This is a genomic window from Mycoplasma testudineum, from assembly GCF_002245785.1.
Classification (GTDB): Bacteria; Bacillota_I; Bacilli_A; order Mycoplasmatales; family Metamycoplasmataceae; genus Mycoplasmopsis_B; species Mycoplasmopsis_B testudinea.
Genome location: NZ_NNCE01000002.1, coordinates 1 through 115,343 on the forward strand (window position 1 = coordinate 1; position 115,343 = coordinate 115,343).

Below are 115,343 nucleotides of genomic sequence, written 5' to 3' on the forward strand. Positions count from 1 at the left end.
CAACTTGTGAATTAAGAATACTTGATAAATAAGAATTAAGCTTATAAACTTCCTTACCATGTTTAATTTTAATATGGTTAAATAAGTTATTTTCATTAATCTTTCTTGATTTTTTATGGAAAATATTCACGGAAAATGCTAATTTTTTCAAAATTAAAAACTGCTTCAATATAAAACGGCCCTAACCGTAGCTCAAATATACTTAGATCGAGTAATTTTTATAGGCTCTTTGCTTTTTAACCGAAATGTAGTTAAACTCGAGTACTTTCATAGGTATTTAAATTTACCGTGGCAATCATTTTAGAAACAAACGTCAAAATTTTTTATTTTCAGCAGCAACTTCACAGTTTGAAGCTCGATGCTTTTTGTTTTCTCTAATATCATTTTCCATACAAACACAAATGTAATAGAGAAAATGAAACTGCCGCATAAAAAGAAAGAAGTAAAAGCTAACCATTTCCATTTAGAGGAAACTAAAATTGTTTTAACTACCATTATTCTTACGAACATTCACAAATTTGTAAAAAATAGAATAATTCATATACTAAGAGCTATAAATGAGGACATTAAAAATATTTCCTCATCTAATGCTGTGCTTTCAAATGAGTAAGTATTATCGGGAACTGTAATTATTTTCATGAAATAGGGAATCATTATTGATAAAAAATAAATTGATAAAGCTGATATTACAAAATTGAAAATTGACAAAATAACAGCCCCTTTAAATCAACCGAAATAGTTGCTGTTCTTGATCGTGTTGGTCAAACTCATATGCAAAATTATAGTAGATAAAAAATAATTTAGGATTTTAAATTTACCTTTTTATATTAAAATATTCTTATTGTTTAGTGCTAAAAAAGCTATGTAATTACAAAATTTATTTGATTCAATTTCAAAGGTAATTTATTTGAAAAATAGAAATAAACGATTAACTAAACTATTAAAACAAAATATATTATAAATTTGAAAATAAACAAATTTCCCCATTGAAAAATGAAGTGCAACACTTAAGTAAAAAGGTTGCACTTCATTTTTCAATGGGGGTTTTTGGTCACTTCTCATTTCAGCTAAGTCCCGTTATTTATATTCTGCTCCCATAAAAGTTTTATTTATATTAAAGAACTTAATTAATAAAAAACCAATAGTTATAATTTACAAACTATTGGATAAATAATTAATGATTTGCTGCAAATTATTTTGTCAAATCTAAAATTTTGCTAAATGATTTTTTAATTCCTTGTGTTAATGCTTTGCCACGAGTATATGTTGAAGCATTGTAGTTAAGAAAATCAAATCCTCTGGGATTATCTTTGCCTAGGAATTCGACTTCATCTTTATCGTAATCTATCATTTCCTTTTCAACAACTTTTGCATCGTAATTATTAAAATAAACTTTGTTTAAACGTCTGCTATGATTTTTATTTATTTTATCTACTTTACCAATTGACATACCTAAAACAGGAACAACAGTTTCTGGTAAATTAAATTCCTCTTGGATTAATTCAGGTATTTGAAAGAATCTCATTCCACCTAAATATACAGTTTCATATCCTAAATTACGAGCCGCAATTGAAGCGTTTGTTGCTTGGATATATGCATCACCGTATCCTTGTAAAAAATCTTCTAATGTATCATATTCAACTTCTTTATTAGTTAATTTTCCTGATATAGTTGCACGATTTTGATCGATACAAAATATAGCTAAAAGTGCTGAGTCAGCAATATGAGCTTGACTAGGCAATTCATTTTTAGAAAAAATTTTCTTCTTTAGATCCTGATCTGTAATGAATATAGTACTTGCACTATGTCTACCCATACTTGTTGCACTACTGTTGATTGCAAAAGCAATATAATCCATATCTTCTTTAGAAATAGATTGATTTTTTCTCATAATTCGCTGAGAATGGCGATTTTCAAAAATGTTTTTTAATTCCATATTTTCATAATAAACTAAAACAAAAATTAAAAACAGAATTGACTTTAAAATAAATTAATTTTCCACAAAGCCACTTATTACAACATTAAGTTATGTTTTTTAGATCAAACACAACCATTTATTTAATAAATTTAATAAGATTAATTTGAATTTAAAACAGACAACATTTGTTAATTATGCAATTTCTAAAACAATTATATACATTTAAATTTAAAGCTGCATTTAGGGAATTTTTTATGGAAAATTTCCACAATTTCATAAGCCTAAAGACTTACTTTAAGTTGTTCAAATAGTGCTCTTGTTAAAATATTAGGGTAAGACTACTTACAAAAGAAAGGTTATTATGAATTTTTTAAAAAATAATTCAGTTAGCCGGAAATTTCAAGAATTATATAGAAGATTAGGAACCAAGGCATTAGTTGCTTTATTCATTCTTGCTGCTGTAGATGTATTTGTAATTGCAGCACCTTATTATATTAAATTGATTTTCCCTAACGTACACACGATTTTGCACGTAACAGAAAGTGAATTTACAAGATTTATTTCAGCTATTGGTTATGTGACATTGATTACGATGCTTCCGGGCGGTTGATTAGCAGATAAAATTAGCAGTAAAAAATTAACTGCTCTTGCTTCATTTACAACCGGATTATTAACAATCTGATGAGCAACATTAATTTTAACTGCGCCAGATCCAATTCAACAAGCAAATGGACAATTAGCTAGTTCAACAGGTGTATTAACTCAATACTTTTTAATATACATCGGTTGAGGTGTAAGTTCAACTCTGATTTTCTGAACACCGCTTTGAAAACTTGTTAGTCAGCAAGCTAAAAAAGAAGACCAAGGTCTATCATATGGTATCCAAGGAACATTTAACGGAATTGTTGGTGTAACTATAATATTTATTGCTGGTATTATTTTCCAAACAATTGCTCAAAATGTTGGCTGAACGCCTTCATATGCAGTTTATGCTTATTGAGTAGCTGCTTTTCTAATACTAACAACATTTGCAATACTAAAACGAGTTCCAGAATACTCAACTAAAGAAAAATTTGCACTAGATCTTAAAAACTTATGAGAAGTTTTAAAATCTCCAAGAATTTGATTAGATGCTTTCTTTGTCATGGGAATGTACATGTTCCAATCAGTTTTTGCTTATTATCTACTTCAATACATCAAAAATGTAATTCCAAGTGCCGTTTCAGTACCAGCGATTGTATTAACGGTAGTAGGTGGATTTAGAACATATGCGTTTAGATTTTTTATCGCTACTCCTACCGGAAGATTAGCTGATAAAGCCAAAAGTTATATTAAAACTCTAACTATTACACTTGGTTTAGGATTCATTGTTGCTATAGCATTCTTAGCATTTCCTGGAACTGGAAGATTTGAGAATTTAAGTACAACATACCAATATGTTGTTATGTACGTTCTGATATTCTTATATCTTCTAGCAGGAGCATTATCATGAGTAATGGTTACTTTACGATTTGCAACAATTGGTGAATTACCAGTACCAAAAAAATCATATGCTTCAACAACAGCACTAATTTCATTTGTAGCTTTTAGCCCTGATGCATGATTTTACTCAATGAGTGCTGAAGTTGGTCAGTACTATACACCAAGTGGTAGTTCAAATACTAGTCAACAAGGTTACAACGTTATAATCTTAATAGCAATTTCAATAGCTATTGTAGGTTGATTCTGTGGATTAGCATTATATTTCTGAAACAAATGAGAACTTAAAAAACTTGGTAAAACAGACTTTAGATGGAGACAACTAGAAAATGTCTAGAAAAGTATTATTACTTGGACATCGAGGTTATTCTGCACAATCACCTGAAAATACTCAATTGTCTTTTGATGCAGCGCACCTATTTGGTTTTGATGGAGTTGAACTAGATGTTCATTTATCTAAAGATAATGAACTTGTTATAATTCACGATGAAACAACTGGTAGAACAGGTGGTAAAAATTATGAAGTTAGAAAAACTAACTTAAATGATTTATCTAGAGTAGATTTATCTAATTTCTGAAAATACAAACTTCCTGCTCAAAAAATTATGACTTTACAAGAGTTTTTAGATAGATACATTGATAAATTTAAAATGATAAATATAGAAATTAAAACAGATGTTTATCATTATCCAAATATCGAAAAAATTATTAATGATACAATTTCTAAATATGATGATAAGCAAATTTCTAAACTTGTATTTAGTTCTTTTAATTTCAGTTCATTAGAAATTTTGCACAATATAAATCCAAAATTAAAATTGGCATTTTTATGGTGAACCAAATCACAGTTTAATAAAATTGATCCTTCTAAATTTAAATTTATAAATTATTTTAATCCGTGAATAGATATTTATTATAAAGATCAAAAAAAGTATGATTCTTACAATAAAAAATATTTATTCTGAACATTGAAATCTGAAAATAAATATAGAGAATTGGAAAAAAATAAACTTACAGAAGCTTTAATTTCAAACTATTTATTTTAAGTAAATTTAGATCATAAAACACATGTTAAAAAAAGTAGTATCTAAAATGAGCACTACCTTTTTTAAATTCCGTTTAACTTATAATTCTCTAGCAATTCTAATCAATGTATCTAAAAATGTTTCGGCATTTAACTGTTTATTTTTTTGAGCATTTGTTAAATAATTAACCATTGTATTTGTAATGCTTGATAGAGCAGTATTAGAATTTATAGATACTAAATGAGAGATATTACTCATACTATTATTTTTGCTTAAATCTTCAATTGTTCTTTGAACAGAGTTAATACTGTATCAAGTTTCTTCATCAATAGGGTTAGTAAAACCTAAGCGATCATCAAAACTTGTTTCTGATTCATTTATTGATTTGGTTTTTAAAAATGAATTACCATTTTCAATTGTTGATAATTCTTTTTTAAAAAAATCAACAGTCTCATCACTTATGGCTTCTTTAGTACCAATTACATATCCGGAATTTTTCATTAAATAATTTGTTACTTTAATACTTTGATTATTTTCGTCAATTAGATTACCTGTAAAAAGTCATTCTAAAAATTTTATTGTTCCTTTATTTTCAATTTCATTAGCGTGAATTGCTAAAAGTGAAGAACCATCAGGAACAAAACCGCCCTGAGTATCAGTTTCTTCAATTTTAAATAATTGATTTTTTCAATAAACCTCATCTCTTTTTAATCAAGCATCTATATTTGCTCTTCCATCAGAATTAAAATCTTTTAAAGAAGCTGAAGAAAAAACAGAATGTGAATATTCAACATTTGGTCCGTAAGAAAAAGCCATTAAATTATCTCTTATTAATCAAGGAGTAGCGTCTCCTCTTTCCCCGGTTTGAGTTATTCTGAATGCTGCCTCTTTGTTTGCATCTTCATAACTTCATTCACCAATAATAGTGTTGAACGCTTGCTTTATTTTTTCTTGATTACTTTTAGCGATGTCGCTGTTACCAATGAAATTAAATACCGTTCTACCAGTGTTATCTATTTTTCATAAGTAGTCATTATTAGAATAATTATTTAATTTCAACATAACTTTTGAAAATAATATTCAAGCATAATCTATGCCACCAATATTAGGTAACTTTTTGCCCTGCAAAGGAGTTAATGAATTTCTAACTCTGTTAGCAAAGTCTGTTGAATTTTTAAATGAATCAAACGTAGAATCATTTATTGTAAGGTCAAGAAAAGTTGTAGAATCAACTATGCCATTTGAACTTCCTCAGTCATAATTGTCATTTGCTGGTTTAAAATCTGAACTATCTGGATTTTCAAGTAAATTTTGGTTAACTTCAGCAACCTTTTTATAGATATTTGAATTAGTGTCAATTGTTGCCCCATTTTTTTTGATTTCCCTAAAAATGTGCGCCATAGCATCTAAATTAAACACCATATTGTCACTATTAATTAGCGAATAAGGAATATTATAAATTTTAGAATTGTCTAAATTAATACCAGGTAAATCATTTTCATAATGATACATTGTGTCGGTAAAAATTTCTTTTGTAATCTTAGAATTTGTTAAATCAAGCAGCATTCCATTAGCAAATAAAGGTTGTGTAAGTGATTTATTTGCCATTACTAAGTTGGGAATGTTATTAACATCTTTTGCTCTAATTGAGTTTGTGATTTTTGTTATTAATTCAGCTTCTGTTGTTACATTTAAATTATTTCTTGAATTCAAAACTACCGGAATAAAACCATCAATGTTTTTTTGCTGTTCGTTGTAAAAATCAACTACTTTTTTTAATGCTTTAAACATTGGAAAAAATTCTTGTTGAGCAGTTTGTAATACAATTTTCCCGTCATTAACTGTATCAAACTTTGCTGTGGATGGATTATTTGAAGAACAACTTATCGCCATTGCTGCTGTGCTAATTGCAGCAAAAGGTAGTGCAAATTGCTTAAATATGTTTTTTATTTTCATTGATACATTATAATAGATATACTGATGACACACATGATAAAAATCGGACGGTCAAGCTTTAAAAAATAACTATAAAGGGGAATTAAATGAATTATTTAATACCAAATTTTATAAATGAAAAAGTTTATTCAGGCACTAAAGTTGAATACACAATGCAAAAAATTAAAAGAGACAAAATAGATTTATATAGCTTGAATATTGCCAAAGACTGAAGCGTTGATATTGGCTTTGGAGGCTACTTAGAAAAAAGAGAATTTTATTTCAATGACAACCAATCAACAAGTTTTATTCATGCAGGTGTTGACGTATTTTTTGATAATAATTTAGATATTTTAGCCCCTTTTAATGCAAGGGTATTATCTTTTAAATCCTTAATTCCTAATAACGAAATGTCAGGGAGAGGTTCTGGCGGAGTACTTTCAATGGGAATAGAAAGAAGTGAATTAAGAAAATATTTTTCTGAAGAAAAAATTAATGAATTGATCAATGATAAAAATTTTATGGTTTTAATTTTTATACATTTGAAAACAGATTCTTTTGAATTATTAAATATTAATCATCTTCAAAAAGAACTAGTAACAGAGCAATCAACATTACATTATTCCGATCATGATTTTAAAAATAAACCTCTATTTGTTAAAAAAAATCAAGTAATTGCAAAATTAGCTTCCAAAAGGGAAAATGGTGGTTGAAGTCCGCATTTACACATCGAAGCTTATGCAACAAACGAACTTAGCTTTAGTACATCTTTTGAGTCTGCACTTAATCATAATATTTTATTACATTCAGCAGGAACAATTGATGCTGATAAACAAAATATAGTTGATTTTAAAAATTTATATCACTCAGTTAATCCTATCAAAATTTTTGACTTAAACAACACTATCGGTAAATATGAATTAACGATAGATCCTTACGGGAAGGAAAATGATGAGGGATAATATAATTGAAGTTAATAATCTAAATGTCGACATTGACAATTCTAGAATATTGCACGATATAAATTTTTCAATAAAAAGAGGGGAATTTATATCAATATTAGGTGCTTCTGGAGCAGGTAAAAGTACATTGCTTAATTCTATTGCTGGTTTTATAAAAGTAAAAAAAGATTCCATAAAATTTAATCAAGCTTTTAATATTGGTTTTGTATTTCAGAATTATTCGCTTTATGATAATCTTACAGTTTATGACAATATTTCTGTATCAATTAATAGTTCTAAATCATGACTGATTGACTGATATTTATCAAAAACAGAATATCTTCTTAATAAATATGAAATATGTAAAAACCAAAAAATCAATGACAATTTTGTAAGGAAATTTATCAAAAAAATTTTAAAAAGAAATGTGAAAAGTTATACATTTTGAAGCAAATTTTCTGAACTTAAAAACGAAAGACAAAGTTTAAATTACAACGAATCTTTTCGAAAAAAAATTTTACTTTCTGAGAGCAAAATTCTTTTTAAAAGATTGATTAAGAAAACTGAAATTTCTGAAAAATTTAACATTAAAATAGACATTAAAAAGCAAGTAGTTGAAATTGCAAAAATTCTTGAAATCGATAAATTAATTTCTAAAAAACCAACCGACTTATCAGGTGGGCAAAAACAAAGAGTTGCAATTGCAAAAGCAATAGCTAAAAAGCCAGATGTTCTAATATTAGATGAGCCTTTTTCATCATTAGATGTAAAGATAAAACAAGCAACACGTACATGATTAAAACACATATTGAAAAAACTAAAAATAACTACTGTATTTGTAACTCACGATCAAGATGATGCAATGTGATTAAGCGATAGAATATTGTTTTTGGAAGCAGGCTATGTTCTTCAATTAGATGACCCTGAGCATTTATTTGAAAAACCTAAATATTTATCGCTAGCAAAATTTATTGGTTTTCCAGAAATTAATTATTTAAAAAGTGACAATAAATATCATTACTATGTACGAGGAAATTACATAGATTTAATAAAGAATAAAAATAGTAAATATTTTGTTAAGTCAATCAATAGCACCGGCAATTATTTTGAAGTTGAATTAAGCAACAATAAAAATGAATTGCGTGTAATATCAACTAAAAATTTTACATATAATGAGTTAGTTGAACCAAAAATCAATACTGCAAAAATTCTTAAATTTGATATAAGTGATGGTCATCTTGTTGAATAAGATTTTAGTTAAATTTAGAATATCATTTTCAAAAAATTGAAACCCTTTTTTATTTCTGATTCCGGCACTTATCATTGTGATAATTTTCATCATCTTGCCATGATTTTTTTCTTTACTAGAAAGCATAACAATTTCCAATCCTCTAAATGTTACACAAACATCTATAGGCATTGATCATTTTAATGCAGTAGCAAATAGTGAACTTTTTTTAAGTTCATTTAAAAGTTCCAATATTTTGTTTTTTATAGTTGTTCCTATTGCAATGATCATTTCAACTGCAATCGCTTTTTTAATAAATTCATTTACTAAAAGAATTGTCAGAAATTTTATTGTAACTACTTTTTTTAGTCAATTTTTTATTTCTATTTATGCAATAGGAATTTCTTTTATTTTTCTTTTTAATGTAGATAAAAATGTTTTAAACAATATTTTAGGTACTGATGTTAAATGGTTAAATGATTCAGTCGGAAATACATCTATATATGCTTTATCTATTTTCTTAATTTGGAGACTTGTTTCATTCAATGTTGTATTTATATATTTTGCATTACAAAAAATAGAACCAATGCAATTTAAGATTGCTTCATTAGATAATATTTCATTTATTAAAAAAATCCAAATTATATACATTCCAAATTTAAGCAAAGTGATGAAAACATTAGTTTATTTAAATCTTTTAGAGGCTATATTTTTGTTTCCTCTTACTCTTTTTAGTGGAATTTCTCCACTTGAAGATGTGAATATTAATAATGCTTCAACAATTGCAAATTATATTTATTTTATGATTAGGATCCAAGAATTTGGACAAGCAGGAGCTGCAACTCTAATTTCAATTTCTTATATAGTCGGATTATTTTTGCTTTATTTTTTTACAACTTATTCAATTCATAAATTGCACAAATTTTATAAATTTAAAAAATATGAAAGGGTATTTAATGCTTAAAAATATTTTTAAAAAAATAAAGTTGAATGTTAAAAGAAACTACCACGAATATATAAGTCTTAATTGGAAACAACACATAAATTTAATTTTAAAAATATTAATAATTCTATTTATTATCATTGTAATTTTATTTCCCTTATATTACCTAATATCGTTTTCGTTTTTAACTGATTCACAATCTCTAGAAAGAGGTTCTGTTTTTGTTACAAATAATTTTAATTTTTCAAATTATGGCCGAGCCTTTGGCGAAGGATTCTGAATTGCTTTAGGATACAGTCTTGCTCTAACTTTTATCATTGTTGCTTTTCGAATGTTAATTTTAATACCAGCTGCATACGGTATATCAAGAATGAGCAAATATTGACGACTAGTATGATATTCATTTTTTCTGATTATGGCATCTATCCCAGAAATTACTTTGCATTTAGGCTACTATCGCTTAGCTGTTAATTTTGGTTGAAGTAGTGGCTCTAACATTTTAAATGCTTTAATTTTTCCAAATATGTTTTCAATTTTTATAACTATGATGTTTGTTCAAGGATTTGAATCTATACCAGAACAAAAAATTAAAATGGCTAAAATTGATAATTTATCATTATGAAAAAAAATTAAAATAGTGTATTTACCACATCTAAATGCACCGATATGAATTAGTATTATTTTCTCTACAATTTATAGTTGAAATAGTTTTATTTGACCAATGATAATTTTGTCAAATACAGAAATAAATTTACTGAGTGTATGATTTAAAGACATCGGGAAAATTTCAACAGGTGGTAATTTACAAAATATAACTTCAGCCGGTGCTGTGCTTTCTATTTTGCCATTACTCTTGACTTACATAATTTTTAGTAAAAAAATCAATAAAGTTACCTCGAACTTTATTGCCTAATTTTTAAAATAAAATTTAATTAACTAACTAAATTAATTCATCGTAAGGGATTCAGAATTCTACTTTTTCTACATCTACTACTTCAGGGTTTCTAAAAGAGACTCCATAAGCAGAACCGGTATTAGAAACAACATATAAATTTAGTTCATCATTTTTAGTTAAAAGATGTTGAATTCTAAAAGATTTTGATATTTGTTTTGCCTTAATTATTTTCATGCTAACCTCGCTTAATTTATAAATACTATGTTAATTATATTGAATCTTTAATTCATAATGAAATTATAATTTAGTCTTAAATTAAACAAGCAAACTCGACCTAGATTTATATCGCAAAAATTATAGCTCTTGTAGTATGCTATAATTTTTTAATCTATTAAGATTTTAATAAAGGAGACATATGCAATCTAAAAAAGATTTATTTTCTAAAATAGCCAAAATAAGTTATTTTAAAACAAATGATAATGCAGTTAAAATGATCGAACAAGAGTGAGAAAATATAGAATTAACTTTCAAAACTATCATGAACAAACATAGTGAAGAAGATCCTTATTTTAGATTGGTTACAACAAGTGTGAATTTTGATGATATACGTGAAGACAATGTTGATAATAGTGAAAATTTAACTCATGATCAATTAAAAAATAACGCATATGATTGAGAATCAGGATATTTTGTACTTCCTAAAGGAGATAGTGATGAAGAATAATTTTTTAGTAAAACATGATTTTGACAAAACACTTGATCAACTTAAAAATGATAAAAATAATATTGTCGCTCTTTTATGTGAAAATGAAATTGTTTATGATTCAAACCAAAAGCCATTGAATGGACTTTTATATACGTTAAAAGATTTATTCGCAACGAAAAAATTTTATACCCAAGGTTCAAGCAAAACTTTAGATAAATTTATGCCATTTTATGATTCAGAAGTTTACAAATTGTTAAATGAAAATGGAGCCAAAATGGTTGCCAAAGTACATAATGATGAATTTGGTTTAGGTGGTAGCGGTGAATATTCTGCTTACGGAATGATTAAACATCCGTTAGATACATCAAGAATAATTGGCGGTTCTTCTTCTGGTTCAGTTGCTTCAATGTATTATGACATTAATTTTTCAATAGGTAGTGATACTGGAGATAGCGTTAGAAATCCCGCTGGATTTAATGGTTTTGTTGGTTTCAAACCAACATATGGAGCAATAAGTAGATACGGACTATTTTCCTATGCTTCATCAATGGATACAGTTGCATATTTTACTCATTGCGTTAAGGATGCGCATACTCTTTCAAAAGTTCTTTATAAAAAAGACCACAAAGACATGACAAGCGTAGAAATAAATCTTAGTGAATTAAAATCTATAAAACCCAATAAAGTTGCCTTAATGTCCAATGATGAATATTTATCCAAAGAAGTTAAAGATGCGTATCAAAAGTTAGCAACTAAATTGCAAAAAGAAAATATTGATGTCGAATTTGTCGAAATAGATAGAGAAGTATTAAATGATATTAAATACGTCTATGATGTAGTTTCATATAGTGAAGCTGTGTCAAACCTATCCAATCTAAAAGGCTTGCAATTTGGAAATATACAAAAAGCAAAAGATTGAGAACAAATAGTTTTGAAATATCGAAGTACATTATTTGGTGACATGGTACAAAGAAGGCTAACGCTTGGTAACTTTTTTTTAGATGCAAATTTCATTAAAGAAATGTTTCATGGAGCACAAAAAATAAGAAAAAAAGTAGTTGATTATTTTAGAAAAATTCACAATTTATATGATTTATTTATTTATCCTGCCGCCCCAGATGTTGCTCCAAAAATTTTAAATAGTGACAAACCAAATTATAGTAATTGAATTTTAACAAATTCTAATTTAACGGGCAATCCTTCTATTGTTATTCCTTGAATTGAAAAAAACAATTTGCCAATTGGTTTAGCAATCGATGCAAAATATGCAAATGACCAAGAATTATTAAATCACAGTTATTTTATTGAGAGTTTATTGGGAGTTAAAGATGAATAATTTTGAAACTATAATTGGAATTGAAATCCATCTTGAACTAAATACGAAAACAAAAATGTTTTCACCAGCTGCAAATGATACAAGTGCATTGCCTAATTCAAACGTCCATCCAATAGATATTGGTTATCCCGGGACATTGCCAAGAGTAAATAAAGAAGCAATTATTAAGGCTATTCAATTAGCAAAAGCATTAGAAATGGAAATTGATCCTGAAGTTAGATTTGATCGAAAAAACTATTTTTATCCTGATTTACCAAAAGGTTATCAAATCACTCAGCAATTTTTCCCAATTGGTAAAAACGGTAAAATTGAAATTGATGTAAACGGAAATAAAAAAACAATTTCTATTCAAAGAATACACATGGAAGAAGATACAGCTAAACAATCTATAAATGGTAATAAAATTTATTATGATTTTAATCGTTCAGGTGTACCGTTAATAGAAATTGTAACAGATCCAGTTATTAAATCAGCTGATGAAGCAATTGCTTATGTAGAAGCAATTAGAAAATATGCTTTGGCTCTAAATATTAGTAATGCTGTTATGGCTGAAGGTAATTTGAGAGTAGATGTTAATATATCAATAAGACCTTATGGATATGAAGAATATGGAACTAGAGTTGAAATTAAAAACATGAATAGTTTTAGTAACATTAAAAAAGCAATTGAAGCAGAAATTAAACATCAAGTTGCTGCATATATTTCAGGTCAGGAAGTTCACTTAGTAACTAAAAGATTTGACGAATCTACAAATGATGTTATTACTATGAGAGCTAAAACGGTTGAAATAGATTATAGATATTTTAGAGAACCAAATATACCTACAATTATTTTAAAAAATGATTTTATTGAAAGCATTAAAATCAACGAATTGCCGCATACAAAAGTTTCTAGATATAAGTCATATGGTCTAAATGAAATTCAATATAGTTTGTTAGTTAATGATTTAAAATTAGCTGATTATTTTGATTCAATCAAAGTAGATGATTTAGATAAATCTAAATTAGCAAATTTATTTTTTTCTGAAATTGTTTCACTAGCAAATAAAAATAATATTCACCCTGTTGATTTAAAAATTAATCCAAATGTTTTAGCACAGATTATGCAAAAACTTAACCAAGAAGAAATATCTAATAAACATGTCAAATTTATTATTCCTCAATTATTTGAAACCAATTTGGAACTTGAAGAAATAATTGAAAAAAATAATTACAAATTAATAACTGATAAAGAATTTATCAAAAATGAACTAAGTTTAATTTTAAAAGAAAATGAACAAGTACTAAAAGATCTAGAAACTAGACCAGAACGTGTTTTCAAAACAATTATGGGACAATTGATGAAAAAAACTAATGCTCAAGTTAGCCCTAAAATTTCTAATGAAATCTTAGAATCACTTTTAAATAAAGAAAATTAAAAATATGAAAAATCCATTTTCAAAAAAGAAGAATAAAAAAATATATAGTGGCTGAAGTGGGTATGAATCAAAACCAATAAAAAAAGATAATTTTTTAAAATCAAAATTTAGACAAAGTTGAGTTCAAAAAAAAGCTATAACAACAATTAATGAAGGATTTAAAATCAAGGAATTAATTGTTAAATTTTTAATTAACATTTCTTTAACAATTATTGTTTCTGGTGACAAAATTAAAAATAGAACTAAAAGAATTGAACTAGTTGAAAGAATCTATGAGCGTTTAGGTGCAAGAGATTTTAGTTTTATTCCTGTAGCAACAGCATTTTATTTATTCGTCTCCTTTATACCCATTATTTTTTTTGCTTCGATGATTGTTAGTAGTGTTCCGCAATTTAGCGAAATATTATCAACTGATGTATTTGATAGAATCATACCTGGACTAAGTTTTACTGTAGAAAGCATTTTTTTAGCTACTTCAAAAGCATCAGAAGGAACCCCATTAAATGTTTTAATTTACTCATCCTTTTTTAACAATACTGGTGCTGCAGTCGGGATTGTAATTTTAATGGTTTCACTAGTTTGGTTTTCGTCAACTGGATATTCAAAATTAATATATTCAATGTCGTATATTTACGAACACAAAAATTATGGTAACGGGCTTGTAAATAGATTAAAATCAATTTTTATTATGACAATAATCACTTTATACCTTTCGATATTTTTATTAGGTTTCAGCGCTTTTGTTAATGAAATAAAAACTAATGTAACTGGCTCTAATTATGAGTTTTTATATTATTTAAATTTTGTTGTTATATCTACATTCTTTTACTATTTTGGACTAGTTTTGCTTTTAAAATTTACACCGAAATTTAAACTTACATTTGGACAAGTTCAACCTGGTGTATTGATTTCATTAATACCTTTAGTTATACTTACATCTATTTTTTCATTGATTGTAAGTTTAAGTTCTTTGAACAGTTTAGGATTTATATCTTCCATATTTTTCATTACTTCTTTTGTACTTTTATTTTCATATTTTTTATATGCAGGTATTATTGCAAATGAAGCATATTATAAAACTTTCCATTCGTTAAGGACGGTAAGTAAATATATTCAAAAAAGATAAAAAAATATAATGTCGTTTAATCTGGTATTATATTTTTTTATCAAATGCTATAATGAATTAATGAAAAAATTATTAGTTCTAAATATGTCACATAATAAAAAAAATATGAGTTTAATAGATGTAGCAATTGATGATTTTTTAAACAATTACACATATACAAATCCAAGTGCAATTTTAGAGCAAAAAAATATTTCAGATATTTCTTTTTTCAATGTCACAAATAATAGACAAACAAATTTAGATTTTTTTAATAATGACGAAACGGACAAATGAATTTCTCTTTTACATGAATTTCAAAACATAATTATTGGATTAGAATTTTCGAATTTAAATCCAAATCATCTTTTCCAAAATTTTATTTATAGATTAACAATTGAAAATAAAACATTCGTTAGAACTACTGATCCAAAAACAAACCTTAAAGTGGTTACCGGTGCATTTATAGGTAAAAAAATATTATTAATTATACACGCTGATCAAATTAACGAAATAAGCCACAACGACCACATTATTAAAAAAGTGCGCAGTCCACTTGAATTACTTGGTTTCGATATAAAAGTGATAATTATTGAAGATTTATTAAGAGCTAATAATCCTGAAATGATAAGCAAAATTTTAGCTCCATATGACAATAAAATTGCTACGGAAGCAATTGAATTTTAATTTCTTGTTTTGGCAATTAGTGAATAAATTAACATTTCAAAAATAGTTAAAAAAACAAAAAAAGTAAAAAACAGACCAATTCCAATGAAGACTGTAATAACTACAGTATTTTCGTTGAAAAAAAATAAAGTAAGATTAGACGAAGCTCAAATTCCAATAAAGAAATTCAATACATAATAAAGTCAATGTAGTCTTGTTACAAATTCTTTAGTTCTTTTGATCATTTTTAACATTTCCTTATTGTACACAACATAGTGAATACGGAAAATAAAAAATGCGAATTTAATCGCATTTATGTAAATTATTATTTTGCTAATCTTGTAATTTCTGCAAGAATATCTTCACCAGATTTTTGTTCTCTAGTATCTGATGATTTAGTACTGTTAAGTAAAGCATTGCTAATAAAATTTGTTATTGAAGCTGATCTTTGATCTTGTTGTACTGATGCAGAATATGTTACTTTACCATCTACAAAACTTAGTAAAGAATCTAAACCTATTAAACCAGTTTTATAAGTGTTGCGTCTTGCACTTTTAATTGCTCAAGTTGCTTTTTCTTCATCACTTAAATTAGATTTAGCTTCTAAAATTCCAACTTCAGTTTCTAGTGTACTTAAAGTTTGAGCAATTTTATTTCTCATTTCAGAATTCACCATTTTTTTAGTTGGAACAACATAACCAGATAATTCAAAAATTGCTTCTGGTGTTGAAATTTCTACAATTTTAGAATCTATTGTTAATTTAACAGTTCCATTGTACAATCAATCAAGAAAGGCTAAAGTTCCTTTATCTTCTTTTCCGCCTTCATCAATTGAAATAGGAATTAGGCTTGAACCACCTTCATGGTATGAAGTTGCATTTATATTTGAAGCAGATTTATTTACTTGTGGATTTCAGCTTACATCTGAATATTTAACTCATTTTGAAGCTGCTGCAGCTTTTGATTCATCAGTTCTACCACCAAAGAAGTTTCTAGATAAAGCTGAATCAACTGATTGATTTACTCCAACAGCTGCTGCATATGCAAATGCAGTATTGTATGTTCTAATATCTCAAGATGCTCATGTTCCAGGCGCAACACCTGAACTATTAGTTTCGTATTTAACACCGTAGTATTGCTTTTTAGTCTCACCTACTGATGTAACAGTATTTGAATTCATATACGTATTTCATAAACTTTTGAATTCGCTTTGTAAATCTTGATTTGTTAGAAAATCATAATTAATAATTGATCTATCAACATTATTACCACTTGCATCGGTTGCATTAGTTGTATTTAATGATCAAAGGAACTTTCCAGACAATCTGTTAGTCAAATCTTTTAATAAAGTGTTAAATTGATAGTCAATTCCAAAAATATGAATATCTGTGGCATTTGCATCTACTGAATCACTTTCAATCATGGTATTTTCGTGGACTTTTTTTGCAAATTCCATTGCACCAGCAATCGATTCAAAAGTTTGGGCATTAACAGTGTAATTTGCAAATGCAGTTGAGTTTTTAGCTTTTAATACTGAAAATAAACTTGTTACAGGAATACTTGAACCAGATGTTGAAGCATTCATTGCATCTTTATAAAGTTTCATTGTTTCATCAACAGTTCCGCCATTTTCTTTAATTAAAGTAAACAATTTTCACATAATGTCTAAGTTAAATACTAACGCATCAATATCTGTAACATCAAAAGGTATGTTAAATAGTTTAGAAGCATCTAAGCTTTGTCCAGGCAATTTATTATGCTCATTCACAATTTTTTGACTAAATAAATTCGCATTAATTGTGCTATTTGTTAAATCCAATAATTTACCATATTGATTTACTAAATAAGCAGCTGTTTGATTAGCTAGAATCAAATTAGCTGTTGCATTACTATTTGAAGCAATATTTTTAACTGTGTTAGTTGCTAATTCAGTTTCAGAACCAGTTTTTGTAATGTCTTGACCTTGCAGTTCAACTTGAACAAAGTTTTCTTTGTCTTTTTGCTGTTCATTGTAAATTGGAACCAATGCACTAAGTGCTATTTGAAGCGGAAATACACCACTTTGTGCAGTTTGGAACACAATTTTATTGTCTTTTGCTGCATTTGTAGTTGGATATGTTGCAGTTTGCTCACCTATACCTTGATTACAAGCGATTGCCGCCACACTTACTAATGAAGCACTACCTAAAATAATTGCAGCAATTTTAATTTTTTTCAATTTCATTTTTCTCCTTTTATACCTAATATTAACACTTTTTGTAAAAATTGCAAAAAAAACTACGTTTTTGCAATTTTTTTGCAATTTTACCGATTTTTTAGTCAAACTCATTTCCTAAAATGTTCTTAAATTTATCAATTTAAATCTTACAACAATTAAAACTAATTTCAATATCTATGTTCATAGGCTTTATAATAAAAATAATACAATTGTAAGTAAATAAGATTTACAAAATGTTTGATTAAGAAGGGTTAAATGCACAAAGAAGTTGAAATTCCAAAATATACAATTAAAGAAAATGGACAAATTTGAACAATAGATTTTGAAACCAATAGAAATTTTTACGATTCATTAATAAAATTATTAAAAAATCAGATTGAAACAATAGAGAAATTGAAGGGAAGAGATCCTCAAAGAGAACTAATTGATAGAGTTGTTGGTCAATTTTGAAATAAAATTGAAGCTGAGTTTATAAATAAAAAATTCATTTTAATAAGAAATGATTTGGAATTTTTCGAATTATTAGATGATAAATTTATTTTCCAACTCAAATTATTTTTTTTCAAAAAACCTAATTTAGAACTAGTAAAAAAATATGAACCTATTTATGATTTCACATACTTATCTGATTTTAAAATTTCAAAAAATTTAGAACAAAGAAACACTTTAATAGTTGGTCAAGAATTAGAAGAAATTGAAATACCTAAAGCGCCAAATTACATTGATAAAATTGGAAGAATATGTAAAGTAAAATTAACATTCATTTCTAAAAATCAAAAATCAAGTGAGCAAATAGTTGAAAAATTTATTGTTGGCTTGGGTTTGGTTGCTAATGACGAATATAAGATAATGAAAAAAGCTAAAGTGGGTGATAGTTTTGATTTTAAAATGCGTCAAATACATTATGGTTGAAACGAAAATGACAATTTATTCAATCCAGATGCTCTAATTAAATTGGAAATTTTAGAAATTACAAATAAATACTGAAGATCTAATGTAAAAGATCTTTGACAAGAAGAATCAATTAAAAAAATCTATAAGTCAAAAGAGAGTTTGGAACTTTTGATTACAAAATTATCTAGATTTGAATTAATGATTTTCAAAAATTACTCATATGTTTTTGAATTTGTTAAATGAATGATGGAATCTGATATTTTCAAAATTGATAAACATGTTGAAAGTGAAATGAAGTTAAAATACGTTGGAGTATTTGACCAAATACAAAAAGATAAAAATCTACACGATAAATTAAAACCAGAACTACAAAATATAAACAGTTTAGAAACATTTATTGAAAAGTCATTTGAAGTTGAAGTAAATCCATTAAAAATATCATCATTTATTGATGATACTATCGAAGATAACAATGAGCACAAAGAACTTTATGAAACAGTTGCAAAAAATTTAATTGTCTATTTAAAATATCATAAAGAAATAATGGGTGATGAACAAATTCTTATTAGTACATATATGAATTTTATAACACTTATTAAATTAGCACAACTTCAAAACCCAGCAATAATTCCAAATATAAAATCTCAAATGAAAGAACAAATTACTACAGGAAATTTCAGTTAACTGAGTAATTTTTTTATCTATATTTTTTTAAATATAGCTATTTTTTTATAATAATATTCTTTTGCTATTGCAAAAGGAGAAGCGATGTATTATTTAAAAATCGGAAATATTGATAATAAATCACTCAAAAACACATTTATTGAAATTAAAAGCTTTTTAGCTAAACATAATATAAATTATTTTAAAGATGTTGTAATTGAAGAGGATTTACTAATTTATAAAGGCAATAACCATAGATATATTATTAAAATTGCTAGAGACATATTTCAAATTAGTAGTAAAAATTTAGGTTCTAATTTAATAATTTCTAAACACAAGAATATTGACAAATTAGATTTAGAGCACAACAAAGTTATATTTTTATTTAATGATTTGGAATTCAAAAAATCAATTGCTGAAGTACTTGATATAGTTAAAAATTTTAAGGAAATAGATAAGGCAATTTATGTTGATTTTATATACTTTGATGAATTCGAGATTTCAAAAGAAATAAAATTGAAAACTGAAAATGGAGAATTGAATATGCAAGTATTTAAAGAACCATTAACCAAGACTGAATTCACTGTCGTATGAAAAGGAATTTTAGAAGGTACTATTAATTTAAGAATTCATCATAAATGTGAAACTAGCGAAATTTTTGACTCAATACATTGCGATTGTAAAATTCAGTTGAATAATTTCAAGGATGTTATTTTTGAAAATGGCGGAATGATTATTTATTCACACGAAGAAGGCAGAGGATTGGGTATGTTGCAAAAAATAAATGCTTATTATGAAACGATAAATAATGGTTTAGATACTGTAGATGCCATGCTTACAATTACTGATAGAGATGAATTAAGATTATTTGATTTAGCCGGGAAAATAGTTGAATACTATGGAATTAAAAGTGTTAACATGTGAACTAACAATCCTAGAAAAATAATACCATTAGTTGATAGAGGCATTGCAGTTAATCGAATGAGATCACTTTATCAAGAAGCTAATTCTAAAGAACAAGCATCATATTTAGAAACTAAAAAAGAAAGAATGGGACACAAAATATAGTTTGAATTTAGATAACAAATAAAATTTTGTTATCATGTTAATTTTTATTAAATATCAATCAAATTATATTTTTATTTGAACTCTCAAGTTTTATTGAAATAAATCAAATTGAGGTTTAAAAATATGTGTGATAATTTTAAAAAAAACCTACACATTGATTCAAATCAAATTTGTAGGTTTTTAAAATATTTTTATTTACTAAATTCTAAATTTTAATAGTTATATTTTTTTAATTTTTATGAGTTATTATTTTTTGTCACAAAAAATTTATTGTATATTTTTTTTCTACCGTTAAGGGCTTTTAAATATTTTTTTTCTGAATATTTAGGTCATGTCATTTTAATGTTTCACAATTTAGGTGCATCTAAAAAATGTAATTGTATTGTAGAGAAAACATATATAAATGAGAACATTAATAAACTAATTATAAACCACCGATATTTAGAAGTTAATAATTCGCTATAAACCATTCATATTATGTTATTTATAATTATATTTATCAATATTGTTATTGAATTAATTCAAAGAAGCATGTATATAAACTTATATTTTTTGGTATAGTTTTGAAAAATAAAAGTTGTAATAGATAAAAATTGAATTATGACTTCAAAAAAAATTAATATTTTAATAATTTTAACTGAACTATCTCCAAAATAAATTAACAATACACCTATTGTTAAAAAGGCTACAAAAAGAGTTGTTTTAAATGCTAATAAAATAATAAATATTTTCTTTTTAAGCATATGTATTTCTTAATACATAAATATTTTCGTTAATTTGACTTCTAGCATTTCTTATTTGAGGCACCAATCAACTTAGTCACATTCAGGAATCTAATTTGCTACGAGCATCAATTAATTTATCAATAGTTTTATTTTTTTCGTTATTAAAGTGTGGCGAAAATATTTGAACAGAATTAAGGATTGTTACAAGACCAACTAAAGTTCATGCAATTATTTCCAAAAAAACACCTAATCATGCAAAAAATACTGATGCTTGTGCAATACGAGCTGCAACAAATAAAATAGTAGAAATGATTCCTAAACTATAATTAATTTTTTCTAAATTTCTTTTTGACTCATATAGAGCACTGCTATAACTTTTATTTAATTCAACTTTATTGTTTTTCAAAATTGAAAGCATATCTTGTGCGTACTTAATGTTAGGATTAAAATTCACATATTCTGAAAATTCCCTCTTAAGTTTTGAAAAATTTTCTTCATCTATGTTAAAAACACCCATTTCTTGTTTGAAAAAATCGACATTTATGTTAGAAAAATATTCCATCATTATCAAATAATTTTCTAAAAAAAATATTTTTTCTTCAATGTTTTTTCCTGATTCTTCCAATAATATTCGTTCTTGTCGATATTTTTCTTCTTTATCTGAGACAAATAACGTTTTAGAATTATTTTTTTCAGAAATGCTTTCTTTTTTAGAAAAAAATTTAACTGTTTTTTGTCTTGCGATCTCCGCATCATTGTTTTTTGTAAAGCTAAATTTAGCTGATACAACACTCAATGGTGCGGAAATTGATAGTATTGCTGCAGCGAAAATAGATAGTGCACTGCCAACAAAAATTAATTTTCTTTTAAACATAAATTCCTTTCCGCTCTTGATGTTACAAGAACAATTTTTATATTTATAGTTTTAAATGTTAGAGACGATCGAAAACAAAGTTATTTATTTTTAATATTTCAATGAATTTAAAAAAATTATAAATTTTATGATACTATGTTTAATTTTTACTAGTAACTATTATTAATTTTTTTATTTTTCTTTAAGGAAACCAAAAAAATTAATAGTCTTAGCTTGTCACAATTGAACCAATCCTTAACCTTGAACTAGTTAACGATATGTTTAAAAATTTCGTTAGCAAATATAAATTTTCTCTAAATGCATTTATGCATACCGGCCAAGGATTTCAATACAAACATGATGGTTTAAAGGAATTACTTAAAAGCAAACATAAATCAAAGTATGTCAATAAAGGGAAATTGCATTGATAACCCGTAATGAAAAATTTCTTTATGATACTTAAAGTAAATGTGTGGGTTGCAGATTTTTAAAAAACAAATATTAGTGAATTTATTAATAAAATTATGCGATTTATTTATTAATGTAATAATGAAAGTAAAAAGAAAAAATGGACTGATTAAGTCCAGTTAAATACCTGCAACAGTATCAAATAAATTAATACTATTTTTGGGCCGTTTGCCGAAAATTGTGAGACCAAATTTGCAATTTCACAATAATAAAATTATTAAATGTGATAATTGTCATCACTATTAAGTCGTATTAAAACCGATATCATAAATTATAGAATTCTTTACTCTTAAAAGATGAATAATTTATTATAAACTTTTTCAAAAAACTTGAAATTTTTTCTATATTTAATATAAATTGGCGTGTCACGTTTAAAATTATAATATTTGGCCAAATCAAAAATCAATAATTGTCACATATTAATTGTGTTTAAAAGAAGCATAATTAATGTGCCTATATCAAATCATCCAAGGTTTTCATTATTAATGATTTCTTTAAATTTAGGCCACATTAAGATAGAACAACAAACTTGAATGAGTATAAAAACTATTATTCTAATTATGCTAATATTTTTTGACAAAGAAAAATTTGTTGCTGCATTTTGAATATAAAAACAAAATTTGAAAATAGCAAACAAAACTGTAGCGATCAATATTATAACTCCGTGGATTCGAACTTTTTCGGTTACATGAATTAGAAAAACAATTCCAAACACAAAAGCAATTAAAAAACAAAGCGTGTTACAAATGCTTAAAAGATAAAAATATTTTCTTTTAAGCACTATATTCTACGCAATTGGTATATAGCTTCATTAATTTTATCTCTTGCTTCACGTAATTGAGGAATCATCCAGCTCATTCACATTCATGACTCTAATTTATTTCTAGCGTCAATCATTTTCCAAGTGTATCATATTTGTCTATATTCAAATGCGGAGAATATTTGCTAACCGATCCTAAAATAATAGATAATACTGCAAATTGTGATGATAATATCCCAAGCGGTATACTAAGTCAAGAAAAAAATGCTGTAAAAAGTGCAGCAATTGATGCAATACTAAGAATGCCTCCAATTATTCCCAAAAATAATAGGATAGTTTCCAAATTATCCTTAGATTCTCTTACTGCTCGTGAATAACTTTTATTTATTTCAATTTTATTTGCTGTAAGTGACAATATTAAATTTTTTGCATATTCAATATTTGGATTTTCATTTACATATTTAAGCAATTTCTCTTTAATTTGTTTGAATGCATTTTCATTAACTAATTTTAAATTTAGCTGAATTTTAAGCTCGTTAATATCTAATTTCGTAAATTTATCCATTAAATTTAAATATTGTTGCAAAAACAAAATTTTCTCATTAACTGTTGAACCAGTTGTATCAATTAACAATCTCTCGTTCTTATAATTGGATTCAGAATCTGAAGTTATTGTTTCAATATTTTTATCTATTAACGAGTTTTTTTGACTCGAAAAATAGTCAACAGTTTTTTGCCTTGCAATTTCAGCTTCAGGATTTTTAACACTATTTAATTTTGCTGAAACAACATTTAAAGGTGCAGATATCGAAAGTATTGTTGCAGCAAATATTGATAAAGCACTGCTAGCTAAAATTAATTGTCTTTTAAACATATTATCCCTTCCGTTCTTAATGTTATAAGAACAATTTTTTATTTATATCGTTAATTTTAAATAGAATGTAAAAGGATTGAAAAAACTTTTGAAAATTCAATTATATTTTTGAAATTTACAAATTTTGTGATAATAAACTTTTAACAACTGTTTTACCTTGTATATTAAAAATCCAAGATGAAATTGAATTCAAAATACTTAAAAAAGCCGCCTCGATTGCAAAGCGACTTTTAAAATATTTGCTTAAATTTTTAAACTAATTTTTCATTAAAAAATTAATGGTTTTATTTTCGACAAAAATAACTTTTATTATTGTCTTACCTGATAATAGATTTTTTATTTTAGTTTCATTTTTTGCTAAATTAATAATTTCATCTTGAGACAATCCAGGTTTTACATTTATTAAAGATCTTAATTTATTATTTATTAAAATAGGATAATTAATTAGTTCTGTTTCTAAATTATCAGGATCATATGTTGGTCATGTTTGATGAGCTAAATCATTTTCTCCAAACATGCTTAGCAATTCTTCAGCTAAATGTGGAGCAAGTGTACTTAATATTATTGCAAAATCAATTAATATTTTTTTGCTTGGTAAAACTTCTAATTTGTAAAGCGAATTTATAAAAACCATCATTTTAGAAATTGCTATATTAAATTTCATAGATTCTAAATCCAAAGTTACTTCTTTTACAAATGTGTTGACGGTTTTCATAAATGAATTATCATTTGATTCTTCGTTAATAATTCTATTTTCAAATTTGTATTCAATAAATAAACGGTAAACGCGATTTAATCATTTATGAACACCTTGAATAGCAGAAGTTTGTCAAGGTTTATCATCACTTAATGGTCCCATAAACATTTCGTAAACTCTTAATGTATCGGCTCCTAATTCATTAACAATATCGTCAGGATTTATTACATTACCAACTGATTTTGACATTTTAGTACCGTCACTACCAAGAATCATTCCTTGATTAACTAAACGCATAAAAGGTTCTTTAGTAGGAACTAAACCAATATCATATAAAACCATATGTCAAAATCTTGCATAAATTAAGTGAAGTACAGCATGCTCTTGACCGCCAATATAAATATCTACTGGTAGTCATTTTTTAAATCTTTCTTTTGCTTCTTGGCTATCAATAGCTGTATATGTTCCATCTGGGTTTTTAAGTATGTAAGCTAAATAATATCAACATGAACCAGCTCATTGCGGCATAACATTAGTATCACGTCTATATTTTTTGCCATCTTTTTCAAAATAAATTCATTCTTTATTATTAGCTAATGGACCTTCACCGGTTCCGCTTGGCTGGATATTTTCCATATGTGGTAATTCAACTAAATGATTAATGTAATACACTTTACAATTTTGTTTTATTGGATCACAATCAGCATCAAAAACTATTGGAAATGGCTCTCCTCAATATCTTTGACGAGCAAAAATTCAATCTCTTAATTTGAAAGTCTTATTTCCGTTTTTATCAATTTCTCTACCAATTCAATTTCTTTGAAGAGATTTAATAGATTCTTCTCAATCTAGTAGATCTAATTGATCAACTAACCTGTCAGCATATTCTGTTATTTTTAAAACTCATTGTTTCATTATTTTTTTAGTTACCGGAAAATTACCTCTTTCACTAACAGGGTTGCCATTAGCATCTTCAATAATTTCTTCATTAGCTAAAACTGTTCCAAGACCTTCACATCAGTTTACTTCAGTATCTCTTAATTCAGCTAAACCTTTTTCATGTAATTTTAAAAAAATAAATTGAGTTCATCTGTAATATTCTGGATCACTTGTTTTTACTTCGCGATCTCAGTCATATGAAAGACCTAATGACTTAATTTGTTTTTTAAAATTTGCTATGTTTTCATCTGTAAATTTAGCAGGATGATTACCTGTTTTTAAAGCATATTGCTCAGCAGGAAGTCCAAAAGCATCTCAGCCCATTGGATGTAAAACATCATAACCTTGCAATCGCTTCATTCTTGCGATAATATCTCCAGCTGTATAACCTTCAGGATGTCCAACATGTAATCCTGCTCCAGATGGATAAGGAAACATTTCTAGAACGTAGATTTTTTTATCACTTTTATCGGTTGCTTTAAATGGATATGTTCTATCTCAATGTTTTTGTCATTTTTTTTCAATATAAAAAAAATCGTATTCTTTTTTAATCATTTGTTCCTTTCGTTGTTGCTGGTTTTAAATCAGTTACATTGGTTGCCCAATTAGCTTTATAATACACTAATTCATAAGGTAATATTTTTGGAATATCACTTAAATAGAAAATTATTACTGAAATTCATAATGAATTCTGAAAAAATTTTGAAATAAATAATGCTGTAAAAATCAATCAAGAAAATTGAAAAATGTTAGTTGCTAATTCAATAATTGATAAACGTGAATTTCACCCACCTGATTGCACGGAATTTGAACTTGAAATAAATCACATTCATGTTGGAAGTAAAGCTGTTATTGGAATTAATGTAAGTTGCATTTCTCGTAGCATTTGAGTTTGTACTAAATTTGCGTTAATTAAAGCTTGTTCGGACGTAATTAAAACATTATTAACTGTGCTTCCTTCTAAATCGAGTTGAGCTTGATACTGCCCTCTAACAACAAAGGTCATATAAGGCAGAGTTAAAACTACTAATACTAAAAGTAGTGAAAAAATAAATCCAATTAGAAAATTAAAACCTTTTAATTGAGTTGAATGTTTTTTGGCAGCACCTATATTATTTTGACCTAATTGTCAACCTACAAATATTGATGTAGTAGCGCTAATACTCGGAATTGCACTTAAGAAAATTCCTGAAATAGAACCAGTTATTCCAATTATTGCTGCTGCAGATAATTGGAATGTGCTATCGCCTATAGTGCCTGCAGGATAACCAAAATTTCAAAGCATATTTCTTAAATTAACAGTTAGACCGCTTGCTGATATTAATATAGCACCAATAAATCGCCTAGACATTAATTTTCAAACTACACTATTTATTATAATTAGTCTTATTGGATTAAAGACTAATTCTTTCTTTTTTCATGATACTAATGCAATATGCATTACCATTGCTGCAACACGAGCAATAACACTAGCTCAAGCAGCACCTTCAACACCTAGATTTAATGCAAAAATGAAGATTGAATTAAAAATGATATTTACTGAAAGAGTGATTATTGATGCATACATCTGTAGTTTACCAAGTCCTACTTCTCTTAAAGCAGCTCCATATGTATATGAAAATGATAATAAAAGTCAAGAAACAGTAATAATTCTGATATATTTTGCACCTAATTCAACAACTACAGTACTTTCGTTTGGAGAAAACAATCTTATTAATTGTTCAGGAATTGCTAAACCAGTTACAAAAAATGAAATAGACAAAATACTTGCTGCTATAAATCTAAATTTTAAAGTATCTCTAGCCCTTTTATAATCTTGCTTACCATAAAACTGTGCCATAGCAGATGTACCTATAAAACTGATACCTACAAAAATTGTTAAGAGTAAACCTGTTCAAATATTAGCAATACTTAAAGCAGCTACACCACCATTAATTGTTGTCACCATAAAGTTATCTATAAAATTATTTAAGGCAAACAAAATAGATGCAAATATTATCGGAAAAGCAACATTGAAATATTCCTTATATGTTTTTTTATCTTGAGGAAAATGTGTAACAAAAAATTTTTTAAAAGTAATTGACATAAAGAAAATTATAAATCAATTGGAATGTTTTATTTATAAAGAGTCTGGAATCATTTAGATGATTTATAAATGCAACTCATTATTTAGAGTAGCATTTCATTGTGATTTAAATATATTTTTTCAAACATATAAGTAATTTCATAACAACGCAGTTAATTAAATTAAATACCAAATTTTATAATTGGCAACTCTACGATAAATATTTTTGTATTAATCTTAAATAATATGTGTCATTTAGATTTATTACATTTTCATCGATTATTATATTTCCATCCGATATAGGTTTTACAACTTTGCCGAATACATTATTTTTGAGATATTCATTTTCATTATTTCAATTTATTGCACTTATATTTAATGCTTTAATTCACAAGTACAATTCCTGTAATGTTATTAACTTTTTGATTTCAATTAATTCATTAACATATGATTTAAATGTCTGTAATTGTACATTAGCATCTAATGATATTTTCCCTATTAGTTGTTTTAGGTTTCAAACATATTCAGGTAGATAATGTTTATATTCATTGGTGACTAATAAATCATTACTTTTAATATCATCTTCTGTTTTTCATTCTTTTAAAAAACCATTTTTTATTCGGAAAGATTTTTTTCCATTTTTTATATAGTTGAGTTCAGAACTATGTCAACTTCAAAAACTAAATGCAATCATATTGTTTAAGTTTTCTTTATTTTCAGGTTCATAAAATATGTTTAATGCTGTTTTAAATTTTCTAAAGAAAAATAATACAGTTTTTAGATCAAAGCCAAGCAATTGTCAAAAATTTACAGAACTTTTATCAATTAACAATTCTTTTTGTTGAGATTGGTAATATTTTTTTGACAAATTAGTAAACTCAATGGATTTTGTAAATTCCGATAGCAATATTTCTGTTTTCAATTTTCATTCAGATACATTAACGGCATCTATTACGCCTGTCCTAAAATTCCACTCTAGTAATTTTAAATATTCATTTAAGAAAACATACTTTCCAAATTTAAAATTATTAATATTTATATCTGGGACAATAGCATTGTTATTTTCTGAAATTTTTAATTCAATACCTAATCTTTTCGCATTCATTAGATCAATGTAACTTCAGTCATGATTGTATTGTTTTTTATCCAGCTGTTTCAAAAAATTTATTGACTTTCTTTTAATATAGTCATTCGGAATAATAGAATAAGTTTTCAATCGTTCAATAATTTTTCACGACTCTTCATTATGTAAATATATTTTTAATGGATTAGTTTCCATAATATAATTATCAAATTCTTCTACAAATTTCTCGTTTAGGTTTATATCTTCATTTTTGAATATAAATGGATATAAGTCAGTCAACTTTCAATGTTCTAGTTGATTTTCTACTAATTCTGAATAATTCAAATAACTCGATATTGAATTTTTAATTTTAATCTTTATTTCTGAAATTAATTCATTCTTCAAACCTGACATTTCCACAATTTGAAACATAAGTAAATATTGTTTTAAAATATGTATATTGAATAAATTTAGTTTTTTAAAATTATTAAAAAATTCATCTACTAAAGGTACTAAATTTTCTACTACTAGTTCATCTGTCAAATTCCTATTTTTTTTGATATCAAGAGAATAAATTAAATATAAGTTAATTAAAAAATAAAATGAATGTACATTGAATATTTTTTTAGATAAATGAAATGAATCACTATTTAATATTTTTTTTAAATCGATTATTAGATTTTCATTTTTTTCCAAATTTGAACTTAAATTTAATAATTGTTCGTATCAAAATTTTTCATTTAAATTCGAAACAATAAATTCATTAACAAAAACAGAGCTATCTGGTGTTTCAAAATTAGGTCCATAAATTTTATTAATTTCACTTAAAAGATTTAATTCTTTTGATTCATCAATGGAAATATTTTCTTGAGAATCTAAGAATTCAAAATTTTCAACATCAACAATTTTGTTAAAGTCTTGAATATATAATGCGTATGAAATTCCAACCCCCAAAACAGGACCAATTATTGATATTGATCCTAAAACTCCTCCTATAATTCATCATTTTGTTTTTTTCTTCATAATTACTACACACCTAAATAAAATTTAATTTTTATAACAATATAAATAATTAAAAAATGCTACGCATGGCTAACCATTTATTGCGATTACAATAACATTACTTCTTGTTTTATATTTCTATCATTTTATTAAATTATCACTTATTCAAATTAATAGTTTAATTAAAAAAATTATGTATGGAAATTTTCCATAAATATAAAATGAGATTTATTGAATCTCTAATTTATTTTTAGTTTTTAATAATACTTTTTCATTTTGATTACAATTTTAGTTTTAGAAAAATTTACATACGTTTTATATTTTTTTATTTACAAACGAGGTTAAATATTTTTTAATTTTTACATAAAAAATCCCTTGAACTAAAACTGAAAATTATTTATGAACTCTAATAATTTACTAATGGATAATTATGATTAATAAAAAATAAGTTTAGCTATAAGTAGAGCTAAACGTTAGTAATATTAGAATTTCATTTAATTTTATAATAGAAAAATTCATAAGTAATGGAAATCATTACTTCTACCAAAATGAATAAACTGTAATTTTTTCATAATTCGTGCGATGGGAAAATTAGAACAATTAAAGGTATAGCTCCTAAAGCAATTAAATTTACAAGAGCATCAAGAGTACCTAATCATGCATTTTTATGACCTAAAGAAATAGAAGCAATTGATGAAAAAATTCACATTCAAATTGGTAGTGTAAAAACAAGCGGAATTAAGGTTAATTGTATATTTCTTAATATTACCGAAGTAATTTGTTTAGAATTTTCTAAAGCAATTTCATCAGTAATTAAAATATTTCCGATTGTCGAACCACTTTTTGCAAGTTCACCATTAGCTTCACCTTGAGCTAAAAAGGAAAAATAAGGCATCAATATTATTAGTAAAATTATTAAAGGAGTAAGACTAAGGCCAAATAGAAAATTAAAAAGTTTTAAACGATTAGCCTCAACTCTTGCTTTATCTTCATCATTTTTCCCTAAGTTTCAACCTACAAATATACCAGCAGCTGATGATACTGAATCAAGTGTAGAAAGAAACACTGAATTAATTGCTCCGGTTATTCCTAAAATTGCTGAAGCCGAAAGTGCAAATTGAGCTGGTCCAATACTTCCGCTTGGATAATTGTAATTTCAAATTACATTTCTAAAAAATATCGCAAATAGTGCAAGAAATGCTGTAATACCACCTGGACTTCTTTTTAACATTAACTTTCAGATTTTTTTGTCAATTGCAAAAATCTTATGCGGTAAAAATCTTAATTTTTTATTTTTATAAAAATGTATTCCAAAAAATCCTATAAACCCAACTGCTTGAGAAATAAATGTTCCTATAGCAGCTCCTGATGCATCAAAATGTAACACAAATAGGAAAATAGCATTAGCAGTAACATTAACAATTATTTGAACTATTGTAATAAATAGCTGCAATTTTCCTAACTTCGTTTCTCTTAATAATAATGCAAACGAAGTGGTTCAAGCCATCACTAATCATGCAGGCGCAATAATTCTAATATAAGCAACTGCTTGATTTAAAACAGTTTCTGTAGCAGAAGGCAATAATAAATAAATAAGTTGCTGAGGAATTGAAATGGCTAAAATTGCTAATAATAATGCAAAAGTACTCATTATCGTTAATCTAAATTTAATTAAATTTATAGAATTGTGATAATCTCGTTTTCCATAAAATTGACTAAATGCAGTTGCAGCAATGTAAGAAGTACCATAAAAAGAAGCTGTCAAAATTGCAGTTCAAGTATTAGCAACACTTAAGGCAGTTACGCCTCCACTTATTTGAGCAACCATGAAATTGTCAATGAAATTGTTCATGCTAAAAAGGAATGCAGAAATAACAATTGGAAAAATTATTTTAATATATTTTTTATAATCTTTTCAGTGAGCTGGAAAATGACTTTTAGCAAATTTTCTATATAAAGAATTCATAATAGACTTCATTATATATTATAAAAGTGACTTAATTTAGGTTAATCAAGGTTGAAAAAATATTAATGCTAAAACAACATCTAATACTACAGTTGCGATAAAATTAACTTTAAATTTCAACTTTAAAAAAATATTTGATGCAAATACTAATACTAAAAAAGGAGCAATTATATAAAGTCTTCAACCTTTAAAAAAGCTTGCTTTATCTAAACTAGAAGGTGATGTATTGTAACTTATATATTGGTTTAAACCAGTATTAAAACCAACGTATGGGAAAATCATTCCAATTAATAATTGAATAATTAAAGCAACAACAATGGCGGCAATAATTGGCTTCATATATTTAATAACACTACCAAGATAAACATTGTCTGTTACTTTATCAAAAAGCTTCATTCCAATTAACATAACTAGCATTGCAGGGAAAATAAATGCAAAGTATGTTAAAAACATAGCTAAATAACCTCACCACTGTCCATCAGCTACTAACAATCCGGTAAAAACGGCAACTTGTGTTGAAAAAACACCCGGGGTTAAATTACCAATTGCAAAAACTTTGTCAATAGTTTCTTGAGTAATTGGACTGTTAAAGGTATTTGCTAAAAATTGCCACATTTGTTGAAAAATTGGCATAAAAACTTGACCCCCACCAAAAACAGATAATGAAACAAATATTGTATAAGGTATAGAAACTAATAAGGCAATAAACATTATTGAATTTCCTTATTCTTTTGTTTTTTAATTTTTATAAATTGATAAAGAAACACAATTAAAATAACTGCAATCATAACCAAGGCAGGAATGTTATATGGTGTAGGAACAAAAAGACAAAAAGCAAGCGTAAAAATAAATAATCCAATTCAGACTGGTAAATTTAGTTCTTTATGACTAGCTTTTAAATATTGAATTGCAAAAAAAATTAGTGTGACTAATATAGCAGATAGAACACCAATATTTATTGTAAAAATGTATTTTGAAGGCAAAAATTGAAATAATCAATACAGTAATACTGCTAATAAAACATGCGGTAAAATTCCAATTGTAACAACTATGATTGCTCAGCCTTTTCCAATTCTTGTACTTAGTAAATAAGTGAGCATTTGAATTACTGCAGGTCCTGGTAACATATTTGTAACTACAACACCTCTATCAAATTGCTCTTCAGTGATTCATTTATATTTTTCGACACTGTATCTTTTCATAATTGGCATTAAGGCATTTCCGCCTCCGAAACCAAGAAAAGTAACAATTTGTAAAAACAAAATAGTTTGCATTAAAATTTTTAATTGTAATTTAGGAAATAATTTTTTTCAAAATCCTTTTGTCATTTAACAATTATATTCTACGAAATCAGATTTATTTAAAAGCTCATCTGGATTTTAAAATTGCATTTTATGTAATATTTTAAAATCCATAATTCAACAATTATTTACAAGAAAATTAAACTTATAATAAAATATATTGAACATAAGAAAAGAGGAATTATGAAGAAATTTAACCGTGTGTTTATGATTGTTACTGATTCGCTTGGTATTGGTCCAGATGCTAATCAAGATGAATTTGGAGATAGTAAGGCTCATACTTTAAAAAGTGCTAGTCAAAGCCCTTTATTTGAAATAGACACATGAAAGAAAATGGGAATTGGTACAATTGCTAATTTAGAACATAAATGAAAAGTAAAAAAACCAATTGCTTATGCAATGCAAGTTCAAGAAATATCAAATGCTAAAGATACTCTTGCTGGTCATTGAGAAATGATGGGCTTGAAAACTGAAGTTCCCTTTCCAACGTTTATGGAACATGGATTTCCAGCCGATTTAATTGCAGAATTAGAAAAAGCGTTTGACGGGCGCAAAATTATTGGAAATAAAGCAGCTTCTGGAACAGACATAATCAATGAATTAGCTCATGAAGAAAAAGCACATGGAAATATCATAGTTTATACATCAGCTGATAGCGTATTACAAATTTGTGCTCACGAAGAATGAACAGGATTAGATAATTTATATAAATATGCTAAAGCAGCTAGAAGAATTTGTTCATCTAAACCAGAGTGAAATGTTGGAAGAATTATTGCTCGTCCTTATGTAGGTGAAAATGGTAAATATGTTAGAACATTTAACAGACATGATTATGCTAATGAACCAGAACGAACAACTTTAAATGTTTTAAAAGATAACGGTATTGAAGTTATTGCGATCGGAAAAATCAACGATATTTACGTGGGTCAAGGAATTACTAAGGCAATAGCAAGTGGTAGTGATGATGCTGGTATGGACATTACAATAGATCTAGCTATGAAACGCGGACCTGAAGAAAAAAACAAATTTATTTTCACAAATTTAGTTCAGTTTGATTCACATTATGGACATAGAAGAGATCAAGAAGGATACGGAAAAAATGTTGCTAATTTCGACATTAAATTAACAAAATTAATTAATGCATTAACCGAAGATGATTTACTAATTATTACAAGTGATCATGGTAATGATCCAGCTTATGAAGGTTGAAATCACACTAGAGAATTACTTCCGCTAACAGTTTATTCAAAAGGATTTAAAGAACCAAAATTTCTAAATAGAGTCGAAGGTCTTATGACTGCAGGAAATTTAGTAGCAAGAAATTTTGGATTAGAACCAGTTAATGACCTTGGAGATGATATTTCTAATTTGTTGGTTTAGTTGTTTTAAATTAGGTAAATAATAAATTAATATATTTAACAATATTTAGACAATTATGGTTTAATTATTGTACTTTAATAATTGAAGTTGCTTAGGCAGCTTTTTTACATAAATATAGATAAATCGGAGAGAAAATGTCAAGTAATAAAAAAACAACTTTACCAATTTTGCAAAATTTTATAGATATTGCTGAACAAAAGAAAATTGAAATTAGCATTGTTAAAGATTCTTTTGTTGAATCTTTAAAACACGTTATAGAAAATGTTGATCCAGATGTCGAACTAGAATTTAACTGAAATGACAAAGGTAAATTAATAGTTACAAATAATAAAATTGTTGTTTCAAAAGAAGAATATGATGATTATTCAAATAGTAGTGATAACAAAGATTTAAGATTAATTACATTTGCTAATATCGAAGACTTAAAAGGAAAATATCCTAATGTGCAAGTTGATGATAATATGAGACTTGAAATTAATTATGACGATCTTTCTGGAGCAAGAGTTCAAAAATTAAGTGCACTATTAAATCAAAATTTAGCTAAAGCAACAAAAGAGAGAATTTATAGAAACTATTTAAATCGTATTGGCGAATCAGTTAAAGTTAAAATTACTAGTATTGCAAATAATTATTTAACTTTAAAATTCTTAGATGATGAAGAAGTTATAACATCATTAAGAATTGCTGAAATATTAAAAGCAGATCCTAAATTCGAACCAAAAGCTGATGGAATATTAGATGTTTTCATTGTTGATGTTTTACAAATACCGAAAAAAAATGGTCATGCTGTTTTAGTTTCTAAAACAAGTCCATATGAAATATTAGACATCCTAAAAAGAACATATTCTGAAATTGCTTCAAAAGAAATAATTGTAAAAAGAATTGCTAGAAGAGCAGGCGAAAGAGCTAAAGTTGCTGTAATGGCAAATCCAGATTTAACAGATTCAAGTTATGATCCAATATCAATTTTAATTGGAAAAGATGGATTGCGAAGTCAGTTAATTGCTACTGAATTAAAAAATGAAACAATCGATTTTATTAAGTGAACTGAAGATAGAATTGAATTTTTACAAGAAGCTTTAAAACCAGCAAGAATTATTTCTATTGATGAAAAAAAAGAAGCACATGACCAATTTTCTTATGAAATAGTTGTACCAAATGCTATGGTTTCAGTTGCAATTGGTAAATTTGGAATAAACGCTGGATTAGCTAGTGATATCACAAGAAGTAAAATTACAATTAAAAGCTACAGTGATGCATTAGAAGCTGATGATCAGATTTTATGAAATGCTAATGTTACTAAAGAAGAATTAGCCGAACTAAATGAATTTAGTGCAACTAAAAAAAGAGTTAGAAGCGATTATGCAAAAAACTCATATGGAAATTTCAAACAAAAATTTGATGTTGCTGAGACTGAAAATGCATTTCGAGAATTCGATAGTTATATGGAAAATTTTGAAGGTGAACAAATTGAATTTGAAACTGCTTCAAAAACTAAAGGTAAACAAAATAAACCAAGAAAAGAAATGGGAATTGACATAGATGCACTAAATCAATCTTTTGATATGATTAGTGCCGAACTAGAAGCTGATTCAGACAATGATTTCAATATTGATTTAGATTCTGACATAGAAAATGAACAAGCTAAATTTACTCAAGCCGATAAAAGAATTGCTAAAAAATATAAAAATTATTCAATTACAGATGAATCATTTGCAGATTTTGCTAACGACGGAATTGATTTTGAAGAATTTGATGATTTAGATGATGAAGATGATTGAGACGAATAACAAATTGAAAATAATTAATAGAAAATGTGTTTTAACCAACAAAATAATGCCGCGTGAAAACATGTATAGAATCGTTAAATTTAATAACCAAATTTATTTAGATCTTACATATAAAGCTAAAGGCAGAGGTTTATATATTTCAAAAAGCGAATATAATTTTGACACGTTTTATAAAAAGAGAGTTCTTAATCGTGCTTTTAGAATTAATGTTGAAAATTCAGTCTATAACAAAATCGGAGAAGAGGTAGAAAATTATGGCAAATAAAAAAAATAAGAATAAAAGAAAAACAAACATGGAAGTTGTAGAAACACAACTTTTCAATGTTAAAAATGAAGTAAAAGATAACACATTCATTTTTAATGGTCCAATGACAATTGCTGATTTTGCAAATAAAATAGGAATATCTGGTTCAGATATTGTTAAAAATTATTTCCTAAAAGGTAAAATGTATGGACTAAATCATATTCTTTCAGAAGATGACATTGCCGAATTATCATTTGCACATAATCTTGATTTCCAAGTTGTTCATGAAATTAATGCTACAAACTACTTAGATTCAATCGAATTTTTTGATTCTGAAGAAGAAATGCAAAGTCGTGCTCCAATTATCACAATAGTAGGACATGTTGATCATGGTAAAACTACATTAATTGATCAAATAAGAAAAAGTAAAATTGTTGACACAGAAGCAAGTGGAATTACTCAACATACTGGAGCATACCAAATTGAATATAATGGTAAACCAATAACCTTTTTAGACACTCCTGGTCATGAAGCTTTTACAGCGATGCGTGCTAGAGGAACAGATTTAACAGATTTAGTTGTCTTAGTTGTTGCAGCAGATGATGGAGTTATGCCTCAAACTAAAGAAGCTATTCAACATATAAAAGCAGCTAACGTACCAATGATTGTTTTTGTAAACAAAATGGATAAGCCTGTTAAAGATTTAGATAGACTAAAATCAGAACTAGCAGCTAATGATGTAGTTATTGAAGAATATGGCGGAACTGTTCCGATTGTTTATGGTTCAGCTTTACAAAATCAAGGAATTGATGATCTTTTTGATGTTATAAATTTAACTACCGAAATTTTAGATCTAAAAGCAAATTATAATCGTTATCCTTTAGGTGTAATTGTCGAAACTAGAATGCTTAAAGGTGCAGGTATTGCTGCTACAGTAATTGTTAAAAATGGAACACTAAATATTGGTGATTATATAGTTGCTGGAGCTCATGCAGCCAAAATTAAAACTATGATAAATAGCGAATTAAAACCAGTTAAGCAAGCAATTCCTGGTATGCCTGTTAGAATTACAGGATTTAATTCTACACCTCCAGCTGGAGAAAAATTTATCGGATTTGAAAATGAAAAATTTGCCAAAAAATTAGCATCTGAAAATGAACGTCTAACTAAAAAAGAAAAATTTGTACAACAATCATCAACAATGAATATAGTTACTGATTCAAATACAGTTAACATTATTATTAAAAGTGATACCGAAGGAACTGCTGAAGCACTTAAGCATTCAATAGTTAATTTATCAAATAATGACATTACATTTAATGTTATTGCTGCAAGTATTGGAAATGTTTCAAATGCTGATTTATTATTAGCTCAAGCTTCAGAAGCAAAAATATTTGGCTTCAATGTTACTGCTCAAAATTCAATTAAAAATGATGCAAAAGAAAAAAATATTCCAATGAAGTTTTACAAAGTTATCTACGAAATATTGGAAGAATTGCAAACTATTGTTGAACAAAATAGTGAACCTATTTATGAATTAGAAAAAACAGGACAAGCCCAAATTCTAAAAATATTCCACTATTCAAAAGTTGGTAATATTGCTGGATGTAAAATGGAAAGTGGTTTTGTAAAAACTGATTCATTTGTAAAAGTTATGCGTCGTTCTAAATTAATTTACGAAGGAAAAATCGATTCTTTAAAACGTGGTTTGGATGATACAAAAGAAGTTAAAAATGGTTTTGAATTTGGAACACATATTGAAAATTATGATGATATCCAAGAAGGCGATTTATTAGACTTTTTTGTTAAAGTAAGAAAAAAATAGTTAATAAAATTTGGATTTAATATACTGTAATTTCATCAGTTAAATTTTGGAAATTCATTATATAAAATTTTTATTAAAAATTAATTTTAAATTTAAAATTGTGCCTTTATGGCACTTTATTTTTCAATTGTATATTACAATTTAAAGACATAGGAGTTTTATGCACAATATTAAAATGATTGTAACAGACATTGATGGAACAATATTGCCATACGGAGAAACTGAATTTAGTGACAACACTAAAAAGATGTTTTCTGATGCAAAACACAAAGGAATTATTACAGTAATAGCCTCAGGTAGAGAAATGGTTACAATACGAGATCTATTACCTCAAATTGAAAATGATGTAGATTATTTTATTGGTGCAAACGGTAGTTTTGTTTACGATGTTAAAAACAAAAAATATGTAATTGATAATCACATAGATCATAAAGATGCATTCGAATTTAATTTATGAAGTCAAAGTAATTTTAATGATGAAGGTTGAACAATAACTGATGATCAACATATTTTCAGAAGTGAAAATAAAATTGTACCTGATTCTTGATTTTTAAAACATCATGTAAGTAGATTAATGCCTAATAAAGATTTTGCATCCAAAATAAAAGCAAACCTTATATCTTTAATAACAATAACTAGTTCTAATCAACATTATTTTGATGAAACTGTAAAATGGATAAATGAAAATGAAAATCGTGATTTAGAAATTAATAGTAGATGAAGCAGTGGTTGATTCATTAGTAGAAAAAATGTAAATAAATTAACGGCAGCAATTGAATTATCAAAATTACTTAATATAGATACATCTCAAGTTATTGCATTTGGCGATAGCGAAAATGATGTTGAAATGATAGAAGGATTTAATTTTGGTATAGCTGTTAAAAACGCAAACGATCATGTAAAAAATGTTGCTCATCAAATAATTGACCATGTTGAAAATGATGCAGTCTATCATTTTTTAAAATCTAAAAAGGTTATTTAATGGACGTTTTATTTTTAAATAATAATCTTGATTTAAATAAAAAAATATTCATTCTAGGTGCATTTGAATCATTCCATAAAGGGCACTATAAAATATACGAACAAGCACTTAAATTAGCTGCTGATCCAAATGACATTGTTTTAGTTGCTGTTAAAGAACCTGCATCACTTCCTAAAACCAATAGTCTTAAATTTATGCAATTGAATAATAGACTAGAAGCTTTTGCTAATGTTGGTATAGAAACTGTTGTTTTGTATGAATTTTCTACCGTTCAAAATTATGATGGAAAAAAATTTTTAGAAACATTAAGCTCAAACCCAGATTCGATATTTATCGCAGGAAAAGATTTTAAATTTGGTAGATTTGCAGCAAATAATTTTGATGATATTAAAAAATGATATCCAAACAGTTTAGAAATAAATATTGAACAATTTAATAATAGTAAAATATCTACTTCACTATTAAAAAGTCAACTTGAGTATGGCCAAATTGATTTTATAAACGAATTGCTATTTGCAAATTATTCAATAACAATTAAAATGGATGAATTAAATTTTTTTGAATATCCAAAGGAATTAATTCCATTACATAGAGGAATTTATTTAACTTACTTAATAAAAGATGAAGAAAAAATTCCTTCATATATATTAGTTAAAAATGAAAAATCATATATTACAAATTTACTTGATTTTAAATTATTTCCTTCTGGTGAATATACGGTAGAAATTATCAAAACACACCGAATTGTGATTGCTGATTACAAAGAAAAAATTACAGAAGATGAAATCAAATTAATTAAAAGCAATTTCATCGATCTTCAAAATCCAATTTAAATTCACAAATATATGAATCATAATTGACCCGTTAATCGGGTGAATTTACAATCTTAAATATTTAATAAAATTTAGAATGAAAAATTGTAAAAATAAAATTTTATTTTTTGCAAATTAATATATGATTTTGAATGTAAAAAAATTAAAATAAATTAAAAAATATTTTATACTGGGTTCTAATTAATTTTATTGCTCGGTTTAGAAGGAGAAAAATGAAAATCAAAGAAGAAATGCTTAAAGTAGTTAGCGAATTTGGTGGAAGTGAAAAAAATACAGGTTCAACTGAGGTCCAAATTGCTATTTTAACTCATGACATTGAAAGACTTAAAGTTCATTTTCAAGTAAATAAAAAAGATAAGCATTCAATGCGAGGTTTCTTAGCAAAAATTGCTAAAAGAAAAAAACTATTATCTTACTTGCAAAAAAACAATTACGATTCATACTTAAATCTGATTTCAAAACTTGGAATCAGAAAATAAAATTGGCACTTCTTTAAATAGAAGTGTTTTTTATTTCGTTAGTATAATATTAAAATGACTCAAAACGAAATTTTACAGCCAAAATTGAACGAAATTGAAACTCAAATTTTATTAGATAAGCTAAAACATGAAAAGAAAAATTTAATAATTTTAGCAATATCAACTTCATTATTTAGTTTCAGTATGATACCTCTTCTAATTTTATTGATTTTTACATTTTTATATTCACTAACAAATGTAAAACTTTATCCTAATGATTTACATAGCTATTTATGGACAGTTATAGTTTTTTTAATTTTCTTGATTTCTTGAATTGTAATTTTATTTGTAACCAATAAATTTTTTAGATCAATGGTCCAATTTTTAGAAGAACATAAAGAAAATATTGTTTTAATGAGTTCAGATTTGATGATAATATTACAAAAATACAATTTTCACGTTAGAGTACCTTTTTTAAATATTGTTTATACTTTTAAAATTTTAGGAAAAATAAAATAGTATGAAAAATTTTAAAACATTAGCTACTGTTGAATCATTAACTGGTGGAGCTTTAGCAACATCAATTGTTTCATATCCAGGAGCATCTCAATATTTTGTAGGCAGTTTAGTAACTTACCAAACTGATTTCAAAACTAATTTAGGAATTGACATTAGTCATGGTGTTATAAGTGCTGAAACAGCATTATCTATGGCAAAAAAAGGATATGAATTAACAAAAGCAGATTTAGTAATTGCTTTAACAGGAAATGCTGGACCAACCAGAATGGAAAATAAAAAAATTGGAAAAGTTTATATTGCATTCAATGATGAAGTAATTGAAAAACAATTTGCTGGAGATAGAGTTCAAATAAGATATCAGTGTGTTGAGTTTGTTATGAAGTATTTAGAAGATGAAAAACTATTTATGTTTAAAAAATAATATGCGTTTTTTCGTTTAAGGGATATTTATTTACATTAAATAGTGAGGTAAAAAAATGCAAACAAAAGATATAAACAAAATACATAACGAAATAATCAACCAAACTTTAGAAGAAATCAAAAATAAATTTGGTAATGAATCAATAATGTTATTGGGTAAGCAAGACAAAATGCAAACAGAAACTTTTTCTTCTGGTTCTTATTTAATAGATAAGGCGATGGGAATTGGCGGTTTTCCTAAAGGTAGAATTATAGAAATATACGGCCCTGAATCTAGTGGTAAAACTACAATAACATTGCACGCAATAGCGGAAATTCAAAAAAAAGGTGGTGTAGCAGCATTTGTTGATGCTGAACACTCAATTGATCCAGATTATGCACAAAATTTAGGGATAAATATAGATAATTTAATTTTGTCGCAGCCAGATTCTGGTGAACAAGCTATGGAAATAGTTGATACTTTAGTTAAGACAGGTTCAATCGATTTAATTGTTGTTGATTCGGTTGCTGCTTTAGTTCCGGAAGCTGAATTAAAAGGCGAAATGAAAGAGCAAAGTATTGGATTGCAAGCTAGATTAATGTCAAAAGCTTTAAGAAAAATTACAGGTAGTCTTAATAAAACTAAAACAACAATTATTTTTATTAATCAAGTTAGAGAAAAAATTGGAGTTATGTTCGGTAACCCTGAAACTACCCCTGGTGGAAGAGCACTTAAATTTTATGCAAGTATAAGGCTTGATGTTCGAAAATCAACTAAGATAAGTAGTAAAAATGAAATAACAGGTAACGAAATTAAAGTTAAAGTAGTTAAAAATAAATTAGCCCCACCATACAAAATTGCGCAAACTGAAATTATTTTTTCTAAAGGTATAAATATTGTTGGCGAAATTATAGATTTAGCTGTTGAATATAAAATACTTGTCAAAAAAGGTTCGTGATTTGCATATAAAGGCGAGAACTTAGCACAAGGTAAAATAAAATTGACTGAGCTATTTTTAAATAATAAAACACTATATGAGGAAATTTCTAACTTAGTTAAAACCCAAGACATTAAATTAGAAAATTCTATATCAGATATTTCAGAAGAATCGGAGTAATTCCGATTTTTTTAAATAAATTTATGAACGAATATATAATAAAAAAATGACTAAAAATATTAGAATTTTATTTTTTGGCGACATATTCGGTAACCCAGGAATTAATGCATTAGAAAACGAACTTCCAAAATTAAAAAAACAATACGATATTGATTTTACAATTGCGCAAGCAGAAAATGTAAGTGGAAGAAAAGGCTTTGTGTATTCAGATTATGAAAAGCTTAAAAAAATAGGTATAGATGCATTTACACTAGGTAATCATGTTTGGGCTAAACCTGGTGTAAAAAATATTATTAATAATGCTGATGTTATTCGCCCACTTAATATTAATTCGCATTATGATGGCGCAGGTGTTCGCTTTTTTGAAATAAAGAATAAAAAAATTGCAATTGTGAGTTTAATGGGAATTGCATTTAATAAATTAAATCCGCCTTGAGAAGAAGAATATGCAAATGATTTTTTTGATTCAATAGACAAAATCGTAGCTGATAAAACAATTGATCACATTTTTATTGATTTTCATGCAGAAACAACAAGTGAAAAAAATGTTTTAGCTTTATATTTAGATGGTAAAGTAGATGCCATTGTAGGAACTCACACTCATGTTCAAACTAATGATGCAAGAATTCTAGATAACGGGACTGCATTTATAACAGATGTTGGTATGGTTGGACCAATTAATTCAGCAATTGGCGCTAATTTTGAACAGGTTTATAATAAAATGCGCTTTGATAAATATGAAAAGTTTAAAGTTAGTACCAATCCTTCTCAAATAAACGGAATAATTATTTCCTTAGGCAAAAAAAATAAAATTATAAAAATATTAAATTATTTGCCTGAAGCAAAATAGCTTAATTTGTTTTTTGCTAATATTTGCAAACACCAAAACCCTTCTTAGAACTTGTTTTGGAAAAAAGTCATCATAATAAATTTTAATTAAAGTAGTTACAGAAAACAAAAATTATTTACCTAATAAAGTCTAATTATTTATTTAAGTATAATTATTTTAGTAAATTAAGTGATATAGAAAGGAAATATTCAAATTTGAATATTGAATGGTCTACTTATGTTAGAAATATTCAGCAATGAAAATGTTATATTTATTTGAATTCCTATTTTAATGGCTGTTTTTTTGAGTATTTGAATTATAGCTTCAAATTTTGTTTTCAGGGACGAAGGGAAAATTCCGAATTTCAAATATAATTTTGTTGAAAAATTTACTTTCGTTAACCTGCTTTATCAATATAACAAACGATATTTTGGTTGACTATTATTTTTTAAATTATTTGAAATGTTTGTTTTCGTGCCTTTATTTTTTGTACCTCATATTTTGTATTGAACTCTATATTCAAATGGAACAATATTTACAGCTCAAATTAAAAATTATCAGTTAGCTATTGCAACAGTTGTTTTTATTATCGTATTTATGCTAGTTTTTTCTTCACTTATATTTGAAATATATAGAACTAATAAAATTAATAAAATTTTTTTAAGAGATAGAACAAAATTGATTAACTTGCGAAATAATGAAATTGACAATATTAAAGCAAAAATTGATTTAAAGAACATAAGTATAAGAGAAGCTACTGATAATGTTGATAAAAGCAGATATTTAACTACCTTGAAAAAATATGCTTTTAGAAGAATTAGAAGAATTGAAAAATCCAAGAATATTGAAAACAAATATTTTTTGATTTTTCAAATAGTTAATTATTTTGAAAAATCATTATATTCAAAATATTTAATCCAAAATTCTTATAGTGAAACTGATATATATTCTTTCTACTTAGTTGTGCTTAATAAATTGAATATATAAATGTTAGCTAAAAAAATTGATTCAAAATGGATTTTACATTTATGGTTATTGATAATTTCTTTAACAATAATTTTGAGTGTGATTAGCCAAAATTATAAAAACCAACATATTCCAAGGACTATTACCCAAACATATTAAGGTAATAGTCCTTTTACATTGCTGCAATTTAATACAATAATTAGATGAGCAGAAAAAATTTAAGGTCTTAGCAGGAAGGGACATTTCTTTTATGGAAAAAGCAGAGTACTTTAATTGAGTTAGTTGATAAAAAGAAATTTTAAGAACACACATACAATTTTCTAAAGCTAACATATGTAGAAAAATTAGAAAATTATATCGAAAAACAGATATCTATATATTTAAATTTTTCTAGTGAGATATGAAAAAACTAAAAGAAACATTATTCAATACTTGAGGAAGCCGAAGTAACTATTCAGGAATTAAAAATTACAATTTAGTTGTTCATTCTATAAAAAATTTTAATTTATTTTAAAAAATGCAAATTAATTTGATTTTAGAAATCAATATTTGTGAATCTACTAAAATTCAAATATAGAATAATTTGAAAGGAAAAAATGAAAAAATTTTGTTAACAAATGCCATTGAATTGGGTTCGATTTCGGCTTTAATTGTAATTCCAGTAATTACAAGCATTAAAAATGATTTATCAAATCAAAATACATCATTTCAAAATTATGATAGCAAAAATATTGATGTAGAAAAGCTATATTCTAATTTAGTAGAAAATAACAATTACACAATTTTGTCTGATTTATTTGGTAATACTGGCACAGACTCACTATCCTTTAATAAAAGCATTTCTACATTCCAAAATAGTCAAATAAGTAATGAACAAAAAGAAATTGTCATTAATGAAATGAAAAAGACGGCAGAATACTTTTCAAATATTGAGATAAATTCTACCGATGATTTAATTGCATATTTTAGAAAATTTGAAAATTCCTTTAGTGAAGAATTAGTTGATAGATATGTCAAAGAATTTAGTAAAGAAAATAAAAACAGTGTTAATGACTTAGAAGTAAATAAAAGTTATTCAACAACTAGATATAGAGACAGTAATTATCAAGTAATTAAAAATTTTAAAATTGCAAAAGCAACGTTTACCACTGCCGCAGCTGTTGCAGGTGTCGCAGCAGCCGGATTATATGTATTATCTATATTTACAGGAGTTATAAGTGCAATTGCTGCAAGTATTTTAACAGCGGCTTCAGTAATTTTGAGTACTGTCGCATTTGGATTAGGAACTGTGATAAATTCTCTTGAATATAAATCGGAAAAAAGTGAAGATGAAGCTAAACTATTTGTTCTTTCAGTTGTAAGTTCAATAAATTATAAATTACAACCTTTTAAATTTCTTGGACAAATTGCTTCATTTATAAGTACTGGATTGTCAATAATTTACAGTGCTATTGAAATGTATGAAGCAATAACCTATTAAAATAATAAGTTTATGAAAGAAATATTTAGCTCAGAAAATATTATATTTATCTGAATCCCTATTTTAATGGCTGTTTTGTTGAGTATTTGAATTATAGCTTCAAATTTTGTTTTCAGGGAGGAAGGGAAAATTCCGAATTTCAAATATAATTTTGTTGAAAAATTTACTTTTGTTAACTTGCTTTATCATTATAATAGGCAATGTTTTCGCTGATTATTGTTCATCAAATTATTTGAAATATTTTTTTGTTTACCCCTTTTTTTCGTTCCCCATATTCTTTATTGAACAATATTTTCGATTAAAATAATATCAATAAATGAAATACAAATTTACCAGTTGGCTATTGCAAGTGTTATTTTGATTATTGAGTTTCTATTAGTCTTTTCTTCACTTATATTTGGAATATATAGAACTAATAAAATTAATAAAATTTTTTTAAGAGATAGAACAAAATTAATTAACTTGCGAAATAATGAAATTGACAATATTAAAGCAAAAATTGATTTAAAGAACATAAGTATAAGAGAAGCTAATGATAATGTTGATAGTAGTAGACACTTAACTATTTTGAAAAAATTCACTTATAGAAGGATTAGAAAATCAAAAAATATTGAAGATAAATATTTTGTAATTTTTTCATTAGTTAATTTTCTTGAAAAATCTGAATATTCAAAATATTTATTTAAAAATATGTACACTGAAACTGATATATATTCTTTCTACTTAGTTGTGCTTAATAAATTGAATATATAAAAAAGTCTCAAGAAGTTTATTCTAAAATAAAGTTATGCATTCATAGTAGTCACGGATTCTTTTGTAAATAATTTTTTTAACTTTGTGAATTAAAATCATAATATCGAATATATTTAAAGACTGTTACCCAAGCATATTTAAGGTAATGGTCTTTTTAGTTTACCCAGTTATTTTCAATATTGAAATATAGTGGAACATTACCTACGTTAAAACAAACAATAAACAAGTTTAATTATTTTTCCGCGTGTAACTATTTAGATATCGAGGAAGAAATAATAAGAAAACTTTTAATATTTATTAAATATAAGGTTATTTTAGATGTAAAAACCTTCTAAAAAAAATTAACAAAAAAAATCTCAAATTTTTTAAGAGATATCAAAATCATATGTTAAGATTATTTAGCAACAAATCGAGGACATGCCCAGAAATGAGCCACTGTCACCTTCAATTTTTATAAGCTATTTTATAAACATGAAGGCTTCTTAAATAAAGAAGTATTATTTTTAATGAGCAAAAAACATCATAAAAAAATAAAATTTTTTTTTGAAGAAAAATCAAATTGTTGTGTATGATAAATAAGCGTCTTTTATAGAGATTGCAAATAGTAGATCTTTCAAAACTGAATATTAGATTGTACAACACACAAGTCAATTTTTTGAGAGTTTGATCCTGGCTCAGGATGAACGCTGGCTGTGTGCCTAATACATGCATGTCGAGCGAAAGTACTTGTACTTTAGCGGCAAATGGGTGAGTAACACGTACTCAACCTACCTCACAGACTGGAATAACCAAGGGAAACTTTGGCTAATGCCGGATACACCTTAACTTCGCATGAAGATAAGGTTAAAGGAACTATTGTTTCACTGGGAGATGGGGGTGCGTTACATTAGTTAGTTGGCGGTGTAATAGACCACCAAGACGATGATGTATAGCCGGGTTGAGAGACCGAACGGCCACACTGGGACTGAGATACGGCCCAGACTTCTACGGGAGGCAGCAGTAGGGAATATTCCACAATGGGCGAAAGCCTGATGGAGCGACACAGCGTGCAGGATGAAGGTCTTCGGATCGTAAACTGCTGTTATACAGAAAGAAAAGATAAGGGAGTGGAAAGCCCTTATTATGACGGTACTGTATCAGAAAGTGACGGCAAACTATGTGCCAGCAGCCGCGGTAATACATAGGTCACAAGCGTTATCCGAAATTATTGGGCGTAAAGCGTCCGTAGGTTGTCTGTTAAGTCTGAAGTCAAAAACCGAAGCCCAACTTCGGCTCGCTTCAGATACTGGCAAACTAGAGTTATAGAGAGGTTAGTGGAATTTCATGTGAAGCGGTGGAATGCGTAGATATATGAAAGAACACCAATGGCGAAGGCAGCTAACTGGCTATATACTGACACTGAGGGACGAAAGCGTGGGGAGCAAACAGGATTAGATACCCTGGTAGTCCACGCCGTAAACGATGATCATTAGTTGGTGGAGCAATTCACCGACGCAGCTAACGCATTAAATGATCCGCCTGAGTAGTATGCTCGCAAGAGTGAAACTTAAAGGAATTGACGGGGACCCGCACAAGCGGTGGAGCATGTGGTTTAATTTGACGATACGCGTAGAACCTTACCCACTCTTGACATCTTCGGCAAAGCTATAGAGATATAGTGGAGGTTAACCGAATGACAGATGGTGCATGGTTGTCGTCAGCTCGTGTCGTGAGATGTTTGGTTAAGTCCTGCAACGAGCGCAACCCCTATCCTTAGTTACTAACATTAAGTTGAGCACTTTAAGGATACTGCCTAGGTAACTGGGAGGAAGGTGGGGATGACGTCAAATCATCATGCCTCTTACGAGTGGGGCAACACACGTGCTACAATGGCCGGTACAAAGAGACGCAATATGGTGACATGGAGCAAATCTGAAAAACCGGTCTCAGTTCGGATTGAAGGCTGCAATTCGCCTTCATGAAGTCGGAATCGCTAGTAATCGTAGATCAGCTACGCTACGGTGAATACGTTCTCGGGTCTTGTACACACCGCCCGTCACACCATGGGAGCCGGTAATACCCAAAGTCGGTTTAGCTAACTACGGAAGCGACTGCCTAAGGTAGGATTGGTGACTGGGGTGAAGTCGTAACAAGGTATCCCTACGAGAACGTGGGGATGGATCACCTCCTTTCTACGGAGTACATAAGCTGCAAAGAGCAGCTATAATATGACATTTGGCACAAATCTTCCCAATTAATTTTGGTTGAAGTCTGTGTGTTGGCGTTGCCAAAGCGCATCTAATATTCAGTTTTGAGGGTTCTACCTCAAAATTAGTTCTTTGAAAACTGAATAGCATAAATTAATATGATAACGACATCAAAATATGTAAATAATTTTGATCCGAGTTGAGTTCAATAATTTGAACTCTATAAATACCTTAAGATACACATCAAATTTCAATAGGAAATTAGAAAAAAAATAATAATACGATTACTTATATTTACTTTTAAATATTTAAGAGTTTGTAGTGGATGCCTTGGGTCTGGAAGTCGAAGAAGGACGTGATTACCTGCGATAAGCTTTGTCTAGTTGGAAATAAACTATGAGACAGAGATCTCCGAATGGGGAAACCCAGTGCGATTAATCTTGCATTACTACCTTGTGAATATATAGCAAGGAAAGAGACATACGTTGTGAATTGAAACATCTTAGTAGCAACAGGAAAAGAAAATAAATAATGATTCCGTCAGTAGCGGCGAGCGAACGCGGAAGAGCCCAAACCAATTTATTGGGGTTGTAGGACTGCTTACACGGAGTTACAAAATTAATGTATAGAAGAACAAGTTGGGAAGCTTGGACATAGAGGGTGATATCCCCGTATTCGAAATGCATTAATCTCTTAGCAGTATCCTGAGTAGGGCGGGGCACGTGAAACCCTGTCTGAATCCGCCGGGACCACCCGGTAAGGCTAAATACTAACCAGACACCGATAGTGAACTAGTACCGTGAGGGAAAGGTGAAAAGAACCCCGGAAGGGGAGTGAAATAGAATCTGAAACTACTTACTTACAATTAGTCAGAGCGCGTTAATGCGTGATGGCGTACATCTTGCAGTATGGACCGGCGAGTTATATTATCATGCGAGGCTAAGTGGAGAAAAGCGGAGCCGTAGAGAAATCGAGTCTTAATAGGGCGAATGAGTATGATGGTATAGACCCGAAACCAGGTGATCTATTCATGAGCAGGCTGAAGCTTAGGTAAAACTAAGTGGAGGGCCGAACCGTAGTACGCTGAAAAGTGCCCGGATGACTTGTGAATAGCGGTGAAATTCCAATCGAACCTGGAGATAGCTGGTTCTCCTCGAAATAGCTTTAGGGCTAGCGTGTGATGTTAAACTTTGGTGGTAGAGCACTGAATATGGAATGGCGGCGCCTAGCTGTACTGACTATAATCAAACTCCGAATACCATTGTGAATTGTCATGCAGTCGGAACATCGGTGATAACGTCGATGCTCGCGAGGGAAACAACCCAGATCGTCAGCTAAGGTCCCAAAATTATGTTAAGTGAGAAAAGTTGTTGGATTTCTTAAACAACTAGGAGGTTGGCTTAGAAGCAGCCACCCTTTAAAGAGTGCGTAATAGCTCACTAGTCAAGAAAACCAGCGCTGAAAATGTAACGGGACTAAACATAATACCGAAGCTACGGGTTTAATAAGTTTTTATTAAGCGTTAGAGGAGCGTTCTTATCTGCAATGAAGCTAAACCGTGAGGATTAGTGGAGCGTTAAGAAGTGAGAATGCCGGTATGAGTAACGATTGAGAGTGAGAATCTCTCACGCCTATTGGGGAAGGTTTCCTGGGCTAGGTTCGTCCACCCAGGGTTAGTCGGGACCTAAGACGAGGCCGAAAGGAGTAGTCGATGGACAACAGGTTAATATTCCTGTACTTTCGATAACAGTGATGGAGTGACGGAGAAGGATAACTTTACCAGTTAATGGATTCTGGAGTAAATAAATAGTGGTCAATGTAGGCAAATCCGCATTGTATAACCGTGATTTATGACGCATAGCGAAAGGCAACAAGTAGCGAATTAAGTGATTTCATGCTTCCAAGAAAAGCTTCTAAACTTATGTTATAGGAACCCGTACCGAGAACGGACACACGTCCCCAAGATGAGTATTCTAAGGCGAGCGAGAAAACCATTGTTAAGGAACTCTGCAAATTGACCCCGTAAGTTCGCGAGAAGGGGCGCTCAATTAACAATTTTATAGCAATATATTATGAATTAAGTGAGCCACAGTAAATTTCAAGGGGCAACTGTTTATCAAAAACACAGCTCTCTGCTAAGTTGTAAAACGATGTATAGGGGGTGAAGTCTGCCCAGTGCCCGAAGGTTAAGCGGAACTGTTAGCTTTGCGAAGCAGTAAAGTGAAGCCCGGGTGAACGGCGGCTGTAACTATAACGGTCCTAAGGTAGCGAAATTCCTTGTCGGCTAAATACTGACCTGCACGAAAGACGCAATGATCTCTTGACTGTCTCAACAATGGACTCGGTGAAATTATGGTGCCAGTGAAAACGCTGGCTACCCGCATCAAGACGAAAAGACCCCGTGGAGCTTTACTACAACTTCGTATTGGGATTTGGTTTAACATGTGTAGAATAGGTGGGAGACTTTGAAGCCGGGACGCTAGTTCCGGTGGAGTCACCTTTGAAATACCACCCTTGTTAAATTGAATTTCTAACCTGCAACCGTGATCCGGTTGGGAGACAGTGCGTGGTGGGTAGTTTGACTGGGGCGGTCGCCTCCTAAAAGGTAACGGAGGCGTTCAAAGCTACACTCAATACGGTCAGAAACCGTATGTAGAGCGCAAAGGTAAAAGTGTGGTTGACTGCGAGACCTACAAGTCGAGCAGGTGCGAAAGCAGGACTTAGTGATCCGGCAGTTCATTGTGGAATGGCTGTCGCTCAACGGATAAAAGCTACCCCGGGGATAACAGGGTTATCTCCCCCAAGAGATCACATCGACGGGGAGGTTTGCCACCTCGATGTCGGCTCATCGCATCCTGGAGCTGGAGTCGGTTCCAAGGGTTTGGCTGTTCGCCAATTAAAGCGGTACGCGAGCTGGGTTCAGAACGTCGTGAGACAGTTCGGTCCCTATCTGATGTGGGCGTTGGAATATTGATGAGAGCTGCTCTTAGTACGAGAGGACCGGAGTGGACGTACCACTGGTGCTCCAGTTGTTTCGCCAGAAGCATAGCTGGGTAGCCAAGTACGGAAAGGATAACCGCTGAAAGCATCTAAGCGGGAAGCCTCCTCAGAGATGAGTATTCCCTTGAAATTCCTTGTAGACGACGAGGTTGATAGGATGGAAGTGTACGTGTAGCGATACATTTAGCTGACCATTACTAATAAATTGATAGGTTTAAAAGTATACGTATCTTAAGCAAATTTTATAATCATAATGCTATTCAGTTTTGAAAGAACTAGTTTACGCCGTAGGCGTTTTTTTATTTTCTTTTAAAATTAAATAAAAAATAGTTGACTAGCAACTAATTAGTTAAATTCCAATCGATCGGATTCAAGTTATACTTAATCAAATCTTGATCAATTAATTTAAATCATTCTAAATTAAAAAAACCGCGATATGCTGATAATGGAGATGGATGCATTCCCATTAATACTGTATGTTTTGACTTATCAAAATACTTTGCATAGTTTTGTGCATGATTACCCCACAAGACTATGCAAAGATGTTTTACAGTTGAATTTAAATAACTTAAAACTGTTTCAGTAAAAACATTTCAACCAACATTATTATGACTGTTAGATTTGCCTTCGTCAATAGTTAAAATAGTATTTAATAATAAAACACCTTGCCTAGCTCAGTTTGATAAATCATTATGTTCTAAAACAACATTTGGATATGTTGTTTTTAAGCTTTTAAAAATGTTTCTTAAGGATGCAGGAACTAAATGTGACATTGAGCTAAAAGCTAGTCCATTTGCATCTCTTTTTTTGGGATAAGGTTCTTGACCTAAAATTATTACTTTAATTTCACTCAAACTAGTTAATTTAAATGCGTTAAATAAATCCTTTTCATCTGGTACTAATGCTTTAGTTTTATAAAGCTGGCTAATATTATTTAATAACTGTATATTTTCTTTACTATTATTTAATAAATTTTCCAGTTCTTTCCAAGTTGGCCCTAGTGTAAATTTGACATTGTTAAACATATTTTAAATTATATTGTTTTTAATGTTTTTTAAACATCAGATTAGCATATAAATAATAAATGAATTCACATTGAATGCAGTTAGCTTCTATTTCGTATTTACAACTAAATTAAATATAAAAAAATAAAAAACCTGTTGCGTAAACAGGCTTAAAATTAATAATTTGCTGACAAGAAGCCACTTAAAGTAATGTTAGCTGTATCAAAACTGATTGATGAATCTTTTATTAATGAAACGGTTAATACTATTACTTTGCTAATTTTGTTCGGATTTGTTTCTGATTTAACTGTATATTTAAATTTTTCAGTGTCAAATTTGAAACCAGGGAAATCTTGAGCTAATTTAGTAATATTGTCTTTATATGTAACTGAAGATGATTCTGAACTTGTTATTGCATCGTTTGAAGAAGTTCTATTTTGTGCAGAAAGATTACTTAATCTTGTGATTTCATTTTTAACTAAAGCTTCGTTTGAAGTTGAAATGGCATAAGTACATGATATTGCGGCAACTCCGACTCCTATTGCCGCAATTGGTAAACCAATAAACAATTTAATTTTTTTATTCATAATTCCTTTTTATTAAATTTAGTTTGCTGATGTTTATAATCAAAAGCAAGATAAATTATACTCGGAATTTTGCAAAACATTAAATAATATTTAATTTAAAAATATTTAATTTGATTTTGAAGTTTTTAAGTATGGATTGAAACTAGCACCTTGTCCTAAATATTTTTCGATAAATTCATTTGCACTTGGAAATGCCGTAACCTGAGGAAAAACACCTAAATTTATTGATTCAGAATAGATTGCTTCCATTTGATCTTGATTAGCTCGTTTAGCTTCTGATGGATCAACATATTTAATATCTCTTTGAACTAAATGATATGAACTAGGCAAAATATAGTTGCTTGCATTAATGAATTTGCTCGCTTGATTTAAACTTATTCCAAATGCTTGACTTAAATAATGCAATGTTGCTATAACAACAGTAGAAGAAGGCTGAGCACCTATAATTGATGTTTTTGGGACTAAAACATCTGAATTAATATCATTTTTATCGAACAAAATTGAAGTACCATTTACATCTAAATTATTTTTTTCGAAAGCCAGTAGACTTTCAAAACTAATTCCGCTATTTAAGATAATCGGGTTTTGGATATTTGGAGCTAATTTGTTTATGTATAAAAGCGATTCATCTCCTGCTCGATAATAGGGATGTAATTTAAAAAAATAATTATATTCATCTAAAGGATATTTTTTTGCAAATGCTTCAAAGACTTTGTGTAATTCGTACAACGCATAGAGTTGATCATCCAATCTAAGTTTATCCCTTTTTGCCGTGTCATAATGTCTAAATAAACTCGAACCAGTAAAAATTATATTTCTTTTATTTGGATCATAATTTTCTCAACCGTGTGTAACCAATTCAGAAAAACTATTTGCATTAAGTTTAGTTAATGTTTGGTACTGTGAAGATAACCTATTTTCTAGGCCTAAATCTTTTGAAACTTTATAAAAATCTAATGGGGAATCATGCCTATCGTAACCAATATCTTCTTTATTTTCTAAGTGATTTTCATCAGTAACTATATTGTAAAGTCTGATTTTTTTGCGAAGCATGTTTGTTGATAATCAACTTGGTAATTCATTATTAATATTTTTTTTATAAAAATTTTTGATTGCTTCAAAGTTTTTATCAGATTCGCTTATGCTTTCAATCATTTCTGATCACTTACTTGAATTTTCGACAAGTCGTTCAGCATAATTTCGAGCTGTACTTACGTTCCCGTCCGAAAACAAAACTATTTTATTTGCATGTTCTAAAATGAAATCTAAAACCATACCCTCACTTACTGCAGACCTTGCTAAATGAAAAAAAGAGATATCTGGAATATAAAAGTCAAATTTCTGATTGGGATTTTTTTCTAGTTGTTTACTTAAATAACTTTTTAATTCCTCAATAGCTGATATTTCATTTTCACGATCTTGCGGAACTACCGAGTAATCTAAATTCTGAAAAGAAGGATCAACTTGTTTAAGATTTGAATAAATTTTAAACTCAGGATTTGTATTTAATAATTCTCCAAATGAGAATCTTGATTCCAAACCTGTTTTTTCCGGATCATAAACAACTTTATCAATTAAAAAAATCAGTTCATTTTTAATTGAATCATCTAATTTAGATATTTCGTGCTGTGCCAACATGTTTAAAAAAGATGTTATAAAATATTGAGACGAATTTCTTCCTATATAAACACTTGGTATTCCATTAATTGCAGAATCAAATGCATCTTGATAAAAAGATTCAAAATTCGTATTAGCTTTAGAACTTTCCGGCATTGAATTTAAATCAACCTCAATTTTTGTAAATTCTCTGGGTTTTTCTTGATTGTTATCATCTTTTATTGTACAAGCAACTACTGAAATTAATCCTGCAGTTAAAATTGTTCCTATAAATGAAAAAATTAAGTACTTTTTCAATGTTGTTTTCATAAATTCTCATTTCTTTTATTTCACTATAAAATTACTTTAATGAATAAATTGTTTTCATCAACATGCTTAAAATTTCTTTATGCAATATATATTATAAATGGTAAATTGAGTTTTGTAGATTATTATTTTTGCTATAAGATTTAAAAATCAAATTTTGTATGCTAAATAATTTGTTTGCCATTTAAACTAAAAATTTTATATACTATATTTACTTAATATTTTAAGGAGAAACATGTCAAAAAAAATGTCAAGAAAATCTTTAATACTATTTCTATTTGGTGGTGGAATAGTTGCAATAGGAGCAGGGATTGGTATCGCTGTAAGTTCATACAATACAGAAATAAGTGCTAAAAATACTTTAATTAGTGTAAATCAAAATCAGGCTGCTTATATCACCGATAATGCTTCTGCAAATCCAAGCATTTCTGTTTTACCTGAATTCATTGTTACTTACACAGGTGCAAATGCAGCTAGTGTAAGAATTGCAGATAATGCTGCTAGAAATGTTTCTAATTACACTGCCCTAGTTTTTCCTGGAAGTAGTGTATCAAAATTAAGCAATATTTCTTTTAGTGTTACTTCATTAACACCAAGTACTACTGGAAATACAATGGTTGCTACTTTAACAGTTCAATATGGAACTGAACAAGTAAGTGTAAATGTGCTTGTATCTAATTCATCTGAAGATATGAATTCAAATTACACAACTACTGCTCCTTGAAGAGTTGCTAAAACCTACGCTGCTTAATTATAAATTTAAGATAAAATTACCAAAATTCGATTAAAAACCCAATTAATCGAATTTTTTCATTTTTTTAGTCAATAAAAAATTAAAAAAATTATCATATATACATGTACAAAAAAATTGAATTAAACGATAAAGAATTAGAACAAGCAATTAACTTAGAATTAAAAAGACAAATGGAACATGTCGAATTAATAGCTTCTGAAAATTATGTTTCAGAAGATGTTTTAAAAGCTACTGGAAGTATTTTAACTAATAAATATGCAGAAGGTTTTCCAGGCAAACGCTACTATGGTGGTTGTGAATATGTTGATTTAGTAGAAAATTTGGCAATTGAAAGAGCTAAAAAACTATTTAATGTTGAATACGTTAATGTCCAAGCACATTCAGGTTCAAGTGCAAATGCAGCAGCGCTAGCAGCACTAGCAGCACCTGGTTCAAAAATATTAGGTATGTCTCTTTCATCAGGAGGACATTTAACTCACGGTTATAAAATTAACTTTAGCGGTAAATTTTACTCATCTTTTACTTATGATGTAGATGAAAATGGTTACATTGACTATGAAAAAGTCAGGCAAATCGCACACATTGTTAAGCCTCAAGTGATTATTACTGGTTATTCAGCTTATGCCCGAGAAATTGATTTTGTAAAATTTAAACAAATAGCTGATGAAGTAAAAGCTAAACTTTTTGCAGATATAAGCCACATTGCTGGTTTAGTTGCTGCTAAAGAACATTCTTCACCCGTAGGTATAGCAGATCTAATTATGACCACAACCCATAAAACATTAAGAGGATCAAGAGGAGCTATTTTAATGACTCATGATCCTGAAATTGCTAAAAGTGTAGATAAATGAATTTTTCCAGGTTATCAAGGCGGACCGTTAATGCACTCAATTGCTGGTAAAGCAGTAGCTTTTAAAGAAGCATTAGATCCAAAATTTATTTATTATGCTAAGCAAGTTAAAAAAAATGCTAAAGCAATGGCTGCTAAATTTATGGAATTAGGAGTACCAGTAGTAACAGGTGGTACAGACAATCATTTATTTACAATTAATGTTGATAAAGGCTACGGATTAAGTGGTAAAGAAGCTGAAACTATTTTTGAAAGCATTAATATTACAACAAATAAAAACACAATCCCTTTTGATACTAGAAGTCCTATGGTTACTTCAGGAATTAGAATCGGCAGTCCTGCAATGACTTCAAGAGGATTAAAGGAAAAAGAATTTATTCAATTAGCAACAATTATGGATAAAGCACTTAGAAATCACACAAATGAAAAAATACTAAAAGACTTGAAAATTGAAATTTTAAGCTTAGTAAATAAATTTGAAATACCAAAAAAATATTAGGAAAATTATGAGTTCAGAAAATTTAGAAGAACACAAATACTCAGTAGAACTGTCGTGAGACAGTCAAAATAAAGGAACATTAAATTCGGATTATTCACGCAATTATTCAATTGGAAAAGGCCAAAGAGAAGTTATTTTAGGAAGTAATGGTAAAACATTTGGCGGTCCTGATGTTAAATACGATCCAGAAATGCTACTACTTGCTGGTTTAACTTCATGTTATCATCTTTCATACATTTATCTTTTGAATCGCAATAAAATTGATTTAATTTCATATGAAGACAATTCAACTTTAACTTTAGTAAAAAATAAATTTACATTCGAAATTACTCAAGCTAATTTGTACCCAAAAATAAAAATTGCTTCAGAAAATGATTTAGAAGAAGCTAAAAAATTAATTCCGGTTGCAAAAAAGGTTTGTTTTGTTGGCCAAAGTTTAAAAATTCCTTACTACGTTGAACCTGAAATTACAACTAATTAAAACTAACTAGTTGCAAAAACAATAAGTTAATCTATCATTAAATTTCAAGCTGACATGCTTGATTTTTTAAATAAATAAAATTCAAAAAATCAAAAACACTATTAAAAAACATATTGTTGCATTTGTATAAAATATGGTATACTTATAAGGCATTACGTAAAGACAGTGACAGCTTATGCTTAATACGTCACCGAATGTATGTCGTGCATTTAGAAATAATTTTGTGAGGAGGTGCAAATGAACACTGAATCAAAAAATCGCTTAGAGAAAAAGCAAATTGTAAATGAGATCAAAAATAAAATGGCTGCTGCTCAATCAGTATTCTTAGCAGAATACAGAGGGCTTTCAGTAGCTCAAATGTCTGAATTACGTGATAAAGCAATCGATATGGGAGTTGAATTAAAAGTATTCAAAAACCGTTTAATTAAAATTGCTAAATCAAATAAACATTCAGAACTTGACAAATATTTAACTGGACCAAATATTTTTGTATTTTCAAATGAAAACCCAGTTAACGGGGCTAAATTATTAAAAGAATTTGCTAAAGATAACAAAAATCTTGTTATCAAAGCCGGTATCTATGAAGGTGCTGTTGTAGACCAAAAAGGTGTGTTAGCAGTTGCTGACTTACCTTCATATGAAGAAGCTCTTACAATGCTTGCTTCATCATTACTTGGTCCTCTAAGACAAGTGTCATTATCACTAAAATTAATAGCAGACGAAAACAAATTACCTGCTTAAGATATTAAAACTATAGAAATAGTCGAAAGGAAATTAAATGGCTAAATTAACAAAAGAATCTTTTATTGAATCATTAAAAGAAATGAATATTAAAGAAGTTATGGAACTAGTAGAAGCAATGAAAGAAGAGTTTGGAATCGACCCTTCTGCAGTTGCAGTTGCTGCCGGTCCTGCTGCTGAAGCTTCAGAAGAAAAAACTGAAGTTACTGTTACAATTACCTCAGATGGTGGTAAAAAAGTTGCTGTTATTAAAGCAGTTAAAGAATTACTTGGAATCGGACTTATGGATGCTAAAAAAGCAGTTGAAGCTTTACCATTCAAAGTTAAAGAAGACATCAAACCTGAAGAAGCAGAAGAAATCAAAAAACTTCTTGTTGAAGCTGGTGCTGAAGTTACAATCGATTAATAAAAATTTAATTGACATTGAAAAGACGTTTATGATTCATGAACGTCTTTTTTTATAAAAAAAATGAGCCATTGATAAGCTCACTATTTCCTATTATTCTTTTGGTGTTAATAAACCTAAAAGGATTCTCACAAAATCAATAATGTGTCATATTAGAAATCCAAAAAATAATTTAAGAACTCCTGTTCCTGCTCTACCTAAATAAAATCTATCGATTCCTAAAAAACCTAAAAATAATGATAGTAATATAGCTACAGTTTTACTTTTTCCAGTTCTTTGTCAAACATTTTTCCCTTGTCCCATTTTCTCTCCTTTAATTTTTAAACTAAATAATTATAACAAATTAGATCAGTTTAAGAATTTGATCAACTTTATCAAGTTTTTCTCAAGGTAAATTTTCTTTACCAAAGTGACCAAAAACGCTAGTTAATCGATAATCAAAATTCTTCAAATCAAAATGATCAATAATTCCTTGAACACTTAAGTCAAAAACTTTAGAGACAATTTGACTTATTTTTTCTTTAGAAATTTTTTCAGTTCCAAATGTTTCAACAAAACAGGATATAGGTTTTTTGTGACCAATTACATAAGCAAGTTGTATTTCAATTCTATTAGCTAATTTAGCTGCTACTAAATTTTTAGCTACTCATCTTGCAGCATAAGCAGCAGAGCGATCAACTTTTGTATAATCTTTCCCGCTAAAAGCACCGCCACCATGTCTAGAAGCTCCGCCGTAAGTATCAACGATAATTTTTCTACCTGTTAGACCTGTATCTGCTATTGGCCCTCCTAATGAAAACGGACCTGCACTATTAAGATAAAGTTTATAATCATCATTTAGATTATATTTTTTTATTGTCGGATTTATAACGTGTTCAATAACTTGTTTTTTAAAAAGATCTTTGTCAAAATCTTTTTTGTGTTGTAATGCAAGCACAATATTTTCAACTTTAACAAATTTATTACCATCATATTCTAAAGTTACTTGACTTTTTGTATCAGCCAGTAAATCTTTAACTAATTTTTTAACTCTTGAATTTTCAGCATTTTTTAATAAATCATGAGCAACATTAATTCCTAATGGCATAAAATTTTCAGTTTCATCAGTTGCATAACCAAACATAATTCCTTGATCGCCTGCTGCAGCAATTTTAATATCTGCATCAACTTGATTTTTTATTTCTTGACTTTGGCCGTTGATACTTGAAACAATATTAAAATCATTTTCGTTATATCCTAATTCCAAAATAATTTCTCAAGCAATTTTAATAACATCAACATAACTATTAGTTGTTACTTCGCCACCAATTACTATTAACCTATTAGTTGCAAAAACTTCTACAGCTACTCTGGCTTCAGAATCTTCTTTTAAAATTGCAGTTAAAATTGCATCACTTATTTGGTCACAAATTTTATCTGGATGACCTTTTCCAACACTTTCTGCACTAATAAAATATTTCATAGACACCTCACAAATTCATAAATATGATTATTTTACTATTGGTTTATGCATTTAGTGCTGTTATTAAACAATTATTTTCAAATTGTTTTTATTAAATAAAAAAATTCCTTAATATTTAAAATAATTTATAATCGATATTATGGATTTTTGGTTTTGAGTTAAACAAATTTTAAGAAAATTGCACTTTAACAAGTTAATAAACTATTTACAAAAGCTTAGACAAGGAATTATTCCATCTCGCTACATTTTTTTCATTTACTTATTGATAACACTTATTTTCAGCGGAATATTAATGATTCCGATAATGCAAACAGGAAATGTAAAAGTAAGTTTCATTAATTCATTGTTTATATCAGCTTCTGCTTTTAGTGATACTGGGTTAGTAACTGTTCCTACATATGCAACTTGAAGTATTTTTGGCCAAGCAATTTTAGCAATTTTAATGCTTCTTGGTGGGCTTGGTGTTTTTACAATTAAAATTTTTATTTTCAATTATGTTTTGAAATTAACTAGTGGAGTTAATGAAAGAGAACTTGTTAACACTGAAAGAGGGTCTTCCAATGTTGGTAACGTTGGTGGAGTAATCGTTTCATCCATGTTAGTTATATTTATAATTGTTGTTTTCAGTGGATTCGCTTTTACATTTTATTTTCATTTTGTTGATGCTCGTTCTGTATTTGCAGATAATTTAAGTGCAACAACAAATACATATCGATTTATTAATCCCAAAAATGATTGATCACTATCATTTAGATACGGTTTCTTTCATTCCATAAGTTCGATAAATAATGCAGGATTTGATATCTTTGGTTCAAATTCGCTTGCTCCATATTACAACAATTATGATTTTCAATTTTTTACAATTGTCTTATTTGTTATAGGTGGAATTGGTTATCCTGTAATCTATGATGTTGTAATACATTTAAGAGCAAAATACCGAACCTGATACATGAGAAAAATAAAAGGCAAAACAGATTACAACTTTAGAAAAGTTAAGTGGTCGCTTTTTACAAAATTATCAATCATAACTTATGTATTAGTTGGAATTGTAATGATTTGTCTAACGTTTGCTTTTGAAGTAAGTTCTAGAGACCCTGAATCGCTTTGAAATAATGCAAAATATGGCGATAAATTGGCTAAAAGTATGGCAATAATATTTAATGTAACTGCTACAAGAAGTGCCGGCTATACAACAATTGACTTGGGTAATTTAACAACTCCAACAATTATATTAAGTAGTATTGCCATGCTTATTGGTGCTTCACCTTCATCAACTGGTGGAGGAATTAGAACTACAACATTAGCTGTTGTAATTTTAGCCTTAATAGCAAAAATTACGCACAGTCCTAAAGTAAGAATATTCAAACGAAGTATCTCGCCTGAAACAGTATCTATGTCATATACAGTATTTAGTTTATCTTTGATTTTAGTTACATTAGTTACATTTATTTCAGCAAGTTCACTATCATCTTTTGGAGGTGCAGTAAATTCAATGAACACAGCAGATGCTCAAAGAGTTTATGGCCTGTCGCATTTATTTTTTGAAGTAACTTCTGCTTTTGGTACTACAGGTTTATCTACTGGTATTACCGCTTCATTAAATATACCTTCACAATTATCAATTATTATTGCTATGTTTGTTGGACAGCTTGGTATATCTTCTACAATATTAGCTTGAAAAAGTAAGAGGCGAAAAGAATATTCCTATGAATATATTGAAGAAGGAATTTCAATTGGTTAATAAAACAATTTAATTTGGTTTAAACCAGTTTTTTTTGATTTTAAAATTACACCTTTTTTAATATTTTCATTCATTTAAACTTTGACATAAATGAATGAAATACAAACAAAATTAAACAATTTTCCGAAACTAAAAATGGTTAATTTAGGTGCTATACAATTTGCAAAAAAAGATGTAAAAATAAATTTTTATTTTTTTCGAAAATTATTTTTAGTGAATTTGATAAATTACTCCATGACAAAATTTTAAAGGAGTAAAAAATGAAGAAAATTAAATTATTTACTATTTCCACAATCATGACTATTGCCCCAGTTGGTATTGCAATTAGCTGCAGTCAAGGTTCAGAAGAAACAACAAAAAAGGAAACTAAAGTAGTTTCTAACCCGGTACTAGATAATGAAATTCTTAATTTAACCAATAATGCTTTTTCATATAAAAGCGTAGATGAAAATTTAACAATGGCAAGCGAATTTGTTTCAAACAAAAGTTTTCCACAAATTATCAAGGAAACCATTTCCAACAATAATTATGAAATTAGCAACAATCTGAAATATACAGTAGTTAGTGATAGTATTATTTCTAATGATGATGATGGAATTGTTCAATTTAAATTAAAAGTTGAAACGAACGATAACATATCAAAAGAAGTGGAGATAAAAATATCTGGTTTTGCTACTTCTCAAAAAATTGAAATTGATAATTTAAAAAAACAAGCATTCCAAGAATTGAATGATGCTAAACATGCTATAGACAATGAAATATTTCAAATAGATAAAAAAGAATATCCAAATAAACTTGCTTCAAATGAAATAATTTTTTCAAATTTGAATGAAATTAACAACATTTTAAAAAGTGAATCTAGAATAGTTCTAAATCCTAATTTAACTTATCAAATAGTTGCCAATTCCCAAAAATTTGATGACACTCTAGGAACTATTACATTGCAAGTTGAAATAAAAACAAAATATGATGATTCTATTACTAGTTCACTAAAAATTGAAAACTATGAAACTAAAGCAAAATTAAACGAAAAAAATAGTGAATTACAAAAGCAAGAACTACAAAAATTAGCCGTTAAAGAATTGGAAGATTTTAAAAATCATCTTGAACGTTCAACATTTTGAATTGATAAAGAGCAATATCCAAACAAGCTCGCTTCAAACGAAATAATTTTTTCAAATTTAAGTGAAATTAATGATATTTTAAAAAACGATTCTAGAATAGTTCTAAATCCAAATTTAACTTATCAAATAGTTACCAATTCCCAAAAATTTGATGATGCATTAGGAACTATTACATTGCAAGTTGAAATTAAAACAAAATATGATGACTCTATTACTAGTTCATTATCAATTGGAAATTACGAAACTAATGCAAAATTAAATGAAAAAAATAATGAATTACAAAAACAGGAATTACATAAATTAGCTGCTAAAGAATTGAATGATTTTAAAAATAATCTTGAACGTTCAAAATTTGGAATCGATAATGAAAAATACCCAAACAAACTTGCTTCAAGCGAAATAGTTTTTTCAAATATAAGTGAAATTAATAACATTTTAAAAAGTGACTCTAGAATAATCCTAAATCCTAATTTAACTTATCAAATAGTTGCTAATTCCCAGAAATTTGATGATGCTTTAGGAACTATTACATTGCAAGTTAAAATAAAAACAAAATATGATGATTCAATCACTAGTTCATTAACAATAAATAATTACGAAACTGAAGCAGAATTAAAAGAACGTAATCAACAGATCGAACTTGATAAACACAAAAAAATAGCAGCGCAAGAATTAGCTAATTTTAAAAATAGTATTAAAGATAAAATCTTTCAAATTGATAAATTAAGATATCCACATAAACTTGCTTCAAGCGAAACTATTTTTTCAAATCTAGATGAAGTAAATCAAATTTTAAAAAATGATTTACAAATATTAATTAATCCTAAATTAATATATCAAATTGTTAAAAACTCACAAAATTCAGATGACAAAGTTGGAACCATAACATTGCGAGTTGAAGTAAAAACAAAATACAATGATTCAACTACAATTAATTTATTAATTAGTAATTATGAAACTGAAGAGCAATTTAAAGAGCGAAGTAAAACATTAAATACAGTTAAATATTTAGCAATTGGTGATTCTATTTCTGCTGGATTTAATGCTGAATACAATAATGATATCGCAGGAGAATTTAAAGACAATTCAGTTCAAGGATTAAGTTATCCAGCGTTTTTAGCAAGTTTAATTAAGTCTTATGATGAATCAAAGCTAAATTCGTTTGATAATTTTGGATTGTCTGGTTCTACTATAAAAGATTGATTATATTTATTGCAAGCAAAGGGTCACGAAAATTCTTCTGATGCTTCAAAAGGCTTATTTAAATTTGTGCAAAACTTAAATATAAATGATGGACCATTTGGGCAAAGAATCGAAGATCAATACGGTGATTTTTCACCTAACAATTTAATTAAAATAAACAACAAAATAAAAGAGGCTAATCTATTAACAATTAGCCTTGGTGCAAATGATTTTATTGATATTCTTAAATCGCTAATTCCATTATTTTTAACTGGAGAGAATTTAGATATTGTTAGTTTATACACAACTTTAACTAGTTCGTTAGAACTGTTGAGAAATAATTATAAAAATTTACTAAAAAGAATATTTGAAATTAATTCTGACATACACATTAGATTAATAACTTATCCTATGCCATTATTAAGAATAACTAAAATGGTAGATCAATACTTTGAATCACAAATTCCAGACTTTAGTAACTTTGTTTTAGAAATGTTAAATAGTACTATTGAAGATGTAGGCACATCAATGGGTAATGAAAAACTGTGAACTATTTCAGTTTATGACCAGCAAAGATGAATGCAAAATGCACAAAAATTTGCACCTTCATTTTTTGATATTCATCCGGGATCTCTAGGTTATCAAGATATGGCTAGAACAATCTTTAATAATCTTTTTGTTACAGAAAATAATGCAAAATTATCACTTTACTCAAATTCAAACGATTTATCATTTACTGATAAACAAGTTAAAGAATTTGAAAAAATGGAACAACAATTTGTTAGTTTTAAAAACGACAATTTAGATACTTTAATCAATTCATATATTAGTGGTAACCCTGAAATCATAGGCTATGTATTTAACTCATTAGAAAGTACAATTAATAATCCATTATTAAGTGAAATATTACAGTTTTTAAAAACAAACAATAGACTAGATAAATTTATAAAAGGTTTAGTAAATAGTAAAATAATTAATCAATTTGTTAGCTATATAAATAATTCTGTAAATACAACTGATTTTGACAAAGATGGTAATCCGGGAACAAATCAAATATCAATTGAAAACATAAAAGAAGCACTTAAAACTTACTTAAGTGATGAAAAGCAATTAATTGGTATTATTAAAAATTTAATTAAAACCCATTTCTTTGAAAATCAAGATGAAACACAAAGTTTTTTAAATTTAATTTTGAAAGCCGGATTAGAATTTGCAAGCGGAAATGAAACAATAATTACTTACATTAATGATTTTATAAATTCAAAATTTAAAATGGAAAATGTTAATTTTAGTGCAGAAATAAAGCAAGTTATGAAATTGAAATCATTCTCTAATTTAATGAATTCTTTTGCACAAAAATTGTTTACTAGTCCAAACATATTAGAAAATGCAAATTCATTTTCGGATTTATTTAAATCAATAATCACAAACGAAGATATAAAAGAAAAATTAATTGAAGCATTGCCTGATGTTCTCAATATTGTTGTTGAAAACAAACAAATGAAACAATTTATTTTTGATACTGTTAAAAAACAATTTAATTTATTAGATTTTAACGAAAACGAAAAAGAAGAATTTGTAAATAGTTTAGTAAATGCTTTTAAAGCTATTTCCAAAAGTAGCCTATTTTCAAATGTAGCAAAAAAATTAATAGATCAATTTATAGCTAATGGTTCAATTGATATGTCTATATTGTCTTCAATGTTTAGTTCATTTTTTGGGACAGAACACTTAAATGAGTTAGTAACATTAATAAAAACTGAAAACACTTTTTCTATTACTGATTTTGCAAACATAATAAATTATGTTTTTGAAAAATCTTCAACGGATGGATATATTTATAATGAATTAAAATCACCGGGAACATCCGGCGCTTCAAATTTTGATTATAATTCTTTAAGAGAATCTATCATTACAATAACCGGTCTTTTAACTAGTGCTTTTGTTAAAAAAGATAATGTTAAACCAAACGATGAAAAACATATGAAAGCATTTTATAGATTAAGAACAATAATTCAAATCTATTCAGTCCATTATATTGGAGCAACTGTGGCTTGATACGTCGCTTTCGCGATAATAGATGGTTGATTTAAAAATGAAAACTTGGAATCACAAAAAAATCTTTATAATCAAGTAATTGGAAATGGCTATTCAAAATTATGGGGCACAACTTCAATTGCTTATGCTGTCTATTATTTTAATGATAAAAGTTATGCAGGTTACCAAAAAGATGTAATCGATAGTTTAAAAAATGGTAAAACTGTTAATGGAAAATACACAAAAGAATTATCTAAATAAATCTCCAGATCTTGTGTCTGGTTTTTTATTTAATTTTTGTAAACTAGATTTCAAAAAATAAAATTAGCCAAAACTTAGTTCGTGTAACTTATTTATAATTTCTCTTCTTTCTACTTTTTTAATTAAAAATAAATTTAAGTAAGGCAATGTTAAAAACAAAAATAAAAAGAATAAATAAAATGATAATTGAACAATGTTGTTTGGATTGTAATATCCAGGATTTGAAAAAAATCCTTCTCAAGGGTTAGACGCAAAACTATTAATTATCCCATCATAAAAATACTTATATAACAAACCAAATTCAATTACCATAATTAATAAAATTGCTATGATGGTTACAAAGATATAAATTCAATATTTTTTCGTCACCTTTTTAATATCGACTGGTTTAAGTTTCCCTCATATTTTTTGATACAAATAAAAAATCATTATTAATGCATAAATATTAAAAAAGAAGACAGTTGGTCAATTGCTTGCACCATCAACAAAATCATCAGTTTTATAAATTAACGAAGGAACAAAAACGAAGAATGATCAAAAAATATTTACCAAAAATATCAATATAACAGCTCTAGTTTTCCTTGCAAAATCCGCATTTTTATGGTTTGATAAAATCCTCTTTTTTAAATATGATGAGCCAAATATTAAGCCAACATCTACAGCATTATCAAAATCGTTTAATGTGAAGGCACAATTACCGTTTATCAAACCTATAGTTGAAATAAATATAAAAAAGTATGTAAATGGGGCAACTCATGAAGAAGAATTAGATAGTGAAGCTTTAATTAAATTTTCTACACTACCAGTATTATGCAAAATTGATGCTATAGCAATTAATGTATAAAATATTGCTACTATTGTAATTCCGCTCATAATTACTAATGGTAATTGTTTACCATTATTTTTCATCTTCTTGCGCATTGTTCCAATTGAAACAAAACCATCGTATGCAAATAATACTCCGGGTGAAGCAAGTATTACTTTATCTAGACTAAAACCAGGGTTTGTTTCAAAAGCATTTGATGCAGTTGGAACTGCATTTGTATCGTTATTATTAAAAAACACTATTCCAACAACAATAGCAATTATTAGTGGAATAATTTTTAAAGCAACAGTAATTATGGAAGTGTAATTGGCAATCATTGGACTTAAATAACTTATAAAAATGTAAAACCAAGAAATGATAAAACCAAAAATAATATGATGATAAATTTGTATTCAACTTATATCTACTCCTAATAGTGAAATAAAAGTTCAAAATACTTCACTTGCAAAAACGCCTAAAACTGTAGTTCAAATTCCTCAATAAAAAAATGACCAATTGAAGCCAACAAAATAACCGAATTTTTTATTTCCTAGTTGCTGAGCTCATGATGTAATTCCAGTTATTTTACCCACTTTTAATTTTGAAATATCACTAAAACTTATTGCTCCAAATAAAGATACTAATCCTCCAAGAATTCATGCAGATAATCAAGATATTGATTGACCATCAACGGCATTAGATATTCCGCCATTTTTAAAAAATACACCAATTCCAATAAATGAACCAATTACAAAAGTTAAAGCAACTATAAAACCAAATTTCCTTGCTTTTTTATTTTCAATATCCACCATAACTCCTTATTTTTTTATCAAATTATACTTATCAAAATTAATACTTTGGATTTTGATTTTAAATTTTGTTACTCCGGTTTTTGTTTACTCTTTCAACGTAAGCGTTTATAATTAATCAAAAAGAGGTAACATGAAAAAAATTGAAATTGAAGAATTTTTTAAAACCAGTGACTATTATTCTTATTCGCTTAATCCATCTGCAACTAAATTAGCATATCTAAAAAAAATAAATAAACGTGGGAATTTATTTGTTAAAGATCTAAAAAATAATGAAGAAATTCAACTTACAAACTATAAAGACAGATCAATCAGCACATATTCATGATTAGACAATGAAACATTATTTTTTCTAAAAGATAATGGTGGTGATGAAAATCACCATTTATTTACTGTTGATATAAACAAGAAAAATATCACAGATTTAACCCCGTGAGATGGAGTGAAAGTTGCTGGTGTAAGTGCATTTAAAGAAGAAGTTTTTTATGAAAATAAAAAAGAATTTGAAAATGTAATTGAAGTGATGCATAACAAGCGCAACAAAACATACTTTGATACTTATAGATATAATGTAAAAACAAAAGAGTGAACAATGATTATTCAAAATGATGAAAATATTGTTGATGTTTTAGAAAATAGTAATTACGAAATTTTATATCGATCTATTGGTGTTTCTGGTGGCACAAGTATACAGAAAAAAGTTGGTTCTGATTTTAAAGAAATAAAATTTGTTAGTTCAAAAGATTCTTTAAGCCTTGAACATATTTACGAAGATGAAAATAAAATTTTGGCTTTATCAAATATAGGTAGAGACAAAATAGCTTTAGTTAAATATGATTTAGATTTAAATGAAAATAGTGCTCAATTAATCTATCAAGATGATTTAGTTGATATTGATGATGTAATTTTAGAAAGAAGAAAAAATTACAAATTAATTGCCGTCACAATGGACAAAGAATATTTGGAAATTAAATGATTTGATGATGAAAAAAAACAAGAATATGAAGAAGTCAAATCAAAAATAATTTCTGAATTTGGACTAACTCAAAACAGTTATGTTTTTAAAATCAGTACAGATATTAGTAGAGATTTCAGCATATATAGCGCACTTTCAGATAACATGCTTGTTCAGTATTTTTATTTTAATAAACTAAACAATGAAATAACCCGCCTTAATTACAAACAAACTAATTTAAATCCGGAAAATTTAGTTGAGATGAAACCTATTTCATTTATTGCTAGAGATGGTTTAAAAATTCATGGTTATTTGACAATGCCGAAAAACCAAACAAAAAACGTTCCTTTTATTATTAATGTTCACGGCGGTCCATGAGTTAGAGACAGTTGAGGTTATGATCCAGAAGTTCAATTTTTTGCAAATAGAGGCTATGGTGTTTTACAAATAAATTATCGAATTTCAACAGGGTACGGAAAAGAATTTTTCACTAAGGGTTGAAAACAATGAGGTCTATCAATGCAAGATGATGTTACTGATGCAACTTTTTGAGCAATAGAAAATGGTTATGCTAAAAAAGATGCTATTGCTATTTATGGAGGCTCATATGGTGGTTATGCTGCTTTAATGGGTATTGTTAAAGAGCCTGATTTATATGCAGCTAGTGTTGATATTGTTGGTGTAAGTGATTTATTCGCATTGTGAGATTCATTTCCTCCTTATTGACAAACTCCAGGTAATATTTTTGAAGAAGCACTAGGTAATCCACACGAAAATGTTGAATATGCTAAAAGTGTCTCACCTGTTTACCATGTAGATAAAATCAAAACTCCATTAATGATTGTTCAAGGTGCAAATGATCCAAGAGTTCCGCAAGAACAATCTGAATTAATTATTGATGCTCTTAAAAAAAGAAATGTTGCTGTTGAATATTTACTTAAAAATGATGAAGGTCATGGTTTCAGAAATGAAGAAAATAGATTTGAAATGTATGCTAAAGTTGAAAAATTTCTAGATAAGCATTTAAAATAGGTTTTTTATATGAAAAAAATTTTATTAACTCCAGGTCCAACTAATATAGAACCTGAAATTCTTCAATGCATTTCTGAGGATTTAATTCATCATAGATTTTCAGAATATAAAAATATAGTTATTGAAAATGAAAAGATGCTAAATTCAATCTTTGGTAATGAAGACGGAAGATCTGTTATTTACACTTCAAGCGGTAGTGGTGCATTAGAAGCTATTGTTGAAAATTTTATTTTAAAAGATGAAAAAACACTAGTGATAAGTGTTGGATTTTTTGGACAGCTTTTTCAAAATATTTTAAAAGCGTATAATCGTGAATTTGAAGCAATAGAATATGAATGAGAAATGCCTGCTAACTTAGTAGAAATAGATAATTTTCTTAAAAATAATAAAGAGATTAAAAACATTTATGCAACATTTAGTGAAACCTCAACCGGGATTTTAAATGACATCGAATCGATTGGTAATATAGCAAAAAAATACAATTGTTTATTTTTTATTGATGCAGTTAGCGGCGCTATTTATAACCCGTTACATATGTCTAAGTTTAATGTTGATGTTTTAGTTTCTGCAAGTCAAAAAGGATTCAGACTTCCACCTGGTATAAGTTTTTTATCATTTAGTGAAAGGGCTTTTCATAAAAGATTAGAAAATAAAAATGCAGGATATTATTTTGATATTTTAAGACACTTTGAATTAAGCCAAGGCGATACAAATTCTAATTATTTAGAAATAATAAATAAAAAAGCAGATGCATATATTCCGGCTACTAGCGCAATTCCTTTAGTAAGATGTTTAAATATGGTATTAAAGTCTTTAATTGAAAAAGGTATAAGCCAGTTTTGAAAAGAACAATCGCAAAGATATGATTATTTTTTTAAAAAAATAATTAATTTAGGATTTGAAAAAATCGTTCAAAATCCAAAGTATGAATCAAAAACTTTACTAGTATTAAAAAATGACAACATTGACATAAATTTATTTATTCAAAAAATGATTGATAATAATATTTATATTGCTCCAGGACTTGGTCGCTTAGCTGGAATTGCAATAAGATTAGGATTATTATATCCTTTCACAAATGAGCAAATTGACTCATTTGTGAAAGTAATGGAAAATGTAATAAATCAAATAAAAGAAGGTAAATAATGAACAATATTAAAGGCACTATCAATAAAAAAGTTGCCGTACTAAATTTTTCAAATACATATTGTAAAACAAGAGCAGAAGTATTAGATAGTGAAATTTTTCACAAATTTTTGTCAAACTTTATTGACCGTGAAAAGAGAAAAAATACTGAACTATTTCAATTTATTTCAAGGGATTTGCCTGAAGATAAAATCGTAGTTGAAATAGCAAGATTATTCAAGTTGCTAACCGTTTTAAGAATAGATGAAATTAAAGATCAGCATCCAATTTTTTATAAAAAAGTTAACGATAAAAAAATCTTTATTTCTTTTATTGAAAGACTTTACAACGCTTGACGAAAACTTGAAAGATATTCAATTATTTATGGCAAAAATATGGATGCTGCATTAGAAACTCAATTTTTCATAAATGCTAATACTAGTTTTGCAAATTTAATTTTGAGACTTTATAGAACAGTTGAAAAAAATGTTTTAGGAAAAGAAAATGTTGTCTTTAGACAGCTAGTTTCAGGAGTAAATTTAGGTTTAGTAACAACTACTCCAAATTATAATTTACCTAAAGAATATAGTTATTTAAAAAATATTGCAATTGTTCAAAATGTAGTTTTAAATCCTCCGTTTATTACATATCAAAAAAGAAATAAAAGATCAGGAATATTTCAAGAAACTAAAGAAAATCCTATCTTAAATTTAAATTTAAACGAAGAAGAATGAGTATCAATGCCTTTAAAAGTTGGTGATTATTTAGCTTTAGTTTATTTCCATGTAAATTACATGGCATTAGGAACATCACTAATTAATTTATTTGAAATGCCATCTCAAGATGAAATAGAAAATACAACACCTGATTTAATTTATGTTTTTGGAAATCCAGAAAATAAAGAGAAAAAAGATATTAAATATTTCAAAGATCTAACTAACGATATTTATATTGGTTATTCAAATAGTAATGACGATATTGATTATTTTGGTTATATGAAAAAAATGCTTTTAACTCTTCATAACCTTAAAAAACTTGCCAAAAATCAACTTCCAGTTCATGGTGCAATGGCAACTCTAACGTTTATCAATGATGTTAAAATCAATGTTGTAATAATTGGTGATTCAGGTGCTGGTAAAAGTGAGACGCTTGAAGCATTTCGCGTAGTTGCCGGAGATTATTTAAAAGATATGGTAACAATTTTTGATGACATGGGAACTTTAGTTATTGAAGACAATAAATTAGTTGGTTACGGTACAGAAATAGGTGCTTTTGTTAGAATAGATGATTTATCAAACGGTTATCCATATCAACAAATTGATAGATCTATATTTATGAATCCACATGAAGAAGTAAATGCCAGAATGGTTATTCCGATTTCAACTTATCAAGACATTATGGTTGGTACAAAAGTTGATTATGTTTTTCAAGCAAATAATTATGAAGATAAAGAAGGCTTTAGATTAATTACTGATATAAATGAAGCAATTGAAATATTTAGAAACGGTTATAGAATGGCAAAAGGAACAACAAATGAAACTGGAGTTGTTAGTTCATTTTTTTCAAACCCATTTGGACCGCTTCAAGAAAAAGAATTGACCGAAAAGCTTTTAAATAAATTTTTTAAATTTATGTACGAAAATAAAATTGAAGTTGGTGAACTACGAACTAAATTAGGAATAAAAGGACAAGAAAAAAGTGGTCCAGAAGCGGCTGCTAGAAAATTGTTTGATTATTTAATGAAAGGAAATAATGCGTAATTTTAGTGAACAGGAATTAGTTAGGCGAGAAAAAATCGCTAAACTCGCAGAAATAAATGTAAATGCATTTGTTAATTTTGATAATAAAAAATTATCACATAGAGCAAAAGGTTTAATTGATGAATTTAATAAATTTTCTAAAGATGAACTAGTAGAAAAAAAAGTGGAAGTTTCAGTTGCCGGTAGAATTATGTTCATGCGTGAGCCATTTTTTGTAATTCAAGACAAAGAAGAACAAATTCAAATTTATTTTAATAAAAAACAATTACCAGAATATGTACAGTTATTTTCTCTTTTAGATATCGGAGATATTGTTTATGTTGAAGGTACATTGATGAAAACAAATCATGGTGAATTAACTGTAAGAACTGATAAATTATCACTTCTTACTAAATCATTAATTCCTTTACCTGAAAAACATGCTGGATTAAAAGATGTTGAAGAAAGATATAGAAAAAGACACTTAGATTTAATAGTAAATAGCGAAGTAAGAAATACATTTAGAACTCGTTCACTTATATTAAAAGAAATTAGAAATTATTTTGATAGTTTAGAATTTATGGAAGTTGAAACTCCGATACTTCATGCTGTTCTTGGAGGAGCAAACGCTAAGCCATTTTTAACTCACCATAATGCTTTAGACCAAAGATTTAATTTAAGGATTGCCACCGAATTACCACTTAAACAATTAATTGTAGGTGGATTTGATCGTGTATATGAAATCGGTAGAATTTTTAGAAATGAAGGAATTGACACAACTCATAATCCTGAATTTACATCAATTGAATTTTATAAAGCATATTCAAATATGGAAGACATTTTACAAGTAACTGAAAATCTATTTCACTACTTAGCTAAAAAGCTTAATAAAGAAACCATTGATTATCAAGGACAAAAAATTGATTTATTGTCTCCATTTAAAAGAATAAACATGGTTGATGCTGTTAGTGAAGCAACTAAAGTTGATTTTAGAAATATTACAAAAAACGAAGCAATTGAAGTAGCTAAAAAATATCATGTTAAAGTAGAAAAATTTCATGAAGTAGGTCACATCATTTCGGAATTATTTGAAGAATTAATTGAAGATAGTTTAATTCAACCTACTTTTGTTTATGGACATCCAATTGAGATTTCTCCTCTTGCAAATAAATCAACAGATCCTAGATTTACTGATAGAGCAGAATTATTTATAAATAAAAAAGAATATGCTAATTTATTTACCGAATTATCAGATCCAATTGATCAGCTTGAACGATTTAAAGCTCAAGTAGCTGAAAAAGATTTAGGAAATGATGAAGCTGTAGAAATTGATTATACTTTTATTAATGCATTAGAATATGGAATGCCACCTTCAGGTGGAAGCGGAATTGGAATCGATAGATTAATAATGCTTTTTACAAATCAAGATTCAATTCGAGAAGTATTATTATTTCCTACATTAAAAAGCGAAAAATAATTAATTGGAACTAAAAATCTTATTTTTTATTAAAAAAATTAGTTTGAAATAGCCACAAACAATTATATTAAAACTATTAATTTATCAGCGCTATTTCCTAATTATTAATTTAAAATCCAATTATTTTGTAAAATAAAAGTACTAAATAATTTTTAAATAGAATGGAGACAATTATGTCAATAATTATAGATGTTAGAGCTTTAGAAGTTCTTGATTCACGTGGTAATCCAACGGTTCAGGTAGAAGTTTTTACCGAAGCTGGTGGATATGGAAAAGCATTGGTACCTTCAGGAGCATCAACAGGATCTAGAGAAGCTTTAGAACTAAGAGATGGTGCAATTGCTATGTATAAAAAAGAGTGATTCGGTGGAAAAGGTGTTGCTCAAGCAATCGATAATATCAATGATGAAATTGCCGATGAACTAATTGGTTTAGAAGTAACTGACCAACGCTTAATTGATTTACTAATGATTGATTTAGATAGCACAGAAAACAAAAGCAAATTAGGAGCTAATGCTATTTTAGGAGTTTCACTAGCTGTTGCACATGCTGCTGCTGATGAATTAAATATGCCATTATATAGATATATTGGTGGAGTTAATGCTCATAAATTACCATTACCAATGTTGAACGTAATTAATGGTGGAGAGCACGCTTCAAATACTATTGATTTTCAAGAATTTATGATTATGCCTGTTGGAGCAAAATCATTTACAGAAGCAATTAAAATGGCAAACTATGTATTTCATACTTTAGCAAAATTACTAAAATCAAAAGGACATGGAACTCAAGTTGGTGATGAAGGTGGATTTGCACCTAATCTAAAAAGCCATGAAGAAGTTTTAGATTTATTAGTTGAAGCAATTAAAATGGCAGGATTTAAACCTGCTAAATCAGGTGCTAAAGCAATTGCGATTGCACTAGATTGTGCTTCAAGTGAACTTTACAACTCTAAAACCAAAAAATATACATTTGGTAAATTAAAAGAAGCAAAAGAAAAAGGTCTTCCTGGATTTGAAAATGTTGATTCAAAACTAGAATTTACTTCAGATGAATTAGTTACATATTTAGGTTCATTAGCAGATAAATACCCAATCATTTCAATTGAAGATGGTTTTGCTGAAGGTGATTGAGAAGGATTTAAAAAATTCACAAAAATTCATGGTGATAAATTACAAATCGTTGGTGATGATTTAACAGTTACTAACCCAGCTATTTTATCTCGTGCTATTGAAGAAAAAGCTATGAACTCAATTCTAATTAAGTTAAATCAAATTGGTACATTGACAGAAACACTTGAAACAATTGAAATGGCACATAAAGCTGGATTTACAGCAGTTGTTTCACATAGATCTGGTGAAACTGAAGATACAACTATTGCTGATCTTGCTGTTGCTTTAAATACTGGACAAATTAAAACAGGTTCACTTTCAAGAACAGATAGAGTAGCAAAATACAACAGATTATTAAATATTGAAGATGAATTATTTAACCAAGCAGAATTTGCTGGCGAAAAAGCATTTTTCAACATTAAAAAATAAATAATATTTTATAAAGCGACCTTTGGTCGTTTTTTTTAATTCTTGAAATTTAGAAATTAAAAAAATGTAAAATAAATAAATGAATTGATTTAGAAAAATTGTAAAAACCGAAAAATTTAAATGAATTTTTTTAAGTTTACTGACTTCAACTTTAGTAGTAACGCTTTCTGGTTTTGCAATTTCAAGTTATTTTGTCTATGAAAAAAGATTAACAAATCAAAAAGAAATAATTTTAAATGATTATGAAAAAAGCTTAACTGACCCTAGTTTTAAGCAATTTGGGATCTATTTTTATTTTAAGGATGAATATAACAATATTTACACAAATGAAAATACAACAGCTGAAGAAGCAATTAAAGTTACTGATGGTTTTTTGCTAAAAATTGTTCCAAATTCAGCGCTAAGTGAAAGTGAATTCGTCACAATTTCAGCATTTGATTTAGAAGTTGTTGATACAAATTTTATTAAAGCTAAAGTGAAATTTTCAAATCGCTATAGCAAGCAAGAAATAATAATTAGTGATGTTTTTGTTAGCGAGTTAGCATCAATTGATTCATTAGAAATTCAAAACATAGCAACTACATTTAAAGAACCAGAAAAATCTGAAATAGTAAATTAATTTTGCTTAAAAATGGCTATTAAAGTGTATAAATAGTAAGTTAATGTATAATAAGACAAAATGCAGATTTATTAAAATTAATCATAAGGAGACATATGTATTTATCAGATAAACGTTCTAAATTAGTTGCGACAATCGGACCTTCTTCAGATAACAAAGAAGTATTGAAAAAGTTAGTATTAAACGGTGTAACTTGTATAAGAGCAAATTTTAGTCATGGAGATCATGCAGAGCAAGGTAAAAAATTTGCTTTAGCTAGAGAAGTTAGTGAAGAATTAAACGTACCAATTTCTACAATGCTTGACACAAAAGGTCCTGAAATTCGTGTTGGGAAAATGAAAGATGGAATTCAAACAATCGAAAGAGATTCAATAGTTGAAATTTTTACAACCAGAGAAAAGTACGAAAATTTTGAAGGAACTTCAAAACAAATTACAGTTGAATATGAAATGGACAAAGATTTAAAAGTTGGTAACAAAGTTTTAATTGATGATGGAAAATTAACTTGTGAAGTTATTGAAATCAAGCCAGGAATTGTAGTTGTAAAAGCAAAAAATACTCATAAAGTTAAAACAAATAAAAGAGTTAATTTACCAGGAGTTGAATTTTCATTACCATTTTTAAGCGAAAAAGATAAAACTGATATTTTGTTCGGGATAAAAGAAAAAGTTAATTATGTTGCTGCTTCTTTTGTAAATAAAGCTGAAAACGTTTTAGAATTAAGAAAACTACTTGATGATAATGGCGGAGAAAAAATAAAAATTATTTCTAAAATTGAATCATTAGCTGGATGTAACAATTTAGATGCAATTATTGAAGTTACAGATGGAATCATGGTTGCGCGTGGAGATTTGGGGCTAGAAATTCCTTATTACGAAGTTCCTTACTGAGAAAAAGTAATGATTAGAAAATCACGTAATGCTGGTAAACCAGTTATTGTTGCAACTCAAATGTTAGATTCAATGGAAAATAATCCGCATCCAACTAGAGCTGAAGTTACTGACGTTTACTATGCTACTGAATTAGGTGCTGATGCAACAATGTTATCAGGTGAATCTGCAAATGGTAAATTCCCAGTTGAAGCAGTGCAAACTATGTCAGCAATTAATCAAAAGGCAGAACAAGATTTTTATAACAAACTTTACTATGCAGTTCAATTAGAAGAAGTTAGAAAAGCTGCTCCAAATGATTTAAGAAGTCAAGTAGCCTATGATTTAGCTAAAAAGACAGAAGATGGTACTTTCAAATTTGCTGTTGTTCTTTCAGATGCAGGTAGATTATTAGAAAGAGTAGCAATGTTTAGACCAAATACAGCCATTATTGGTATGGTTAAAGATCCAGATATCGTTAATAATTTTGGTGTTACATCTTCAGTATTTATTTCATTAGAATCTAAAGCATTATTTGATATTGTGCAAGCTGAAAATGATCATGCTGAAACTGCACTTGTTGCTTACGGAGCTAAAAAAGGTGACAAGTATCTTATTGCAAACAACGAAGAATTAATCGAAAGAGTTGTTTCTTAATAACTAACAAATAAATTTCAATCCCTAAAAAAGTTTCTTTTTTGGGATTTTTTTATAATTTGCTTATCTAAATAAGGGTTGTTTAGAAAAGTCAGAATAAAGAAGCAACTATGCTTAAAAAATGGGTAACATGGAGAGCAGAAAAAAATTAACGGATTTAAAATTTTATTTTTTTAGAAACTTAAAATTGAGTCTCATTTTTACCGGACCCCACGAGTGAAAAAATTAATTTCTGCATTACAGTATTAAAAAATAAAGTGCAATCTTTCACCTAGATGTTGCACTTTATTTTTAATAAAATTTTTTTGCCCTTGATAGCTTATTTTTTAAACTTAATTTTAGAATAATTATAAGACTGAACTTTTATGAAGCTGCCTCAAATTTGCTGATAATGCTTTTTGCAGCATCATTTGTTGGATTAATTTTAATTCTTTTTGCTTCACTAGGCTTAATATAAACATTTGAATACATTTCGATTGAATAGCCTAATTTATCAACAACTTTTTTATCATTTAAAAATTGACCGTATTCAACCATAACTTCATTTAAGTTATTACCATTTACTAATTCTGCATTGTCTTTGATCATGCTATAACCATCACCACCTGCTCTAATAAAATCATTTGTAGCTAAAGCAAAAACATCTTCATCTTTGATTTCAACACCTTGGTATTTAATGCTTGTAACTGAATTTGATTCTAAAGCGGTTTTATCACTTGCTTTTGAGTCAACAAAATTTAAATTATAACTTACTTCAAGATTTGACCCAAATTGCAAGAATGAACCTGCACCTCAATTTTTAGCAGAAAAAGCTAAAATTTGTTTTAGTTGAGCTCCCGTAATTTTTACACTAATTAAAGTGTTATTAAATGGTGACATTAATAATAAATCACCTTGAGTTAGATTTCTTCCGCTTTCTGGAACATTAATACTTGCTCTAACTCCGCCACCGTTTTGAATTGATATAACTTTTAAATCTGAGTTATCAGTTCCTTTTAAAGAGGTTTGTGTTTTTCATTGCATTGCATCAGCAAAAAAGTTCCCAGCTGATGATTCAATTAGTCTAACAGTTCTTTCTCTATTTGATCCAATTGTAATTGATTCAAGTAGTGAATATGGAAAAGGGAAAGCAACTTCAGTTTTAAGTGCTGCAAATTTACTAATCGCTTCATCTCTTAATTTATCAACGGTCTCATTTCTGACTAAATCATTTTTTGTTTTACTAAATTCTTCTAAATTGATGTATTTATTGCTTCAATTTTCAACTTTACCAGTTGTTTTATTAAAATCAAATTTTATTGAACCTAAATGCTGAGTATATGAACCAGTTTGAACGATATATGTATCACCTATTTTTCTACCCACTTCATATTTTCTATGACTGTGGCCATCAATGAATAAATCAAAATCCTTAACCTGATTTAACATTTGCACACTTGTTTGCACACTTGTTATATCATCACCTAAATGACCATAACCAATAATAAAATTAATCCCCAATGCCTTTAATTTAGCAATTTCTTGTTTAGCGGTTTCGATAATATCTGCAAATCCAACATTTTCTGTATTTGCTGGATTAGTTTTATAAGCAGTATCTTCAGTTGTAAAAGGAACTAAAGCTACTTGCAAATCCCCTTTAATTGTATAAAGTCTAGTTGATGGAGATAACAATTGTCCTAATGTTTCATTTCCTACCGTATCTTTGTAATAAATGTTTGAACTATAATAAGGTGCTATTTCATTTAATTTTAAAAAGTTAGCTTTACCATAATCAAATTCATGGTTTCCAATTGCTATTCCTTGAAAACCTGCAGCAGAAATCATTTTTGAAGCTGAAAGCCCTTTATCAAGATTTGACTCACCAGTTCCTTGATATAAATCACCTGCATCAATTAATAAATCAGCTGGATATGTTTTTGCGTAAGCAGCAAAATTAGCTAAACCAATATATTGATTAAAAGGACTAGCATCTTCATCTAAACGGCCATGAATATCATTTGTGTGGTAAATTGTTATATTTTTAACAGTATTAAAATCTTTTTCAAAATCATCTTCAGAAATTTGATTAAATCAAGTTTTGAAAAAATTGTGAACACTCACGATATTAGTTTTTTCAATCGAAGATTTTTCAACATCTATTAAACGGTTATTTGTTTGTAATAATTTTTGACTAAAACCAACTTGTTTTGTCCCTCCAACATTATCACTTACAACTAATTCTGCATTATCGACAGTTTCTACTCTTGTATATGAAATCCCTTGCAATTTCGTATTAAATGTAATTGTGTAACTAACTTTGTTATCGTTTCATTTAATATTACTTACGTCAGCTTTATCGATTGTTATTTTGTATTTATCGTTTTGACTATTTCAAGATTTTACTCCATTTTTCAATTCATTAAGTTTGTCATTAACAGCTGTTTCTAATATAGTTTGCGTTAAATTTTCGTTAATATACTTTAATAATTCCGTTTCATTTGTTACAGCAGGTTTAGGAACATTTTCGCTTGGTGCTTTACAAGCAATTGCTAAACTTGCAACAGTTGTCGATGTAATAATTAAAGTTGAATTAAACATTATTTTTTTTAAATTCATATTTCCTCATTTCAATATAAATTAATTATAAAATATTGTTTTAGCATCTAGAAATATTATTTTTTTCTAAGTCTTTTAATATAAATATAAGTAAAATAATTAAAAGTCTGCATTTAATAAATGCTGGAAAATTTCCATTTTAAAATATAACTTTTATGTTTTTAATTAAATAATAGGTATCATTGTAATTATGAAAAATAGAAAGATTTTACCTTGATTCGGCATTATTAGCGCGTTGCTTTCTACGCGAAAAAAATATTGAACAATCAGAAAAATAACTTTCGTGGCAATTTTGATTTCAATATCAATTACTTTGGCTATTATTGGAGCAACAATAATCCCTATTGCATCGATTCCATCTTATAAACTTAGTTTTACTGGTTTACCAGTGAAGATATCAGGATTTATATTTGGTCCAGTTATTGGATTCTTTATTGGAGTTGTTGCAGATTTACTTTCATTTTTATTTTTACCTTCATTTTTTCATTGAGGGTATGTATTAATAAGTGGTGTCAACGGAATTGTTCCTGGTTTGGTAGGAATATTTTTCTTCAAAATAATTAATAATCTGGTTGATAGAAGACAAAAAATCATTTCTCAAAAAAAAGTTATAAATGAATTGGAATTTGAAAAAACAATTGAATTCGACAACCCTTCACGCTTAAAAAATATTGAAAAATCATTAAGACAAAAACGAATAAGTTTAGAAAAACTTGAATCAAAAAAAAGCACTAAAGTTTTATCTGAAAATCAACTAGCTAAAAAACTAACTTGAATTTATTTTTTCAGTGGTTTATTATTATTAATGATTACGGGTTCGTTAAATTTAGTTGTAATATTCACAGTTCTAAGTAGAGAAGCAATTGAAGATTCGTTTGTAAAAAGTCCTGAAATCTTAGCTGCTATTACATCAGTCGGGGTTGTGACAATTTCCTTATATTTATTTTTTGCAAGATTCAAATTAGATCCTAAAAAATATTATGTAATTGTAGCAATAGTTTCATTTTCTATAATTCTTGAAGCAACTCAAGTTTACTTTTTAGCATATACTGATAACAGTGCACTAAAAATTGATTTTCTCCCTTCTTTGGTCCAGCATGTAATTTTTGCACCTGTTAAAATTTGATTCAATATGACAATAATTTATTTTTCGTGAAGAGTTATAAATTATTTGCTTCATAGAAACCAAAACATAAGTTTATAATTACTTTATGAGAAAAAATTCAGAAAAAGCAATTCAAATTGAAAATTTAATTTCATATCAAAATAACTCCTCAAAAAAAATAAATAGAGTTTCAAATTTAAACATTACTAAAGGTGATTTAACTTTAATTGTTGGAGAAACTAATATTAATATGTATAAACTTTTAAATGATTCAAGTTATACAAATTTTTATGGTAACGCATTTTTAATTGACAACGATAAAAAGTCAACAAATCTACTATTAAATAAAGAAATTCATGTTCGTTTTACTGAAGATTCTCAAATTTATAAAGCTGATCCAAATTTGAAAATCCTTGAATTTTTCTTAAAAAATTTTATACCGAGAAATTATGGTGTTAGTGATAAATCACGCTGAATTCAAATTACTCAAAATCATAAAAAATTATTTGAAAAAAAATATGCAATGATTACAATGGAATTAGTAAATAGCTTAAATTATGTTACTAAAAGACAAGAACAAATTTACAACTTTATTCAGGATATAGATTTTGTAGATGAATCAAAATTAGATGAAATATCAAATGACCTTATAAGCACTAAATCTAGTACATTAATTTATTTATTACGTAGTGTTGAAAAATTTTGACACTTTTATGAAAAAATAAAATCGAGTACAAATGATAACAATTCAGTTGTTAGTGAAAAACAAATTGAAAAGATGTCACAACAATTAATCGAAAAAGAAATTAAGGCAGTTTACAATCCTGCCTATCTTGATAAAACTAGAGAGCTACAAGTAGCTACTCAAGAATTTAATTCAGCTACTGAAGAAAAGAAAATTAAAGAAAAAAATTCTGTTTTTAGAATTAATACAATAATCACAAAACTAAAAAATAATTATCAATCATATTATAGAATGTCAAAAAATTCTACAAAATTAAGTTATTTGAAATTAACCTATGTTTACCATCATTTTTATAAAATATTGCTAGCTTCAAAACGCAATTTGAAACACCTTACTAATGATGAATATGATGATTTAGAAAAAAATATTTATAATCACATTTTTGATTTTGTAAATAAGAATCTTTATTCACCTCAAAGAGAAGCAGTAACTTTGCAATTTATTAAAAGAATTATTCGAGATGAATTTGATTTTACAATTTTAAAATCATATTTTAATGTAAGCAGTGTAAATAAAAAAGATTTATTAGTGGAAATTAAAGACAGAAAAAAAAGGGTTGCAGAAATTAAAAAGAAAAAAGTTCATAAGCATTTAAGAACAAATTTAGATAATGATTACGATGTCTTAAAATATAAATTAGAGCAAGCTGAATTCGATTATGAATGAAAGACAAAATTTTTGAAAGATTCAAAAGAGTCCCAACATGATGCACATACTGCAACAATATCATTTAATGAATCAATTTCACATTTTTTAAAAGCAAATCAAAAATTGAATCAAAAATTGAAAAAAATGCAATTAAACACTAATGAAGTAGATAAAAAAATTGCAAAAAACTATGATACCCAGAAATTAAGGGTATTTGACCGCTTGATTGCAGACATGATTAAAGCAAACAGGGATGCGAAAAAGTTTTTTAGATTTGAAAATGAAAAAATTAAAAGTATTAAAAATCCGCATTTATTTATTTTAAGAGAAGTCTTTGCACATGGTTCCAAAATGAATATTTCTGGTACTGATTTAATTAGAGATATTTCTAAACTAAAAGATTATGAAAAAGAAAAATTTGCTTTCTTAGAACAACATATTAAAAAAACTTTTATGGTTGTGGGGAAGGATTATGAAAGTCGATTCGGAAAAGAAAAAGCAGTTGAACTTTTAAAAATAATTCAGGACTATAACAAAGAACATGAAAAAGCATTTTTGTTAGTTGATAAATTTACACCATATATTGAAAACTATGCAAATAAAATTATTATTAGTCATGATAATAAAGCAATTGAATTTGGTGATTTAAAAGAAGTTACAAATAATCTAATTCATCCATATTCAAACTATGTTTTAAATAATGTTAAAGTTCCGAATGAAGTAATTCACGATAAAGAACTTGCCAATGATATTTCTTCAATTCAAAAATACACCGACAAACATTTTGTGCATGCGGCCTTAGAACAATTTGTTAGTTGATCAAAAATAGATCCAGAAATGTTAGCCAATTATGTGCCTAAACAAATAATGGTTCATTTATATGAAGATGGTGAAAAAACACAATTAGTCGATATGGTAAATCCTACAACTATAGAAGAAACAACAATTATTGATATTTAGATTTCAACTAATTTTACTATCCCGTTTGAATCAACTATTAATTCTTTTGTTTCTTTAGTTGGTTGTATAAAACCGACAAAATCACTAATTCGTTTTTGTGATTCCATTAAAGGATTAACAAGCTCATTTTCTTCAACAATATCATTATTGTTAATGTCATTTCAAAAATAAAATTGTGAATTTGATTTACCTTTCAAATTTATGTAAGCTGAAGAAAATCAGCTTACAATTTTTTTATTATCTTCAGAACCTGTTCAAGGATTTAAATCTCTTGATGTTGCTAAAAAGGATGACTTTGCTCTAAAACTAAAATTATCATAATCATTTGGTTTATTTGGGTCAAAATTAATAAATTTTATTTCGTTTTTGTAATAATTATCATCTTTGTCTTTATAAACTAGTGCTTTATATTTAGATGCTTTTTCGACACTTAAAAAGCCACCAAATTTTACTTCATTTCTATTTATATATGAAAGAGAGGATTTGTTTTCAGAAGTAGTTTTACTTTTAAATGCATCATTTTTAAACATGATTGTAGAAATCTCATTATTGATATTCATTGCATTTAAATAAACATTGTAAAGATCTTTAACCCTATTTTCTAAAATAGATACATCTCCATTATTGTTTGTAAATTTTCCACCATATGTTGCGTTAGCCATTGTTGCTATATCTTTTTCAATATACTCATATCCTGGACTTACAATATCGCTTCGTCCATTTCTTTGAGTAATAGTGTTACTATTTAATTCAATACTTTTATCTCAATCACTTAAAAAAGAATTAGGGAAAAGCAATTTATCGTTTTCAAAATTTTTCGTATATCAAAAATTTTGAACTTCATTTCCTCAATTGCCTTTATTGTATTTTGTTACGTTTGCTATTTTTACTCATTCACGTGCTATTAATTCCGAAAACGAATATTCGTAATTCAATGTTTTTAATGCAACTGGACTAGTGCTATTTCTATACGTTAGGCCATTAACATTTTTTGGTACTTCACGATTAGATCAATTTAATCCATTATTTGAATTGTAAAGTTGTAAGTAGCGGTTTTTTAATTCGACAGAATCATAACTATTATTCATTTTAAATAATTCGCTTTCTGAAAAATACTTCCCAATAAATTGTGAATTTGGATTATTAGTATTTTTATATGAGTTATTTTCAGTTGTATCACTTAGTCTTAAAACATCAATGAATTGGTCATAAAAGCTTTTGGAAAAAGCAGATTCAACAGGCGAATTGTTTTCTCCTACATTTGTGACAATTTCAACATTCTCTGAAGCTGGTAAACCTTTTCTGTCTAAATAAACATTCGCAAAATGATGCATGTATTCATGTTTCAATGTTGGTGCAATAGACTCAATTTTTTGGTCAAAATTTAAATTAGAAATTATTTCATTATCTACATTTACACTTATTTGATTTACAAACGAAGTATAAAGTCCTTTAGCACCTTTTTGATCGACTGTAACGATTGGATCATTTAAAACGACTGAATTAAGTTCTAATATTTCAGGACCATAATCAATGTTTTCTAAAAATCATGAAGCAAACTTTTTAATTTCATCTGATGAAAAAATATATTTTGCTACTTCGGGTTCCTCCTGAAAATAATGAGGATAAATAATAAATTTTAAATTGAATATTGGTTCAATATAAACCAAAGTCTTATCAGCTCCAACTACAGCAGGTTCAATAGATTTAGAAATTTCTGGATTTATAGTTATTGTTTTTATTTCTTTGTTTTGATTTGCAACTTCAGTGCTGTTAATAATTTTGAAACCGCTTAAATTTACTCTAAATTCACTTTCAATTATTGCACTTTTTGAATCACTTATTGAAGCCAAAATATCTAAAATTAATGTTCCAGTTTCGTCATTTGAAGAAAATAAATTAATTTGAATTTTTATATCCACATAATTATCAAGTATTTCACCATTAGTGATAAAACTCTTAAAATATTCTCATGAATTAGTTGATTTAAATTCAGAAGCAATTTTTTCGTTATTAACATGTAATTGACTTTGGATGACATTTTTTAGCTGTTCTAGTTTATTTGTAAGTTTTTCTTGCTCTTCATTATTTATATCATCTGCAAGTGCATCAAAACCACTAAGTAATATAGTTTTTTCCTGACTTATTTGCCCAAATGAAATTTTTAAATTGTAACTACGATTTGTTGTTGAAAGATTTTGATCATTTAAATATAAAACTTCATAATTTAAAAAAGGTAAAACAGGAATAGGGTTAATTAACGCTGAATTAAGTTTACTTAAACTGTTAATATCTTGATCTTTTAATTTAGATTCAGCATTATATCTTAATGGGTTAGACTCAATTACATTAAATTGATTTGAAATATATGCTGGTAGTGTTTTAAATTCATTAAAACCCTTCAAATTAATTTCAAAGGTTGAGCTTAATGTACCATTAGTAATTTTGATTGAAATAGATGTAGTATTTTCCTCAACATTATCTGATATAAATGCTGCTACAAATTCATAATTAATTGGAAAGTTTTCTATTTTTGTATTTAGAAATTGATTGTATTTAGATATATTATTTACTTCCTTAAAAAGTGATTTAAAAATTTCCAAATTATATATATTGTTTACTTGAATATTTTTTTCAATTTGGTTTTTTCAATTTTCAAAATTAGCATCTGTAACTATTTCTGTTTTATCTCCTGAATTGCTATCTTGAATACAAGCTACAAATGAAACGACAGAAATTGTAGCAACTGCAGGCAATAATAATATTTTTTTTGTCATATTAGCCCTATTTTATATAAACAATATATTCCTGAGCAAAATAAATTCTTAAAATTATTTGTATCATTATCGAATAATTTCTGGTGTTCAAAATTTTAAAAAATACTAAAGTAACTACTAAATTTTTTAACTTAGATGTAGATCAATTTGTATTTGAAAAATTCAAAATTTATTTTTTCGAATTCTATATTCTTTATTATAATAACAATGCTCGAAACGAATAATTTGCAATCTCATGGAGGGGTAGCGAAGCGGCCAAACGCGGGTGGCTGTAACCCACTTCTTTCGAGTTCGGGGGTTCGAATCCCTCCCCCTCCACCATAATGCCCCTTCGCCAAGCGGTAAGGCATCGGTTTTTGGTACCGACATGCGTTAGTTCGAATCTAACAGGGGCAGCCATCGTAAAAGAACGACCACTCACGCTATAGCGTGATTTTTTATCATTTTTTTTGTAATAGTTTAAAATTCTTGCATGCACAAAAATGAAGATAAAACACAAGCTATTCTGAATGAAATAAACCATGAAAAATCTACATTAAAAAATAAAATATTTTCAGCTTTTGCTTTGATATTTAGAAGGCAACCACAAAGTGTTTATTATTCAAAAGGACTAACATCACATGATGCTGAAAAATTGCCTTGATATGAATTAATCCTGTTGCGTAAATGATCATTTTTGAATATTTTTTTAGCTTCTTTTTTATTTAATATTGCAATTTTATTTTTTTTCACTAGAGCCGAATCGTTACCATCTGGTGTTACTGGAATACCAACATTATTAATTTTTGTTTTGCCACAATTAAAGCCATTTTTCGGATTATTATTTGTTGGTTTTAATTTTCCGCTTCTAATTTATTTTATGAAAAAAATAAAACCATCATTCATTATTTTTACTTGAGCATATGTATTGTTTTCATTATTATGATCTTCAATTTTGAGCGTTCCAGAAATTAATATTCCTTTAACAAACATTTTAGATATAGCTAGTGGTTGATCGATAAACAAAATTCAAGCAAACATGTATAGTCAATGACCATTTCTTGTTTACTCAGCTATAGGTTCAATTTTAAGTGCTATTTCAGTTGCTATATTATGAAGAATTGGTTCATCATCTGCTGGAACAGATTTAATAACATATTACATTTCAACCAAAAAGAAAAAACCAGTTGGCTTAATTTCTTCGATGGCTAGTTTTATTTCGGTAATTATATATTTTATTGTCTACGTTTGTATTCGCTGAAATGCAACAAACGAATCAGGAGTTTTAGTAAGGCAATTTTTTGCGATTCAATTAGTTAGTACATTAATGTCAATAATTTTAGGTGGCACAATAATAAATTTAATTTATCCAAAATATAGAAAAGTTAAAGTGACAATTTTTACTAAAAATCCAAAAACAGTCAAATTGTATTTAGACAAAATAAAATATTGACATTCATACGGAATTGAAAAATTTATTAGTGGTTACACAGGTGAAGAAAGCTATAAAATAAGCACTGTAATGTTGTATTTTGAATACAAGTTTTTAATTCCGGATTTACACAATTTTGATGCTTCAAATTGAATTAAAGTTACTCCGGTTTATTCTGTATTTGGACAATTTGATACAAGCGCAATAGATTAGGGATATATGGTAGCAAATATTAACAATAACGATATTAATTCATTCGTAAAAAGAAATTCAGAAAATGTCAGTCCAAAATTAATTGAATATTTAAATGCTAAAAAAAAGACATTGCCAAAAATTTACAAATTTGTTTTATCAAAATTTTATTTTATTTTTTGTTTATTAGGTCTTGTTTCGGCTTTAGTTACATTTATTGTCTGAGCACAAGTTTATAATCAACTACACCCAGTTGATAATCCAGAAACTACAGTCCATATCATTCTGTACGGTTCTATTATTGCTTTTGTAGTTTTTAGTGCTTTACTTATAACATCAGCTATTGTAAGAACGAAAGCAAATACTCATTTAAATAAAATTATCGAAAGAAACGATTTTTTTAATTTAATTTTTGATGAGTTAGGAAAATTCAATTTTAATTCAACTGAAAAAAGAATCATGACTAACTTAGTAAAATATAAAAATTATGGTTTCCCTGTTATTCCTGATTATGCAAAACTAAAGGAATATTCTTCATCTTTTTCATTTAATCTTAATGGTGCAGATGTATTATTTCAAACACAATTATGAAGTTGAAAACAGGTTGCCAATGGTCATAACCGTCAAATATTTGCTAGTGTTGGAATGCTTGAGTATATGTTGGGTGATTTAAAAAATGCTCGTAATAAAGATTATCGTTTTAGTTTAGTTCATCGTGTTTGTAATGATAATGATCTTGAAGCATTTGATAGCGGAAACTCAGAATTTGATGAATTGTTAAAACTTAAAACAAATGACCATGAGTTAACTAGTATAATTTTTGATGAAGAAATAAGAAATGCATTAGTTAAATTGATCAAAAAAATTAACTTTATAAATTATCAAATTGAAAAAATTGGTGAACAAATTCTTATTAAATTTGTTCCAAGTTCGCCACGTGTTTTAAGGTTAAAATTTTATTACAGTGATAGTTTTGTTAAACAAGCAAAATATTGAACAGAAAATACATTAGAAGAAATTTACCAAGTTTTCGCTTTAATTTCTATTATTAGTACACCTTCATATAATAAAGCAATAGATTAATTGTCCATATTTAGTAAAAAATCAAAATTTAACTATAATCTCAATAGAACAATTTGTAAAAACTTAAAAAAATGGAGAAAAAAATGTCAAAACGTAAACTTAATAATATAACGCCACAATCTGAAGATTTCGCAAAATGATATACAGACGTTGTAGTTAATGGAAAACTAATAGATTATGGACCAGTTAGAGGTACAGTTATTATGCGTCCAAATTCATTTGGGATATGAGAAAATTTCCAAAAAATTTTCAACAAGATATTGGATTCAAACGATATTAGAAATATGTATCTTCCTATGTTTATACCGAAATCTTTAATGGATATGGAAAGTGATCACATTCTTGGTTTTGCTCCTGAATTAGCAACAATTACAAAAGTTGGGGAAAAATTACTAACTGAAGAAATATATACTAGACCTACTAGTGAGGTATTATTTTGTAAATATTTTGCTGCTCACACAAGCAGTTACAAAGATCTTCCAATTAAAGTTAATCAATGAGCTAATGTAATACGTTGAGAAAAAACTACAAACCCATTTTTAAGAACAACTGAATTTTTATGACAAGAAGGACACACAGTTCATGCTGATCCGCTAGAAGCAAGAAGATTCACTAGAAAAATGCTAAAAAACTATGAAAAAATATTAGCAAATTATTTAGCTATTCCAGTAATGATTGGTAAAAAAACTAGTCGAGAAAAGTTTGCTGGCGCATGTACAACATATACTTGTGAAGCGATGATGAAAGATGGTAAAGCATTACAAAGTGCAACAAGTCATTATTTAGCACATAATTTTTCAAAACCCTTCGAAATTGGTTTTAAAAATCAGCAAAATGATATTGAGTATGCTTACCAAACTTCTTGAGGTATGTCTACAAGAATAATAGGTGCCTTAATAATGACTCATGGTGATGATAGAGGTGTCATAATTCCTCCTAAAATCGCTGCAACTCAAGTTGATATTCTTACTTTTAATCCAAAACTTGATATTGAACAAGATAATTTTAGTAGAGAACTTGTTAAAAACTTATCTCGTGTTTTTAAAGTAAGAGCCGATTATTCAACTGCTACATTAGGTTACAAAGCAAGTGAAAGTGAAATCCAAGGAACTCCTATTAGAATAGAAATTGGTCCAAGAGATTTTTCTAATGATTCAGTTACAGTGGTACGAAGGGACACATTAGAAAAAGAAGTTGTACCAGTTTCAAAATTAAAAAAACATATTAAATCATTAATTGAAAAAATTCACAATAATCTTTATGATTCAGCTAAACAAAGAATGGAAGATAATATTTCTAGAGTTAATGAATATAGTGAATTAAAAACTAATATAGCAAAAAATCGTTGAGTCATCATGCCTATGTGTTGTTCTGATAATGAATCAGAAGAAAAAATACAAAAAGAAACTGGAGCTACTGCTAGACTTATTATGTTAGGTGAAGATAAAAAGGATTCTGATTCTTTAGATCAATTGAGTAAATGTGGTTTTTGTCAAGAAAAGGAAACCCGCAGATATGTACTTTTTGCAAAAGCATATTAGAAAGACTTTGGTATAATTTTTAACATGATTAAAGAAAATTTAACAAGAGCAGAAATTGATTCTGCAATAACTTCAGGCACAAGTTTGCTTTATTTTTATTCTAAAAATTGCGGTCCATGTTTAGTAACACAAAAAATTATGGAACAAATTTCAAGTGAATACAACGCTACCATTTTTAAAGTAGATAGTGATATTGAAACAAAGTGAACAAAGGAATTATCTATTACATCAATTCCAATGACATTTTTAGTTAAAGACGGACAAATTCTAAATAAAATTGTTGGTTTAACAAGTAAACACGAGTTTGTTAAAATGATTTCTCAATATTTATAATAAAAGCGTGTTTTTATTTATTTATTTAAATAAAAAAAACTTTTTTTATTTATTTTAAACTTTTAAACTTATAATTAAATTATATTTTATATATCAACAAAGGAGCAATTATGCATAAAGAAATAGTTAAATCAGATATTAAAAACGAACTTAAAGAGGGTGTAACACTTTTAAATTTTCATGCAACATGATGTGGACCATGTAAAATGCTAATGCCTGTTTTAAAAGGTGTGGCTGGTGAATATGGAGATAAAATTAATGTTCTACATGTAGACGTTGATAAGGATCGAGAATTTGCTAGAGAAATGGAAGTTCAAGGAACACCAACTACATTCATTTATAAAGATGGAGAAGTTGTCAAAAAAGTTGTTGGTTACACAGGAAAAGAAACCTGAACTAACATTGTTGACCAATTAATTTAATTACTTTATAATTACCAAAAATGGGACATCGCTATGTTGTGATGTCCCATTTTAATTTAAATGAATTAATGGCATTTGACAACTAGATTCACCACATAATATGAAACTAAAGAGATCGTGATTAGTCTGGTTATTTTTTAAATTTGGAGACCGCAGTTCCTTAAACAATCAACTTACAAATCTTTTGAATGAATTTCTTATTAAAAACAAATATCTTTAACTGAGAAATTGTAAATGATAATGAAAAAATTATTAATGTAAAATACACAACTCAAATTTTAGATTCTGTAGGTAGCAACCAAAGTAATAAAATAGAAGTTATGAACCAAGAAAATGATCAAAGAAATGAATAAATTATTCAAATGAGAGAATATTTTTTTACATGTTTTAAAATCTTTGTGTTTAAACCTATTCTAGAATTTTCAAAAGTAAATTTCAAAAAGATTGAAAAAAACAAAACTGAACTTGCAAAAATAAATCTTCTTCCTCAAATACTATTGAAAATTGAAAATCAACGATCCCTAATTTTTTTAGGTATTCAAAATACATTTGACTTTTCTTCATCAAATTCATTTCAATTAACTAAATATGGGTAATTTCGACTATTTGTTATATATTCTATTTCAGGATTTTTTAATTGCTTTACTTGAATTTTTTCAAAAAAGTTCCACATATATGAATTTCTAAAATAAAAATCAAAATTTGAAATAAATTTTTTAATTTCGCTTTTATTTGTTGATAGGAAAACTGGCATATCATCATAATTTTGAAATTCATAAATTTTTGTAAATGTATTTTCAAAATTCTCTTTATATATCATCCAAAATTTTTTTGTAACAAATATTTTCTTAAATCAATTATTGAATAAAAACGAATACGCAGCCGAAGATACAAAAAATAATCCAATTATAGTAAGCAAAAACAAACTTAAAAATAAATAGTTTGATTTTAAAATAAAGAAGATAAAAACATAAGAGACAAATATAAACAAAAAATTTATAAAAAAATGACCCCAAATTCCTGACATGTATTTTCAGACAAAAGTTGTAGCAATTTCACGATTTGACAAATTCATTGTTAAAGTTGATTTCAAAAATACATATGGTATAAACATGTTTAAATATGGAACAAATCAAAGCAGTATTGGGTACTTTATTTTTTTAAACAAATTAACATATGAATAATCAATGTTAATAAATTCTTCTAATTGAAACATTACCATACTAAATTGCCTGCCTTATTAAAATTTCTTACAAAATATTTACAAATTAAATATGTTTATAATTTCCAAACTTAATTTATTTAAATTTTATAGTTTAATAAATTTAAATTATTTTTTTAAATATTTATTCTTATAGTTGCAAATATTATGGTTAAAAAAATATTTGTTTTAGAACCTAACTATGTTTTTTTGTGATTAATTCAAAAAATGGTTCGCATATAAATTAAATACGGACCATACTACTAAATCAGATTTGCTATTTTTGCAGCTATTTTTTTATTAAAGACAAATATTTTTAATTGACTAATTACAAAAACTATGAAAAACACAATTAAACTAAAATATAATACTCAAATTTTTAAACCAGGAGGTAATAATCCTAGTAGTAATAGTGAAACAACAAATCACGTAAGTGATCAAATCAAAGAATATATAGTTCACACACGGTTATTCTTGTTTATCAATTTTAAGATGATATCTTTTTTATTTATATTAATTACTTCAAAAATAAATTTTAAATATGTAGAAAATACTAATATTGAACTAGATAGAATAAATCTTTTACCTCAAATTTCATTGAAAGGTGACATAAATCATTCTCATATTTCTTTCCTTATTAAAAATCACGGTTTAACTTCGCTATCTATTTTTGTTCAATCTACTAATCAAGAATAATTTTCACTATTTGTCATAAATTCTATTTCTCCATTTTTTTGCGGATCTATTTTTATATCTTCAAAAAAATCTCAAATATATAAATTTGTAAATGAAATATAATATTGTTTTACGAAATGACTAAGTTTAGTTTTATTATTTTGAATAAACTCAATTTTTGAATAATTTTTTAATAGCAAAATATTATCTAGTAAAGAACTATTGGAATATTTTTTATAAATTTTTATAAATTGTTTTGTTATTACTTTCTTTTTAAAAATAATATTAAACCAAATTGCATAAAGAGATGATGCTGTAAATAAAATTAAAATAATCCCTAAAATTGTTAAACTTATTAGATAATAATCTGATTGCTTATAAATAAAAAATTGAGCAAAAATTAAACCAAGTAAGATTGATGCAATTCATATTAAAAAACACTGGACAAAAATGCCGAAAAACATATATTTATAAATAAGTGCTGTAGCAATTTTTCTGTTAGATAAGTTGATAGTTACAACTGATTTAAGAAAAATATAAGGAATATACATATTTAAAATAGGCACTAACCACATTAATCGGAAGTACTTTATTTTTTGAAAAATTTGGATATAAGAATAATCTCTTTTTATTGTTAATTCATATTCTGTCATTTTACATACGCTAATACATTGTGTCCGCTAAACATAAAGTTGTATATTCTAAAAAGCGAAAGCAAGTCCGATAAGAGCTGCTTACAATGTTCACAAAGCCTCCCATTCTTATTGTTAGTACAATATAAATATCTATAACAATTTTTAAAATTTTATAACATATACAAAAAATGTAGTTAATTTAGTACAAAAAGAGCAGTAAAAATCAAAATTAATAAAATTATCAATTGCTAATTTGTAAGCATAAATGCTTTTTGTATTCTTTCTCTTTTAAATCCATTTAGTGTACGGATAAATTATGCTAGCAAAATTTGTTTTGTAATTTTATTCATCACTATATATCTACTTAAATTTGCGGCTAAAAAATTAACTATCTAAAAAGTGCAAGCATTTTTTTAAAAATAAAATTTACTAATACAGACAACATTGAAAAAAACTGAACAAAATAGTAATAGCTTTGTTTAATATGGTGAAAAGACAAGCCTAAATCAGTTTTTACTTTCTCGTTTCTAGGGTTGAAAATTCTATTAAAATATCATGTTTTTTCAATAATGCAATAAAAGCATAAAATAAGAAATCATTCATTAATTCAAAAGCGTATTTTTTTTCTTTGAAAGTAAATTTTGAATTTATATAAAATAAACTTGAAGTGAGAGCCATGTATTTTTTATTAAATGATTCACCATCACTATCAAATTCTAAATATTTGTTCCATAGACCTAAATTTTTGTACACAATAGAATCGATGTTTTTACTAGTTGTTTTTGAAGAATTTTTTAAAAATGTTTTTATTTTGTTAGACAGTTCACCATCATTTAAAATTAAATTAGCAAATTTCTTATTTTTTTTATAGTCGAATAGTGTAATTGACAAATTTAATAATGTAACTATTGAAACCAACCCCGCAATACTACCTATTGAATAGTAGAATAAGTCTCATCTAATTTCTTCTTTATTGAATCATGTTAGACGCCTGAGTGTGCCTAATGTCGCTATAATGCAAAAGGATATAAGTGCAAAACTCATTCAGGCAAATAGCAAAAAATAATATTTGCTATTTATTGCAACTCTTAACCCCTTCATTAAATCATTATTTCTAATTCTGTTATTTTTTAATCTATCAAAAATTAGAAAATAAATTTCAAATAAAATCACAATTGCAGTCACTATTGATGTGTAAGGTATCACAATATGGTTTATATTGTGATTAAAAATTTCATACTCATTCATATTATATTTCCTATGTTTCTTATTTATTAGTTCTAATTAGTTAATAAAATTATATTAAATTTTTTTACACAGTTTTTTTATGCAAGAAAAAGATTTCAAATTGATTGGTTATAAATACTGTTGAAAATACTATAATTGTAAAATAAGAATTCATATTTAAGTATCAGCTGGTAGTAGTCAAAATTTTAGTGGCACCAGAAAGCTAGACTAAAAATTATATATATTCTATGCAGTGTTGTCTAAATATAATAAGGGGACATTCATTTTAAATTTTGCTATAATTCTTCTATTATTATAATAATCAATATATTTAATAATGGTTAGTACTAATTCATCTAAAGAATTAAAGCATTTTGGTTTTTTGTAAACATTTCAGTCTTCAAAATACTAAAAATTTTTCGATAATAAAATTATTCCGAGCAATTTCTTTTTATGGACATGCTTTGAATAATTCTGTTCTTTTTTAACTTATCTAGTAATATCTCATCTGATATAGACATCATTGTTCTATGTGAAAAACTGAACAAATCCAAATTGTTGAATTTATCAAAGGCAATTTATAACATATCTTTTATCGGCTTGAAACTTACCTTTTGGAAATTGAATTTGAAACTATTTCACGGCTAGATAAATCGATAATTGGTAACAAATATAATTTCCCAGTAGCAATCGAGAACTCTGTAACATCAGTCGCTCATTTTTCATTAATTCTATTAACTTTAAAATTTTAATGCATATTTCCTTATTATTTACAATTTGTTTCTCAATTAACAAATTTGGTTTCAATTTTTCCAATTTTGCCTTTGTAAGTTTTAAATTTCTTCGCTTTCTTAGGTGGAGAAAGTGATAAATTGCTCATAATTTTAAGATTTTCTTATGATTGACTACAATATTTTGGTTTAGTAATTCTAATTTTATTCTTCTATATCCGTAACTAAAATTGTTTAATTTAGCTATTTCAAAAATTTTGTGTATTTCCTTGTCTTTGTCACTTAACTCTAGACGTTTCAAGTTATAAAAATATGTAGATTTAAAATTTTTGCTCAATTCAAAAGCTATTTTGATTTTTTCTTTCTTAAGTTCTTTTTTAATGATAAAAGTGAGGCTTTCAGCTTTTTCAAGTAATCATTTCGGCTCTTAAATACTCAATTTCATATCTTGCCTTTTTAAGTTAATGATCTTTGAATTTTAAATTATTTAATTCGGTTTCATTATTTTTACAGGACTTTCTTTTTTATTATTGTTCATATTCGAAAAATTGATTCTCTTTCTTCCACGTTTTTTAGAAGCAAGTGAATCAATTCTATATTTTTCATATTGTTTTATTAATCGATAAATTGCAGATGCTCCGTTTGGAATACTATAGTCAATTGACAATTATGGTAAAGATATACCTTTTTAATAATTTTTGATTAAAGATCATTTGAATTCCTGTGTGTAAATAGTGTATTATTCCTCTTTGATCCCACATTTCTTAGTTGAAAGTAGTTTTTTTATTCTCAAGACAGTGGAACGACTAAACTTGATAAGTTTGTGCAATTTGGCTGATAGGAATATCTTTATTGATTTCCTCAGCATTTTTGTTATTGTCTTTATATGTTAGTTTTATAAAAAATCGTTAATTTCAGATTTATTCCTACTTAAGAGGTTCGCTACATTTATTGTTAATTCATGTCCGGTCATTTTACATATATGAATACATAGCTGCAGCTAAACTTAGAGTTGCATCTGCTAAAAACAGAAATGCAAGTCCTGTCGGAGCTGCTCATGATGTTGATGACACTCCAGCTTGAATTGCTCTTGACGCAATTGTAATTGCATCAACAAATTTTTTGACATTATACAACCAATTTAAAAGATGGTAACCAATTTTTGCAGTAGTAAATGCGCCATAATAATAATTTCCAGTTTTACTTAAGAAATAATCATATTCCACTCTTTTATATGATGGGCTGTTTTTTTCACTTTCGTAAAATGCACCATATGCCAAACCTTCTACAGCAAAAAGAGTTGCCTGAATACTAGCAGCAACTCCACTACTAAATGTAGCGCCACCAGTAAAAAATGAAACGACAAAATATCCTGCGGCAATTGCTGCAGCTGCCCCTGCCATTATTCCGGCTTGTATTCCGGCTTCTTGAAATTTATGTAGTGCATGATGAACATTTACATTCGCAAAATTTGCTCTATAACTTCTATTTATGTTTATATCTTTATTTAAATATGTTAAATTTACAGTTTTATATTCGCTTTCATTGTGTTTATTATTTTCTTTAAAACTTATGTAATTTTCTTCTTGTTGTTTGTAACTATAGCCATTTTTATCTATTATAGACATGAAATCTTCAAATGTTTTACTTCCCGACATGAACAAGTCGATATTATTTTTAATCTCAGATAAAACCCTCATTTTAATTTCATTTGTTTCTTCTTTATTTCATCTTACTGAAGAGTCAATATTTTTATTGACATCAATGACATTTAAGTTTAAATTATTTTCAATATTTGAGTTAATTTTCTGAATTATATCAGCTTTAATTTTAGATTTTTCTTGTTCAGAAATTTCATTCAAATTATTAGAAATAATTTTAGAATTTTTACTTATTTTTTCCTTATATGTAATGTTTTTTCCAATTTCAAAATTGCTGATTTTATTTAAATTTGACATATTTTGATTATTCGAGATAATTAAAGGTACAGTGACTATCGCCGGAATTAAAGCGATTCCTACACCACTTAATATTAATTTTATAACTTTTTTCTTCATAATGAAACTCCTAAAATTTAATTTTGTGTTTTACCACAAAATAATTATCATCAAAATATTTTAGAAATTTTCATTGCCAAGGAATTTAGTTTAATTTTATTCTCGCACATGGGAATTCCCGATATATATTAAATATAATCAAAATTAATTACTTTTTCTGTTTTTAATATATTTAAAGATTATTTCAACTAAATCCAATAAAAAAATTCCCTTAATTCTAAAATTTACAGCCAAAAAATTAAATTCATAATTATCTTTTGGAACAAAAAATTTTAATGCTCGATCTGTATTATAGTTTTCGTTTGTAGAAGAAATTATTATGAAATTACACAATTCATTTTTGCTTAATCGTTCTATGAGATCTTGAAAACTTTTTCTCTTTGTATCTTTTTTAAAAAATAAAATTGTTGCTTTTTGGTTTTCAAAATTTTTTAAAGCTGCCTCTAATTCGCTAAGGTCATTAAATTTTACCGAAAGACACCCGTTGGAATTTAATAAATCCGTTCCATAAACTGATAGAAAAACCATTCTTCCTGTACTATATATCATTGTCACGCTTGTTTCTTTTAAAAATTCGTGCATTTTATGTAGATTCTGTTTATTAAATTCGTTTTGAAAATTCATAAATGCATTGTGATAATTAAAGAATATTTTGGACATTCATTCTATGAACAAATTATCATTTGATTCATTTGATTCTGTTATAGATTTAATAAACTTCTTTAATTGACTAACTGATTTAAATTTTAATTTGTGACTTAAACTTGTTATAGTGTTTTTACCGACAAATAATTCTTTACATAATTTTTCACTAGTTCGCTTTATAAACGCAAGTGGATTATCGAAAATATAATTCAGTATTTTATTTTCCTGAAAACTAAGATTATCTGCAAATGCACTTAAGTGTTCTTTTATTTTAGTTCTTAACATTTATTAATTTTAATATATAAATAATATTAATTATTATTCATAAATAAAAGAATATATTTTTAAAAATTTATGATATTTGAATTTTTGGAAATATCAAATAAAAATTAAGAATCGAATAGAAATTTTAATTAGATAACAATTTCTTTAAAGGCATTTTATTCTATAATTTATAAAATGTTTAAAACTCCTTTTAAAAAACCAAGATCAATTAAAATTCAAATCAATGAATTCAAACATGGATTTTTAAGTAGTGTAAATGCACTAATTAAATTCAATAAATACACATTTTCTTGAGAATTTTTAACATCAACAATAATTAGATGAATTGCGGTTATCACAATGTTTGTTGATCATTTTGCTTTTGTAGCCTTAACTCCACTTGATAAAAATTATGTTAGCATGAGAATTATAGGAAGAATTGCTTTTCCTATTTTTGGATTTTTAGCCGGTTTAGGAATTAACTACACAAGCAGAAAATTATATTATGTTTTAAGATTTTTAATTCTTGCAATTGTAATTCATGTTTTTGTACTTATTTTTTATTTTACAAATATTAGTACTCAATTAGAACCACTTTATTTAAACATAATGTATATACTTTTTTTAGGAACTTTATCTGGTTTTGTTCATACAAAAAATAATTTAATTGGCTTTGGATTAATTATTTCCATCTTTGTCATTCTCTTTTCTCTAGAAGCATTTCCAATTAGAGCGACTATAAATTCAAGCAGTTTTAGATTTTATATTGATTATCAAACTTACGGTTATAGCGTGATTATAACTTCATATTTAGCTTACTATTACTTTAATAAAATCAACCATGAATATAAACTAATCTTTTTCAAAATTGCATTCATAATTAGTTTTATTTTAATCAACATTATATTTAATCAAATTGGATTTACTTCAAATATTCAACTATATTCATTAGTTACAATTCCGTTATTTTTATTTTATTCATTTAAAAAACCATATAGTCATTTTATTTTAACTATATGGTTTAGTTCTGCTTATGCAATTAGTTTTATATTGCCAGCACTTACTTTATTTTAATTTAAGTCTATATCTTCAGCATTTTGCATTGCATCTTTAGCTGCTTTTATAATGTTACTTTCTTTTCTTTGGCGATTAAATACTATTATTATGTCATTGATTAATTCTATTTTACCAATCATTGTAATTAAATCACCATGACCTAAAACAGTATCTCCAGTTGGAATTTTACTTACATTATTTTGTTTAATCAAAATGATACTTACACCACGTTTTGTTAAATTTAAATCTTTTAATTTTTTGCCTTCAATTTTTGAATTATATAAATTTGTTGATGAAATAACAAAACCATCACCGATTTCGTTCATGTTTTCACTAAACTTAATAAAATTATCATTTCCAGCAATTAAAGCGGTTCTAGTTCCTGATTCCATTTCCGGTAAAACAATTCTGTCAACTCCAATTTGTTTTAAAACTCTAGCATGTTTAACATTAGTTGAACGTGCAATAATATTATTAACTTTTAACTCTAATAAAGTAGCTACAATTTCAATATTATTAGGAGCAGCAACTATAACTGTTTTAATGTCGGTGATTCCAATTTTTTGTAAAGCATTTAAATCACTAGCATCAGCTGCATAAACTGAATTAACTTGATCAGCTCACGGTCTTAATAATTCTTCGTCACTATCAATAATAACCACGCTTTTATTCATTTTAATTAATTGATTCGCAACAGCTGAACCAAATCTACCCATTCCAATTATTGCAATGTCATTTTTGTATTTAAACATACCAGCCTCCATTTATACAATTAATTCTACATTAAGGATTTAATTATTTTATTATAATAGAACTTATGAACTCGATTGATGCATATTTTATTGATTTAGACGGTACCTTCGTTGATATAGGTCATTTCAATGCTAGTTTTGCTAATTATCAAGCGGTTAAATTAGCACAGTCTAGAAAACAAAGAGTTATTTTTTCAACAGGTAGAAACATGACTTTTAATACTATGAAGATTTTGGCAAAATCAAATGTTGATTCTGCAATATTTTTAAATGGAGCAATCATAATGATTGAAGGAAAAATAGTGAAATCACTACCGATTGAAAATAAAGAAATTGAATTATTAAATGAATATTTAATGAATAAAAAAGGTGTATTCGTTGTTATTAATTCTGCAATTAATAAAAAAATACATAGTGGTAAAGTTTGAATGTTTCCTTTATTTTTGTTAGTGAAAATGCGTTTATTTAGTATGAAACATTTGAACACACTTTATCCAACTGTTTTTAAATATACATTAGGCTCAGTAAAACAAAAACGGATTTTAAAAATATATGAAGAATTAAAACAAATGAATTTAGATTTATCAATTACAACAAGCTATAAAGATAAGGTTATTGAAATTACCCATAAATCTGCAACAAAAGGTTATGCAACTAGTTATGTTTTAGAACAATTAAAAATAAATAAAGATAATGCTGTTCATATTGGAGATAGTATGAATGATTTTTCAACTAAAAATTATGTTAGCCGCTTAATTTGTATGGGTGATGGTAACCAAAGTCTTATGGAAAAATCAGATTACATTGGTCCAAGTCACAAAAAAGGCGGAGTAGCAAAAATAATTACCAATTATTCTGAATTTGTAAGAAAAAAATAGCTATATGCCTTTATAATACCAAAAGACGGCGCCATAGCTAAATGGCCAAGGCATGGGTCTGCAACACCCTGATTACCGGTTCGAGTCCGGTTGGCGCCTCCATATCACTAAAATAGTGGTCGCGGTGCAAGTCCGTAATTAGTGAAAAAATGCGCTAGTAGCTCAATTGGACAGAGTGTCTGGTTTCGGCCCAGAAGGTTGAGGGTTCAAATCCTTCCTGGCGCGCCATATCAGTAATGACCAAAAAAAGGAGAAATATGAACAATAACAACGCAAAATTTAGTTTTGAAGGACATCGAAAATTAACTGAATTACAAAAGTTAATTATTTCATTTATTGGTTCAGAATCAAAATCATTTCAAGAAATATTCGAAATGCTTGAAGTTCATTTTAATCAAAAATGAACAGAACAAGCAAATGAATTTGGAATTGATTATGAAAAATTATTAATTAAAAAACGTGGTGAAATTTATACATATCTAATTGCAGATGGAAACGTATCTGTAATTAGCGACAATAACGAATTTCGCTGAATAAACAAAAATGAAGAAACAATTTAATTAGGAGATTTATGTCAAAATTAGTATCTGCATCAAACATGTTAAAAAAGGCTGAACAAAATAAATACGCAGTTCCTCATATTAACATTAACAATTTAGAATGAGCTAAAGCAGCCTTAATGGCTGCTGAAAAAAATAAAAGCCCAATCATGTTAGCAACTTCATTAGGAGCTGTTAAATACATGGGTGGTATGAAAACTGTTTCTGCTTTAGTAAGTGCACTAATGGATGATTTAAAAATAACTGTACCAGTAGCTTTACATTTAGATCATGCTACAAAAGTTGAAGAAGTTAAATTGGCTATGGAAGTTGGATATACTTCAGTTATGTATGACGGAAGTCACAGTCCTTTTGAAGAAAACGTTAAAAATGTTAAGGAATTACTCGCAATTGCTAAATCTAAAGGTGTTTCTTTTGAAGCCGAAGTTGGTACTATCGGTGGAGAAGAAGATGGAATTGTTGGAAATGGTGATTTAGCTGATCCTGCTGAAGCCAAAATTATGGTTGATTTAGGAATTGATGTTTTAGCATGTGGAATTGGGAACATTCATGGTCCATATCCAAAAGAATGAAAATCATTAAATTTTGATAGATTGACTTTATTAAAAAAAGCTATCGGAAATCGAGGTATTGTTCTGCATGGTGGTAGTGGAATTCCTACAGATCAAATTAAAAAAGCAATTTCTTTAGGTGTAACAAAAATTAATGTTAATACTGAATTACAATTAGCTAATGCTGCTGCTATTAAAGATTTTGTTATTTCAGGCAAAATTGATGAAGGTAAAAACTTTGATCCTAGAAAAATATATGCTGGCGGAATTGAAGCCATCATAAATACTGTAAGCGAAAAAATGAGCGAATTCGGCTCAGTTGATAAAGCTTAGTAAAATTTAATTATTTTAATGCCAGTTTGGCATTTTTTTAATGTAATTTTTCAAATTAGAATAAAAATTTGCATTAATAAGTGTGAAGAAAAGATTTAAAAAAATTAAAGCAAGAATTTGAATGAAAATAATTTCAGTTTTTTCACTTTCGATCATTTTTACATTAGTAAGTTGTCAGAATAATACGAAACAAACTTACCACACTACAATAACTAGTGTTTATGATGGTGATACTTTTTATGATGATTTTAATACTTATAGGTTGTTTGGAGTTGATACACCCGAATTAAAAACTGATTCTATACTTAATTCTGGCTTACAAGGAAAATATGCTTTGGAAGCAACAAATTTAAGTAAAAAAGTTTTAATAAATCAAAAAATATCCATAACTAAAATTTCAGTTGATCCATATAAGAGAATAGTAGCAAAGGTGATAACTCAAAATGACGATTTAGCCAAAATTTTACTTTCAAAAGGATTAGCGATTGTTAAATATTTCAATTTGGAAAAAGGCAGCTTATATCATTATGATGATGAACCTTACTTTAATGAACTTTTAAAAGTTCAATCACAAGCTATAAAAACTAAATCTGGATTTTGAAAATTGGGAATAGAAAAAATGGCATTAATATTTCCAAAACACCAAAACATTTTTAAATAATTGTCTTTAATTACAAAAATAATTTTGCTAAATATGTTATTATTGCATTACTAAAAAATATAAACAAATGTGTTTATGTGAAAGGATAGTTATGCAAAAAGACATTCACCCAAAAACACAAAGTGTTGATGTAACATGTTCAACATGTTCAACAAAATACACTTTTGTTAGTTCTAAAACAAACATCCATGCTGATATTTGTGCAAGCTGTCACCCTTTTTATACAGGTGATAGATCAATGGCAAAATCAACTGGTCAAATTGACAAATTTAACCGTCGTTACATTAAAACAAACAAAAAATAGTTTAATTATTATTTCAAAGCACTGCAAGGTGCTTTTTTTATTACAATTATTTGATTATGGATTTATTAGTTGAGTATGGCGGCATATTTATAAAATGTCTGTATGTTTTAAAATAAATCAGTTAATTATCGAAAGTATAATTTAAAATAATTTTATGAATAAATTTTTTGAAGAAATGCGCAAAAAAGCTGGAGGTATAGAATCTGAATGATTTCATTACAAAGAGTTTCAAAATTCAACCGAAAACCAAAAAAGAGGTTGAAAAATACATATTTCAACTTTTGCAAAGGACTTGGTTCCGGTTCTCGAAAAAACAATTGACTATTGCTTAAAAAATTTATTAACTTTTAAATTTTGAAAAATTTTGATATTTTTAACGAAAGTTTTACAAATAATTTCAACTATATCCAATACGGAAAATTTATAACTATTTATATTGCAAATAAATCAGATTTACGTAACCATCTAGAAAATTTACATGAAATACTTCCGTTTTCGATATCTCCTTTGATTGTAAGCGATAAGCAATTTCGATTAGGTAGATGTTTTTATAGGTATGGTGATTTTGTTGAAAACAAAAAAAGAACTTTAACAAATGAAAATCCAGCCCCTACTCTTGCAAATTATTTTTTTAAAAATAAATTTATAACTATACAAGGAAAAAAATATTTTTTTATAAGTGTCGTAAGTGAAAACAATTTCAGAGTCTTAACTAAAGTTAAGGATATAGATAATAATTTTTTTATCGTAAAAATTGCCAAAAAATATGGTGATGAATTTTTAAATTTAAATTTTGACAAAATTATTGAAACAGAATTCAAAAATTTGAATAAGCTTTTTGAATTACAGATGATTAGAATTGAACCCATTTTAATTGAAAAATTCAATCATTATATTCTTTTGAAAGAATACTACAATGGTATTGAATATAAAGATATTAGAGTGTTGCACGGTATCGATAATATTCAAATTGATAAACTTTATTTCGCGCAGATGTTGACAAATTTAATTGATGAAGTGTTGAAATATTGAAAAAAGGGAATTGCAATAAATGATTTAAAATTAATGAATTTTGTACTTGATGAAAAAAGCTCTAAATGAAATCTAGTTGATTTTGAAACTTTATATTTTTTTGAAATAGAAAAGGAAATTGAATTATCAAATGAACTAAATAGAGACGTTAGATTCAAAGGTGTGGAACCAATTAAAAAGGAAATAATGCAATTAGTTTATTCCATTTTAGATTATTGTGGAAATTTTAATAGATTACTACTTATCGACAATACAGGGGAAAAATCATTTTTTTTAGCTTCTGAATATTTCAAGGCTCATAATATGAGTAAAATTTTTGAATATCTTAATATTTTAAAAAATGAATTAACAATTTCTTCACTTCTAAGTTTTTATAGTGAATTAAAAAAATTCCAGAATTCATTAACTGAAAATACTCGACTTAGTTTACTTGATAGATCAATATATTTCAATGGTTTTTTAGTTTTAGATAATTTCGAAAATTATTGTATGTCAATTAATTGTGAAAATAAATTTAATAAAAATTATACTTTAGTCGAAAATAGTTTTATTAAAGATGCAAAAAACTATATAAAACGCAAGAAACCATTTTACCGCTTTTTGCAAATTTCAATATCAAAGAAAAATATTGACACAAAAATAAAAGAAATTAAATCAGAATTAATGGAAATTCTTGTATTTACAAATGAGTCTTTATATGTAAATAACGGAGATATTCTGAACCCTTCTATTGATGGTGGTTCAGCACTTTTGTTATTGATATTAATTGAAATACAAGGTATATTAAAATCTGATTATATAGTTGCAATTATCGAAACATTATCTTATGGTTTATTATCTTCAATTTTACAAAAAACATCTTTCGAAGAAGGAGTTATTGGTTATTGTTATGCTCTTTTAAAAGCGACTGAATATTTAGAAAATGAGGAATACGTTCCAATGGTTGTAAAAATGTTAAGTTATTGAAGTTATAACATTAAAATAGTTGAAAAAAAATTATATATTGCTGATTATCCGAATTCATTTAGAGAAGTTTCTGATGAGGAATTTTCACTCTTTTTAAAAATTTTATCTAAGCTACCAATATTAATTTTATAGCATTTCGTTTAAAAAAGTGTCCCACAGTGTTGCGACACTTTTTTAAACGAAATGCTATAATGGTGTTCCGTTGAATTTACTTGAATTTTTTGTTGTAAAATTTCTTAAATCTGATTCAGAACTACCTTTAGATTTAGAATTAACTGAACATTTTCAAGTAATTGTTATTCCGGCTGCGTTTTGTTGTTTATCATCGAACGCATTTTTTGCATTTAGATCTGCTTTTTTAAATGTAGATAAATCAACTTCATCATTGTATACAAATTTTATATTGTCTTCATTTGAATCTAATTGTTTTAAAAATTCAAAAACTTTTTTCAAATTATCCATATTTCCTCCTTTCTAAATAGATATGTAAATTTTACAACATATATAATTCAAAAATTTTTTAAAAAATTTAATTATTTAAAACTGATTTTTTACTACTTTTTTAAGTATTGTAAAAAAATTAAAAATTTGATTGTTTTAAACATAAATTAAATATTTTACATTCTAAAATTTTTTGAAAAATAAGGTCTAAATATATATTTTTTACTAAAATATTTAATTAAGTATATTTAAAGGAGGTAAATATGAGACATTTACTTAAAAACAAATTTTTATTTATATCAACAGTGAGTTTAAAGATTATCGCCTCTATTTCCGCCGTTGCTGTACTTTATATTTTTGGTAATTTATTTAATGAAATCATTGTAAATTCAAATCTTTTAACAGTTGAAAACCTTAAATCAAACTTTTTATCAACAGAATTATATTCATTCAGACTATTTTTATGGTTGTTTATTGGGTTAGGATTTGGCTCAATTGCTTTATTTATAATTTCTGCTAAATTAGTAAATTACAATATTAATATAGCTAATAATTCACTACTATTAACATTTACAAAGGACTTGGAATTTTCTAATTTGGATAAAAAAGAGTTAGCTAATTATAAATCAGCCTTTACTAATATTTCTGTTCACATTCATGAAAAAATATTTAAAGAATTTTACTTAGCTGTTTCATTTATAACATCAACAATTTCATCATTAGTTTTTATCGCGATTATCCAAATTCATTTTTTATGAATTAGTGTAATTATTTTAATTGTGGTTACAGCAATTTCAATTTTTGCAGGACCGCTTCAAAATAAGGCATATCAAAACATTCAACAAAGTTCAACTAGGTATGTTGGTGACACAAATTATTTATTTTTAAGTAAAGATGTTTTTACCTTCAATTCGAAATCAAACTTTTTTTCAAAACTGCTAAATAGAAGTTTTGAAAACTATAAATATAAAATTTTAAAAGCAAATAGACAAATGACTTACTTTGGAATCATCTTGAATATTTTAATTGTTTTTGCTCAATCCTCATTTTTCGTAATTGCAGGTGTGATGTATTTTAGCTTTACAAGTTTAAATATACAAGTCGGTTTAATTGTTGCAATTCTTGGTTATAGTGGAACATTAAGTGCTGCATTTTCAATGAGTCTTAATTCAGTTTTTACAGTCCTTGGTGCTTCAAAAATGTTGAATGCTTTCAAAGTTATTAAAAGAAAAACTGACGGTGCAAATATAGAAAAAATAAATTCCATTAACATTAAAAATTTTGAACTTAAATCTGGAGAAAATATCTTACAAAAAGACATTAATTTTTTAGTTAAAAATAATTCTAAAATTTTAATTTCAGGTCAAAGCGGAACAGGTAAAAGTTTTATGCTTGATCACTTAATTGGGATAACAAAAGTAGAAAATGATTTTATTTTTATCAACGATAAGCAAATTAATCAAATTGATTTAAATTCTTATTGAAAAAATATTACATATCTAAATCACGAACCTTATATATTTTCTGGTTCTGTTTTAAAAAATATTGTTTTAGATTCACAAATTGTTCAAACTAAATTGAATAAAATTGTCGAATTGCTAGGACTAGAAAAAATAATTAATTCAGATTCAAAAAGTGCAAAATTTTCAGCTGGTGAAAAGCAAAAAATTGCGCTAGCAAGAGCTTTATATAGTCCTAAAGAACTTTGAATAGTTGATGAAGCACTTTCAAATATTGATGCATCAACTAGACATAAAATTCTAGATTTTTTATTAAAACAAAACATTACTTTAATAGCAATTGAACACCATACAACAGAAGGAGAAAAATTATTATATGACAACGTTATTAAATTTTAATCGTCCGGTTAATTATTACTTAAAAAAGTCTACTTTGGTTGCAATACTTTTAATAATTTCAGACATTGTTGGCACTGGATTTTTAATAGCCGGAGGATTTTACATTACAACATTAATGAATATGTTAATAATTAATAATGCAAATCAATTTTATCTTGGTATACCTGTTTTAGCTGCAATCACTGTAGCAGCTATAATTGGTTTAACATCTAAAAATTATTTAGTTGCCGTTTTTGAGTTGAAAATTCAAAAAATTATGCGCCATGATTTAGTAGATTTTACAAATCATCTTTCTTATAATGACCAACAAAAAATAGGGCTTGAAATTTTGCACAATTGATTTAATTTAGATATTGAAAAACTATCTACAAATATAGTTAAAATATTCAACGCTTGAACAAATACATTAGTAAGTTTGATTGTCACATTTATTTTATTTGCAACATATCCTGATTCTAACATCCTTTTAGCTATTTTATTTGTGGTAGGTGTTTTAATAAATTTGTTTTTACCACTATTACTAAAAAATCTAATTTCTAATAGAGAGTTAAATGTTAGTAAAACTCAAGATAAGTTTTCACAAATAGTAAGTGATTTTATAGATTCGCTAAGATATTTAACACTAAATTTTTATGTTAAATATGCATCAGAAAAAATTTGTAATGCTATTTCAAATAGAAACAAATCATATAAAGATTTAAGTGATTCTAGATCATATAAAAGTACAATTAATCAACTTAGTCAATTTCTATATGAATTAGCATTTTATATTTTAATTATTATTTTATTTTTATATAGGGATAATCTAAGTCCAGTAATAGCTTTGTCTAGTATTGCTATTATGGTAACAATTAGCGAAACATTTAAGCAAGCAATTGCTTCGACAGAACTTTTATCTGACAGTTTAGTTAATTACAAATCAAATAAAAAAATTATTGATAAATGAAATACAGAATTTGAAAATATGATTTTAGATAATAATTTCGAATCATCTCAAATAATAAACTCAATTAAATTTATTAATTTTAGTTCTAAATTTATAAATTCATCATTAGCAAATCCAATATCATTCGAACTAAATAAAGACAATTCTAAATGTTTGATTTTAGGTAAAAATGGAAGTGGGAAGTCAACATTAATTAATACGATCCTGAAAATAAATACAGAATACGAAGGAACAATATTATTAAATGACAAGGATATAAAAAAATGATCTCAAAAAGAAATTTTAGATTCTCTTGCATACACAAATAATATAAATAAAGTTTTTGAATTAACAATTGATGAAAATATATCACTAACTGAAAATGATAAAGTTTCTTCAGAAATCAAAAAATCTGCATTAATAAATTTTGATGAACCAGCTTCAAACATATTGAATTTATCAACAGGTCAAAAGCAAAGAATTGATTTAGCTAGAAATTTCTTTAGAAATAAAAATTTCGGAATTTATGATGAAGCTTTATCTAATATAGATGAAAAACAAAGAAAAGAAATTGAATCAAGAATATTGGAAAATAATGACAAATTAGTTATGTTTATATCTCATAGTATTGATGAACAACAGCAAAATAAATTTAATAAAATTATTAAACTTTAATCAAAATTTATATTTTATAAAAGGTCAGTTTACACTGATTTTTTATTTTTTTTGGCATTTAAAAACTTTGAGTGCTAAATCTAAACTTAACATATAATAATATTAGTATTTTCAACAATAAGGAGTATCTATTATGAAAAAAAATGGAAAAAATATAATAAAAAATTCTAAATATATCGAACATGATAAAATCGAAAATTTCAAGTCACTAGATGATTATACAAGTCAATTTGACAAGGATTCAAAATATGAAGATGCAGGATATGGTAGTCACGAATTCGACACATATAGTTCTAGCGAAGATTATCCATCTTTTGAAACCTCAGAAAAATATCCAATAGAAGATTATGCTCCAGAATTATTGGACCACGATTTTGATATTACAGCAACTCATCAAACTCATCAGCCTGTTTCAAAAACTGTGCCAAGCAGCAACTTTAATTTTGAGCCAAAGGAAAAATTTAAATTCCAAACTTTTGATCCGAATTTAAGACAAAAATATTCAACTCAAGAATTTTTAACACAGTCACAACCAATTCCAAGAGCAATGCAATTTACTCAAGAATTTGGTTATTCAAACAATCAAAATATAAACGCACCTCAAATTTACGAAACAACACAATACACAATTCCTGACAGTTTCGATTACAACAAATATCCTGTTGCTGCAAAAACCCCAAACAATCAGTATTATCTAAATTACTATAATCAAAACCAAAGACTTGACAATGTAAATTATGAATATCCTGAAATTGATAATTTTTCAGAACCAATTGGTGGTAATTTATTACCTTTAAATAACAACATTAATAGCACACAAAACTTACCAAGTATCGGCAATAATTCATATTACCAACCACAATATCAAAGTCAAAATAGTTATTATCCAGCTAAAGTAAATACAAGTGCTTACCAATTTAGTACATATAACACAAATAGCTATACATTACCAACTCCAGTAGTAGAAAATTATGTCGATAATACAGAAATGGTTGACATTACAAATCTTCATAATTATTCAAGTGGATACAATCAATTTGATTACTACAATAATCAAAAAAATCATACAAACACATTTAACAACTCTTATCAAAATACTAATTTATTACCTGCTAATAATCCTTATTTTTCTAATTCTCCTTATGGATCTAATGAATACGGACAAAATTATTATCAAACACCAGCTGTAAAGAATAAAAGTCAAACGGAACTTTCAAATTTAAGTGCTAGAAGTAGAGAAAGAATCAAAAATATTGAGTATTTATTGCAAACTAATTTAATATCAAAAATTCAGTTTGATAAAGCAAAAAAACAAATTATTGAAAACGATAACAATTCTAAATTTAAAACAAGTGAACTTGGATTTGACAAATTTAACAAAAAAGTGACAAAGTAAATAAATATGAAAGACATAAAACTAAACGAAAGACAGTTGACAATTTTTATGGACATTGTCAGATATTTTATGTCAACTGGTGAAGCATTAGGTTCATCAAGATTACTTGAAATTTCCAATTTGAAAGTTTCCCCAGCAACAGTTAGAAATATTATGGTTGAATTAGAAAAATTCAATTTAATTGAAAAATCTCATATTTCGGCCGGAAGAGTCCCTTCAAAATTGGGACTGCAATTTTATACACACAATTTAAACTATTCTGAAGATAAAGAATTACGAAGTCGTATGGAGCAAATTTTTAGTTCAAGAGATTTATCAAATCAACAAACACTAGAAATTGCTTTGAAAACAATTTCAGATTCCATGGGGATAACTTTAATTGCCTCTGAAAAAAATTTAGACTTACAACTAGTATCATTGCAACTTATCCCAGTAAGCACTAGCAGTGCTACAGTTATTATTTTAACAAGTGATGGCGAAGTCCAAAGTAATATTATTAATTTAGATCAAGATAAAATAATTGAAAACATCAGTTTAAAAGATTTGAGTATTGTAATTAGAATTTTTAATGAAAGACTAAAAGGCGTTAAATTAAAAGATATTGTTTCTTATGCTGAAGCAATGCTTCCTATTTTAGAAGAGAGCATTCATCAAAAAGAAGCAATATTACGTAAAATTATTTCTAAAATTTTTACTCAATACAGCAACAGATATACAAATAAAGTTTACGGTAGAGCCAACTTGATAAAAAGTGATCAACTAGATAAAGAAACTGTAATTGAAATATTAGAAATTATAGAAACTCGTTCAATTTGAGAAATGATTGATAATGATGATCCTGATGAAAAAATAAAAATTGATATTAGAGACAATAATACAAGTTTTTTGGCAACTAAAATTGAACATGAAAATGGAAAAAAAGAAATATCAGTTGTTGGTGATAATAGGATCGATTTAGCTAAAACTAAATGAGCTTTTGAACTACTATCAGAGTTAATGTCAAAATACAAAAATAATAACACAGACTAAAGGAGTTAATTATGGAAACTTATTCAAAAGGTGACAAAATCTTAGTGGATGTATCAGCATTTAATGGAGAAGATGTAATTAAAAAGTGAGAAAGAACTAATATGGTTCTTGAGTTAGGTGAAAATCAATATATTGATGGTTTTGATGATTTAATAATTGGAAAAGAAAAAATGGAATATTATTCCCTTAAAATGGATTATTTAGATAAAAAAACTGAAGAAGTTCAGGAAATTACTTTTGAAGTTCATAATAAAATTGATCGACTAGAAGAATTCATTGATGTTCAATCTGAATCTGAAAAAAAAGAGTCTAAAAAAGATAATAAATGAAAACAGAAGTACAAAGATGAACTAAAAAAGGTTAAAGATCTTGAAGAAAAAAATTCCAAATTACAAGAAAAATTAGATTTAAATTTAAAACTACAAGAAATTCAATTAAAAAGCTTTGAATCAAAAGCAAAAACAGTAATTGAAGAACGAGTTAGTGCTGAAAAATCAATAATGGAACAACATATTTCTGAAGCGAAGAAATATTCAGCTCAAAAAATGTTAGAAGATGCTTTACCAATAATACATAATATTGAAAAAGCTATTTCATACGCAAATAAAAGTGAAAACCAAGAAGTAAAGAATTATGTTATTGGTTTTTCACATTTATTAAATCAACTTGAACGAGTTTTTGAAGATCATAATATTATTAAAATTAGTCCTATTGAAGGCGATTTATATGACCCTGAAAAGCACGACATTTTAGAAACAGTAATTGATTTAGAATCCGAAAATGATACAGTTAAAGAAGCAACAAGCTCAGGTTTCATGCTTCATGACAGAATTATTATTCCTTCAAAAGTAAGAGTAGTAAAAAATCCTGAAAAACTGAAAGTGAAGATGTTGAGGAAATAACAGAATAATTTCTAATTAAATGGTTAAGCCATTTTTTTTATTTTTTTTAGCACTTGAACTAAATGAGTGCTAAAATACTATTAATACAAATCTTTAAATTAATTTTAGAAAAGGAGTTATTATGGCAAAAGAAATAATATTAGGAATCGATTTAGGTACAACTAATTCTGTTGTAAGTATAATCGAAAATAAAGAGCCAAAGGTTTTAGAAAACCTAAACGGTAAAAGAACAACACCTTCAGTTGTTGCTTTTAAAAATGGAGATGTAATCGTTGGAGAAGTTGCTAAACGTCAGTTAGAAACTAACCCAGATTCAGTTGCTTCAATAAAAAGATTAATGGGAACAACACAAACAGTTAAATTAAATGGTAAAGATATGAAACCAGAAGAAGTTTCAGCTTTAATTCTTGAAAATTTAAAAACATATGCTGAAAAGAAAATTGGACACAAAGTTTCTAAAGCTGTTATTACAGTTCCTGCTTATTTTAATAATGCACAAAGAGAAGCTACAAAAATTGCTGGTAAAATCGCTGGTTTAGAAGTAGCAAGAATTATTAACGAACCAACTGCTGCGGCACTTGCATTTGGTATTGATAAAAAAGATAAAGAACAAAAAGTATTGGTTTATGACTTAGGTGGAGGAACATTTGACGTTTCTATATTAGATTTAGAAAATTGAACTTTTGAAGTTTTAGCAACATCTGGAGATAATCATTTAGGTGGAGATGACTGAGATCACGTTATTGTTGATTGATTAATTGAAAAAATTAAAGAAGAACATGATTTTGACGCAAAAAGCGACAAAATGGTTTTAGCAAGACTAAAAGAAGCAGCTGAAAAAGCAAAAATTGATTTATCAAGCCAAAACGTAGCACAAATTACATTACCATTCTTAACAATGAAAGAAACAGGTCCGGTAAACGTTGATTTAGAACTTAAACGATCTTTATTTGAAGAAAAAACAGCACATCTTGTTGATAGAACAAGAAAACCTATTGAAGATGCATTAAAAGAAGCTAACTTAAAAGCAAGTGATTTAGACGAAGTTCTTTTAGTTGGTGGTTCAACTAGAATTCCTGCAATTCAACAAATGGTTCAAACAATATTAGGAAAACAACCTAACCGTTCAATTAACCCAGATGAAGTTGTTGCAATGGGTGCTGCAATTCAAGGTGGTGTTTTAGCTG

At 27.2% G+C, this 115,343-nt stretch carries 93 protein-coding genes, 4 tRNA genes, 2 rRNA genes and 1 pseudogene (1 of these 100 running past the window's edge); 70 read left to right on the forward strand and 30 right to left on the reverse strand.

The window, feature by feature from the left end:
• Positions 1-1,192: 1,192 nt before the first annotated feature.
• The gene (locus CG473_RS00920; RefSeq protein ID WP_094254435.1) at positions 1,193-1,936 is read right to left on the reverse strand and encodes a nitroreductase family protein; all 744 of its coding nucleotides are present in this window, start codon (positions 1,934-1,936) and stop codon (positions 1,193-1,195) included.
• Positions 1,937-2,279: 343 nt separating this feature from the next.
• Between CG473_RS00920 and CG473_RS00925 the strand changes: the two genes are divergently transcribed.
• Both CG473_RS00925 and CG473_RS00930 read left to right on the forward strand, forming a co-directional pair.
• Positions 2,280-3,734 (forward strand): MFS transporter, encoded by a 1,455-nt coding sequence (locus CG473_RS00925; protein ID WP_094254436.1) that lies wholly within the window; start codon positions 2,280-2,282, stop codon positions 3,732-3,734.
• Positions 3,727-4,443: a glycerophosphodiester phosphodiesterase family protein gene (locus tag CG473_RS00930; RefSeq protein ID WP_094254437.1), complete on the forward strand. Its 717-nt coding sequence runs from the start codon at positions 3,727-3,729 to the stop codon at positions 4,441-4,443. The genes CG473_RS00925 and CG473_RS00930 overlap by 8 nt, the downstream gene beginning before the upstream one ends.
• 78 nt (positions 4,444-4,521) lie before the next feature.
• Here the strand turns inward: CG473_RS00930 and CG473_RS00935 are convergent, their stop codons facing one another.
• The gene (locus CG473_RS00935) at positions 4,522-6,378 is read right to left on the reverse strand and encodes a P68 family surface lipoprotein (RefSeq protein WP_094254438.1); all 1,857 of its coding nucleotides are present in this window, start codon (positions 6,376-6,378) and stop codon (positions 4,522-4,524) included.
• Positions 6,379-6,464: 86 nt separating this feature from the next.
• On the opposite strand from CG473_RS00935, the gene CG473_RS00940 reads away from it, so the two are divergent.
• The 4 genes from CG473_RS00940 (at position 6,465) to CG473_RS00955 (ending at position 10,382) form a co-directional block, all read left to right on the forward strand.
• Entirely contained in the window at positions 6,465-7,319 is an 855-nt protein-coding gene (locus tag CG473_RS00940) for a hypothetical protein (protein WP_094254439.1), read from the forward strand.
• Positions 7,309-8,547: an ABC transporter ATP-binding protein gene (locus tag CG473_RS00945; protein WP_166623170.1), complete on the forward strand. Its 1,239-nt coding sequence runs from the start codon at positions 7,309-7,311 to the stop codon at positions 8,545-8,547. Before CG473_RS00940 ends, CG473_RS00945 begins: the two co-directional genes overlap by 11 nt.
• Positions 8,548-8,641: 94 nt before the next feature.
• A complete protein-coding gene (locus tag CG473_RS00950) occupies positions 8,642-9,490 on the forward strand; it encodes a carbohydrate ABC transporter permease (RefSeq protein ID WP_133509962.1) in 849 nt (282 codons plus the stop codon).
• Positions 9,483-10,382 (forward strand): carbohydrate ABC transporter permease, encoded by a 900-nt coding sequence (locus CG473_RS00955; protein ID WP_094254442.1) that lies wholly within the window; start codon positions 9,483-9,485, stop codon positions 10,380-10,382. The genes CG473_RS00950 and CG473_RS00955 overlap by 8 nt, the downstream gene beginning before the upstream one ends.
• A 27-nt stretch (positions 10,383-10,409) precedes the next feature.
• Here the strand turns inward: CG473_RS00955 and CG473_RS00960 are convergent, their stop codons facing one another.
• Positions 10,410-10,598, reverse strand: coding sequence for a hypothetical protein (locus CG473_RS00960; protein ID WP_094254443.1), 189 nt, complete (start codon positions 10,596-10,598; stop codon positions 10,410-10,412).
• A gap of 181 nt (positions 10,599-10,779) precedes the next feature.
• Between CG473_RS00960 and CG473_RS00965 the strand changes: the two genes are divergently transcribed.
• The 5 genes from CG473_RS00965 to CG473_RS00985 are packed head-to-tail and all read left to right on the forward strand — an operon-like array spanning position 10,780 to position 15,612.
• On the forward strand, positions 10,780-11,088 hold the full coding sequence (locus CG473_RS00965) for a hypothetical protein (protein ID WP_094254444.1): 309 nt from the start codon (positions 10,780-10,782) through the stop codon (positions 11,086-11,088).
• Positions 11,078-12,406, forward strand: a complete 1,329-nt coding sequence (locus CG473_RS00970; RefSeq protein ID WP_094254445.1) for an amidase family protein — start codon at positions 11,078-11,080, stop codon at positions 12,404-12,406. Before CG473_RS00965 ends, CG473_RS00970 begins: the two co-directional genes overlap by 11 nt.
• Positions 12,399-13,823 carry an Asp-tRNA(Asn)/Glu-tRNA(Gln) amidotransferase subunit GatB gene (gene gatB / locus CG473_RS00975; RefSeq protein WP_094254446.1) on the forward strand — a complete coding sequence of 475 codons (1,425 nt, stop codon included), beginning with the start codon at positions 12,399-12,401 and terminating at the stop codon, positions 13,821-13,823. Before CG473_RS00970 ends, gatB begins: the two co-directional genes overlap by 8 nt.
• A 4-nt stretch (positions 13,824-13,827) precedes the next feature.
• Complete coding sequence (locus tag CG473_RS00980) at positions 13,828-14,949, forward strand: YhjD/YihY/BrkB family envelope integrity protein (protein WP_094254447.1); 1,122 nt, start codon at positions 13,828-13,830, stop codon at positions 14,947-14,949.
• A 60-nt stretch (positions 14,950-15,009) separates the two neighbouring features.
• On the forward strand, positions 15,010-15,612 hold the full coding sequence (locus tag CG473_RS00985) for an NADPH-dependent FMN reductase family protein (RefSeq protein ID WP_094254448.1): 603 nt from the start codon (positions 15,010-15,012) through the stop codon (positions 15,610-15,612).
• Here CG473_RS00985 and CG473_RS00990 read toward each other — a convergent pair.
• Together CG473_RS00990 and CG473_RS00995 are read right to left on the reverse strand one after the other, a co-directional pair.
• Positions 15,609-15,845, reverse strand: coding sequence for a hypothetical protein (locus CG473_RS00990; RefSeq protein ID WP_094254449.1), 237 nt, complete (start codon positions 15,843-15,845; stop codon positions 15,609-15,611). The genes CG473_RS00985 and CG473_RS00990 overlap by 4 nt on opposite strands.
• A 71-nt stretch (positions 15,846-15,916) precedes the next feature.
• Positions 15,917-17,815: a P68 family surface lipoprotein gene (locus CG473_RS00995; protein WP_094254450.1), complete on the reverse strand. Its 1,899-nt coding sequence runs from the start codon at positions 17,813-17,815 to the stop codon at positions 15,917-15,919.
• Between the two features lie 249 nt (positions 17,816-18,064).
• Between CG473_RS00995 and CG473_RS01000 the strand changes: the two genes are divergently transcribed.
• On the forward strand, positions 18,065-19,387 hold the full coding sequence (locus tag CG473_RS01000; RefSeq protein ID WP_094254451.1) for a hypothetical protein: 1,323 nt from the start codon (positions 18,065-18,067) through the stop codon (positions 19,385-19,387).
• 84 nt (positions 19,388-19,471) lie between these two features.
• The gene (gene ribA, locus CG473_RS01005) at positions 19,472-20,434 is read left to right on the forward strand and encodes a GTP cyclohydrolase II RibA (protein ID WP_094254452.1); all 963 of its coding nucleotides are present in this window, start codon (positions 19,472-19,474) and stop codon (positions 20,432-20,434) included.
• A gap of 735 nt (positions 20,435-21,169) precedes the next feature.
• Here ribA and CG473_RS01015 read toward each other — a convergent pair.
• The 8 genes from CG473_RS01015 to CG473_RS01055 form a co-directional block, all read right to left on the reverse strand.
• Entirely contained in the window at positions 21,170-22,033 is an 864-nt protein-coding gene (locus CG473_RS01015; RefSeq protein WP_094254454.1) for a hypothetical protein, read from the reverse strand.
• 1,319 nt (positions 22,034-23,352) lie between these two features.
• Positions 23,353-24,114, reverse strand: a complete 762-nt coding sequence (locus CG473_RS01025; protein WP_094254456.1) for a hypothetical protein — start codon at positions 24,112-24,114, stop codon at positions 23,353-23,355.
• A 256-nt stretch (positions 24,115-24,370) separates the two neighbouring features.
• Entirely contained in the window at positions 24,371-26,305 is a 1,935-nt protein-coding gene (locus CG473_RS01030) for a class I tRNA ligase family protein (RefSeq protein WP_094254457.1), read from the reverse strand.
• Positions 26,298-27,836 (reverse strand): MATE family efflux transporter, encoded by a 1,539-nt coding sequence (locus CG473_RS01035; protein ID WP_094254458.1) that lies wholly within the window; start codon positions 27,834-27,836, stop codon positions 26,298-26,300. The genes CG473_RS01030 and CG473_RS01035 overlap by 8 nt, the downstream gene beginning before the upstream one ends.
• 190 nt (positions 27,837-28,026) lie before the next feature.
• A complete protein-coding gene (locus tag CG473_RS01040; protein WP_094254459.1) occupies positions 28,027-29,901 on the reverse strand; it encodes a hypothetical protein in 1,875 nt (624 codons plus the stop codon).
• A gap of 445 nt (positions 29,902-30,346) precedes the next feature.
• Positions 30,347-31,846: an MATE family efflux transporter gene (locus CG473_RS01045; RefSeq protein WP_094254460.1), complete on the reverse strand. Its 1,500-nt coding sequence runs from the start codon at positions 31,844-31,846 to the stop codon at positions 30,347-30,349.
• A 36-nt stretch (positions 31,847-31,882) separates the two neighbouring features.
• A complete protein-coding gene (locus CG473_RS01050; RefSeq protein WP_094254461.1) occupies positions 31,883-32,557 on the reverse strand; it encodes a chromate transporter in 675 nt (224 codons plus the stop codon).
• Complete coding sequence (locus tag CG473_RS01055; protein WP_243720091.1) at positions 32,557-33,174, reverse strand: chromate transporter; 618 nt, start codon at positions 33,172-33,174, stop codon at positions 32,557-32,559. The genes CG473_RS01050 and CG473_RS01055 overlap by 1 nt, the downstream gene beginning before the upstream one ends.
• A 156-nt stretch (positions 33,175-33,330) precedes the next feature.
• Here CG473_RS01055 and CG473_RS01060 point away from each other — a divergent pair, with 156 nt between their 5' ends.
• The 16 genes from CG473_RS01060 (at position 33,331) to CG473_RS01135 (ending at position 52,131) form a co-directional block, all read left to right on the forward strand.
• Positions 33,331-34,527: a phosphopentomutase gene (locus CG473_RS01060; RefSeq protein ID WP_094254462.1), complete on the forward strand. Its 1,197-nt coding sequence runs from the start codon at positions 33,331-33,333 to the stop codon at positions 34,525-34,527.
• A 134-nt stretch (positions 34,528-34,661) separates the two neighbouring features.
• A complete protein-coding gene (locus CG473_RS01065) occupies positions 34,662-36,317 on the forward strand; it encodes a hypothetical protein (RefSeq protein ID WP_094254463.1) in 1,656 nt (551 codons plus the stop codon).
• The gene (locus CG473_RS01070) at positions 36,301-36,582 is read left to right on the forward strand and encodes a YlxR family protein (protein ID WP_279526407.1); all 282 of its coding nucleotides are present in this window, start codon (positions 36,301-36,303) and stop codon (positions 36,580-36,582) included. Before CG473_RS01065 ends, CG473_RS01070 begins: the two co-directional genes overlap by 17 nt.
• Positions 36,572-38,386, forward strand: a complete 1,815-nt coding sequence (infB, locus tag CG473_RS01075; protein ID WP_094254465.1) for a translation initiation factor IF-2 — start codon at positions 36,572-36,574, stop codon at positions 38,384-38,386. The genes CG473_RS01070 and infB overlap by 11 nt, the downstream gene beginning before the upstream one ends.
• Positions 38,387-38,546: 160 nt before the next feature.
• A complete protein-coding gene (locus CG473_RS01080; protein ID WP_094254466.1) occupies positions 38,547-39,368 on the forward strand; it encodes a YcsE-related riboflavin metabolism phosphatase in 822 nt (273 codons plus the stop codon).
• On the forward strand, positions 39,368-40,201 hold the full coding sequence (locus CG473_RS01085) for an FAD synthase (RefSeq protein ID WP_094254467.1): 834 nt from the start codon (positions 39,368-39,370) through the stop codon (positions 40,199-40,201). The genes CG473_RS01080 and CG473_RS01085 overlap by 1 nt, the downstream gene beginning before the upstream one ends.
• A 212-nt stretch (positions 40,202-40,413) precedes the next feature.
• Positions 40,414-40,680 (forward strand): 30S ribosomal protein S15, encoded by a 267-nt coding sequence (gene rpsO, locus CG473_RS01090; protein WP_094254468.1) that lies wholly within the window; start codon positions 40,414-40,416, stop codon positions 40,678-40,680.
• A gap of 54 nt (positions 40,681-40,734) precedes the next feature.
• Positions 40,735-41,178: a hypothetical protein gene (locus CG473_RS01095; RefSeq protein ID WP_094254469.1), complete on the forward strand. Its 444-nt coding sequence runs from the start codon at positions 40,735-40,737 to the stop codon at positions 41,176-41,178.
• 1 nt (position 41,179) lies between these two features.
• Positions 41,180-41,599, forward strand: a complete 420-nt coding sequence (locus tag CG473_RS01100) for a CinA family protein (protein WP_094254470.1) — start codon at positions 41,180-41,182, stop codon at positions 41,597-41,599.
• 55 nt (positions 41,600-41,654) lie between these two features.
• Positions 41,655-42,695 carry a recombinase RecA gene (gene recA, locus CG473_RS01105; RefSeq protein WP_094254471.1) on the forward strand — a complete coding sequence of 347 codons (1,041 nt, stop codon included), beginning with the start codon at positions 41,655-41,657 and terminating at the stop codon, positions 42,693-42,695.
• Between the two features lie 46 nt (positions 42,696-42,741).
• On the forward strand, positions 42,742-43,545 hold the full coding sequence (locus CG473_RS01110; RefSeq protein WP_094254472.1) for a TIGR00282 family metallophosphoesterase: 804 nt from the start codon (positions 42,742-42,744) through the stop codon (positions 43,543-43,545).
• Positions 43,546-43,986: 441 nt separating this feature from the next.
• Positions 43,987-44,511 (forward strand): hypothetical protein, encoded by a 525-nt coding sequence (locus CG473_RS01115; RefSeq protein WP_148130225.1) that lies wholly within the window; start codon positions 43,987-43,989, stop codon positions 44,509-44,511.
• 562 nt (positions 44,512-45,073) lie between these two features.
• Complete coding sequence (locus CG473_RS01120) at positions 45,074-45,970, forward strand: hypothetical protein (RefSeq protein WP_094254474.1); 897 nt, start codon at positions 45,074-45,076, stop codon at positions 45,968-45,970.
• Positions 45,971-46,306: 336 nt separating this feature from the next.
• Positions 46,307-46,723 carry a hypothetical protein gene (locus CG473_RS01125; protein ID WP_094254475.1) on the forward strand — a complete coding sequence of 139 codons (417 nt, stop codon included), beginning with the start codon at positions 46,307-46,309 and terminating at the stop codon, positions 46,721-46,723.
• A gap of 651 nt (positions 46,724-47,374) precedes the next feature.
• A 16S ribosomal RNA gene (locus CG473_RS01130) occupies positions 47,375-48,894 on the forward strand.
• A 313-nt stretch (positions 48,895-49,207) separates the two neighbouring features.
• A 23S ribosomal RNA gene (locus CG473_RS01135) occupies positions 49,208-52,131 on the forward strand.
• Together the 16S and 23S rRNA genes form the textbook arrangement of a ribosomal RNA operon.
• A gap of 119 nt (positions 52,132-52,250) precedes the next feature.
• On the opposite strand, the gene CG473_RS01140 is transcribed toward CG473_RS01135, so the two are convergent.
• The 3 genes from CG473_RS01140 to CG473_RS01150 form a co-directional block, all read right to left on the reverse strand.
• On the reverse strand, positions 52,251-52,934 hold the full coding sequence (locus CG473_RS01140) for a uracil-DNA glycosylase (RefSeq protein WP_094254476.1): 684 nt from the start codon (positions 52,932-52,934) through the stop codon (positions 52,251-52,253).
• 155 nt (positions 52,935-53,089) lie between these two features.
• Positions 53,090-53,500, reverse strand: a complete 411-nt coding sequence (locus CG473_RS01145) for a hypothetical protein (RefSeq protein ID WP_094254477.1) — start codon at positions 53,498-53,500, stop codon at positions 53,090-53,092.
• Positions 53,501-53,605: 105 nt separating this feature from the next.
• On the reverse strand, positions 53,606-55,426 hold the full coding sequence (locus CG473_RS01150) for a hypothetical protein (protein ID WP_094254478.1): 1,821 nt from the start codon (positions 55,424-55,426) through the stop codon (positions 53,606-53,608).
• Positions 55,427-55,658: 232 nt separating this feature from the next.
• On the opposite strand from CG473_RS01150, the gene CG473_RS01155 reads away from it, so the two are divergent.
• The 5 genes from CG473_RS01155 (at position 55,659) to rplL (ending at position 59,154) form a co-directional block, all read left to right on the forward strand.
• Positions 55,659-56,174: a hypothetical protein gene (locus CG473_RS01155; RefSeq protein WP_094254479.1), complete on the forward strand. Its 516-nt coding sequence runs from the start codon at positions 55,659-55,661 to the stop codon at positions 56,172-56,174.
• Positions 56,175-56,278: 104 nt separating this feature from the next.
• Entirely contained in the window at positions 56,279-57,526 is a 1,248-nt protein-coding gene (gene glyA, locus CG473_RS01160; protein ID WP_094254480.1) for a serine hydroxymethyltransferase, read from the forward strand.
• A gap of 7 nt (positions 57,527-57,533) precedes the next feature.
• Complete coding sequence (locus tag CG473_RS01165; RefSeq protein WP_094254481.1) at positions 57,534-58,007, forward strand: OsmC family protein; 474 nt, start codon at positions 57,534-57,536, stop codon at positions 58,005-58,007.
• A gap of 237 nt (positions 58,008-58,244) precedes the next feature.
• The gene (gene rplJ / locus CG473_RS01170) at positions 58,245-58,748 is read left to right on the forward strand and encodes a 50S ribosomal protein L10 (RefSeq protein ID WP_094254482.1); all 504 of its coding nucleotides are present in this window, start codon (positions 58,245-58,247) and stop codon (positions 58,746-58,748) included.
• Between the two features lie 37 nt (positions 58,749-58,785).
• A complete protein-coding gene (rplL, locus tag CG473_RS01175) occupies positions 58,786-59,154 on the forward strand; it encodes a 50S ribosomal protein L7/L12 (protein WP_094254483.1) in 369 nt (122 codons plus the stop codon).
• 93 nt (positions 59,155-59,247) lie between these two features.
• On the opposite strand, the gene CG473_RS01180 is transcribed toward rplL, so the two are convergent.
• A complete protein-coding gene (locus CG473_RS01180; protein WP_094254484.1) occupies positions 59,248-59,457 on the reverse strand; it encodes an NINE protein in 210 nt (69 codons plus the stop codon).
• 40 nt (positions 59,458-59,497) lie between these two features.
• On the reverse strand, positions 59,498-60,616 hold the full coding sequence (gene metK / locus CG473_RS01185; RefSeq protein ID WP_094254485.1) for a methionine adenosyltransferase: 1,119 nt from the start codon (positions 60,614-60,616) through the stop codon (positions 59,498-59,500).
• Between the two features lie 292 nt (positions 60,617-60,908).
• On the opposite strand from metK, the gene CG473_RS01190 reads away from it, so the two are divergent.
• Both CG473_RS01190 and CG473_RS01195 read left to right on the forward strand, forming a co-directional pair.
• On the forward strand, positions 60,909-62,357 hold the full coding sequence (locus tag CG473_RS01190) for a TrkH family potassium uptake protein (RefSeq protein ID WP_166623173.1): 1,449 nt from the start codon (positions 60,909-60,911) through the stop codon (positions 62,355-62,357).
• A 260-nt stretch (positions 62,358-62,617) separates the two neighbouring features.
• Positions 62,618-66,961, forward strand: a complete 4,344-nt coding sequence (locus CG473_RS01195; RefSeq protein ID WP_094254487.1) for an SGNH/GDSL hydrolase family protein — start codon at positions 62,618-62,620, stop codon at positions 66,959-66,961.
• A 63-nt stretch (positions 66,962-67,024) separates the two neighbouring features.
• On the opposite strand, the gene CG473_RS01200 is transcribed toward CG473_RS01195, so the two are convergent.
• Positions 67,025-68,578 carry an APC family permease gene (locus CG473_RS01200; protein WP_094254488.1) on the reverse strand — a complete coding sequence of 518 codons (1,554 nt, stop codon included), beginning with the start codon at positions 68,576-68,578 and terminating at the stop codon, positions 67,025-67,027.
• 130 nt (positions 68,579-68,708) lie between these two features.
• Here CG473_RS01200 and CG473_RS01205 point away from each other — a divergent pair, with 130 nt between their 5' ends.
• The 7 genes from CG473_RS01205 (at position 68,709) to pyk (ending at position 78,589) form a co-directional block, all read left to right on the forward strand.
• Complete coding sequence (locus tag CG473_RS01205; RefSeq protein WP_094254489.1) at positions 68,709-70,562, forward strand: S9 family peptidase; 1,854 nt, start codon at positions 68,709-68,711, stop codon at positions 70,560-70,562.
• A gap of 9 nt (positions 70,563-70,571) precedes the next feature.
• Entirely contained in the window at positions 70,572-71,708 is a 1,137-nt protein-coding gene (locus tag CG473_RS01210; RefSeq protein ID WP_094254490.1) for a pyridoxal-phosphate-dependent aminotransferase family protein, read from the forward strand.
• On the forward strand, positions 71,708-73,447 hold the full coding sequence (locus CG473_RS01215) for a phosphoenolpyruvate carboxykinase (ATP) (RefSeq protein ID WP_094254491.1): 1,740 nt from the start codon (positions 71,708-71,710) through the stop codon (positions 73,445-73,447). The genes CG473_RS01210 and CG473_RS01215 overlap by 1 nt, the downstream gene beginning before the upstream one ends.
• Positions 73,440-74,903 (forward strand): lysine--tRNA ligase, encoded by a 1,464-nt coding sequence (gene lysS, locus CG473_RS01220; protein WP_094254492.1) that lies wholly within the window; start codon positions 73,440-73,442, stop codon positions 74,901-74,903. Before CG473_RS01215 ends, lysS begins: the two co-directional genes overlap by 8 nt.
• 173 nt (positions 74,904-75,076) lie before the next feature.
• Positions 75,077-76,444 carry a phosphopyruvate hydratase gene (gene eno, locus CG473_RS01225; RefSeq protein WP_094254493.1) on the forward strand — a complete coding sequence of 456 codons (1,368 nt, stop codon included), beginning with the start codon at positions 75,077-75,079 and terminating at the stop codon, positions 76,442-76,444.
• A gap of 79 nt (positions 76,445-76,523) precedes the next feature.
• A complete protein-coding gene (locus CG473_RS01230; protein ID WP_094254494.1) occupies positions 76,524-77,063 on the forward strand; it encodes a hypothetical protein in 540 nt (179 codons plus the stop codon).
• A 95-nt stretch (positions 77,064-77,158) separates the two neighbouring features.
• On the forward strand, positions 77,159-78,589 hold the full coding sequence (gene pyk, locus CG473_RS01235) for a pyruvate kinase (RefSeq protein WP_094254495.1): 1,431 nt from the start codon (positions 77,159-77,161) through the stop codon (positions 78,587-78,589).
• 363 nt (positions 78,590-78,952) lie between these two features.
• Here the strand turns inward: pyk and CG473_RS01240 are convergent, their stop codons facing one another.
• Positions 78,953-81,184, reverse strand: a complete 2,232-nt coding sequence (locus CG473_RS01240; RefSeq protein ID WP_094254496.1) for a bifunctional metallophosphatase/5'-nucleotidase — start codon at positions 81,182-81,184, stop codon at positions 78,953-78,955.
• A gap of 283 nt (positions 81,185-81,467) precedes the next feature.
• Here CG473_RS01240 and CG473_RS01245 point away from each other — a divergent pair, with 283 nt between their 5' ends.
• Both CG473_RS01245 and CG473_RS01250 read left to right on the forward strand, forming a co-directional pair.
• The gene (locus CG473_RS01245) at positions 81,468-82,388 is read left to right on the forward strand and encodes an ECF transporter S component (RefSeq protein WP_166623174.1); all 921 of its coding nucleotides are present in this window, start codon (positions 81,468-81,470) and stop codon (positions 82,386-82,388) included.
• 7 nt (positions 82,389-82,395) lie between these two features.
• Complete coding sequence (locus tag CG473_RS01250) at positions 82,396-84,642, forward strand: hypothetical protein (RefSeq protein ID WP_094254498.1); 2,247 nt, start codon at positions 82,396-82,398, stop codon at positions 84,640-84,642.
• On the opposite strand, the gene CG473_RS01255 is transcribed toward CG473_RS01250, so the two are convergent.
• Positions 84,639-87,419: an MYPU_1760 family metalloprotease gene (locus tag CG473_RS01255; protein WP_094254499.1), complete on the reverse strand. Its 2,781-nt coding sequence runs from the start codon at positions 87,417-87,419 to the stop codon at positions 84,639-84,641. The genes CG473_RS01250 and CG473_RS01255 overlap by 4 nt on opposite strands.
• A gap of 237 nt (positions 87,420-87,656) precedes the next feature.
• On the opposite strand from CG473_RS01255, the gene CG473_RS01260 reads away from it, so the two are divergent.
• The 10 genes from CG473_RS01260 to CG473_RS04240 all read left to right on the forward strand — a co-directional run bounded on the left by CG473_RS01260 (position 87,657) and on the right by CG473_RS04240 (position 93,585).
• Positions 87,657-87,740, forward strand: a tRNA-Tyr gene (locus CG473_RS01260).
• A 3-nt stretch (positions 87,741-87,743) separates the two neighbouring features.
• Positions 87,744-87,818, forward strand: a tRNA-Gln gene (locus CG473_RS01265).
• 73 nt (positions 87,819-87,891) lie between these two features.
• A complete protein-coding gene (locus tag CG473_RS01270) occupies positions 87,892-89,043 on the forward strand; it encodes a YitT family protein (RefSeq protein WP_094254500.1) in 1,152 nt (383 codons plus the stop codon).
• Positions 89,044-89,049: 6 nt separating this feature from the next.
• On the forward strand, positions 89,050-90,105 hold the full coding sequence (locus CG473_RS01275) for a hypothetical protein (RefSeq protein WP_094254501.1): 1,056 nt from the start codon (positions 89,050-89,052) through the stop codon (positions 90,103-90,105).
• 83 nt (positions 90,106-90,188) lie between these two features.
• Positions 90,189-91,646, forward strand: a complete 1,458-nt coding sequence (gene proS, locus CG473_RS01280) for a proline--tRNA ligase (protein WP_094254502.1) — start codon at positions 90,189-90,191, stop codon at positions 91,644-91,646.
• 24 nt (positions 91,647-91,670) lie between these two features.
• Positions 91,671-91,979: a thioredoxin family protein gene (locus tag CG473_RS01285; protein WP_094254503.1), complete on the forward strand. Its 309-nt coding sequence runs from the start codon at positions 91,671-91,673 to the stop codon at positions 91,977-91,979.
• 110 nt (positions 91,980-92,089) lie between these two features.
• Positions 92,090-92,401 carry a thioredoxin family protein gene (locus CG473_RS01290; protein WP_094254504.1) on the forward strand — a complete coding sequence of 104 codons (312 nt, stop codon included), beginning with the start codon at positions 92,090-92,092 and terminating at the stop codon, positions 92,399-92,401.
• Positions 92,402-92,589: 188 nt separating this feature from the next.
• Positions 92,590-92,754 carry a hypothetical protein gene (locus CG473_RS04235; RefSeq protein ID WP_166623175.1) on the forward strand — a complete coding sequence of 55 codons (165 nt, stop codon included), beginning with the start codon at positions 92,590-92,592 and terminating at the stop codon, positions 92,752-92,754.
• Between the two features lie 45 nt (positions 92,755-92,799).
• Positions 92,800-92,997: a hypothetical protein gene (locus CG473_RS04155; protein WP_133509964.1), complete on the forward strand. Its 198-nt coding sequence runs from the start codon at positions 92,800-92,802 to the stop codon at positions 92,995-92,997.
• A 429-nt stretch (positions 92,998-93,426) separates the two neighbouring features.
• Positions 93,427-93,585, forward strand: coding sequence for a hypothetical protein (locus CG473_RS04240; RefSeq protein ID WP_166623176.1), 159 nt, complete (start codon positions 93,427-93,429; stop codon positions 93,583-93,585).
• Positions 93,586-93,865: 280 nt separating this feature from the next.
• Here CG473_RS04240 and CG473_RS01300 read toward each other — a convergent pair whose 3' ends face one another.
• The 7 genes and pseudogenes from CG473_RS01300 to CG473_RS01330 form a co-directional block, all read right to left on the reverse strand.
• Positions 93,866-94,852: a hypothetical protein gene (locus tag CG473_RS01300; RefSeq protein WP_133509965.1), complete on the reverse strand. Its 987-nt coding sequence runs from the start codon at positions 94,850-94,852 to the stop codon at positions 93,866-93,868.
• A 573-nt stretch (positions 94,853-95,425) separates the two neighbouring features.
• Entirely contained in the window at positions 95,426-96,160 is a 735-nt protein-coding gene (locus CG473_RS01305) for a hypothetical protein (RefSeq protein WP_094254507.1), read from the reverse strand.
• A gap of 225 nt (positions 96,161-96,385) precedes the next feature.
• Positions 96,386-96,508 (reverse strand): annotated as a pseudogene (locus CG473_RS04355) (IS3 family transposase); the annotation flags it as partial.
• A gap of 264 nt (positions 96,509-96,772) precedes the next feature.
• Positions 96,773-97,207: an IS3 family transposase gene (locus CG473_RS04360; protein ID WP_166623177.1), complete on the reverse strand. Its 435-nt coding sequence runs from the start codon at positions 97,205-97,207 to the stop codon at positions 96,773-96,775.
• Positions 97,208-97,357: 150 nt separating this feature from the next.
• A complete protein-coding gene (locus CG473_RS01320) occupies positions 97,358-97,537 on the reverse strand; it encodes a helix-turn-helix domain-containing protein (protein ID WP_094254509.1) in 180 nt (59 codons plus the stop codon).
• A 307-nt stretch (positions 97,538-97,844) separates the two neighbouring features.
• Complete coding sequence (locus CG473_RS01325) at positions 97,845-98,927, reverse strand: hypothetical protein (protein ID WP_094254510.1); 1,083 nt, start codon at positions 98,925-98,927, stop codon at positions 97,845-97,847.
• Positions 98,928-99,071: 144 nt separating this feature from the next.
• Positions 99,072-99,857, reverse strand: a complete 786-nt coding sequence (locus CG473_RS01330) for a MurR/RpiR family transcriptional regulator (protein ID WP_094254511.1) — start codon at positions 99,855-99,857, stop codon at positions 99,072-99,074.
• 174 nt (positions 99,858-100,031) lie between these two features.
• Here CG473_RS01330 and CG473_RS01335 point away from each other — a divergent pair, with 174 nt between their 5' ends.
• On the forward strand, positions 100,032-100,910 hold the full coding sequence (locus CG473_RS01335) for a TraX family protein (protein WP_094254512.1): 879 nt from the start codon (positions 100,032-100,034) through the stop codon (positions 100,908-100,910).
• On the opposite strand, the gene CG473_RS01340 is transcribed toward CG473_RS01335, so the two are convergent.
• Positions 100,907-101,644 carry a potassium channel family protein gene (locus CG473_RS01340; RefSeq protein ID WP_094254513.1) on the reverse strand — a complete coding sequence of 246 codons (738 nt, stop codon included), beginning with the start codon at positions 101,642-101,644 and terminating at the stop codon, positions 100,907-100,909. The genes CG473_RS01335 and CG473_RS01340 overlap by 4 nt on opposite strands.
• A gap of 65 nt (positions 101,645-101,709) precedes the next feature.
• Here CG473_RS01340 and CG473_RS01345 point away from each other — a divergent pair, with 65 nt between their 5' ends.
• The 8 genes from CG473_RS01345 to CG473_RS01385 all read left to right on the forward strand — a co-directional run bounded on the left by CG473_RS01345 (position 101,710) and on the right by CG473_RS01385 (position 107,061).
• Entirely contained in the window at positions 101,710-102,522 is an 813-nt protein-coding gene (locus CG473_RS01345; protein WP_094254514.1) for an HAD-IIB family hydrolase, read from the forward strand.
• Between the two features lie 27 nt (positions 102,523-102,549).
• Positions 102,550-102,624 (forward strand) — tRNA-Cys (locus CG473_RS01350).
• 49 nt (positions 102,625-102,673) lie between these two features.
• Positions 102,674-102,750 (forward strand) — tRNA-Arg (locus CG473_RS01355).
• Between the two features lie 29 nt (positions 102,751-102,779).
• Positions 102,780-103,082 carry a hypothetical protein gene (locus tag CG473_RS01360; RefSeq protein WP_094254515.1) on the forward strand — a complete coding sequence of 101 codons (303 nt, stop codon included), beginning with the start codon at positions 102,780-102,782 and terminating at the stop codon, positions 103,080-103,082.
• An 11-nt stretch (positions 103,083-103,093) separates the two neighbouring features.
• Positions 103,094-103,966: a class II fructose-1,6-bisphosphate aldolase gene (gene fba, locus CG473_RS01365; RefSeq protein ID WP_094254516.1), complete on the forward strand. Its 873-nt coding sequence runs from the start codon at positions 103,094-103,096 to the stop codon at positions 103,964-103,966.
• Positions 103,967-104,087: 121 nt separating this feature from the next.
• Complete coding sequence (locus CG473_RS01370) at positions 104,088-104,627, forward strand: thermonuclease family protein (protein ID WP_094254517.1); 540 nt, start codon at positions 104,088-104,090, stop codon at positions 104,625-104,627.
• 91 nt (positions 104,628-104,718) lie between these two features.
• A complete protein-coding gene (gene rpmE, locus CG473_RS01375; protein ID WP_094254518.1) occupies positions 104,719-104,931 on the forward strand; it encodes a 50S ribosomal protein L31 in 213 nt (70 codons plus the stop codon).
• 354 nt (positions 104,932-105,285) lie between these two features.
• Complete coding sequence (locus tag CG473_RS01385) at positions 105,286-107,061, forward strand: class III lanthionine synthetase LanKC N-terminal domain-containing protein (protein ID WP_094254520.1); 1,776 nt, start codon at positions 105,286-105,288, stop codon at positions 107,059-107,061.
• A gap of 54 nt (positions 107,062-107,115) precedes the next feature.
• Here the strand turns inward: CG473_RS01385 and CG473_RS01390 are convergent, their stop codons facing one another.
• On the reverse strand, positions 107,116-107,391 hold the full coding sequence (locus tag CG473_RS01390; protein ID WP_094254521.1) for a hypothetical protein: 276 nt from the start codon (positions 107,389-107,391) through the stop codon (positions 107,116-107,118).
• A gap of 242 nt (positions 107,392-107,633) precedes the next feature.
• Here CG473_RS01390 and CG473_RS01395 point away from each other — a divergent pair, with 242 nt between their 5' ends.
• From CG473_RS01395 to dnaK, 6 genes are all read left to right on the forward strand, one after another.
• Positions 107,634-109,229: an ATP-binding cassette domain-containing protein gene (locus CG473_RS01395; protein ID WP_094254522.1), complete on the forward strand. Its 1,596-nt coding sequence runs from the start codon at positions 107,634-107,636 to the stop codon at positions 109,227-109,229.
• Positions 109,207-110,829 carry an ABC transporter ATP-binding protein gene (locus CG473_RS01400; protein ID WP_094254523.1) on the forward strand — a complete coding sequence of 541 codons (1,623 nt, stop codon included), beginning with the start codon at positions 109,207-109,209 and terminating at the stop codon, positions 110,827-110,829. Before CG473_RS01395 ends, CG473_RS01400 begins: the two co-directional genes overlap by 23 nt.
• A gap of 133 nt (positions 110,830-110,962) precedes the next feature.
• Positions 110,963-112,225, forward strand: a complete 1,263-nt coding sequence (locus CG473_RS01405) for a hypothetical protein (protein ID WP_094254524.1) — start codon at positions 110,963-110,965, stop codon at positions 112,223-112,225.
• A gap of 6 nt (positions 112,226-112,231) precedes the next feature.
• The gene (locus CG473_RS01410) at positions 112,232-113,254 is read left to right on the forward strand and encodes a hypothetical protein (RefSeq protein ID WP_094254525.1); all 1,023 of its coding nucleotides are present in this window, start codon (positions 112,232-112,234) and stop codon (positions 113,252-113,254) included.
• 11 nt (positions 113,255-113,265) lie between these two features.
• Entirely contained in the window at positions 113,266-114,156 is an 891-nt protein-coding gene (gene grpE / locus CG473_RS01415) for a nucleotide exchange factor GrpE (protein WP_094254526.1), read from the forward strand.
• A 121-nt stretch (positions 114,157-114,277) separates the two neighbouring features.
• On the forward strand, positions 114,278-115,343 hold the 5' portion of the coding sequence (dnaK, locus tag CG473_RS01420) for a molecular chaperone DnaK (protein WP_094254527.1). It continues 734 nt past the right edge of the window; 1,066 of the gene's 1,800 nt are visible here — the first part of the coding sequence; it begins with the start codon at positions 114,278-114,280; its stop codon lies off the right edge, out of view.